Below are 114,825 nucleotides of genomic sequence, written 5' to 3'. Positions count from 1 at the left end.
TCGCCGACGGTGATCTCGTCGGCTGGGCGGGTCAGCGCGTATCCGCCGTCGGCACCGCGATGGCTGTGCAGCAGACCGGCCCGGCGCAGGTCGAGCAGGATGCCCTGTAGGAAGCTGAGCGGGATGTCCTGCACCTCGGCCAGGCTGGCCGCCTTCACCAACTCGCCGACCCGGTCGCCGTCGCCACCACCATCACCACCGGCGGCGACGGCGAGCATCGCCCGGAGCGCGTAGTCGCTGCGCGCGGAGACGAACACGTCACTGACCAGCCTGGTCCAGTACGCCCCAGCGCCGCCGGATCGCCTTGTCCGCGGCGCCGAACGCGGCGTCCACGACGAGGCCGACGACGAGGATGACGATCATCGTGGAGAGCAGCCAGGGTGAGTCGGACAACTCGCGGGAGTAGGTGAGCTGGGCGCCGAGCGAGGTCTGCGAGATGCCGACCACGAGCAGCTCACCTGCCATCAGGCTGCGCCAGGAGAAGGCCCAGCCCTGTTTGAGCCCGGCGACGATCGCCGGGAGGGCGGCCGGCGCGATGACGTACCGGTAGAGGTTGAGCCCTCGGGCGCCGAGGTTACGGCCGGCGCGTATCAGCAGCGGCGGCACGTAGTCCACCCCGGAGATCACCCCGTTGGCGATGGACGGCGCCGCACCGAGCACCACCACGAAGAAGATCGCCTTCTCGCTCAGCTCGAAGAGCAGGATGGCCAGCGGGAACCAGGCGATCGACGGCATCGTCTGCAACGCCGTGATCATCGAGCCGATGGCGGCGCGCAGCACAGTGGACCGGGCCACCGCGAGACCCAGGAGCAGGCCGACGGCGACCGAGAAGACGTACCCGACGGCGGCCCGGCGCAACGTGGTGAGCAGGCCGTCCCACAACTGCGGACCCTGGGCCTGGGTCATCAGCTCACGGCCGACCTCCAGCGGACCCGGCAGCGAGTACGGGGGCTTCCAACCCGAAAGGACCACGAGTTGCCAGGCGGCGATGGCGATGGCCAGGGCGGCGAGCTTGGGCCAGGTGGCCGCCCAGATCCGGGCGCCCCGGGAGACCTCCTTGTCCCGACCGGCGATCTCCAGCGCGTCGAGGCCGGTGATCTCCGCGTCGGTACGCGCCGAACTGGTGAGGGTGTCACTGGCCATGGCGGCCCACCTCCGTACGGAGCCGCTCGGTGACCTCGGCGGCGATGGCGGCGACCTCGGGGGAGTCGATCCGGCGAGGGCGCGGAATGGTCACCTCGGTGGAGTAGATGATCCGGCCGGGTCGGCTGGAGAGCAGGATGATCCGGTCGGCCAGGCGGGCCGCCTCGCGCACGTTGTGCGTCACGAAGAGCACCGAGAGTTTGCGCTCGGACCAGATCCGTTCCAGCTCGTCGTGCAGGATGTCCCGGGTCATCGCGTCCAGCGCGCCGAACGGCTCGTCCATCAGCAGCACCGGAGTGTCCAGGGCAAGCGTCCGGGCGAGCGCGACCCGCTGCCGCATTCCGCCGGAGAGCTCGTGCGGGCGCTTACGGCCGAAGTCGGCGAGGTGCACAGTTCGCAGCAGTTCGGCGACCCGCTCGCGACGCTGGGCCCGGGGCAGCCGGCGCAGCTTGAGGGGCACCTCCACGTTCCCGTCGACGGTCAGCCACGGAAGGAGCGCCGGCTCCTGGAACATCAGGCCCGGGTTGGCGTCGCCGGCCAGTGTGATCTGCCCACCGCTGACCCGGTCCAGCCCGGCCACCAGGTTGAGCAGTGTGCTCTTCCCGCAGCCGGACGCGCCGACCAGGCAGACGAACTCGCCGGGCGCGACGTCCAGCGACACACCGTCCAGGGCCAGGACGGCGTTCGCCCCGCGCCCGTACACCTTTGTCACGCCGGAGAGCGCCACGGCTGTGGTCGCGCTCCGCGGCGTCGTCGTTGTCGACGTCATGGCTGGACGACCTCGGGCTCGCCCTGCGCCTTGAGCGCGTTGTTGAGGTACTTGAGGTCGTACAGGCCCTTGAGGTCGACCGGCTCGGTCAGGCCGACGTCGACGGCGTGGTCGAGCCCGGCCTTCAGGGAGGACGAGATCGGGTCGTTGGTGAACTCCAACGTCGGCCACGCCTGCTTGATGAGCTTCAGGTCCAGCGGCTTGCCGGTGATCTTGCCGATCGCTTCGGAGATGGCCTGCTGCGCCTCGTCCGGCTTGGTGTTGACGAACTCGTTGGCGGCCACCTGACCGTCGACAAGCCTCTGCACCACGTCCGGGTGCGCCTTGAGGAACTTGGTGCTCACCAGCAGGTTGGTGATGACGAACTTCTTGTCCGGCCACAGGTCGCGCTCGTCGACGAGGACCTTGCCGCCGGCGTTGACCAGGCGGGAGACGAACGGTTCGGGCACCCAGGCGCCGTCGATCGCGCCGCTGGTGAACGTTTCGACGGTCTGGGCGTTCTCCTGCGGCACGATCTTGACGTCGCCACCACCTTCCTTGGTGGTGGTGAGGCCCTGCTGCTTGAGCCAGTACCGGATCGCCACGTCCTGGGTGTTGCCCAGCTGCGGGGTGGCGATCTTCTTGCCCTTCAGGTCCGGCGCGCCGGTGATGTCGGGCTTGACGACCAGCGCCACGCCGCCGGAGGCCGCGCCGGAGATGACCCGGACGGCCTCACCCTTGGACTTCGAGAAGGCGTTCACTGTCGGGTTCGGACCGATGTAGGTGGCGTCCAGCGCGCCGGAGAAGACCGCCTCGATGGCGGCAGGGCCGGCGTTGAAGGTCTTCGGGTCCAGCTTGACGTTGGTGCCGAGCTTCTCCGCGAAGATGCCCTTCTCCACCCCGACGACCGCCGGCGCGTGGGTGATGTTGGGGAAGTAGCCGAGGCGCAGCGTCACCGGGCCGGAGCTGCCGCCCGCGCCCTCGCTGTCGTCGCCGCACGCGGCGGTGCTGCCCAGGGTCGCCGCGCCCAGGGCGGCGAGGGTGGCCAGGGTGACCAACCGGCGCAGGGGAAGCCGTCTCATCGTCCATCCAATCCGCAGTATTCCTACTTAGTTGGTAGGAAGAGTGGGCCGGGCTGCGGCCAGCGTCAAGGCCCATCCACATGGCGGGATGGCGCGTCTCGGTCATGTCGGTAATTCCTACCAGCTTTATAGGGGGTGAGCGGCGTCGTGCTGATCGCGGTCCGGGCCGGGTTCGCGCCAGTGCGGTGTCGCCGGCAACATCGTGACCGGGGGCGACCCGGCCGGGCAGCGCGCGTACCGCGACCTGCTCGGGCACGACCACGGCTGGAGCGCACCGACGAGTTCAGCCTCTCCGGCTGGCCGCACCGTGCCGAGGCAGAGCAGGTCGGCGCCGACGTGCCGCCCCTGGTGACGGCCCCGGTCGCGGCGGCTCCGGGAAGGTCGCGGGTGGCGGAGGTGTCGACGCGCTAGGGTCGACTCCGTGGCGGCGCGGAGATCCAGAATTCCAGCGACGAAGTATCCGGTCGAGCGGTTCACCCTCGACAACGGCCTGCGGGTGGTGCTCACCCCCGATCGCAGTGCCCCGGTGATCGGGGTGGCTGTGGTCTACGACGTCGGCATCCGCTCGGAGCCGGAGGGGCGTACCGGCTTCGCCCACCTCTTCGAGCACCTGATGTTCCAGGGCTCGGAGAACCTGGAGAAGCTGGCCCACTTCCGGCACGTGCAGGGCGCGGGTGGCACCTTCAACGGCTCCACCCACCTGGACTACACCGACTACTTCGAGACGCTGCCGAGCAACGCGCTGGAGCGCGCGCTGTTCCTGGAAGCGGACCGGATGCGTGGACCCCGGCTGACCGAGGAGAACCTGCGCAACCAGGTCGACGTGGTCAAGGAGGAGATCCGGGTCAACGTCCTCAACCGGCCGTACGGTGGCTTTCCCTGGCTCACTCTGCCGCCGGTCATGTTCGACACCTTCCCGAACGCCCACGACGGCTACGGCTCCTTCGACGACCTGGAGTCGGCGACCGTCGCCGACGCCGCGGACTTCTTCCGCCGCTACTACGCCAGCGGCAACGCCGTGCTGGCCGTCAGCGGGGACATCGACGTGGCCGAGGCGACCGAGTTGGTCACCCGGCACTTCGGCGACGTCCCGGCCCGGCCGGCACCGCAACGGCCCGACTTCACCGAGCCTGACCTGAGCGCCGAGCGGCGTACCTCGTACACCGATGCCCTGGCGCCGCTGCCGGCGGTGGCCGGCGCCTGGCGCGTGCCCGACCCGGTCACCGACTTCGCCGGCTACCTGCCGTACGTGGTGCTGGCCGAGGTGCTCACCGACGGCGACGCGTCGCGGCTGGTGGAACGGCTGGTGCAGCGGGACCGCACTGTGACCAGCCTCGGCGGATACCTCGGTTTCATGGGCGACCCGTTCGACGTCCGCGACCCCACCGCGCTGCTGTTGCAGGCGCACCTGCCGCCCGGCGGCGACGTCGACAAGGTGCTGCGCACCATCGACGAGGAGTTGGACCGGCTGGCCACCGACGGCCTGACCGACGGTGAGCTGGCCCGCACCCAGGCCCGGATGGCGACCCACCTGCTGCGGGACACCGACGCGGTGCTCGGTCGGGCGCTGCGGATGGCCGTGCTGGAACAGCAACGCGGTGAACCGGGTCTGCTCAACGAACTGCCCCGGCTGGTCGGCGAGGTCACCGAGGAACAGGTCCGGTCCGCCGCGGCCACCCTGCGCCCGGAGCGCCGGGCCGCCATCGAGGTCATCGCCGGAGGTGCCCGATGAGTGTCACCACCGCCCCCGCCGGCCCGCGTACGCTGCCGCCGCTCGGGCCGACCCGCAAGCTCAAGGTGCCCAAGCAGGCCGAGCGCACACTGCGCAACGGGCTCACCGTGATCGCCGTACGCCGGCCCGCCGTACCCCTTGTCGAGCTGCGGCTCTGGGTGCCGTTCGGCCGGGTCCACCTGGCCCGCGGCGCGATGCTCTCGCAGACCATGCTCTCCGGCACCGAGTCGATGACCAGCGTGCAGATCGCCGCCGAGTTGCAGAAGGTGGGCGGCGGGCTGTCCGCGGGCGTCGACCCGGACCGGCTGATGCTCTCCGGCGCCGGCCTGGTCACCGGTCTGGACCGGATGCTGGAGCTGCTGGCCGAGGTGCTGACCGGCGCCAGTTACCCCAGTGACGAGGTGGCCACCGAACGGGACCGGCTGGTCGACCGGATCCAGGTGGCGCAGAGCCAGCCTTCGCACCTGGCCCGGGAGGCGCTGCTCAAGCGGATTTACGGCCGGCACCCGTACGCGACGCAGACGCCGGAGCCCGGCCAGATCCGTGCCGTCCGACCGGCGGCGCTGCGCACCTTGCACGCGGAGCGGGTCCACCCGACCGGCGCGCAGTTGGTGCTGGTCGGTGACGTGCAGCCGGAGAAGGCACTGGACGCGGCCGAGCGGGCGCTCGGCGGCTGGTCGGGTGCCGGTCGGGTGGCCGAACTGCCGGCGACCCCGCCGCTGGAGCCGGGGCCACTGCTGCTTGTCGACCGGCCGGGCTCGGTGCAGTCCTCGCTGCGGATCGCGCTGCCGGCGGTGTCGCGCACCGACCCGGACCACGCCCCGCTGCAACTGGCCAACCTGATCTTCGGCGGCTACTTCTCCTCCCGGTGGGTGGAGAACATCCGTGAGGACAAGGGCTACACGTACGGCCCGCACTCCGTGATCGAGCATTCCGTCGCGGGGTCGGTGCTGGTCGCCGCCGCCGACGTGGCCACCGAGGTCACCGGGCCGGCGCTGCTGGAGACGACGTACGAGCTGGGCCGGTTGGCGTCGCTGCCGCCGAAGCCCGAGGAGTTGGAGCAGGCCCGGCAGTACGCCCTGGGCACCCTCCAGCTCGGCATGTCCACCCAGGCCGGGTTGGCGGCGTTGACCAGCGCGTACGCCGGCAATGGTCTGCGCCTGGACTTCCTCGCCGAGTACGCGGCGAGGTTGGCGAAGGCGAGCACCGACGATGTCGCACAGGCGGCGGCCCGCTACCTGGCCCCGGCTCGGGCGGCGATCGTGGTGCTCGGCGACGCGGAGCGGGTCACCCCGGGGCTGGCCGCGCTGACCGCAGTGCAGACCGAGCAACAGGCGTGAGCGAGCGGAGCGAGCGAGCCGTGGGGTTCAGTGGCGGGCCGTCTCGCGGCGGCGTGCGGCGAAGCGGAGCGCTGGCGTGAGCGGGGAGGCGGCGCCGCCGTTGGCGCGGTCCACGCTGGATCGGGCCGCGCACCGGCGGGGCGACTCGCAGTGGTTGACCGAGGCGTGGTTGCGTGCCCGGGTGCTGCTGCTCGACTCGACCGACGAGGGTCGGACGCTGGCCCGCACCGAGACGTCGCCTCCGACGTTGGTGCTGTTCGGGGCGGCTGACGTGCCCGCCGGGTCGGAGTCGATGGCGATGTTCCTGGGTGTCGAGCCGGACGGGGTGCCGGTCTTCGCTGTCGACGCGCCGCTTCCGGCGATCCCGGGGACCAGGGCGGTCCATCTCCGGGAGGTGGGTCATCTGCTCGCCGACCGGGAGGCCGGCATCTTCACCACCGCGTTGGCGCTGGTCAACTGGCACACCCGACACGGCTATTCGACGAGCACCGGCGCGCCGACCGCCATGGACGAGGCGGGTTGGTCCCGGGTGGACCGCAATGGCGGGCGGATCTGGCCTCGTACCGACCCGGCGATGATCGTGCTCGTTCACGACGGCGTGGACGGCCCGGACGGCCGCTGCCTGCTCGGCAACAATGCCGGCTGGCAGGGCACCCCGGGTGGTCGCCGCTACTCCTGTCTGGCCGGCTACGTGGAGCCAGGGGAGTCGGCGGAGGCGGCCGTGCTGCGCGAGGTCCGCGAGGAGGTGGGCATCGGGGTCGAGCGCATCGGGTACGTGGGCAGCCAGGCATGGCCGTTCCCCGGCTCGCTGATGTTGGGCTTCCTGGCCACCGCGAACCCGACCGAGCCGGTGCGGGTCGACCCGTCCGAGATCGCGTACGCCCGGTGGTTCTCTCGCCGGGAGATCGGGGCGGCGCTGGCCGGGCAGACGGTGGACGTGGGCGACGGGGCCCGGCTGATCCTGCCGCCTCCGTCGTCGATCGCGCTGTTCCTCATCCACCGGTGGCTGGACGGCTGGATGGACGCCGACCGCTGAGCACGGTCCCGACCCGTGGCCGCCGTTGCCGCGGCGGTCACGGGCCGGGAACACGGGCCGTCGTGGTCAGCGGGTGCGTAACGCGGCGGGGGAGCCGGTCCGACCACGACGGACGACCTGTGGAATCAGGTGCCGGTGCGGCCCGGTCTGTGTCGGAAGGCGGGCCGCGACTCGATCAGCGGGAGGACCTTGACCCGTTGCTTGCCGCTGCGGACCGCGCCGACGGTGGCCAGGGCGCGGGCCAGTAGCAGCGCGGCGTCCCGGTCCTCGGCGTGCACGATCTGCCGGCGCGGCTCGGGCGTCGTCGTCTCGTCGCGAAGTCGGTGGCCGTCCGCCCAGGCGGCGGCGATGTCCCCGTCAGCGACGGCGCGGATGTCGGTGCGAACGATCAGGAACCGCATGAGGGTCTCCGGATGAACCGCGACGGATGAGCCAGTGTGGAAGTTCCACGTACTCGAGGGCCATGTTACGCCCCGTGTTCGTCTCAGCAACTGAAACGCGCCTATCGGTTTCGAGCCTCGTCCGATCGGCGGATGGCTGCTCAGCGGGGTTGCCGGGCCGCCGAACTACCGAGCCGGCCGGGTACGACGCGACGGGGCCGCCGGCAGTGCGCCGACGGCCCCGTAACAGTCACCGAATCAGTTCAGATCGAACTGGCCCTTCTTCGCCCCGGTGATGAAACCGAGCCATCCCGCGCGGTTGAACAGCAGCACCGGGCCGCCCCGGTCCTTGCTGTCGCGCAGGGCGACGGCCGACGGGCCGGTGGCCAGTGGGGCGACCTCCACGCAGTTGGAGGTCTGGCTGCGTGTGCTGGTACGCCACGGGGCGTCCGCCAACGAGTGGGCGGAAACGGACGGCGTGTTGCGGATTTCGTTCATGGTTCTGCTCCTGATGTGCAGCGATCCGATGGGACGAGTGGTGCCGCACGTCCCGACGGAGGGTCCCCCGTGGATCACCGGTCCGTCAGTCGCCCCGATTCCCGGCGGCGTTGGGTCGGCGCCGTTGCCGGCCCGAACGCCACTGTGGATGGGGGCGTCGCCTCGGTCAGCCGTCCCGTCGCCTCGATCAGCCAGGAGAGGGTGTCCGAGGCGTTAAGTGCCGCCGTGCATAGCCACTCGAACACCACTTTATAGCGATTTAGCGTGATTGCCTCGGTCGACATGACGTCGGTGAAGCCACCTTCGATGGCCAATGTCTCCGGATCGAGGGGATCGGCGAACCGATAGACCGAGAAGGCGGTCGGCGGAAGGAACCAATTGCCGATCTGGGTGTCCCGAGGCAGCACGTGCAGGGCCACATTGGGCAGCAGCGCCAACTCGCAGAGCTGGAGCAGTTGTTCGTGCAGCACCTCCGGCGGCCCGGCCCGGCGGCCGAGAGCCGCCTCCTCCAGCACCGCCGTGTAGCGGGGAGCGTGCGGCTCCCGGGTCAGCAGCGACTGGCGGGCCAGCCGCGCCTGCACCTCGGTCTCCGGCTCGTCGCCGGGCTCCGGCTCGCCAGCGCCCGCGTTCACCTGCCGGGCCGACACGATCCGGAGCTGGGCGTACCCGGGCGTCTGCAGCAGGCCCGGCACCAGCACCGGGTTGTACTCGGAGATCTCCGCGCAGCCCGCCTCCAACTCGGCCCAGCCGCGCTGTTGCTGCGTCATCACCGGGAAGTTCTTCAACCAGCCGCGCATGTCGCCGGCCTCGTTGGTGATGCCCAGCAGCTCGTCGTGAAGCGCCTGGTCGGCGCCGTAGAGGTCGAGCAGGTCGCCGACGTCCTGCGGGTCCGGTCGGCTGCGGCCGTTCTCCAAGCGGGACAGTTTGGACGCGGAGGCCCAACCGATACGCTCGATGACCTGATCGCCGGTGAGGCCCGCGGCCTCACGTAGGCGGCGCAGCTCGATGCCCAACCGGCGACGACGCAGGATCGGGCTGGGTGCGGCAGGAGGCACAGTGTCCTCTTTCCCGTCGACCGCCGCAGACGCGACGGTAACTGTATGAAATTCGCCCCCCACGGTCAGTATGGACGGCGCGACCGGTGTCGGAGGTTCCGGCGAGGGCGTGTCTTGCGAAAATCGCACCACGGGAATGCCGGATGACGACGGACCCGCGGTCGCGGCCCGTCGACCTCGCCCACCCGGGCATGCCATCCCGCCGGAGGGACCCATGCGCACGATCCTGCGCCGACCCGACTTCCGCCTGCTCTTCGGCGGTCTGCTGGCCAGCATGACCGCCGAGTCGATCCTGCTGCTCGCACTCGCCATCTGGGTCAAGGATCTGACTGGCTCGAACGGGTTGGCCGGTGCCACGATCTTCGCGGTCATCGCGCCGATGACGCTTGCGCCGCTGGTCGGCTGGGTCGTCGACCGCTACCCGCGCCGACCGTTCTTCGTGGCCGCGAACGTGCTGACCGCAGCCCTGCTCGCCCCGTTGTTCACCGTCCACGACGCGGGCGACGTGTGGGTCGTCTATCTGGTGGCCGCCCTGTACGGACTCTCGTCCATCACGCTCGGCGCGGCGCTCAGTGGGCTCATCCGCGAGATGGTGCCGATCGACCTGCTGGCCGACGCGAACGGCGTGCTCCAGACCGTACGTCAGGGGATCCGACTGGTCGGCCCGCTGGTGGGCGCGGCGCTCTACGCGGCGCTCGGCGGGTGGGCGCTGACCGGAATCGGCATGGTCGGATTTCTGACCGCGGCGGCGGTGGTCACCGCGCTGCCCACCCCGCAACAGCTGCCGCCCGCCGTACGGCTGCGGTGGCCGGCCGAACTGGGCGCCGGCCTGCGGCACCTGGCCGGCGAGCCGGCCCTGCGGCGGGCCCTGCTCGGCTACGGACTCGGGTCACTGGTGATGGGCTTCAGCGAGTCGCTCATCTTCGCCTACGTCGACCAGGGGCTGAACCGGGATGCCGCGTTCGTGGGGGTGCTCGTCACAGTGCAGGGCGTCGGTGGGTTGCTCGGTGGACTCTGCTCACCGACGCTGGTCCGCCGGCTCGGAGAGGTCGGCACGCTGGCCGCCGGTGTCGCCTTCTTCTCTCCGGCCGCGCTCGCGCTCGCCTTTCCCGATCTGTGGCTCGGGTTCGCGGCGGTGCTGCTGGCCGGGGTCTCACTCCCGCTGACGATGGTGGGTCTGCACACGCTGATCCAGCGCCGCACGCCGCCTACGCTTGTCGGCCGGGTCGCCGCAGCCACCCAGGCGGTGGTCAGCGGGCCGCAGGCGATCTCCATCGGGGCGGGTGCCCTGCTGGTCGGGTTCCTGGACTACCGGCTGCTGTTCGCGCTGGTCGGAGTGGCCACCCTGGCCGCCGGTGGCTACCTGTGGCGGGGCCGGCACCTGAGCGCGCCGGCCGGGGCCCGCCCGCCGACGCCGCCCACCAGCCCAACGCTTCCGGCGCCCCGCCGTCCGGCGGAGGACGCCGACCGGCCAGTGCTTCCGGCGCCCCGCCGTCCGGCCGAGGACGCCGACCGACCAGTGCTTCCGGCGCCCACCGACCGTGGCCCGTTCCCGAACACGACGAGCGGCCGCCCCGGACGGGGCGGCCGCGCACCGAGAATGAACCGGCAGATCAGGCGTTGAGCGTCTCCAGGTGCTGCTTCACCTGGGTGATCGAGGGATTCGTCAGGGCACTGCCGTCGGCGAAGCGCAGCGTCGGCACCGTCTGGTTGCCGCCGTTGACGCTCATCACGAACTCCGCGGCCTTCGGGTCCTGCTCGATGTCGACCACCTCGTACCCGATGCCCTCCCGGTCGAGCTGCGACTTCAGGCGGTGGCAATAGCCGCACCAGGGGGTGGAATACATCGTCAGCATCCTCGGATCCTCCAACTCCTCCGGCCGCGGCTTGCGGATCAAGCCGAGGCTGTTCGCTGCAACGCTGGGAGGAGCTGAGATGATTCCTGGTTGTGGTGGTTCACTCAGCGTCGGAACAGGTGCTCGCCGGGCTGGACCCGGAGCAACGCTCCGCCGTGACCGCACCTGCCGGCCCCGTCTGCATCCTGGCCGGCGCCGGCACCGGCAAGACCCGGGCGATCACCTCCCGAATCGCCCACCGGGCGCTCTCCGGGGAGATCTCCCCGCGGCACGTGCTCGCTGTCACCTTCACCGCCCGCGCCGCCGCCGAGATGCGACACCGTCTCACTCTGCTCGGTGCGCACGGTGTCCAGGCGCGGACATTTCACGCTGCCGCGCTGCGCCAGGTGCGGTACTTCGCGCCCCGGCTGCTGTCCGGCCGTGCCATGCCCGAACTGCTGGACAGCAAGGTACGACTGGTCACCCTCGCCGCGGCCCGGGTCGGCCTGCGTACCGACCGGGCCGCCGCCCGCGACCTGGCCGGCGAGATCGAGTGGGCGAAGTCGTCGCTGGTCGAGCCGACGGACTACGTGGTGGCCGCGGCGCGGGCGCTGCGCGACACACCGCACGAGCCGACGAAGGTCGCCGACGTGTTCACCGCGTACGAGCAGCTCAAGCGGTCGAACGGCGTGATCGACTTCGAGGACATGCTGCGGGCGGCGGTGTGGGGCATCGAGGAGCACCCGGACGTCGGCGAGCAGATCCGCGGCCAGTACCGGCACTTCGTGGTCGACGAGTACCAGGACGTCAACCCACTCCAGCAGCGGTTGCTGGACGCCTGGCTGGCCGGCCGCAACGACCTGACAGTGGTCGGCGACGCCAGCCAGACGATCTACTCGTTCACCGGGGCGACCTCGGCGTACCTCGTCGACTTTCCCCGGCGGCACCGCAACGCCACTGTGGTACGACTGGTCCGTGACTACCGCTCCACCCCGCAGGTGGTCGGGCTGGCCAACGCGGTGATCTCCCAGGCCCGGGGCACCGAGGCGCGCCTGCGGCTGGAGTTGAGCGGGCAACGCCCACCCGGCCCCGAGCCGGACCTGCGGATCTTCACCGACGAGCCGGCCGAGGCGAACGCGGTGGCCGCGCGCTGCCGGTCGCTGATCGACGCGGGCACGCCGGCGAAGGAGATCGCCGTGCTGTTCCGCGTCAACGCGCAGTCCGAGGCGTACGAGAAGGCGCTCACCGAGGCCGCGGTGCCGTACGTGGTGCAGGGAGCGGAGCGGTTCTTCGAACGGACCGAGGTGCGTCAGGCGATGGTCGCGCTGCGTGCAGCGACCCGCTCGATCCCGGGCGAGACACCGCTGCCGGCCGCCGTCGTCGAGGCGCTCACCGCCGTCGGCTGGGCCCCGGACGCGCCCCCGGCCGGCGGCGCCGCCCGCGAGCGATGGGAGGCGCTGTCCGCGCTGGTCCAGCTCGCCGAGGAGTACGCGGCCACCCCCGAGGTCGTGCCGATCGGCGAGGCCGCCTCGGTGGAGCGCCCGGTCACCCTCACCGACTTCACCGAGGAGTTGGCGCGCCGGGCCGCCCAGCAACACGTGCCGACTGTGGACGGCGTGACGCTTGCGTCCCTGCACTCGGCCAAGGGGTTGGAGTGGGACGCGGTCTTCCTGGTCGGCCTCGCCGAGGGCACCCTGCCCACCACGTACGCCAAGACCGTCGAGCAGGTCGAGGAGGAGCGCCGACTGCTCTACGTCGGCATCACCCGCGCCCGGGAGTGGCTCTGGCTGTCGTACGCCACCGCGCGCTCGCCGGGCGGACGGGCCCGGCGGCCGTCGCGGTTCCTGCCCCAACTGGATCGCTCCGGCGGCACCGAACGGGCGACCGGCGGCACCGGTCCGGCCCGCAGTCCCGAACGACGGCGAACCCAGATCGTCTCCTGCCGGATCTGCGGCGCCACCCTGCTCGCCGGTCCGGACCGCAAGCTCGGCCGCTGCCCGACCTGCCCGTCCGACATAGACGATGAGCTGCACGAACGGCTGCGCGAGTGGCGGCAGCGGGTGGCCGGTGCGCAGAAGGTCCCGGCGTACGTGGTCTTCACCGACGCGACGCTTGTCGCGTTGGCCGAGCGGCGACCGGGCCGGTCGGAGGAGTTGATCGCCATCGCCGGTATCGGCCCTCGCAAGCTGGGTCTCTACGGGGAGTCCGTGCTGGCCCTCGTGGCCGGCGCCGGGGTGGACGACGTCTGCCCGGAGAAAACTTTCGAAATCTCGTCGTAAATTCGTTTGCCCTCGCCCCGGCGCGAGGAATAGCCTCAGAACACACCACGCGAGCGGCGCCATTCCGGCTGCTCACGAGGTCGGTCCAGTCGATTCGAGGAACGTGAGGGAGGTGGCACCCGTGAAGATCTTCACCTATGAGCGTCTGGCGGCGATGCCGTCTGTCTGCGCTCCGATGTCGGCTGTCCGGGTGGCCCTCGCGGCTGCACGACCGTCGGTTCCACAGGTGCACCAGGTTCAGGCCGAGCTGACCCTGACCGTCGCGCCCGCTGGAGTCGAGGGGACCAGTGGCTTCACGGGCAATGGCATCCAGGTCGCCAAGAAGCGCACGGATGTCCGCGGCGTTCCACCTCGAGGTAAACCGGTCTGACCATCAGACTCCGGCTCACCTCGAGGCCGCGGAACCCGCTTACCGGGATCCGCGGCCTCAGTTTTTTGCCCGCCGTAAGTACGTCGGAATGCGATCCACGAGATCGAAGTGAGAGAGAGGTGACCGGGAGATGAGTCTGGCGTTGGCCCCCCTCGACATGAGCGTCGAGATGGAGGCGAACCTGCCCTGCCGGAAGTTCGACCCCGACCTGTGGTTCTCCGACTCGCCCACCGAGCTCGAGCTGGCCAAGTCACTCTGCGGGGACTGCCCGCTGCGTGTCGAATGCCTGGCCGGAGCCGTTGAGCGAGCGGAGCCGTGGGGCGTCTGGGGCGGCGAGATCTTCGAGCGTGGCGCGGTTGTCCCGCGTAAGCGGCCCCGTGGCCGTCCGCGTAAGGAGGACGTCGCCCGCGACGCCGAGCTTCGGGTCGAGGCCGAGGCGCGCCTGGCAGCCAGTGGGCTGTCCGAGGTGCGTGGTGCGGTCCGGCTAGCAGCCTGACATGTTCCCGACCCGTTCCAACTACGCCGGTGTCACACCGGCAGTGAGTGAGAAAACGATGTTGAACGTTCCGAGTGGAGCCTTCGAGATGCAACTACTCCACGAAGCGTTGACCCGGGCTCGAATGCGCCGGCCTCAGGCCGGTCGTACCACCACGAGCACTGAGGCAACCCGATCCGCCCGTACCGTCGCCATGACCAGCCGCAATCAGGCGGCTCGCGACCTGGGCGTTCTCTAGTACCACCTCACACAGAAGGGCGGGTGCCGACCGGCACCCGCCCTTCCCCATGTCGTCAGGCGACCGGGCCTTAATGTGGTCAGGCGACCGGGGCGAAGCCGGGCAGCCAGCGCTCCAGGATGCTCCGGTAGGGGGCCTTCGCCTCCAACTGGCAGAGCACCCCGATCGACCCGAGCGTCACCCGGTGGATCAGCAGGTACGACGGTGGCAGGTTGAGCTGCCTGCTCAGCTGGTACGTGGGGGAGCGCGGGCTGGCCAGTCGGCCCGCCTCGGCCCGTAGCCAGGCCCGGGTGAACCGGAAGCCGTCCGCCGCGATGGGCTCCAGCATGGGGCGGATGAAGTCGAGCACCCCTTCGGCGTCGATCTCCTCGGCCGAACCGATGAACCCCTCCGACCGCAGTCCCGCCACCACCTCGTCGGCATCGCCGCGCAGGGCCGTCGCGGCGATACGACCGATCGGCTCCGGGGTGCCCTCCGGCATCCGGGCCACCGCACCGAAGTCGATCACCCCGAGCCGACCGTCGGGCAGCAACCGGAAGTTTCCCGGGTGCGGATCGGCGTGCAGCAGCCCGGCCCGCTGCGGCGCGGAGAGGTGCAGGGTGGCCATCAACCGACCCGCCTCGTCCCGATCCTCCTCGGTGCCCTCGCGGATGATGTCGGCCAGCGGGGTGCCAGTCACCCATTCGGTGACCAGCACCCGGGGCGAGGCATTGACCACCTCCGGGATGTAGATCTCCGGGTCGTCGGCGTACGCGGCGGCGAAGGTGCGCTGCGACTCGGCCTCCAACTCGTAGTCCAACTCCTCGGTGATCCGTTCGCGCAGCTCGGCCAGGAGCGGCTTGACGTCCAGGCCGGGCTGGATGGCCCGGAACATTCCGCCCAGTCGGGAGAGCTGCTTGAGGTCGGCGAGCAGGGCGTCGCCGGCCCCCGGATATTGGATCTTGACCGCCACGTCGCGGCTGTTCGGTTCGCCCGACTCGTCGAAGCCCGGCTCGCGCCAGCGCGCCCGGTGCACCTGGCCGATGCTCGCGGCGGCGGCCGGAACGTCGTTGAACTCGACGAACAGGTCCCGCCAGTCGGGGCCGAGCTGCTCGGCCAGAACCTTGTGCACGCTGGCGACCGGCAGCGGTGGCGCCGCCTCCTGCAACTTCGTCAGCGCCTGCCGGTAGGGCGCGGCGATCTCCTCCGGCAACGCGGCCTCGAAGACCGACAGTGCCTGGCCGAACTTCATCGCCCCGCCCTTGAGCTGGCCCAGCACGCTGAACAGCTGCTCGGCGGTGCGCTGCTGAATCTCCGCGGAGATCACGTCGGAGGCCAGCCCGGTGACGCGCTTTCCCATCCCGAGAACGGTCCGGCCGGCGAAGCCGAGCGGCAGGGCGGCGAGCTTGGCGGTGCGGGACACGGCGCGGCGCGGGATGTCGGTCACCCGGTCATTGTTACCGACCGGAGGGCCCCGCTGCTGCTCTGCGGCCGGGCTGGTGCGGACACTCGGCCTCGCGAGCACCCACACGCCGGGTGTGGCGGCCAACCCCGACGACGGAAACAGCCGGCACCGGTGATCTCCATGGCACTACCCAGCGTCTCCGGCTGGCCGCCGTCCAGCTGCGTCAGCGCCTCGGCCAGGGCGTACCCGCAGGCGACGAGCAGCGTGCCTGTCGTTGCGACGGCCATCGGGTCGGCGGCGGCGAGTTGCGCGGCGAGCCGGGGCCAGTCCGGGTCGCGGTCGGCCCGGTGCAGCTCGACGCAGTGCAGGCAGGGCCCGGCGGGTGGGCGGACCAACGGCCCGATCACCGGTACGCCCTCGCGCAGCGTGACCAGCAGGTGTGGCTGCCGGCGCTGGGCGAGACCGGCGGCGAGCAGCGCCGGAGGCCGGTCCGTGCCGAGCTGGATCACCAGGTCGATCCGGCCGGCGCGGCTCGGATGGGTGCCGGTGCCCGGTGCGACGCGGTTGACAGCAGCCCGCACCGCCGGTGCCAGCGGCCGACCGAGTTCGGCGGCGGGGATGCCTGTGCCGATCAGGTCGACGGGGCGTACCGGGCCGGTGAGCTGGGGAATCACCTGCCCCACACCGGACTGGGCCAACGCCACCGTCAGCGGCCCGCCGAGCGCCCCGGCGCCGGTGAGCAGGACGCGGGCCGCCCGCCGCCTCCGCAGGACCTGCGCGGGGGTGCCGGGCAGCCGGGCGGCGGCCAGGGCCAGCGCGCCGGCCTCCGCCGCGAGCCGGGCGCGGACCGGGCCGGTCAGGTCGCGGGGGAGCAGGCTGTGCGCGGCCACCAACAGGCCGGCGGCCCGCAGGGTGTCGAGCAGGGTACGCGCGTCGTCGGCGCTGACCTGGGCGGACGCCGCCTCGATCAGCACGGTCCGCTCGCTGCGGGTGCCGTCGAGCAGGTCGAGCAGGTGGGCGGCGCGGGGGTTGGCCAACTCCAGTAGGGCGGCCGGCCCAGGGCCGACGCCGAGTTGGAGGGTGTGCCGGTCCCGCCAGAGCCGGTTGAGGCCGGGCAGCAGGGTGGGGCGGGCTAATACGGTGCGGCTCATGGTCACGAATCGTGACCGCATCTTCGCGTTCAGTCGATCGTTGTCCACAGGCGGTCAGGCCGCTGTCCAGCGCTATCCACAGGATTTGACAGGTTTTCCACAGCCCCTCGCGCCCGCTGTCGGTCACCCGACAGGGCTACCGCAGCGGTGGCACGTACTCCCGATCCGGCAACGGGGGTGGGGTGGCCACTCGGCCACCCCACCCCCGTTCACCCGTTCGGGTCAGACCTTGGCCTTGCCCAGGATGCGGTTCACTGTTGTACCGCATACCGGACACTTGCCCTTGGCCATGTTCATTCCGGTCTTCGAGACCTCGACGTGCCCCTCGAAGTCCCGCTTCTCCTTGCACTTCACGCAGTAACCGTTGTAGGTCGTCTGGGCCTGGTCGGCCACGGTGCCCTCCTCGTCTCGTCCGCCGGTCAATGCCGTCCCGGCGGGGTGCCCGGCGGCGGGCCACACGGGGCGCCGGCGCTGGGTCTCACTCCGCGGCCACCTTCGTGACCGCTGGTCCGCGGACCCTACCCAGGTCTGGGCAGTTCCATGTCAGCTGTGCATCGGCCTGTGAGCAAGTCGACGTCGAGAGTGTGCATGGCGAAATAGGTCGGATAAGTCAGTTTGGCGGGGACACGCCGACCAAACCCTGACAGCCACCCGTGCGAGTGCCCCTGCGGCGGCATTCGGGGCGGTGATCACCTACGGTGGAGACGTGCCGCGCGCTGGCGCCATCGGCGTTCACCAAGGGTGACGAGATGGCGCGATGGCGCTACGGTCAAGAAATTTTCGGGACGCCTGGCGACCAATCACCATTTTCTGGGCGCGTGTCGTGCGGTTGACTCTTGCGGACCCCTGGTCAGTGGGCATTAGCTTTCCTTCGTGACACGTAGTCGAGGCTGCGCGGGCCAGTGATGGCGGGGACGCGCAAGCCGGTCGTCGAGGTGCGGCGCAGTCAGCGTCGACGACGCACGGTGTCCGCGTACCGTGACGGTGAGCGAGTGGTCGTCCTCATCCCCGACCAGTTCTCCCGTGCCGAGGAGAGCGAGTGGGTCGACCGGATGCTCGCCCGGCTCGCCGCCCGGGAGGGGCGCCTCGCCCGGTCCGACGCCGAGCTGCTGGAACGCGCCAATCGGCTCATCGACCTCTACCTCGCCGGATATGCCACGAAAGCGGTGCCGGCCAGCGTCCGATGGGTCACCAACCAGAACGGCCGGTGGGGCTCCTGCACGCCGGCGGACCGCAGCATCCGAATCTCGCACCGCGTCCAGGAGATGCCCGAATGGGTGATCGACTACGTGTTGCTGCACGAGTTGGCGCACCTCATCGTGCCCAGCCACAACGCCCGGTTCTGGGCGCTGGTCGGTCGCTACCCCAAGTCGGAACGCGCCCGCGGCTACCTCGAAGGTGTCGCCGCCGCCTCCTCCTGCGCACCGCTCCCCACCTGACCCACACACCCGCCGAGGCGCTGGCGCAGCCCGTCGAACCTTCGGACACGTGTCGCGTTCTTCGGGCCCCGTGTTCTTCGGGTGCCGCGCTCTTCGGGCGTCGGGTTTCGGGCCCTGCGTTCTTCGGGCCCTGCGTTCTTCGGGCCCTGCGTTCTTCGGGCCCTGCGTTCTTCGGGCCCTGCGTTCTTCGGGCCCTGTGTTCTTCGGGCCCTGCGTTCTTCGGACCCTGTGTTCTTCGGACCCTGTGTTCTTCGGGCCCCGCGCTCTTCGGGCCCTGCGCGCTTCGGGCCCCGCGCGCTTCGGGCCCTGCGTTCTTCAGGCGTCGCGCGTCGAGCCCCTGGGCACCGCGCCGAGCGCCGACTGCTGTCTGACGCGCGATCGGCCTAGATCCACTCGCCTTCCTGAAAACCGCGCTGTCCAGGCCGCCGGGACACCGCGACTTCCATGAAGCCGAGTCGATCATGACGACGAGCCGCACCGGGCCGCTCCGGGGTAGGGCCGAATTGTCCGGGTCAGATGGCTTGCGTCGGGTTGATCGGCCCCGGGTGGGCGGGCCGGCGGGTTGATCGCCCTCGGGCGGGTGGGCCCGCGGGTTGGTTGGCCCCGCCTAGGTGGGCCGGCGGGTTGGTTGATCTCGGGTGGGGTGGGCCGGCAGGTTGGTTGGTCTCGCGTGGGTGGGTCGGAGGGTTGGTTGGTCTCAGCTACGTGGGTCGGGCCGGGTGGGTGGGTGGCCGGGTGGGGTGGCCGGGTTGGGTGGCCGGGTTGGGCGGGGCGCTAGGGTCGGGGGATGGCGCGACGGGTGGTGGTGGCGATGCTCGGGCCGGTGCACTGGTCGCCGCCCGGCGTCGACCTGGCGCAATGGCGAGCGGCGCTCGCGGAAGACGTCATCGACCTGTTCGCCACGCTCAACGAGGTGGAGGTCGCGGTCGCGGTGACCCCGGCCGACCGGGCCCTGGCCGATGCGCTGGTGTGGCCCGGTACGGCGGTGTACGAGGTGGCCGAGCCGACGCCGAATGCCGTGTTCGCCGCGTTGGAGGGGTACGACCAGGCGGCAGTGCTGGTCGGGGACGTGCCGGACCTGCCCGCTCTGACCGTCGGCAAGCTGCTCCGCCCACTCAGCAGCAGGCCGGTCGCTGTGGCTCCGGTCGAGGGAGGCGGCAGGGGTCTGCTCGGGGTCGCGGTACGACTGCCCGCGCCGGAGTGGCTGCCGACGCTGGAGCTGGACACGGCGACGCCGGCCGAGGCGCGCGCCAACGCCCCGCGCCCGGGTGATGTGGCGGTCACCACCGGCTGGCGACGACTGCGCGGCCCGGCTGACCTGGCCACGCTGGACCCGGCCTTCGAGGGTTGGGAAGCGACCCGCGCCCTGCTCTCCGGATCGGGCCGACCCACCTGAACGGTCGGCGTCGCCCGAACGCTGAACCGTCGGCGTCGCCCGAACGCCGAACCGTCGGCGTCGCCCGAACGCTGAACTGTCGGCATCGCCCGAACGCTGAACTGTCGGCACCGCTGAACCGTCGGCATCGCCGAACGCGCCGCGGGTGCCCGCTGTGGATCTGTGGGCACCCGCGGCGCGGGCAGTCGATGGGCGGGGGTCAGGACTTGGCGTCGCCCTCGCCGTCGGTCTCGTCGGACGGACCAGGCTGACCCGTCTGACCCGTCGGACCCGTCTGACCCGTCTGACCCGACGGACCGGACTGACCCGACGGACCGGGCTGATCGGACTGGCCGGGGGCCTTCTCCTCCACCCCGCCGGGGGCGGTGAAGTCGAAGCTGTCCAGCTCGCTGAGGTCCATGTCGTTCATCGCGAAGGCGACCGGGTCGGCGAAGTCGTCGTCAGACGGGAGCAGGTCCGGGTGTCCCCAGACGGCGTCGCGGCCCTCGATGCCACGGTGCTGGGTGAGCGCGGCCCAGAGCGCGGCGGCCTCGCGCAGTCGGCGGGGGCGCAGTTCCAGACCGACCAGCGCGGCGAAGGTCTGCTCGGCGGGACCGCCGGCGGCCCGGCGACGGCGGAACGCCTCACCCAGCCGGACGACGTTGGGCAGCCGGTCGCTGGCGGCGCTGTCCACGACGTGGCACACCCAGCCCTCGACCAGGGCGAGTGCGGTCTCCAGGCGGGCCAGCGAGGCCTTCTGCGCCGGGGTGTCCTCCGGGGTGAAGATGCCCTCCAGGGCGATCGCCTGCATCGACTCGGGGTCGGTCGGGTCGACCCGGCCCATCGCCTCCTCGATCGCCTCCCGGTTGACCCGGATGCCCGAGGCGTACATCTCGACGGCGCTGAGCACGTGCCCACGCAGCCACGGGACGTGCTGGAACAGCCGCTGGTGAGCGGCCTCGCGCAGCGCCACGTAGAGGCGGACCTCGTCCTCGGGCAGCTCCAGGCCCTCGCCGTACGCCCGGATGTTGGCAGGGATCAGCGCGGCCGTGCCGGCCGGGCCGAGCGGCAGCCCGATGTCGCCGGCGGAGAGCACCTCGGCGGCGAGCGAACCGAGGGCCTGGCCCAGCTGACCGCCGAAGAGCGCGCCACCGAGGGAGGCCACCATCGACTGCATCGGGCCGAGCTGGGCGCGCGCCTCCGGTGGCACCAGGTCGCCCATGGCACCGACCATCCGGCTGGCGACGGGGTCGCACAGCTTGCGCCACACGTCCAGCGTCTTGAAGATCCACTCGTTGCGGTTCCACGCAACGGGGTTCTGGATGCCGGAGGGCCACGCCGAGGCGGGCTCCAGCCACAGGTCGGCGAGGCGCAGCGCCTCCTCGACCGCGTTGCGCTCGTACATTGAGACTGCCGGGTCACCGGCGGCCGCGAGCTGGCTGGCTGCTACCTGCCGGGCCAGGTCCCAGTTGACCGGCCCGCTGCCCGGCGCGGAGAGCAGGTGCTGCAACTGCGACATGAACTGCTGCATCTGCGCGGGATCGTTGGGGTCTGGTGGCTGCCCACCCGGGAGCGCGAAACCGAACGGAATATCAGGCACGACATCTACGGTACGCGGACCGCGCCCCAGGTAGCCGCCGCTGGCGTTGCGCTGAGGGCGGAGTCGCGCGGCGCATCCGGCGGGTGACCCGCAGCTGGTCGGTACGCTCTGCGGCATGAGACGTCGTGGCCTGACGGTCCTGCTCGGTGCCCTGTTCACCGCCCTGCTGAGCATCGGGGTGCTCCGGGTGCCGATTCCGTACGTGGTGCTGGGCCCAGGGCCGACGGTGAACACCCTCGGCACGACCGACGGTAAGGAGGTCATCCAGGTCTCCGGTCGGGAGACCTCGACCTCGGCCGGCCAGTTGCGGCTGACCACGGTGGGGGTGCAACCCACTGTGCGGTTGCGGGGGGCGATCGCGGGCTGGTTCTCCGACGACGAGGCGGTGGTGCCGCGTGAGCTGGTCTACCCGCCGGGGGAGTCGACGGAGCAGGTCGAGCAGCGCAACGCCGAGGACTTCAAGGCGTCGCAGACCAGCGCGGAGACCGCCGCGCTGCGGGAGTTGGGCTTTCCGGTGCAGGTGGTGATCAAGACGGTGGCCGGGGACGGCCCGGCGGCCGGTGCGCTGAAGGCCGGCGATCTGATCACCTCGGTCGACGGCCAGCCGGTGCCGGTGGCGGCGAAGGTCACCGAGCTGGTCCGGGCCAAGCCGGCGGGCACGGCGTTGAGCATCGGCTACACCCGTGACGGTGTGCCGGCCACCGCGACGGTGACCAGCCAGGAGCAGGACGGCCGACCGCGGATCGGTGTCGAGATCGATCAGCAGCAGCCGCACCCGTTCACGCTCGGCATCGACCTGGGCGACATCGGTGGGCCGAGCGCCGGTCTGATGTTCGCCCTGGGGATCGTGGACAAGTTGACCCCGGCCGACCTCACCGGCGGCCAGGTCATCGCCGGGACCGGCACCATCGACGACGAGGGCGCCGTCGGCCCGATCGGCGGGATCGCCCAGAAGCTGGTCGGTGCCAAGCGCGCCGGGGCGAAGGTCTTCCTGGTGCCGGCGGACAACTGCGCGGAGGCGGTCCGCAATCCGCAGCCCGATCTGCCGCTGTTGCGGGTGGGCTCGTTGGACGAGGCGATGACCGCTCTGGAGACGTTGCGTACGGGTGGTCAGCCGACGCGTTGCTGACCGGTGTGACCGTGCCCCGACACGCTCAGGAACACCCCGTACTCTGGGTGCCTGGTCGGAGCCGATCATATCGAGCGTGCGGAGCCAACAGTGGTCATGCGTAGCAGCAGCCCCCTCCCGAGGATGAGCCGGCGCGGGCGCGTCACCATCGCGGTCCTGGTCGGGGTGTTCGTGCTCTTCACCCTGCTCGGCTGGGGCGTCCAGGCGTGGACCGACTGGCTCTGGTTCGACGAGGTCCGCTACACCGAGGTCTTCACCGGCGTCCTGCTCACCCGGCTGGTGCTCTTCCTCGCCATCGGCCTCGGCATGGCGGTGATCGTCGGTGGCAACCTCTGGCTGGCCTACCGGTTGCGCCCGCGACTGCGTCCGCACTCGGTGGAGCAGGCGACCCTGGAGCGCTACCGGATGGTGCTCAGTCCGCGGCTCGGCACCTGGATCTCGCTGACCGCAGCGGTGGTCGGGCTCTTCGCCGGTCTCTCCGCACAGAACCGGTGGAACCAGTGGCTGCTCTTCCGCAACGGCGGTGACTTCGGCATCAAGGACCCGGAGTTCGGGGTCGACATCGGCTTCTACGTCTTCCAACTACCGTTCTGGCGTTACCTGCTCGGGGTCGCCTTCACCGCTGTGGTGCTGGCCGTGATCGGCGCGCTGGCGGTGCACTACCTCTTCGGCGGGGTCCGCCTGCAGGGCGTCGGCGACCGGATGAGCAACGCGGCCCGCGCGCACCTGAGCACCCTGGTCGCGGTCTTCGTGCTGTTGAAGGCGATCGCGTACGTGTTGGACCGGCGGGCCATGCTGCTGGAGTACAACGAGGGCGCCAAGTTGTACGGCGCCGGTTACGCGGACGTCAACGCGTTGCTGCCGGCGAAGGAGATCCTCGCCTACATCTCGATCGTGGTGGCCATCGCGATCCTCGTGTTCTCCAACGCCTGGATGCGGAACCTGGTCTGGCCGGGGATCTCGCTGGCGCTGCTCGGCGTGTCGGCGGTTGCCATCGGCGGCATCTACCCCTGGGCGGTGCAGACCTTCGAGGTCAAGCCGAGCGCCAAGGACAAGGAAGCGCCGTACATCCAGCGCAGCATCGACGCGACGCGCGCGGCGTTCGGGTTGGGGGCCACCGAGACGACCGCGTACGCGGCGAACAACCTCACCCCACCGGGGAACCTGGCCACCGACACCGCTGTGGTGTCGAACGTGCGGCTGCTCGACCCGCAACTGGTCAGCGAGACGTACACCCAGCTCCAGCAGGTGCGTGGCTTCTACGACTTCGGTCCGAAGCTGGACATCGACCGGTACGGGGTGAACGGCAAGGTCTCCGACTACGTGGTCGGCGTCCGGGAGATCAACTACGGCGAGCTGACCGACCAGCAGAACACCTGGATCAACCGGCACACCGTCTACACCCACGGGTACGGGCTGGTGGCCGCCCCGGCCAACCAGGTGGTCTGCGGCGGGCAGCCGTTCTTCGTCTCCGGGTTCCTCGGCGAGAAGACCCAGGAGGCGTGCTCCTCGCAGACCGAGCAGATTCCGGCCAAGCAGCCGCGCATCTACTACGGCGAGCGGATGGCGGCCGACGACTACGCCATCGTCGGGCAGTCCGACCCGAACAAGAAGGCCGAGTTCGACAGGCCGGTCGGTGAGGGCGGCGGCGAGTCCTACACCTACACCGGTGAGGGCGGTGTGGAGATCGGCTCCTTCACCCGGCGACTGCTGTACGCCATCAAGGAGCAGGAGTCGAACTTCCTGCTCTCCGAGGCGGTCAACAAGGACTCCAAGCTGCTCTACGTGCGCAACCCGCGCGACCGGGTGGAAAAGGTAGCGCCGTTCCTCACACTGGACGGCGACCCGTACCCGGCGGTGGTCGACGGTCGGGTGCAGTGGATCGTGGACGGCTACACCACGGCGGCCTCCTACCCGTACGCGGAGAAGGTCAACCTGCAGACCGAGACCACCGACGAGTTGACCAACCGGGGCACCTTCCAGCTGGCCCGGGAAGACGTCAACTACATGCGCAACTCGGTGAAGGCCACTGTCGACGCGTACGACGGCACTGTGAAGCTCTACGAGTACGACGACACCGACCCGGTGCTCAAGGCGTGGAACAAGGCGTTCGGCGGTGACCTGGTGCTGCCGAAGGCGGAGATCCCGGTCGAGTTGAGCGAGCACCTGCGCTACCCGGCGGACATGTTCAAGGTGCAGCGCAACCTGCTGACCAAGTTCCACGTGACGAACCCGGGTGACTTCTACTCCGCACAGGACTTCTGGCAGGTGCCCAACGTGCCGGACGCCCCGGACAGCGGTCAGAAGCAGCCTCCGTACTACCTGTTCACCCAGTTCCCGGGGCAGGAGAGCCCCCGGTTCCAGCTCACCTCGGCGGTCACCCCGAACGGCCGGCAGAACCTCGCGGCGCTGATCTCCGGGTCGTACGTCGACGGGCAGCCTCGGCTGGAGGTGCTGGAGTTGCCGGATCAGACCCGGATCTCCGGCCCGGTGCAGGTGCACCAGCAGATGACGAACAACGCGAACATCCGTCAGCAGCTCAACCTGCTCTCCAGTAACCAGGCGCAGGTGCAGTACGGCAACTTGCTCTCGTTGCCGTTCGCCGACGGGATGCTCTACGTCGAGCCGGTCTACGTGAAGAGCAACCAGCAGGACGCGTACCCGCTGTTGCAGAAGGTGCTGCTCTCGTACGGTGACGGCGGCTCCTTCGTGGCTCTCGCCGACAACATCAACGATGGCATCAAGCAGTTGGTCGAGCAGGGGAAGAAGGCCGGGCAGGGCACGTCGCCGCCGCCGACGACCGGGGGTAACCCGACGACGCCCACGCCCACGCCGACGCCTTCGGGGTCGGCGACGCCGACGCCCACCCCGAGCGCCGGCACCCCGCCGCCGGCAGGTGACCTGGCTGCCGCCGCGGACCGGGTGCAGACCGCGATCACCGAGGTCCGGGCCGCGCAGACGTCGGGTGACTTCGAGCGGTACGGGCGTGCGCTGAAGGCCCTCGACGAGGCGCTCACCGCGTTCCAGCAGGCGCAGCAGGCTGCCGGTGCGCCTGGTGCCAGCCCGAGTGCTGGCGGCTGACCCGGCACCGCACGCAGTTCCTCCCCGAGCCCTCGTCGCTCGGACCGCATCAGGTCCGAGCGGCGGGGGCTCGGCCGTTGTCCTGATCTGTGGGTATCTGTCACGTCACCGACAGCACCGCCCAGGCCCGCAACCTGCGGCGCCGGTCCGCCGTCCTCATTGCAACGGGGTGGGGACGAGGGGGAACAGTCGTGCGGGACGCGCAGAGCTTCGATGACTTCTACCGCAGCACCGCCCGGCGGACGCTGCGGTACGGCTATGCGGTCGCCGGCGACCACAGCGAGGCGCAGGACCTGGTGCAGGAGGCGTACACCCGGGCCTGGCGGCAGTGGGGGCGACTGTCGTCGCATCCGGCGCCGGAGGCGTGGCTGCGGCTCGTGGTGGCCCGGCTGGCGACCGACCGCTGGCGGCGCCTGCACCGTTGGCGGGTGGTGCTGAGCCGCACCGGACCGCCGGAGGTGGCACCCCCGCCCAGCGAGGACGGGGTGCTCCTGGCCGGAGCGCTCCGGCAGTTGCCCGCCACGCACCGGCAGGCGCTGGCCCTGCACTACCTCTTCGACATGTCCGTCGAGGAGATCGCCCGGGAGACCGACGTCCCGGTCGGCACCGTGAAGTCCTGGCTGTCCCGAGGCCGGTCCCGGCTGGCCGCGCTGCTGCCCGACCTCAGCGCAGTGGAGTTGGAGGCGAACGATGTCAGTTGAACTCTCTGACCTGTACCGGTCGCTCAGCACCGTCGCGGACGGGCACGAGCTGAGCCATCCCGAGTCGCTTCGGCGGTTCGCCGACCGGCGGGCCCGAGCCCGGGTTGCCGGCTCGACGCTCGCGGTGGCGCTGCTCGTGGGCGGGGTTGCCGTCGGTGGCCGACTGGCATACCCGGCGGACGGCTCCGCACCGCTGCCGCCGCCCGCCGACACCCCGGGCCCGCCGCCGACCGGGGCGACCGCGACCTCCCGGCCGTCACCCACGCCGACCCCGGCGTCGACACAGTCGTCCCCGCCGCCGCTGCGGACCACCCCGAGCCTTACGCCGTCGCAGCCGGCCACCGGACCGGCGGTGCCTCGGCCGCCCACCTCGATCCCGGACCGCGCCTTCTTCCTGCTGGCGGCCCCGAATCGGACCGGACTGGAATCCTCGGGGGAGGGCCCGGCACTGCCGACGCTGTGCGGCGCGCGCCTGCCCAGCGACTCGGCAATGGTCCACCGCCGTGGTCGCTACCTGGCCTACAAGTTTTCGGAGACGCCGACGGGGCACGTGCCGGACGGCAGCTACCGGCACACCATCACCATCTACCGGGCGGGCCGTGCCGACGACGCGTTGCGGGAGCTGCGGCAGGCAGTGCGCGGCTGCCCCGACCAGAAGCTGCCCGACGACAACAGGACGTGGCGACAGCGGCTGCTGGCCTCTGAGGTGTACGGGGACGGGTCGGTGCTGTTCGAGATGCGGGCCCCGATGCCGGACGGGATGGGCGAGCCGGGTACCGAGGAGGTTCGGCTGGTCCGGGCGGTCCGGGTCGGCGACGTGGTGACTGTGCTCTGGGAGCAGGGTTGGGAGCACACGGCGGCCGTTCGGTCCCAGGTCGATGCCGACAGTCGCCGGGCGGTCGCGGCGATCGAGAACTGGCTCGACTGACAACGCCCAGGTCAGAGCTGTCCGTGTCGGCGGTATCGGAGTCGCTTTGCGGTGTCCCGGGTCGGTGCGCTACGGTTATCGAACCGACGCGGGGTGGAGCAGCTCGGTAGCTCGCTGGGCTCATAACCCAGAGGTCGCAGGTTCAAATCCTGTCCCCGCTACGAGAGAAACACCAGTTCGAAGCCCGTCTCCGGTTCACCGGAGACGGGCTTTCGACATTCCGGGATGCCGGCCACAGCGGATGCCGACCCCACTGATCATCGCCCGGAACGGGTGAGTTAGTCTTAACCAGTCGACGCGGGGTGGAGCAGCTCGGTAGCTCGCTGGGCTCATAACCCAGAGGTCGCAGGTTCAAATCCTGTCCCCGCTACCACTGAAAGTGATATGAGTCCGGCCCCCACAGTGTGGGGGCCGGACTTGTTTGGTGCCGCTGTCGTGATGAGGGGCCCGCGGGGGCCGGCACCTCGTCGGCGCCGACCCCCGGCGGGTTCTACCGCAGGCCGAAGGCCCGGGTGACGGTCTGGGTGACGCCGCCGCCGTTGCGCTGCTCGGCGGTGACCCGGATCGACACGAAGTCGGCAGAGCGTGGTGCGTTCAGCGACGCCTGCCAGGTTCCCTTCTTCTCCCGCAGGTCCTGCCGCCGCCAGGTCGCCCCGTCGTCGTAGGAGATCTCCAACTGGACTGACGACACGCCGTCGCGGGCAGCGGTGCTGCCCACCACCACCGGCGTGATCGAGAAGTCGGTTCGGCGCTTCGTCCGACCCGCGACGTCCACGTCCGTTCCGTAGTCCAGTTGGACCAGCGGGATGGCCTGCACCTCAGTGCTGCCGCCGGAGACGAAGCTCCACTCGGTGTGCGTGGCGGTCGAGTACGGGCTGAACTCGGGCTTGCCCGTGGTCTCGACGACCAGCCGGTACGGCAGCTTCTCCGGCGACAGGTCACCCGCGCCGACCTCCGGCCAGCCGTTGAACTGGGTCAGCTGCTTGTCGCCCTGATAGAACGTGGCGATCTGCGACATGCTGGCCCCGCCGCTGTGGGCGGCGCCCGCGTCGCCGAACCCCTGGATGTAGGCGCTCATGGCGGTCTCACCCCGGAACGGGATCTCGGTGCTGAGCAGCCGCGGCCGGGTGATGGGTCCGAACCAGCGGTCCTTCTGGACGCTGCCCGGCCGGTAAGCGATGGCCTCCGTGTTGGAGCGCGCCCAGTCGGCGACGTCGGCGTACTGCATCCACTTGATGCCGCCGCCCGCGGAGACCCAGTCGGTGCGTGGTCCCGGCGCGACCGGCTCGAACGGGAACGGCCGTGCCGCCCCGTACTCGTACGGCGGGAAGTCCATCCGGGTCTCGCTGGACTGCTTCCCCGGGGGCGGGGAGAAGGTGAGATCGATCCGGGCGAGGTTGCGCGGGTCGGTCTTGGCGGACGGGTCCTTCGGCACCCCGCCACTGTGGTAGTCCACCAGGTCGTACAGGTACTTCGCCCTGGGGTGGGCGACGACGACCAGTCGTAGCGGCGTGCGGCCGGCAGCGCTGATCTTCTGGATCAACGCCTCGCCCTCGTCCATGGTCACCGAGGCCACCGGGACCGGTCCGGTCGTCACGGCGTCGGGGTTGCCGTACCAGTCGCTCTTACGGCCCGCGCGGTCGTTGACCACGACGAGCATCGCCGCACCGGCGGTGTGCGCCGCCGCTGCCTGGTCCGTGGGAGGCACCGATTCGTTGCTGCGGACGACCACTGCCCTGCCGCGGGCGGAGACACCGGCGTAGTCGGCGTCGCCGCCGGCTCCCGCGAAGACGGCGTCCAGGCGTGAGGTGCCGTCGGGCAGCGGCAGGGCACCGGGCTGCGCGAGCGGGGCGCTGAGGTGCCGACCGTGGTAGCTGATCGCCAGCGGCGTCTGCTCGGCACGGATCCGGGTGGTGAAGACGAAGCTCCCCTTGCGCACCTTGCCACTGGTCGGCAGGGCCCACAGGCTGTCGTAGGCGGCGCCCGGCCAGAACGTCTCGCGCAGTGCGCTCCAGTCGGTGGGTGTCGGCTCGCTCGAGGTGAAGGAGCGGTAGACGTCGATTCTGCTGTTGACGACGGCGGTCGGCTGGGGAGTCGCCACCTTCACCTGGCGGGCCCGTGCCGCGTCGAGTTCCACGACCCGGTTGGTGGTCAGGTCGACCTCGGGGGCCGTCAGCATCGCGAGTCCGAGAGAGTGGGGCCCGTGCAGACCCTCCACGTCCGCCCCCGTGACGACTGTGTAGGAGCCGGGCGCCAGGCGGGCGGTGAGCTTTCCGTCCGGTACCCACATGAAGGCGGAGCCCGTCTCGGCGTTGACGACCTCGACCTCGCCGCTCATGGGCCGGCCGGCGCGGTCCTTCAGGTGGATGGTGAGGTCGTACTTCTTGGACTCGACGGCGACCCCGACGGCCGTGTGCACCTCGCCGGCGGCGAAGCGGGCCGTGACCTGGGCGGAGTACCTGCCGGCGGGAAGGCCGGCCGGGGCCACCACGACGTCGACCGTCGCGCTCGCCCGAGCGGGCACCGTGACACGGTCGGCGGTTGCCGTGAACGTCTGCGCGGGGGCGGTGCCGTGGTCGACGGAGAGCTCCACCGCGATCGGGCTGTCAGTGGTGTTCGTGTAGGTGATCGTCCGCTTGATCGGCTGTGGTGCGGTGCCCCAGCCGACGAGCCCGGCGTCCACCGACCCGGACGCGATGACCTGGTCCTGGTGGTAGGCGGCGGCGACGTTCAACCGACCGCTACCGGCCTGGTAGGCGTCGTAGTCGGGCGTACGGGCGCTGGTGCTCATCAGCGCGTCCTTGATCTGCCGCGCGCTCCAGGTCGGGTGCTTCTGCACCAGCAGGGCGGCCGCCCCGGCGACGTGCGGCGCTGCCATCGAGGTGCCACTGTCGACGTAGTAGTAGCCCTCACCCCAGGAGATGTGCTGCGAGCGTGCCGCCAGCACGTCCACCCCGGGAGCGGTCATGTCGGGCTTGAGGGCCTCGTCGTTCATCCGGGGCCCGACGCTGGAGAAGCCCGCCAGGTGGTCGGAGGTGTCCACCGCGCCGATTGTCAGCGCGGCGTCAGCGGTACCGGGCGCACCGAGCGTGTACGGGTCTGGTCCGCTGTTGCCGGCGGCCACGACGAAGAGGGCGCCCGTCTCGGCGGTCAACTGGTTGACGGCCTGGCTCAGCGGGTCGTCCTGGGTGTGCCACGCGCTTACGCCGAGGCTCATGTTGATCACTTTGGCGTGTTCGGCCCGCGCAGCCCACTCCATGCCCGCGATGATCCCCGAGATGGACCCGCTGCCGTACTCGTCGAGGACCTTGCCGATCACCAGGTCGGCGTCGGGGGCCACACCCCGTTCCCTGCCGCCGGAGGCGGCGCCCGTCCCGGCGACTGTGGACGCGGTGTGAGTGCCGTGCCCGTTGCGGTCGATCACGTCCTGACCGGGGATGAAGCTCCGGGAGGCCACCACCTGATCGGCGAGATCCGGGTGGGTGGTGTCCACCCCGCTGTCCAGGACGGCGACCCGGACACCGCTGCCGGTGCCACCCGCGGCCCACGCGGCGGGCGCGCCGATCTGGGCGGTGGTGTCGGCCAGGGCGGCCTTCGCCTTGCCGTCGAGCCACACCTTGTCGATGCCGGCCGCGAAGGAGGGTGCCGGGGTGGCAGCGCTGCGGCCGGTCGTCGACTGTCCATGGGTGAGGGCCGACCAGAAGTCCGCGGCCTGCGATCGGCGGGTGCGGATCGCCTCACCACTGACGGAGGGAAGCTCCAGCGTGGTCTGCGCGCCCGGCAGCGTGGTGCCGGCCCTGAGCTTCGCCGCGCCCGCCGTGCGGGTGACGATCAGGGGGAGTTCGGCGGTACGGGCGTCGTCGTAGCCCTGGGCGATGAGCTGGGTGACGTCGAACAGTTGCTTGTCGAGTCGACCGGTGGCGAGGTACGGCAACGCCTCGTCCGGGTACACGTAGGTGTCCCGACCCTCAGTGGAGACGCGTACGGCGCCGGTGGCGCCCGGGGCGCGCTTGACGTCCACCGAGGGGGTTGCGTCGTGGACGCCCGGGGTCACCGTCACCCGGTCGCCGGTGATCAGTGTGACAGTGACGGGTGCGCGGTCCGCGTTGCCGCTCGGGGCGGGTCCCGTCGGCGGCGGTGGGGGCGGTGGGGCGCCGTGCGCCGCCGTGGGGGTGAGGAGAGCGGCGACGATTGTGACGCCTACCGCTGCCGCCGCAGATCTTCGGGTGCGAGAGATCCGCGCACTGTCTACAGAGTTGGGCATGAGGCGAATCCGATCACCTCGAGAGATTCATGTAAAGATCATCATCTTTGCCGGGACGTTGCGAGCGCGTTGCGCGTCGGCCGGAGAGCTTCCGGACCATCCGGTCCCGTGATTCGGCGTGGACCGACGTGCCGAGGTTGCGCCCTTCGGCGAGGATGGGCACATGTCTTCATTCGGTAAGTGGTGGGGCCGCCTGAGCGCGGTCTTCGGTGCGGTCGTACTGGCGGTCTTCGTGCCCGTCGCGGCCTGGGCGTCCACGGGCACCGGCGAACTCGTGGTGGAGGCCGCCCGGCGGCGAGGCCGCAGCGGCTTCGGGGTGCTCCCGCTGCTCTGCTGCCTGGTGGTCGTCGCGATCGTCGTGTTCCTGGTGCTGCGGCTGATGCGCAACCGGCGAGGTGGCCCGCCGCGCTGACCGGGCCCGAGGCGCCGGCGGGTCACCAGCGGCCGGCTCCGGGCTGGCCGCCGGTGCTCCCAGCCGCGAGGGCCGCGATGGCCTGGGACAGGAAGCGCGCGGTGGCCTCGCGGGTGCCATCGCGCTTGACGCGGATGCGCTCGGCGGCGGTGACCAGCAGGGTGCGTACCTTGGCGTGCCCCTGGGGCGGCGGCGCCGGCGCCGGTCCGAGCAGGTCGGCGATGCTGGCGCCGAACTCGGCCGCACGTCGCTGGGCCGGGTCGGTGATGCTGCCCTCGGTGTAGCGGCGGACCGCGGCGCTGGCGTTCAGTCCACGTTCGTGGCCGAGAACGGCGCCGACCTCACCATTGGTGGTCAAAAAGTTGATCACGTCGGCGACCGCGGCCGGGTGGCGGGTGCCCCGGAACGCCGCCCAGTACATCGACGCTCGCGCCCACTGAGCCCCCGTCGGGCCGGGTAAGCCGACAATGCCCAACTCGGACTCGGTGAGTCGTTGCAGCTCCGGCAGCTGGTGCGACCAGGCGAAGGACGCCGCCGTCACCCCGTTCACCACGAGTTGCCGGGCCGGCTCGCCGCTGTCGGCCTGCTCGACCAGGGCCGCGCTCGGCGTGGCTCGGCCCCGGCGAGCCCGCTGCCACAACTCGAACCAGGCAATCAGCTCGTCGGCGCCGAAGCCGAGCTGGTTGCCCCGGTAGAACTCGCCGCCCTGCGACCGCAACCAGAGCCAGAGCGCCCGGTAGTCGCCCGACCCGTCCATGGTGCCGGCCACCCGGCGGTCGCTGGCCTCGGTGACCTGCGTGGCCCAGGAGATGTAGTCGGCCCAGGTCATCCCGGCGCGGGGCTCCGGCATCTCCAGCTCCCGCAGCAGGTCCCGGTTGAACACCACCACCGCGTGGGTCTGTCCGGCGGCCACCGCCATCGTCCGCCCCTCCACGGTGCCGTAGCGGATCAGACCCTCCGGCAGGCCCCGAAGATCCAGGTGGTGGTCGGTGAGATCGAGGATGACCTGACGTTGGGTGTACTCGGTCAGCATGGCGTCGTCGATCTGGATCAGGTCCGGTACGTTCCCGCCGCCCGCCTGGGTGGCCAGCCGGTCGTAGTAACCTTCGGCGCCCTGCCAGGTGACCCGGAAGGTGACCCGGGGGTTGCGATGCGAGTAGAGCCGCAGCGCCTTCTCGGTGAGCTCGGCCCGCTTGGCGCCACCCCACCAGAAGACCGACAGCTCGACGGGCCCGTCCTGGGTCGAGGTGGCGGCGCCGTCGCTGCACCCCGCCAACCCGCCGGACGCGAGCAGAGGCGCGCCGAGCAACGCGCCGAGCAGTCGGCGTCGGCCCGGGTCCGCGCCGAGGCGGTCGATCGGGGGTCGAACAACGGGCACGGCGCTCTCCTGGACCTACGGCGGTGGCGGTCGGACCATTCACGCAGGCAGCGCACGAAGGTGTCAACGTCCGTCCGGTCACCCTCGGCCGGGTGGTCGAATCAGGCCCTCCCATCTCGCGTGGTGTACTAGGGCGCGTGGAACTTCTGCACTCGGGCAAGGTCCGGGACGTCTACGCCGACGGCGACGACCTGATCCTGGTGGCCTCGGATCGCATCTCGATCTACGACGTGGCGCTGCCGACGCCGATCCCGGACAAGGGTCGCCTGCTCACCGCGCTCTCGCTCTGGTGGTTCGAGCAGCTCGCCGACCTGGTGCCGAACCACGTCATCTCGGCCACCGACGTGCCCGCCGAGTTCGCCGGGCGGGCAATCCGCTGCCAGCGGCTGGACATGGTCCCGGTCGAATGCGTCGCCCGCGGTTACCTGACCGGCGGCGGCCTGCGGGAGTACGAGCAGACCGGCGCGGTCTCCGGCGTGCCGCTGCCCCGCGGGCTCGGTGAGGCGTCGATCCTGCCCGAGCCGATCTTCACGCCGTCGAGCAAGGCGCCGGCCGGCGAGCACGACGAGCCCATCACGTACGACGACGTGGTGGCCAAGGTGGGCCAGGCCACCGCCGAGCGGCTGCGGCAGATCACCCTCGACGTCTACCGGCGCGGTGCCGAGCTGGCCGCCGACCGGGGAATCCTGATCGCCGACACCAAGATCGAGCTGGGTTGGGCGCCGGACGGCACCCTGGTCCTCGCCGACGAGCTGCTCACCTCCGACTCGTCACGGTTCTGGCCCGCCGAGTCGTACCAGCCGGGGCGGGTGCAGTTCTCCTACGACAAGCAGTACGTGCGGGACTGGGCCACCGGCAGCGGATGGAACAAGCAGGAGCCGGCACCGGACGTGCCCGTCGAGGTCGTCGAGGCGACCCGGGCCCGCTACGTCGACGTCTACGAGAAGCTCACCGGCAACCGCTGGAGCTGAGCGGGCCGCCAGCGATCCACCGGGTCAGCACCGCGCTGCGCGCGCCCTTTGCCCTGCTTCAACCGGCGCAACACTCACGGCCCCTTTCCGTTGCGTCCGTTGAAGCAGAGCAAAGGAGGCGCACGTAGGTGCATGGCCGGGACGGGTGGGCGTCCGGCGCCGGGCCGGCGTCACTCCACCCAGTCGAGGGTGCGCTGCACCGCCTTGCGCCACTGGCGCAGCTCCTGATCGCGTAGCTCCGGTGCCATCGTCGACTCCCACTGCGCGTCGGAGCGCCACTGCGCGCGCAGGGTGGCCAGGTCCGGCCAGAAGCCGACCGCCAGACCGGCCGCGTACGCCGCGCCCAGGCAGGTGGTCTCGGTGATCCGGGAGCGGACCACCGGCACGTCGAGCACGTCGGCGAGAAACTGCATGAGCAGGCCGTTGGCGGTCATCCCGCCGTCCACCCGGAGACGGCGCAGCGCCACGTCCGAGTCCGCGTCCATCGCGTCGACCACCTCGCGGGTCTGCCACGCCGACGCCTCCAGCACCGCCCGCGCCAGGTGCCCCTTGGTGATGTAGCCGGTCAACCCGGCGATCACCCCGCGGGCGTCACTGCGCCAGTGCGGGGCGAACAGCCCCGAGAACGCCGGCACCACGTAGCAGCCGCCGTTGTCGTCGACGGTTCGGGCCAACTCCTCCACCTCGGCGGCCGTGGAGATCAACCCGAGGTTGTCGCGCAACCACTGCACCAGCGAGCCGGTGACCGCGATGGCGCCTTCGAGGGCGTACGCCGGTGGTTGGTCCTTGATCCGGTAGGCGACAGTGGTGAGCAGCCCGTGCGTCGACGGGACAGCTGTGGCGCCGGTGTTGAGCAGCAGGAAGCTGCCGGTGCCGTAGGTGCACTTCGCCTCACCCGGCTGGAAGCAGGTCTGCCCGAACAGGGCGGCCTGCTGGTCGCCGAGCGCACTCGCCACCGGCACTCCGGCGAGCACCCCGCCGGCCGTGCCGTACACCTCGGCGGAGCAGCGGATCTCCGGCAGCATGGCCGCCGGGACACCCATCGCGTCCAGCAGCTCCGGGGCCCAGTTCAGGCTCGTGAGGTCCATCAGCATGGTCCGGCTGGCGTTCGTCACATCGGTGACGTGCTCGCCGGTCAGCTTCCAGATCAGCCAGCTGTCCATGGTGCCGAAGAGCACCTCGCCGCGCTCGGCGCGCTCGCGCAGGCCGTCGACCTCGTCGAGCAGCCAGCGCAGCTTCGGCCCGGCGAAGTAGGTGGCCAACGGCAGGCCCGTGCGGGCCCGGAACCGCTCCTCGCCGTACGCCGACGCGAGCTCGCGCAGCAGCGGCCCGGTCCGGGTGTCCTGCCAGACGATGGCGTTGGCCACCGGGCGACCGGTGGCCCGGTCCCAGACGACAGTGGTCTCCCGTTGGTTGGTGATGCCGACGGCGGCCAGCCCGGACGCATCGGTGCCGGCGGCCCGCAGCGCCTCGGCGACCACCTGCTCGACGTTGTCCCAGATCTCCTCGGCGTCGTGCTCCACCCACCCCGGTCGGGGGAAGATCTGCCGGTGCTCACGCTGGGCCACGGCGACGATGTCTCCGGCGGAGTCGAAGACGATGCACCGCGAGGAGGTGGTGCCCTGATCGATGGCGGCGACGTACTGGGGGGTCACCGCAGCACCGTACCCGGGCGGCGGTGCGGCGCGACAGGCGTTCACTGCGGGTTCCGGCCCGCCGCCGTCGGCGGCCGTCGACTTCCCCTACGATGTGCGAACGTGCGCGACATCGCAGTTTTCAGTGGAACCGCCCATCCCGACCTGGCTGCCGAGATCTGCGCCCACCTGGGGGTGCCGCTGCACCCGGTGCGGGTCTCCCGGTTCGCGAACGACTGCCTGGAAGTCCAGTTGCAGGCCAACTGCCGGGAGCGGGACGTCTTCCTGATCCAGCCGTTGGTGCCGCCGGTGCAGGAGCACCTGGTCGAGCTGCTACTGATGATCGACGCCGCCCGGGGCGCCTCCGCCGGCCGGATCACTGTGGTGCTGCCGCACTACGCGTACGCCAGGTCGGACAAGAAGGACGCGCCACGGATCTCGATCGGCGCTCGGCTCGTCGCTGACCTGCTCACCTCGGCCGGGGCAGACCGGGTGCTCGCGATGACCCTGCACTCGCCGCAGGTGCACGGCTTCTTCAGCGTCCCGGTGGATCACCTGCACGCGCTGCGGGAGCTGGCCACCCACTTCCGGCGCTACGACCTCAGCAACACTGTGGTGGTCTCGCCCGACCTGGGCAACGCCAAGGAGGCCGCGGCCTTCGCCCGGCTGCTCGGCACGCCGGTGGCGGCCGGGGCGAAGCAGCGGTTCAGCGACGACCTGGTCAAGATCAGCGCAGTGATCGGCGACGTGACCGACCGGGATGTCATAGTGCTGGACGACGAGATCGCCAAGGGCAGCACCGTGGTCGAGCTGATGGAGCATCTGCGCGGCCTGAAGGTCCGGTCGATCCGGCTCGCCTGCACGCACGGCCTCTTCTCCGGCGACGCGTTGCAGCGGCTCAGCGACCAGGACGGCGTCCTGGAGATCGTCTGCACCAACACGGTGCCCATCCCGGCCGCCAAGCGGGTCCCCAAGTTGCAGGTCCTGTCGGTGGCCCCCGCCCTGGCCGAGGCGACGCGCCGAATCCACAACGGAGAATCCGTCTCCGCCCTCTTCGCCTGACCCGCCCTACCCTCGCCCTCGCCCTCGCCCTCGCTCCGCCCCGCCCCGCCCCCGCGCGATCTTGCAGTTCGTGTCGCCGGTATGAGTGGTTCTGAACGATTCGTCGGGACAGTAAGTGCAAGATCGCGCAGAAAGGGCGGGGTGGGGCGGCGCGAGGGGGGTTAGCGGGGGGTGTGGTTGCGGGTCGTCAGGCCGGTGGAGATGCGGACTGTGGTGCCGGCGGTGCCGGTTGCGACCTCCATCGCGTCGGTCAGCTCGCGGGCCAGCCAGAGACCCCAGCCGCCGGCGGTGTCCGGGGCGGGCCGACTGCGGTCGCGCAGCCGTTGCGGGGTGATCCCGTGCCCGTGATCGGCGACCTCGCAGACCAGCGCACCCGACTCGCGCCAGAGCCGCAGCCAGCCGCGCCCACCGCCGTGTCGCACCGCGTTGGTGATCAATTCGTTGATCGCGAGCACGAAGTCGTCAAGCCGTTGGCCGCTGAGACCCGAGGCATGCGCGCAGGAGGTGACCGAGTGTCGAATCTCGGTCACCTGGGCCTGGTCAAAGGCTTCGGCGATCAGGAGGGCAGGTTCGATGGGCACAACCGTACGCGGTGCGTGCGGGTCTGCGTTCGTCATGGGCCCGTCCCGGCGGCGCATCTCGGAGTATTTCGCGGCTTTTCCACCGTACGTCAGGGTTTCCCGAACCGCACTCGCTGCTCGCCGTGCGTCGGCCCGGTTGTGGCATCCTGACCGCCATGCCGTCGCCACCGGGTGGGTTCGAGGTGCCGCTGTGGCGTGCGCTCACCGTGTTCAGGCTGGCCTCCCTGGCGTACGTCTGCGCGCTCGCGGTGCGCGACGCCGACCGGTACGCCCACCCGTACGCCGTCGGCGCCCTGATCGTTCTGATGATCGCCTGGACCGGCGCGACAGCGATCGCGTACGCCCGACCGGCCTGGCGGCGCTGGCCGCTGCTGCTGGCCGACCTCGGGGTGGTGGTGGCCATCGTGCTGGCCACCCCGTGGGTGGTCGGCCGGACGGCGCTCACCCACGGCGTACCCACCCTGGGTGTGGCCTGGATGGCCGGCCCGGTGCTGGCCTGGGCCGTCTCCGGTGGCCGGCGGCGGGGCACTGTCGCCGCGTTGCTGGTCGCCGGCGCGGACCTGGCCACCCGGGAGCGGATCGGCCAGTCCTCGTTCACCGGGGTGATCCTGATGCTGCTCGCCGGAGTGGTGGTCGGGCACGTGGCCCGGCTCGCGGTGAGCGCCGAGGAGCGGTTGCAACGCGCTGTGGAGCTGGAGGCCGCCACCCGGGAGCGGGAGCGGCTGGCCCGGGACATTCACGACTCGGTGCTCCAGGTGCTGGCGCTTGTGCAGCGGCGCGGCGCCGACCTGCCCGGGGAGGCCGGCGAGCTGGCCCGGCTGGCCGGCGAGCAGGAGGTTGCCCTGCGGGCGCTGATCGCCGGCGCCGGCCCGGCCGCCGCGAGCCTCCCGGACGGCGGCGAGGCGGTGGACCTGCGGACCCTGCTCGGCCGGTACGCCTCGGCGGCGGTGGCGCTCTCCGCCCCGGCCACCCCGGTGCCGCTGCCCCGACGGGTGGCCGGAGAGTTGGCCGCCGCGACCGGCGCGGCCCTCGACAACGTGGGGCGGCACGCCGGCGGGCGGGCCTGGGTGCTGATCGAGGATGAGGGGGCGACGGTGACCGTGTCGATCCGCGACGAGGGGCCGGGCATCCCGGCCGGACGGCTGGACGAGGCGGCCGCCCAGGGTCGGCTCGGCGTGACCCAGTCGATCCGGGGCCGGGTGGCCGACGTGGGCGGCACGGTTCGGATCGTGTCCGCCCCCGAGGCGGGCACCGAGATCGAGCTGAGCGTGCCGAGGTGACAGCGGTGGAGCCGATCCGGGTGATGGTGGTGGACGACCATCCGATGTGGCGGGAGGGCGTGGCCCGCGACCTGACCGAGGCCGGTTTCCTGGTGGTGGCGACCAGCGGCGAGGGACGACAGGCCATCCGGGTGGCCGCGGCCGCCCGGCCCGATGTCGTCGTCCTCGATCTGCAACTACCCGACATCTCCGGCGTCGAGGTGATCCTGGGGTTGCGCGCGGCTCTGCCCGCCGTACGGGTGCTGATGCTCAGCGCCAGCGGCGAACAGCAGAGCGTGCTGGACGCGGTCAAGGCCGGGGCCACCGGTTACCTGGTGAAGTCGACAGCGCCCGCCGAGTTCCTGGCCGCGGTGCACCGCACCGCGGCCGGCGACGCGGTCTTCACCCCAGGCCTGGCCGGGCTGGTGCTCGGCGAGTATCGCCGGCTGGCCGCCGGACCGGGGAGGGGGCCTGGCCCGGCCGACGCTGCCGAACCCGCGACGCCCCAGCTCACCGAACGGGAGACGGAGGTGCTGCGGCTGGTGGCGAAGGGGATGTCGTACAAGCAGATCGCCCAGCGGCTCGGCCTGTCGCACCGCACCGTGCAGAACCACGTGCAGAACACCCTGGGCAAGCTGCAACTGCACAACCGGGTCGAACTGACCCGGTACGCCATCGAACGCGGTCTGGACGACTGAGCGGGCGTCAGACCGAGCGCGGCGGCTCCGTCTCGTGGATGGCCAGCTCCTCGGCTGTCGCTCCGCCCCCGGCCGATCCGGCGTCGTACGCCACCGAGTCGGTCTCCTGGTCGGTGTGCGACCCCTCGTCCGGTTCCACCAGCCGGCCCACTGTGGCGTCGGCCACTGTGCCGAGCTGACCGTGGTCGTAGAGGGAGACCGGTGAGTTCGGGTCCGAGGTCGGCCCGGGATCCATCACGTCGGCGTCCAGTTGGGCCTCCGCCGCGGCTTCCAGGTTGTCCGCCTCGAAGGCGATCTTCGGGTCGATGGTGCCGGCCAGCGGGTCGTCCGCCGGGCGCTCGTAGACCTCGCGGTCGAGCTTGTAGTCCAACGACTCACCGTCGAGCTGCTCCTCGGCGGTCGTTCCGAACCGGTCCACCGCCACCGGCGTCCGATCGCCGGGCAGTTGGGCCGGGTCCGGGCCGTCCGCCTCGCGCCCGGTGAGGACGTCGTCGTTGGCGGTCGAGTCGTCATCGGCGGTGTCGGGCAGCCCTTGCGCCTCGGTGTCGGACACGGGGGTCGGGTACTCGTTGTCGCGCATGTCTGATCACTACCCGCTGCCCTGCCGCCGTAACCGGGCGGCCTCCGGCGGTACGCCGCCGAACCGGTCGCCGACGGCGAAAGCCCCGTCAGGCGGCCTCGTCGTCGGGGTGCAGCACACACCAGACGACCTTGCCGTCCGGTACGGCGCTGCTGCCCCAGCGACGGGTCACCGTGTCGATCAGCAGCAGGCCCCGGCCGCCGGCACGGTTCGGCGGGGAGATCCCGGCGAAGGTCGGATGACGCGGGGAGTGGTCGTGAACCGCCAGGTGCAGGGTGGTGTCCTGCGGCGCCAGCCGGACCGTCATCGGGGTCCGGGCGTGGGCCACCACGTTGTTGACCATCTCGGTGATCGCGATGCACGCCGAGTCGGTGAGCGTCGACATCCCCCAGCGCTCGCAACCGGTGGTGACCAGCTCGCGCGCCTGCCGGGCGGCTCCCACCGCCGGAGCCAGTTCGGCGGTGAGCACCGCCGCCAGTGGTGTCGCCGCCACAGCGGCCAGCGCCCCGTCGAGCGTCGGCCAGGCCGGCACCCCGGCGAGCGCGGCGTCCGGATGGGCGGGGCCGTCGACCGCCGGGTCACACATCAGCAGGTCCGCTGCGGGCCAGTCGGCGACCTCCCGGCGTACGTCGGCGAAGACGCCGCGCCCGACCGGGTCGACGACCCGCAGGCCGGTCACGTCGACCACCACCGGGCCGGGCCGGGCCAGCAGGCGGGCGAGCAGCGCGCCGCGTACCGCCTCGGCACCAGCGGCATCGAGCACACCGGTCAGCCGAACCACCGCTGACGACTCGTCGATTTCCACGAGACAGCTCGACATGATCGCCCCATTGTGCGCGCCGGTGACGGTCAGCGCATTCGGGCGCTCGACATCGGCCATCAGCGATCCGACCGGGAGCGGCGGTTGATGGCCGCCAGGGTGCCGACGGCGGTGCCGGCGGCGGCCAGACCGAACGCTGCGGTCATCCGCACCAACTGTCGCCGCCGACCGTGCCAACCACCGTCCTGGCGCGCCTGAGCATCGCTGTGGAACACGTTGCCGCTGCTGTCCACCCGAGCACCCGGACCGAACTGGGTGCGGTGGGCGTACCAACCGAGGGTGCGCTCCACCAGTGCCGGCGCCAACCGCCACTGCAGGCCGATCAGCCGGGCCGCGCCGCCGGCGTACGCCTCGCGGCGGGGCCTGCGCAGCAGCCGGACGATGGTCTCGGCGACCACCTCCGGCGGGTAGATCGGAGGGGGCGGCACGAGTTCCCGGCCGCTGTGGTTGCCGGTGTGCCGGAAGAACGGGGTGTCGATGGTGGCCGGCAGCACGGTGCAGACGGAGATGTGACCGCGACCGGTGACCCGCAGCTCCTGTCGGACGGTGTCGGCCAGCCCGCGGATGCCGTGCTTGGTCGCGTTGTACGCCGACTGGTACGGCATTGCCACCTCGGCCAGCACCGAGGCGTTGTTGACAAGCACCCCGCCACCGGCGGCACCAAGGTAGGGCAGGGCCGCCTTGATGCCGTGCACCGCCCCGAGCAGGTTGACCTCCAGCACCCGGCGGAACTCGGCGACCGGGATCTCGTCGAACAGCCCCACGGCGCTCACCGCGGCGTTGTTCACCCAGGCGTCGATCCGGCCGAACTCGGCCGCCGCCTGATCGGCCAGCCGCCGCACCGACTCCAACTCGGTGACGTCGGTCGGTACGACAAGCGCCCGGCCGCCCAACTCCCGGCAGCGCTGCGCGACCTGCAGCAGGGCGGGCTCGCTGCGGGCGGCCAGCACGACGGCGGCTCCCCGGCGGGCCAGTGCGTACGCGGTCGCCGTGCCGATCCCGCTGGACGCGCCGGTGATCACCACGGTCGAATCGTCGAGACTGCGGGTCAGCGGCATTCCTGAGCGGTACCCCCGGCCGGGCCTGGTCACACCGACGACGGCTTGTCGATCATCGTCGAACCGCAGTGTGTGCGCCGCGTGTGCTTGCCGTGGCGCAAGTGTCGGTGGCACTCGCGCGGAGTCTTCCTGATCTGCCAGGTTTCGGCTCAGCGTCGCGGGGTTAATGGGACGCTCTGACCGGGAGGACCACCGCCGAGGAAAGATCGCAGGGAGGTGACCCATGCGCGTCGGCCTCGTCTGCGCGCACGCCAGTTCCTACCGCCACGCCGACGGGCCGCCGGTCGGCACCCGCCAGCACACCGCGCGGGTCGCCGCCGAGCTGGCCGAGCGAGGCCATGACGTCCGGCTCTACGTGCGCCGGGACGACCCGACGCTGCCGGCGACGATGAACGTCGACGGCTACCAGGTGCACCAGGTGCCCGCCGGCCCGCCCAACCCACTACCCACCGTCGAGCTGATCCCGTACGTGACGGAGGTCGGCCGCTGGCTGGCCGACGAGTGGTCGGGTGCCTGGCGGCCCGAGGTGGTGCACGGGCACTACTGGGTCGGTGGCCTGGCCGCCGCGCACGCCGTTCGGGAGACCGACATTCCGGTGGTGCAGACGTTCCACTCGCTCGGCATCGAGCAACTGCGTCACCTGGGTGGCCACTACGACGGGCCGGGCCAGCGGATCACGCTGGAGCGCGCATTGACCCGGGCGGTCGACATCGCCGTGGCCCAGTCCAACGACGAGGTCGACGAGCTGACCCGGATGGGTCTGCAACGCAGCTCGGTCGCGTTGGTGCCGGCCGGCGTCGACATCGACCTGTTCCACCCCGACGGCGAGGCGGCACCCCGCGAACAGCGGCCCCGCATCCTCTCGGTGGGTTCGCTGGCCGCCGGGCACGGCCAGGAGGACCTGATCCGGGCGATGCGGCTGGTCGGTGACGCCGAGCTGGTGATCGCCGGTGGGCCACCGGCCGATCAGTTGGCCAACCACACCGAGGCGCGACGGCTGCGCGAGCTGGCCGAACAGCTCGGCGTCGTCGACCAGGTACGGCTCGTCGGAGCGGTGCCGCACGACCAGATGGCCACCTGGTACCGCTCGGCGGACGTGGTCGCCTGCACTCCGCACTACTCCTCGGCCGGGCGGGTCTCGCTGGAGGCGATGGCCTGCGGGGTGCCGGTGATCGGCTACGCGATGGGCGGCCTGGCGGACGCCGTCGTCGACGAGGTCACCGGCCGCCTGGTGCCCCCCGGTGACGTACGGGCACTCGGAGTGTCGATGCGCCGGCTGCTCGCCGACAACGCCGGCCGCTTCGCGTACGGGCACGCCGCCGTGGACCGGGTGCGCAGCAGTTACACCTGGGAGCGGACCGCCGGTGCGTTGGAGCGCCTCTACGAACGGGTGGTGAGCCGCCGCAAGCCGGTCGAGGCCTGAGTCGGCGGTACTGCGACACCTCTGGCGGTGGTGCGGTGCCGGGTGGTCAGCCCGGCCGACCGGCACCGACCATGGCGGGGTCCCGACGGCGTGCCACCGAACGGTGTTGCTGCGGTTCGGCGTACCGGGTCAGGCCGATCACCGCGGCCAGGGTCACCAGGAAGCCGACAGCGGCCAGCCACTCCCGCCCCGGCCAGATCTTGTCGTTGAGCAGCAGCAGGCCGACGATCGCGGCCGGCACCGCGCCGGCGGCGTCCATCGCGGCCACCGCGGCGGTCGTCGAGCCACGCTGCATGGCCAGACCGAGCAGCAGCTGACCCACTATCGAGTGGGCGATCAACAGGTAGAACAGCGGGTCGCCGAGGAACGCCTCAGCGGACGGCGCGGACGCCAGTGGCCGGGCGGCGACCGCGGCCGAGCTGAACGCCAGCCCGGCCAGTGAGCCGAGGGCCACTGAACCCGGCGCCCCGTGCAGCCGGACGGCGAAGAAACCGAGCACCGCTATGACGCCCAGCGCGATCAGCAGGGCGATCGAGCCGGCGGTGCCGAGCTGCTTCGACGGCGCCGGCCGGGCGGACAGCACCAGCGCGGTGATCCCCGCGAAGAGCAGCGCCAGCAGCACCACCTCAGCCGCCGGCAGCCGCCACTTCAGCACCAGCACCCCGAGGATGGCGGTCACCCCGAGCCCGGCGGCCACGCTGGCCTGCACGAGGAACAGCGGCAGGTCCCGTCGGGCCAGGAAGGCGAGCACGAAACCGCCGATCTGACAGCCGAGACCGACCAGATACGTCCGGTGCCCGGCGAGGCGCAGCAGCAGGCCCGGATCGAAGGTGTGGTGGACAGTGGTGCGGGCCGCCGCCACCGACTGGAGCAGGTTGGCGAAGCCGTACGCGACGATCATCGCCGCGAGGAAGCACCAACCGGAGGAGACCACCTGGCGAGGATAGAGGTTGCCGGGGGTCAGCGCTCGGCTGGTCGATTGAGGCGGGCGAGGATGTCGGCGTGCAGCACACCGTTGGTGGCCACCACGCTGCTGTCGGTGCCCGGAGCGCCCGCGGGGGCCGGTTGTCCGGCCAGATCCGTGACCGTGCCACCCGCCTCCGTGATGATCGGCACCAGCGCCGCCACGTCCCACACTGACAACTCCGGCTCGACCATCACGTCCAGTGCCCCCTCGGCCAACAGCATGTAGCCGTAGAAGTCGCCGTACGCCCGGTTGCGCCAGCTGTCCCGGATCAGGTCGAGCACCGCGTCGAGCCGCCCGGCTTCCTCCCACCCGTTCAGGGACGAGTAGCAGAAGCTGGCATCCGCGACCCCACGCACCGCTGACACGCCGATCCGCTCGCCGGCCGCGGGGCCCGGCCCGGCGTACGCGCCTGCGCCCGCGCTGGCCCACCAGCGTCGTCCGAGCGCTGGTGCGGACACCACGCCGACCGCAGGCCGGTCGCCGTCGTAGAGCGCGATCAGGGTGGCCCAGATCGGCACGCCACGGACGAAGTTCTTGGTGCCGTCGATCGGATCGATGATCCACCGGCGGCCGTTCGGGTGGACCGGCGACTGCGCGCCGTACTCCTCACCGAGCAGCCCGTCCGCCGGTCGGTGCTCGGCCAGCAGGGCGCGGATCTCCCGCTCCACAGCGGTGTCCGCGTCGGAGACCGGGGTCAGGTCGGGCTTCGCCTCGACGCGCAGGTCGAGTGCGCGGAACCGGGCCGTGGCGATGGCGTCGGCCCGGTCGGCGAGCAGGTGGGCGAGGGAGAGGTCGTCGGCGTACCCGGTCATGCCGGCAACCTAGCCCACGCCCGTCGGGTCACTCGTCCGGGCCGCGCCGGTCACCCTCGCCCGGGCCGCGCTGGTCGCTGTCGCCGCGCGAGTCACCCTCGCCGGCCCGGGAGGCGAGCAACCGACGGTACGAGGCCAGCCGGCGCGGGTCGGCCTTACCGGCGGCCACCCAGGCGTCCAGCCCACACTCGGCCTCGTCGGCCGTGTGGGGGCAGTTCGGTGGGCAGTCGACGGTGCCCTCGACCAGGTCCGGAAAGCCGTGCAGCAGGCTGTCGGCCGAGACGTGCGCCAACCCGAAGCTGCGGATCCCGGGGGTGTCGATGATCCAGCCCGGGTCGGTGTCGATCCCCGGCACCGGTGGCAGCCGCAGCGCCACCGCGCTGGTCGAGGTGTGCCGGCCCCGGCCGATCGCGCTGACCACGCCGACAGCGCGCAGCGCGTCCGGAACGAGGCGGTTGACGAGCGTCGACTTGCCCACCCCGGAGTGCCCGACCAGCACCGACACCTTGCCGCTCAGCAGCGCACGGAGCGCGTCGAGGTCGGAGTCGGGGCGGTTGAGCACGTAGGGCAGCTCCAGCTCGGTGTAGTAGCCGAGCACCTCCTCCGGCCCGGCCAGATCGGCCTTCGTGAGGCAGAGCAGCGGCTCGACGTCCGCGTCGTACGCGGCCACCAGGCAGCGGTCGATGAACCCGGTGCGCGGCGGTGGATCGGCCAACGCGCTCACGATCACCAACTGGTCCGCGTTGGCCACCACGACCCGTTCCAGCCGACCCTCGGCGGTGGTCTCGTCGTCGTCGGCTGTGCGGCGCAGCACCGAGCGGCGTTCCGCGATCCGGACGATGCGGGCAAGAGCGCCCTCCGCGCCGGACGTGTCACCGACCAGGCTGACCCGGTCACCGACCACCACCGACTTGCGACCCAACTCGCGGGCCCGCATCGCGGTGACAGTGGGCAGCTCGGCGCCGACCACGCCGCGTTCGGCCCCGGAGAGCACACAGGTGTAGCGCCCCCTGTCGACGGCGATGACGAACCCGTCGACAGCGTCGGCGTGCTGCGGGCGGGTGCGCGTACGCGGGCGCGACGACTTTCCGGGCCGGACCCGCACGTCGTCCTCGTCGTACTCCCGCCGTTTGGTCGCCAGGACCTGTCCTCTTCTCGTCAGCTCCAGTGAGCGTCCAGAAACCCCGCAGCGGCTACGGGTTTCCGGACGCTCACTTGCCCGTCACCATCGCTGACCATAGTGCCGGGAACTCGGGCATGGTCTTGGAGGTACACCCCACGTCGTCCACCTCGATGCCCGGGACGGCGAGCCCGGCCACCGCGGCGGCGTGCGCCATCCGGTGGTCGTGGTAGGTGCGGAAGGTCCCGCCGCGCAGTGGGCGGGGTCGGATCTCCAGCCCGTCCGGCGCTTCGGTGATGTCCGCCCCGAGGGCGGTGAACTCGCGCGTGAGCGCGGCGAGCCGGTCGGTCTCGTGGCCACGGATGTGCCCGACGCCGGTGAACACCGACGGCGAGTCGGCCAGCATGGCCAGCGCGGTCAGCGCCGGGGTCAGCTCGCTGACGTCGGAGAGGTCGGCGGTCAGGCCGTGCACCACGCCGGTGCCCCGCACCGTCAGCCCGGCGGTGGAGAGGGTGACCTCGCCGCCCATCCGCTGTAGCAACGAGCGGAGTTGCTCGACCGGTTGGGCGCTGCTGTGCGGCCAGTCCTGCAAGGTCACCTCACCGCCGGTGACCAGGGCGGCGGCGAAGAACGGCACCGCGCCGGACAGGTCCGGCTCGATCTCCCAGCCGCGCCCGGTGAGCGGGCCGGGCTCGACGGTCCACACGTCGGGGGTGCTGTCGTCGACGGCCGCGCCAGCGGCCCGCAGCATCCGCACTGTCATCCGCAGGTGCGGCGCGGAGGGGACCGGGGGGCCGACGTGCCGCACCACGACGCCCCTGTCGAAGCGCGGGGCGGCCAGCAACAACGCGGAGACGAACTGGCTGGACACGGACGCGTCGAGCACCACCTCGCCGCCGGTGACCCCACCGGTGCCGAACACTGTCAGCGGCAGGCTGCCGGTGCCGGTGACGTCGATCCGGACGCCCAGCGAGCGCAGCGCGCCGACCAGCGGGCCGAGTGGGCGGGTGCGCACGTACGGGTCGCCGTCGAAGGTGACCTGCCCGTCGGCCAGGCCAGCCACCGGCGGCACGAACCGCATCACGGTGCCGGCCAGCCCGACGTCGACGTGGGCGGGGCCGGCCAGCGGGTGCGGTCGGACCAGCCAGCGCTCGTCGTCGCTGATCGAGACGTGCGCGCCCATCGCCCGCAGGCCGGCGGCCATCAACTCGGTGTCGCGGGCGCGCAGTGGCCGGGCCAGCGTCGACGGGCCGGCGGCCAGCGCGCTGAGCACCAGGGCCCGGGCGGTCATCGATTTGGAACCGGGCAGGCGCAGCGTCGCCGCCACCGGGTCGGATGCGGTCGGTGCGGTCCACGGCTGCGGCGGCCGGGTCGCGGTCAGGTTGCCCACCGTTACATTCTGCCGTGTCGGCGGGCGGGCGGCGTTGCCCGGCGTTCGAACTCCCGGTTGGCGGGACAGCCGACGGCCCTCCGACGCGTTAGCGTGTGCCCCATGTGCGGGAGGTACGCGACGACCCGGAGGTCCGGCGAGTTGAGCGCGCTGTTCGAGTCGTCAGACGACTCCGACGGCCTGGTCCGGGCGGACCACAACGTCGCGCCGACCGACAGGGTGCCGCTGGTCCGGGTCAGCCCGGAGGGGCACCGCAGCCTCTGTGTCGGTCGCTGGGGTCTGCTGCCGCACTGGTCCCGGTCCGCCTCCGGCGCCGCCCGGATGATCAACGCGCGGGCGGAGACGGTGGCCACCAGCCGGGCGTACGCCGGTTCCTTCTCCCGTCGGCGTTGTCTGGTCCCGGCCGACGGCTGGTACGAGTGGGTGCGGCTGCCCGACGGCGGGCGACAGGCGTACTTCATGACTCCCCGGGACGGCTCGGTGCTCGCGCTGGCCGGCATCTGGTCGGTCTGGGAGTCCGACGCCGAGACCCGGCTCACCTTCAGCGTGCTGACCACCGCGGCGCTCGGCGACCTGGCCGAGGTGCACGACCGGATGCCGGTGCTGCTGCCACCCGAGCGGTGGTCGTCGTGGCTCGCGCCGACCGACGAGCCGGGGCGGCTGCTCACTCCGGCGTCGGCGGAGCAGTTGGCGGGGTTGGAGATCCGCCCGGTGGGTGCGGCGGTGGGAGACGTTCGTAACGACGGGCCACAGCTGACCGCGCGGGTGGCGGTGACGCCGCCGGTGTCACAGCAGGAGCTGACCCTGTTCTGACGCCGCGGTGCATCGTCGGCCACCGATTTGCCAGGGTTCAGCGCGATTCGTCTCCTGGCTGTTCAGTCATGTTCCCGGCAGACCCTTGTCCCGGTGTTGCGAAGTGCGATAGAACACAGCGCCGGTAGTGGCTGTCGGTCCGCACGGGGCGGACGACGTCCACAGATTTTGCCGGTCCCACGGGGGAGGTGGGTGGATGACACGGGCACGTATGCCGCGTCCGCACGAGGTGGCAGCGGCGCGGCGAGATCCGCGACTGCTGCGGGCGGTGCGAGAACGGCGACAGGACGACGCATGGCGCACCAGAGGAACCTGCCAGAGCGTCGATCCGGAGACATTCTTTCCGGCACCGAACGAGCCGGCGGACGCCGCCGTCGCGCTGTGTCGCAGTTGTGACGTGCAGGGGTCCTGCCTGGCCTGGGCCCTCGACGTCGGTGACTGCCACGGCGTGTGGGGCGGCACCACGCCGCGGGAACGCCGGGCGATGCTGGTCGCCTGGCGTGGCGAGGTCGAACCCGATCCGGACGCCATCGACGACGCCGGCCCGCCGGTGCGCGATCGCCTGCTGGTCCTGGTCCCGCTGAGCTGATCGGCGGCCCGGTTCGCACCCGACGCCCGTCCGGCGGCGCAGAATAGGCCGGTGCCAGCCAGCAACGAGATCGACACCCCGCGCGGTCCGGCGTGGATCGACACCGACCTGCCGGTTCGCCCGGCCACCGCCCTGCTCGTTCTCGGGCACGGCGCGGGTGGCAGCGTCGACGCGCCCGACCTGCTCGCGGTCCGGGACGCGTCGGTGGCGGCCGGGCTGGCGGTGGTCCGGGTGACGCAGCCCTACCGGGTCGCCGGTCGGCGTGCGCCGGCACCGGCAGGTCACCTCGACGAGGCCTGGACAGCGGTGCTCGCCGAGCTGCGCGACCGGCACGCCGACGTGCCGACGGTGGTGGTCGGTGGGCGTTCGAGCGGCGCACGGGTGGCCTGCCGGACGGCCCGTGCGGTGGGCGCGGTGGGCGTGGTCGCGTTGGCCTTCCCACTGCACCCGCCCGGCCGGCCGGAACGCTCGCGCGCCGCCGAACTGGGCACCGGCCTGCCGACGTTGGTGGTCAACGGCGATCGGGATCCGTTCGGGACGCCGGAGCCGGGACCGGCCGTGCAGGTGGTGAGCCGTCCCGGTGAGACGCACGACCTGCGCCGCGATCCGGCCGGCACCGCCACCGCCGTGCGCGACTGGCTGTCCGCCCAGGGCTGGGCGGCCAGCTGATCCGTCGCGGCCGGCTCGCCGGGGCGACCGTTTCCGGCGCGGGCACGGGTCGTTGCATCCGTTGGTGCCGCAGGCCCGAGCAGGGCCGGTGACACCAGTCCTCCCAGGCCCTTCCTGGTCCCAGCGCCGGCCGCCGTCGGGGCCGGGACCAGGAACGGGGAGGGTCGGCCGGAATGCCCCAGTGGTCATCTCGCGTTACTACCCCCGGACGACTTTTCTGCGAGGGGGGTGACCGGTGCCAACCGAGACACGAAGCCTGGAACGGGACGAGCGGGACGCCCGGCAGCTGAAGCGGCTGCTGGATGGCCCGGAGTGGCCCGCGACGGCGGGACCGGGCGGGGTGGGTGCGGTGAGCACGGGCACACCGGCCGGAAGTGAATCTGCGGGCAGGTCCGTGCGCGTATCCTCGGCGGGAAAGCATCCGACGCGAGGGGATGTGCGGTTGACCACCGAGAAGACGGACGAGCGCAGGGCCCGATTCGAGCGGGACGCGATGCCATTCGTCGATCAGCTCTACGCTGCTGGGCTGCGGATGACACGCAACCCGGCGGATGCCGAGGATCTGGTCCAGGAGACGTACCTGAAGGCCTACGCGGCCTTCCACCAGTTTGAGCAGGGCACGAACCTCAAGGCCTGGCTCTACCGGATCCTGACCAACACCTACATCAACTCCTACCGTAAGCGGCAGCGCCAGCCGATTCAGGCGCCCACCGAGGAGATCACCGACTGGCAGCTCGCCGAGGCCGAGTCGCACACCTCCAGCGGGTTGCGCTCGGCCGAGACGGAGGCACTGGACCGGCTGCCGGACAGTGACGTCAAGGAGGCCCTCCAGCAGTTGCCGGAGGAGTTCCGCCTGGCCGTCTACCTCACCGATGTCGAGGGCTTCTCCTACAAGGAGGTCGCGGACATCATGGGCACGCCGATCGGCACCGTGATGTCGCGTCTGCACCGGGGCCGTCGTAATCTGCGCAAGCTGCTCGAGCGTTACGCGGGCGAGCGGGGCTTCAGTGCGGCCCGCTCGGCGAAGGGCTCGACCGCCGCTGCCGGCCGGGAGGTGTGACGTGAGCTGTGGGGAGCCGCACGAGACGGACTGCCGCGAAGTGCTCGCGGAGGTGTATCTCTACCTGGATCTGGAGTGCGCCGACGAGCGTCGCTCGCTGATCCGGCACCACCTGGACGAGTGCGGGCCCTGCCTGCGCGAGTACGGGCTGGAGCAGGAGGTGCGGGCGCTGGTGGCGCGTTGCTGTGGCAACGAGACCGCGCCGGATGAGCTGCGTGAGCGGCTGCGGGTCAAGCTCACCGAGTTGGTGGTCTTCGAGACCAGCGACTCCCGTGAGCTGGCCGACTGAGCGTCTGAGCTGGCCGACTGAGCGTCGGCACCAGCTGGCAAGACCGGTGGCCCGGGTCGATGTCGACCCGGGCCACCGGTGTACCCGGCCTCGGCCGGCTGAGCGGCGACGGGCAGTCGGCCCGTCGACCCGTTCAGGAGTTGGGACGCTTGCCGTGGTTCGCGGCGTTCTTCTTACGAGCCTTCTTCTTCCGGGACTTCTTCGCCATGCTGACCTCCTCGTGATGGGTCGGATCCGTCCTGCGCACGACCTCGGCGCGGATGCGGCCACCGGCGGTCCGGCGTCGGGTCCGACCCGCTGATGGTAGTGCTGTCGACACCCGCCGCCTTCCCCAGGGCGGGCCTGTCATCCCGGCTGCGCCGCTGCCCGCCCATCGCCGGTCGACGCATGATTGGATACATCGGCAGGCACGTCGCGAAGAGGGAGGGCCTGGACATGGCCGAGGAGATCCGCGCCGAGATGGTGGCCAACGTCTGGAAGGTCGTTGCCACGGCGGGTGACACGGTGACCGAGGGCGACACCCTGGTGATCCTCGAGTCGATGAAGATGGAGATCCCGGTCGTCGCCGAGTCCGATGGTGTGCTCCAGCAGCTCGTCGTCAACGAGGGCGACGTCGTGCAGGACGGTGACCTGATCGCCGTGATCGCTTGACCGGGTTGCGGGTCCGTCCGGCCGAGTCGGTCGACTTCCCGGCGGTGGCCCGGCTGACCGTGGCCGCGTACGAGGCGGACGGCCAGCTCAAGGGCGAACACGGGTACGGCGAGGTACTGGCCGACGTGTCGACCCGAGCCGCCAGCGGCGAGGTGCTGGTCGCTGTCGACGAGGTGACCGGGGCGGTGCTCGGCTCGGTCACGTTCGTGCTGCCGGGCACCCCGTTCGCCGAGCTGGCCGGGCCGGGCGAGGCGGAGTTCCGGATGCTCGCTGTCGACCCGGGCGCTCAGGGGCGGGGTGTTGGTGCCGCGCTGGTCGAGGCGTGTCTCGACCGGGCGACCGGGTCGGGTTGCACGGCGGTGATGATCTGCGTCCGGGCTGGGATGGCCGATGCGGCGCACCGGCTCTACTCGCGGCGTGGTTTCGTCCGTTCGCCGGAGAAGGACTGGTCACCGGCGCCGGGTGTTGACCTGCTCGGCCTGCGGTTGGAGCTGACGCGCGGCTGAGGCCGGCGACCGACGAGCCTGGGCCGGCGCGATCATGCCCGGTCAGGCGTCGGGCTGCGTGCCGATGGCGGCCAGCAGTTCGTCGGCCACCTCCAGGGCGAGCTTGCGGCGTTCGTCGTCGCTGATGTGCGGCGCGCGGACCGCGAACCAGCTGGTGTGCACCGCGAACAGCGACAGCGCGGCGCGTAGCTGGGCGGCGGGGGAGTCGTCTCCCCGGCAGAGCGCCTCGGCCAGCTCCATCATCCGACCGCGCATCTTCTGCCCGGAGGAGAGGCTCTTGAGCGCTGTCTGGTTCTGCTCGAAGAAACGCATCACCGACGGCTGGGTGCCGTCGAACATCGTGTCGGCGTACCGGGAGATCAGCTCGCGTCGGGTGGCCAGGGTGGCGGGTTGGGTGGCGGCCCAGGCGGTCAGCGCGTCCATCCGCTCCAGCCGGTCCTCGACGAAGCTGGCGACGATGTCGTCCTTGCTCTTGAAGTGGTAGTAGAGCGCGGCCTTTGTGACGTTGAGGCGCTCGGCGATTTCCCGGAGCGAGGTCTTCTCGTACCCCTGCTCGGTGAAGAGTTCGAGCGCGACGGCCTTGATCCGTTCCCGCGTTCCGCCGCCTGTGCTCTCGCTCACGCACACCCTCCAAATGGCTTGACCGTTGCTTGTACCCAACTTACCGTGCGGCTAGTAAGGTGACTAGCCGGGCGGCAAGTAAGTACGGCAATCTTCGGGGGGAGCTTACCCATGACTCAGGCAACCCAGGCCGGCACGAGACCCAACAACATCCGGGTCGTGCTGTTCGGGCTGATGATCGCGATGATGCTCGCGATGCTCGACAATATGATCGTCAGCACCGCGTTACCGCGGATCGTTGGCGAGTTCGGCGGGCTCAACCACTTCACCTGGGTGGTTACCGCGTACGTCCTGGGCACCACCGTCTCCACCCCGATCTGGGGCAAGCTCGGTGACCTCTACGGCCGCAAGTCGGTCTTCCTGACCTCGGTCGTCGTCTTCCTGGTCGGTTCCGCCCTCTGTGGCATGGCCGGCTCCGGGATGCTCGGCGGCCCAGAGGACGGCATGGTCCAGCTCATCGCCTTCCGGGCCGTGCAGGGCCTCGGCGCCGGCGGCCTCATGGTCGGCGTGATGGCGATCATCGGTGACCTGGTCCCGCCCCGCGAGCGCGGGCGCTACCAGGGCATGATCGCCGGCATCATGGCCATTGCCATGGTCGCCGGTCCGCTGGCCGGCGGATTCATCACCGACCACCTCTCCTGGCGCTGGGCGTTCTACGTGAACCTGCCGCTGGGCGGAATCGCGTTGCTCGTCCTGATCACCACCATGCACCTGCCGAAGTACCGCACCGAGCACCGGATCGACTGGCTCGGCGCCGGGCTGCTCTCGGTCGGCATCACCGCGATCGTGCTCATCACCACCTGGGGTGGCAACGAGTACGACTGGACCTCGCCGCAGATCCTCGGCCTGGCCGTGCTGGCCGTCGTCGCGTTGGTGGCGTTCGGCCTGGTGGAACGCCGGGTCCAGGAGCCGATCCTGCCGCTGGCCCTCTTCGCCAACCGCAACTTCGCGCTGATCTCGGTGATCGGCTTCCTGCTCGGCTTCGCGATGTTCGGCGCGATGAACTTCCTGCCGCTCTACCAGCAGACAGTGCAGGGGGCGTCGGCCACCAACAGCGGTCTGCTGCTGCTGCCCCTGATGTTCGGCATGCTTGTCGTCTCGCTGGTCATCGGCCGGGCGATCACCCGCAACGGCAGATACCGGGCGTACCCCATCATCGGTGGCGTGGTGATGACAGCGGGCATGGCGCTGCTGTCCATGCTCGACACGGACACCAGCAAGCTGATGTCCTCGATCTACATGATCGTGCTCGGCGTCGGCATGGGCTTCCTCATGCAGACGTCGATGCTGATCGCGCAGAACAGCGTGGAGCAGAAGGACCTCGGCGCGGCCAGCGGCGCGGCCACCTTCTTCCGGTCGATCGGCGGATCGTTCGGCATCTCGCTGTTCGGAGCGATCTTCGCCAACCGGCTGGCCAGCTCCGAGGGTGGTCGGGCCTTCGGTGGCGGCGAGGCCGGCGCCGGGATGGACCTGGAGAAGCTCAAGGAACTGCCCGCTCAGGCGCGCGAGGCGGTGCTCGGCGGTCTCTCCGACGCCATCTCGCACGTCTTCCTCTGGGCGGTGCTGTTCACCATCGTGATCCCGGTGCTCGCCTGGTTCATCAAGGAGATCCCGCTGCGCACCGCGAACGAGGCGCCGCCGCAGGCCACCCCGGAGGAGGACGCCGAGGTCGCCCTCGGCAAGGCCCCCGTCGCCTGACCCAACCCCAACCCCCAACCCCCGCGATCTTGCACTTTGGGCGCGTGCATAAACCCTGTTTCCGACAAAACGGCGACAGTAAGTGCAAGATCGCGGGGGTGGCGGGGTTCGCGGATTCGCGGGGGAGTTAGCGGCGGCTCAGGCGTTGCCAGAGGCGGCGCAGGGGGTTGCGGGGGCGGGGAAGCCTGGGGGAGTGGGCGGCCAGCAGTTCGGTGGCCAGTGCCGCCGTCGCCGGATCCAACTGCGGGGCGGCGAGTGCCAGGTGAGCCAGCGAGGCGGCGATCGGGACCGGTCGGCTCCGCGCCACGGCAGCCGCGTCGGCCAACCGCTCCGCCACCACCCGGGCCACATCCGACCGCACCGAGGGGTCCACCCAGGCGGCGGTGACCAGGGCGAACAGCGCCGCCTCGGTGACCCAGTCCTCGACGCCCCAGATCAGGTCGAGCAGCACCCGGCGCCGGGTGCTGCCCTCCCACGGCTCGTCGGTGCGGTGGTGCAGCAGACCCAGACAGGCCCACACCTGCACTCCACGGACCCAGACCGACGGGTCGTGGGCCGCCAGCAGCCGACCCACCGCGTTGGCCGGCGCCGCCGGTGGATGCACCAGCAGGCCGAGCAGGTCGCCCAGGTCGAGGCCGGCCAGACCGACCGCCGCGTCGTACGCCGCCGGTGGGTGTGCCCACGCCGGGTGGGCGATCTGCCCGATCCGTTCGACAGCCGTCGCCGAGGGCGCCGCCAGCGCGGGCGTCGGGACCGTGTCCGCGTAGTGCCACAACCGCTGAGCGGACTCCCGCCGGGGCTCGCGCGGGTCGGGCTCCGGCGTGCCGACGACCTCGATCCGTAGCCCGGGGGCGGTGGAGATGGCCGTCCCGACCGCGCTCGGCGGGGCGGCGGCCGGTAGGCGTACGGCACCGCCGAGACCATTGTCGTCATCGGCCACCGCCTGGCGCATCGCGTCGACCAGGGGCCCACCGGCCGGGGTGAGTTGGCCGAGCCAGGGTCGACCTCGGCAGCACTGGGCCAGGTCGCCGTGCTCGTGGCTGTCGTCCGGGTGATCCCGCACGAAGTCGGCGAGCGCGACAAGGTGGGCGAGGTCACCGTCGCGCAGGTGCCGCAGGCGGTGGGCGGTGTGCACCGCGCAGTCGAACGACGGATCGCGCGCCAGCGCCCGCTCGGTCCACTCCAACGCCTCGTCCAGCCGGCCGATCTCGGCCAGGGTGCCGGCGATGTCCGCGTAGATCGCCAGGTCGTCGGGGTCCAGCTCGACGGCCCGACCGAGGGCCGCGAGGCCGTCGCGGGTCCGGCCCGAGCTGCGGTACGCGTACCCGAGCCACACCTCGCCCATCTTCGAGGGCTGTGCGCGTACCCCTCGGGTGGCCCAGCGGACCGCCAGCTCGACCTCGCCGAGGCGCCGGGCCAGCGCGGACGCCGCGCCCAGCAGCAGGCCGTGTTCGGGGTGCACGGTGGCCGCGTTGCGGGCGAGCGTGAGGTACGGGGTCAGCGGGGCCCGTCCGATCCGCGGCACCGGGTCGGGCAGTGCGGCGCAGACCTGCATGAGGACGCGGGCGATGTGCTCCGGTTCCAGTCGTTCGGCCAGCTCGGGCGCGGTGACCCAGGGCACGCCGGCCCACTCGGTGCCGGGCGCGTACGACGTCGCGGCGGCCAGCAGCTCCAGCCCTTCGGCGGGGCGTCCGGCGGTGGCGAGGAGGTGGGCGCGGGCGACGACAGCACCGACGAAGGTGTGGTGGTTGATCGGGAAGAGGTCGAGGCCGCCGCCGCTCGTCGCGGCGAGCCGGGCCAGCGTCTCGTGCACCTCCGGCAGGGTGGGGGCCTGCGCCAACGCGCCGGCGAGGTGGCCGGCGGCGTGGTGCAGGTCGCCCTCGTCGAGTGCCAGCCGGGCCAGCGCCAGCTCTCCCGTCGCGGAGAGCGCGGGATCGTCCGTTCCCTCGGGCACGTCGTCCTCTCGTGGCAGTTAGACCGGGTGCAACGGGTAAAGCTTAGTTGATATTGAGATCAACTGGTGATCATCTGCGCAGTCCTGCTCGTTCAATTGCTGACATACGCTCAAAAGTGCAAGACTGAGCAAGAATCGCGCGGCAACCGCGCAGGGGAGGGGTTTCCGTGACACGTGCAGGGGCTGGAATGGCCGCCGACATCGACGAGCAGCCGGCTGGCTACGCGCGCCTGCTCTCCGCCGCCAACGCCGCCGAGATCGCCCGGGTGGCGGCGGTCATCGCGGAGCGTCGGCCACGGCACGTGGTCTTCACCGCACGGGGCACCTCCGATCACGCGGCGCTCTACGGGGCCTACCTGACCGAGATCCGGCTCGGCCTTCCCGCCGGGCTGGCCTCGCCCAGCGTCGTCACCCTGTTCGGGGCCCGCCCCGACCTCTCCGACGCGCTCGTCGTCGGGGTCAGCCAGAGCGGCGGCTCGCCCGACCTGGCCGAGGTGCTGCGCGCAGCCCGAGCCTCCGGCGCGCTGACCCTCGCGGTGACCAACGCCCCCGACTCGCCGCTTGTCGACGTGGCCGAGCTGAGCGTCGACATCGCCGCCGGGCACGAGCGGGCGGTGGCCGCCACCAAGACGTACACCGCCGAGCTGCTGGCCCTGCTGATGCTGGTGGAGGGGATCCGGGCCGGCGACGGCGTGCTCCCGAAGGCCGAACGGGACGCGCTCGACGCACTTCCCGAACTGGCCGCCCGCACCCTGGCCGACGGCACCCCGGCCCAGCTCGCCCCGCGTTACCGGTTCGCCCGTCAGCTGGTCACCACCGGCCGGGGCTACGCCTACCCCACCGCCCGGGAGGCAGCGCTGAAGCTGATGGAGACCTCGTACCTGCCGGCGCTCGCCTTCTCCGGCGCCGACCTGCTGCACGGCCCGCTCGCGATGACCGACCCGGAGGTCCCGGTGCTCGCCGTTGTCGGCTCCGGCCCCGGCGGCCGGTCGATGGGTGAGGTGCTGCCCCGCCTCGGCGAACGCCGCGCCGACGTCGTGGTGGTCGGCTCCGCCGACGTGCCGGGCGCCACCCGGCTGGCCGTCCCCGAGGTCGACGAGCGGTACGCCCCGCTGCTGGACATCCTGCCGATGCAACGGTTGGCGCTGGCCCTGGCGCTGACCCGAGGCGAGGACCCGGACGCGCCGCGCGGGTTGAAGAAGGTCACCGCGACGATGTGAGGCGCGGCGTGGCACCCTGGTCACCGTGTCCACGCTGCGCGACCTCGCCGAGGAGCACACCCATCTCCGTCCGGCCGACATCGACCACCTGCACCGGATCGCCGGCGACTGGCAACTGCTCTCCGATCTGTCCTTCGCTGACCTGCTGCTCTGGGTGCCGGTCGACGCCGACGGCACGTTCCTCTGTGTCGCCCAGGTGCGCCCGACCACCGCACCGACCGCCTATCAGGACGACCAGGTGGGACGGATCGTCGGCGGGCCGGAGGTGGCCCACCTGGGGGTGGCGTACTCCCAGGGCCGGATCTGGCGCGAGGGCGACCCGGTCTGGTACGGCGACGTGCCGGCCCGACACGAGGCGATCCCGGTTCGGCTGCGTACCGTCGAGGGGGAGGCCGGCGAGGTGATCGCCGTGGTCGGGCGGGACACCAACCTCTCCACCGCGCGTACGCCCAGCCAACTGGAGCTCAACTACCTCACCACCGCCGACGACCTGGCGCAGATGATCGCCGACGGCACCTTCCCGCCGCCGCGGCATCCGGGCGAGACCACCTCCGCGCCCCGGGTCGGCGACGGCCTGGTCCGGCTCGACGCCGGCGGCAAGGTCACCTACGCCAGCCCGAACGCCCAGTCCGCGTACCGCCGACTGGGCTACGCCTCGCACCTGGTGGGGGAGGACCTGGCCGCGTTGCACCGCCGGTTGGCCGGTGACCCGCTGGACGGCACCGAGGCCTCGAACGGCATCCTGGCCGCGCTGCGCGGTGAGGCGCCACCCCGCCGGGAGATCGACGCACGAGGTGCCACGATGCTCACCCGGGCGCTGCCGCTGATGCCGGCCGGGGTGCCGATCGGAGCGTTGGTGCTGGTCCGCGACATCACCGAGGTCCGTCGCCGGGACCGGGCGCTGATCACCAAGGACGCCACCATCCGGGAGATCCACCACCGGGTGAAGAACAATCTCCAGACGGTGGCCGCGCTGCTGCGGTTGCAGGCCCGCCGGGTGGCGATGCCGGAGGCCCGGGTCGCCCTTGAGGAATCGGTCCGTCGGGTCGCCTCGATCGCCCTGGTGCACGAGACGCTCTCGATGTCCAGCGACGAGGCGGTGGAGTTCGACGGCATCGTCGACCGGGTGGCCAGCGCGGCGACCGAGGTCGCGGCGACCGAGGTGAGCGTCGGCATGCGTCGGCGGGGCAGCTTCGGCGTACTGCCGGCGGAGATCGCCACCTCGTTGGTGATGGTCCTCAACGAGTTGCTGCTCAACGCCGTCGAGCACGGCTTCCCGCCGGCCGACGAGACGGAGGAGACCCCGGTGGCCTCCGCCTCCGGCATGGTGCCGGTCGCCGCTCCCGAGGTGGACCCGTCGCTGCGGCCCGAGGTGGTGGTCTCCGCGCACCGGTTCCGCAAGATGCTGCACGTCTCGGTGACCGACAACGGTCGCGGCCTGCCGCCGGACTTCGACGCCGAACGCGGCAGCCGGCTCGGCCTCCAGATCGTTCGGGCCCTGATCACCGGGGAGCTCCGCGGCACCATCGAACTGCGCGCCGGCGCCAACGGCGGCACCGAGGCCATGCTGGTCATCCCGCTGGCCCGCAACACCCACGACGGCCGCTCGCAGCCCTGACCGCCGCGCGCGGCCACCTCGCCGTCCGCCTACTGAGGTCTGACGGCTGGCGGGGTGTCCGGGCTGTCGCGCCGGGCAGGGGAGGCGGAGCGAACTGTGGTGCCGGGCGGGCGGCGCGCGACCGAGGTGGGTCAGCGGTCGGGGGGGCTGGTCAGCAGGGCGACGGTGAGACCGGGGCGCTGCCAGACCTGGGTGACTGTGAAGTCCGTGCGCAGCGCGTCGCCCTTGGCGCCGGGCACGGCGGCCAGCGGCTCGGGGTGCCGGCCGGAGACGACGAGCCAGACCCGCGTCGTACCGGCCAGGCACTGCGCCGGCTGGGGGCACTCGGCGGCCCACAGGTCGCCGCGGCGCACCTCGTCCTCGGTGACCAGCACGTCACGTGGTGGGTCGCCGAGGTGGTACTCGATACCGAGGTCGAGGAAGAGCCAGCTGTGCCGGGGCGAGTAGACCACCGCGTCCCCCGGGCGTTGGCCGTCGGCGATCACCCGCGCCGCCCCGGCGTAGTCCACCGGCGCGCTGCGTGGCCACTCGTGGGTCCGGCGCAGCGCGGCCTGGTCGGGTAGGCCGAGCAGCCCGGCCAGCACCACCACGACGAGCGCGGCCGGTGCGGCCACGGCAGCCAGCGCCGCGCCGGCCAGCAGGCACGCGAAGGGCACCACGAAGACCAGGTACCGGGGCACCCACAGCGGTACGACGGTGCCCGCGGCGAAGAGCAGCAGTACGGGCAGCAGCACCGCGCCGACCGGCAGCAGGGCGCGTCGCCCGAGCCGGGCCGCGCCGAGCGCCGCCACCCCGAGCAGCAGGCCACCGACCACACTGCTCTGGGTGACGCCGCCGGGCAGCGCGGTGAGGTCGTCCAGTCGGGCCAGGTGGACCCAGTCCAACTGCCGGGACTGCTGGCTCCGGGCCTTGACCAGCAGCGGGCCGGCCAGCAGCGCGACCGGCACCACGGCGACCAGCCATCGCCACACCCGCCGGTCCCGTTCGGTGTCGGGCTGGGCCGGGGTGGCGACGCCGGCCGCGGCTGGGCCGCGCCACCAGGCGATGAGGACGACCAGGGCGTGGGCGGCGAGAAGTGTGAGTGCGATCAGGTGGATGAGCCCGAGGGCGACGACGGCGACGGCGTAACCGGCCCAACGGGCCCAGCTCGGTCGACGCAGCGCGGTCACCAGCAGCAGTGTGGCGAGCACGGCGAGCATGGTGGCCAGCGCGTACGGGCGAGCCTCCTGCCCGTAGCGAGACGTGCCGGGGAGCACCGCGAACAGCAGCCCGGCGAAGAGGCCGCCGCGCCGGTCGACGAGCCGTGCCCCGAGCACGGCGAGCAGCCCGGCGGCCACTGTCATCGCCAGCACCGCCGGCACGCGCAGGGCGATCGTGGAGTCGCCGAAGACCCTCGTCCAGATGTGCATCAGCAGGTAGTACGGCCCGGTGGCGGCGTCGATGGTGCCGGCCAGCCGGAGCAGGTCGCCGGGCGAACGGGTGGCCGCGCTCCACGTCGCCAGCTCGTCGCGCCAGAGCTGGGCGGAGCCCAGCCCGGTCACCGTCACCGCCAGTGTCAACAGTGCCGGGGGGAGCCAGACCGGCAGGCGGCGCAGGTGCTCCCACGCCGCCCCGGCCGACCTCTCGGACAATTGCCCCACGGTCCGAGCCTGCCACGGCCACCCCCTGCGCGGGCGTCAGCCGGCCGCAGGTGGTGGGCGCCAGGCGGACATCACGTCGTTCGGGCGGGCGGTCTTCGCCGGATCACGCTCCACCAGTTCGTCGAGCACGGCGTCGATCCGGGCCATCAGCTCGTCGTCGAGCCGTACCGTGGCGGCCTTGGCCGTCTCGGTGAGCTGCTCGGGCCGGGACGCGCCGACGATCGCGCCGGCCACCGTCGGCCGGCGCAGCACCCAGGCCACCGCCAACTGGGCCATCGTGCAGCCGGCGGCCTCGGCGACCGGTCGGAGCTGGCGTACCCGGGAGAGCAGCAGATCCGAGGAGTAGCGGGCGATGAACGAGCCACCGAAACCGTCGGTGGCCCGGGAACCGGCGGGTGGACGTCGGCCCGGCTCGTACCGACCGGTCAGCACGCCCATCGCGAGCGGCGACCAGGCGAGCTGGCCCAGGCCGAGGTCGGCGCAGGCGGGCGACACCTCGGCCTCCACGACCCGCCACAGCATGGAGTACTGCGGCTGGTTGGCGATGAACGGGATGTGCAGCTCGGCGGCGAGTCGCAGGCCCGCGCGCAGCTGCGGGGCGGTCCACTCGGAGGCGCCGACGTAGAGCACCTTGCCCTGGCGGACCAGGTCGGCGAAGGCGAGCATCGTCTCCTCCAGCGGCACGCTGTCGTCGTACCGGTGTGCCTGGTAGAGGTCGAGGTAGTCGGTGCCCAGCCGGCTCAGCGAGGCGTGGCAGCCCTCGATGACGTGCTTGCGGGACAGCCCGGCGTCGTTGGCTCCCGGCCCGACCGGCAGGCACACCTTCGTGCACAGCTCGATCGAGCTGCGCCGGACGCCGCTCAGCGCCTTGCCCAACGCCTCCTCGGCCCGCCCCTGGGCGTACCGGTCGGCGGTGTCGAACGTGGTGATGCCCGCATCCAGGGCGGCGGTCACGCACGCGGCCGCCGCGTCGTCGTCGAGCTGGTTGCCGTGGGTGACCCAGTTGCCGTACGCGACCGCGCTGACGCGCAGGCCCGACCGGCCCAGTTGCCTGTACTCCATGACGAGAATCGTCGGGCCGCCCCGCGCTGTCGCCGAACCGTTCGAACGTGGTCGAATCCGTGGGTGATCGAGGTTCGGTTCTCGCCCGACGACCTGAGCCGGGTCCGGTTCGTGCACTCGCCCCTGGCCGAGCTTGTGGCCAGCTCCTGGGCGTTACGCAAGCCGGAGAAGTACTGGATGCACCGTCCGTGGCGGCAACGCGCGGAGCGGCTGCTGCCGGACGCCGGCCTGGAACCGCTGTTGGCGGTGCTCAGGTCGTCCAACGGTTACGTGCCGGATTTCCTCACCCCGATCGGAGTGGCACCGAACCTGGCCGCCGAGCTGCGGGCGGTCGCCGGCACCGACCCGTCCCGGATGCGCCGGCAACTGGAGCGGGCCGGCGCACCCCGGCTGACCTCGGACGAGTTGGTCGCCCAACTCCACAGGTACTTCACAGTGCTGATCGCACCGGACTGGCCCCGGCTGCGGGCGCTCGCGCTGGCCGACATCCGGCGGCGGATGCTGCTCGCCGCCGAGCAGGGCGGGCGCACCCTGCTGCGCGAGGTGCACCCGTTGATCCGCTGGGACGGCGCGGCGCTGCGGGTCGCCGTCGGCACGACAGTGCCGGCCGATCTGGACGGGCGCCCGTGGACGCTGCTGCCCACCGCGTTCTCCGGGCCGACTGTGCACGCGATCATGGAGGGCGACGGCGGGCCCGCCCTCTGCTATCCGCCGACCGGGCTGGGCGGGCTGTGGGATTCGCCCCCGCCCAGCGCGGCGCTGGGCGCCCTGCTCGGCGGTACCCGGGCGGCGGCGCTGTCCCTGCTGGACTCGCCGCTGAGCACCGGCGAGGTGGCCGCGATGCTGGGTCTCGCGCCGGCGACGGCGTCGCACCACCTCACCACGTTGCGGGACAACGGCCTGATCGCCGGCGTACGACAGGGGCGGGTGGTGCGTTATGCCCGAACTATCCTCGGTGACCAGCTGGTCGGCTGAGCCTCGGCCCGTGATGTGGGATCCAGCACGTGGACATTGGCCGGCCCCCTTGGGGTGTGGCAGCATGGTCCCATGACCGCCGCAGTCGTCCGCCGCTTCGTGGCACGTCGCCACGTCGATTACGGCCGCGTGCGCAGCGCGATCTGTCCGGCCTACTGACGACGCCCGACCAATCTGTCTCGGGCGCGCTCCGCGCCGGCTGTCTCAGACACCGTTGTCCCGCCCGCTTCGCCGGGCCGGCCGCCGCGCCCCGCGTATCCCGAGGCACAGCAGACAACGGAGGACGCCGCGATGGCGGTCAGCAGCATCCCGGCCCGTTCCGAGGACCCGACGGCTCGCCCGACCCGAGCGCCGCGCCGGCCACGGGGTGAGGGTCAGTGGGCGCTCGGCCACCGCGAGCCGCTCAACCCCAACGAGCGGATCAAGAAGGACGACGACCCGCTCAACGTCCGGGCCCGCATCGAGAACATCTACGCGCACGGCGGCTTCGCCTCCATCGACCCCCAGGACCTGCGGGGCCGGTTCCGCTGGTGGGGCCTCTACACCCAGCGCAAGGCGGGCATCGACGGCGGACGCACCGCCGTGCTGGAGCCGCACGAGCTGGAGGACGAGTTCTTCATGCTCCGGGTCCGCATCGACGGCGGCCAGCTCAGCCTGGCCCAGCTGCGGGTGATCGCGGACATCTCCCGGGAGTTCGCGCGGGACACCGCCGACATCACCGACCGGCAGAACATCCAGTACCACTGGATCCGGGTCGAGGACATGCCGGAGATCTGGCGTCGGCTGGAGTCCGTCGGTCTGCAGACCACCGAGGCGTGCGGCGACTGCCCACGGATCGTGCTGGGCAGCCCGGTCGCCGGGGTGGCCCGCGACGAGCTGCTCGACCCGACCCCGGCGATCGACGAGATCGTCTCCCGGTACATCGGCGACAAGCAGTTCTCCAACCTGCCCCGCAAGTTCAAGACGTCGATCTCCTGGCTGGTGGACACCCCGTACGAGTCGAACGACATCGCCTTCCTCGGCGTCGACCACCCCGAGCACGGCCCCGGCTTCGACGTCTGGGTCGGCGGAGGCCTTGCCACCAACCCGATGCTCGCCAAGCGGCTCGGCGTCTGGGTGCCGCTGTCCGAGGTGCCGGACGTGTGGGCCGGGGTGGTCGGGATCTTCCGCGACTACGGCTACCGCCGACTGCGCAACCGCGCCCGGCTGAAGTTCCTGGTGGCCGACTGGGGCGTGGAGCGCTTCCGTGAGGTCCTGGAGAAGGACTACCTCGGTCGTACGCTGCTCGACGGCCCGGCGCCGAGCCTGCCGTCGAAGCCGATCGACCACGTGGGCGTGCACGAGCAGGCCGACGGGCGGCACTACGTGGGCGCGGCCCCGGTGGTCGGGCGGGTCTCCGGCGCGCAGCTCAGCCAGTTGGCCGACGTGGTCGAGGCGCACGGCAGCGGCCGGGTGCGGCTCACCCCGTACCAGAAGCTGCTGGTGCTCGACGTGCCGTCGGAGCGGACGGAGTCGCTTGTCGACGCGCTACGCGGGATCGGTCTGGAGGCCCGGCCGTCGGCCTGGCGGCGCGGCACGATGGCGTGCACCGGCATCGAGTACTGCAAGCTCGCCATCGTCGAGACGAAAGCCCGCGGCGAGGAGTTGGTGGCCCGGCTGGAGCAGCGGCTGCGCGACTTCGACGCGGACATCTCGATCCACATCAACGGCTGCCCGAACGCGTGCGCACGCACCCAGGTGGCCGACATCGGGCTCAAGGGTCAACTGGTGGTCGGACCGGACGGCCAACAGGTCGAGGGCTTCCAGGTGCACCTGGGCGGCGGGTTGGGCATGGCCCAGGGGCAGACCGCCGGTTTCGGCCGCAAGCTTCGCGGCCTGAAGACCACCGCCGACGAACTTCCGGAGTACGTGGAACGGCTGGCCCGTCGCTACCTGGCCGGTCGGAGCGAGGGCGAGACGTTCGCCAACTGGGTGATCAGAGTCGACGAGGAGGAACTGCGGTGAGCAGCGAGAACCGAGCGGCACCTCTGTACTGCCCGTACTGCGGCGAGGAGGACCTGCGGCCGCACGAGGCGGGTCACGGCGCCTGGGAGTGCCACGCCTGCACCCGGGTCTTCTCGGTGAAGTTCACCGGGTTGCTGAGTCGGGCGGTGACCTCATGAGTCTCGTCTCGGCCGCGAGCCTGCGCCTGGTGGGCCCGGGCGGCTCGACGCCGGCCGACCCGGCCCGGCGCGACCCGGACGAGCTGCGGTCCCTGGCCGAGCAGGCCGCTCGGGACCTGGAAGGCGCCCCGGCACTGGAGATCGCCCGCTGGGCGGCGCAGACCTTCGGTGAGCGGTTCTGCGTGACCAGCTCGATGGCCGACGCCGTGCTGGCGCACCTGGTCTCCCGGGTGGCCCCCGGGGTGGACGTGGTCTTCCTCGACACCGGCCTGCACTTCCCCGAGACGCTGCGGGTACGCGACGAGGTCGCCCGGACGCTGCCGGTGAACGTCCGGTCCATCCGGCCCCGGCTCACCGTCGGCCAGCAGGACGGCCAGTACGGCCCCCGGCTGTTCAACAAGTCGCCGGACGACTGCTGCCAGTTGCGCAAGGTGGAGCCGCTGGAGCGGGCGCTGACCGGGTACGACGCCTGGGCTGCCGGTCTGCGCCGGGACGAGTCGCCGAGCCGGGCCAACACACCGGTGGTGACCTTCGACGCGCGTCGGGGCAAGGTCAAGGTCAACCCGATCGCGGCCTGGTCGCAGAAGGACGTGGACTCCTACATCGCCCGGTTCAACGTGCCCGTCAACGAGCTGTTCAAGCAGGGTTACGGGTCGATCGGCTGCTGGCCGTGCACCCGTCGTACGAAGGCCGGCGAGGACGCGCGGGCCGGCCGGTGGGCCATGTTCGAGAAGACCGAGTGCGGGCTGCACGTCTGACCTCCCCGGCGACGCCCCTGACCAGCCTCGGTGCGGCTGGCGGGGCGGACCCGGTGGTGCTGGTCGCGCACGGCAGCCGTGACCCACGGGCGGCCGATGCCACCCGGGCGCTGGCTCGGGCGGTGTCGGCGGCCCGGCCGGGCACACCGGTGTGGGCGAGTTGGCTGGACCACACCGAGCCGGGGCCGACCGAGGTGCTGCGCGACCTGGCCGTGGCCGGTCACCGCCGGGCGGTGCTGGTGCCGTTGCTGCTGACCGCCGCGTACCACCATCGGGTGGACATTCCGGCGGCGGTCGCCGCGGCGGCGCGGTCCGGGCCACAGCTGTCGGTACGGGTGACCGATGTGCTCGGCCCGGCGGACGACACGCCCGATCCGGGGCTGCTGGCCGGGCTGTGTCGACGGCTGGGTGAGACGCGTCCGGGTCGTTTCGACGCGTTGGTGCTGGCTGCGGCGGGCACCAGGGACGCGCGGGCGCGGCGATCGGTGGGCCGGGTCGCCGACGCGCTCGGTGTGGAGTTCGGGGTGCCCTGCCGGGTGGCGTACGCGTCGGCGGCTCCACCGGCTGCCGGTGTGGCGGTGTCCCGGTTGCGGGCGTCCGGCGCGCGCCGGGTCGCGGTGTCCGCGTACTTCCTGGCGCCGGGGCTGTTCCACGACGCGGTGACCGAGGCGGCCGGGGCGGCGGGTGCGGTGGCGGTGGCCGCGCCGTTGACCGACGCGCCGGAGTTGGTCGAGTTGGTGCTGCGTCGGGTCGACGGCCGGCCGGTGCTGGCGTCCACCGGCTGACCCGTGCCGGCACTGTGTGATCCGGTGCCGGACAGCAGGACGCCCCGGCGGGCGGACCCACCGGGGCGTACGGCTGTGTGTTGGGAATCAGGCGGAGTGAGCGCGCAACACCCGGAGACCGCCGCGCCGCTTGACGGCGCGCCGCTCCTCTTCGCTCATTCCACCCCAGACGCCAGCGTCCTGACCTGACTCGAGTGCCCACTGCAGGCACTGGTCGGTCACGGAGCAGCGCCTGCAGACGGCCTTGGCCTGCTCGACCTGCAGGAGAGCCGGACCGGACGTCCCGATCGGGAAGAACAGCTCCGGGTCCTCGTCACGGCAGACACTATGGTGACGCCAGTCCATGGCGGCAACACTCCTCATTCTGGATGGGTGGCAACAATTGCTTGGTCGTGCTTTTCCTATATGCATCCGCGTGCCGATGGTGACAGTTAGCGTCTGTCCATTCGGCAGTGCGTGAGCAGGCAGTTAGTGCCGGGGACCTGCTGGAACAGCTCAACCTGCCGAGCATATCCAGGCACTGTCCCGGTAACTCAAGTTCGCTTGTGAATACTTTCACGAACAGTCGTGATGTCAAGGGTGACGCTCGGAAAAACTCCGGGCGGTGAGCAAGACCACAACCCATTTGTCCGGATACCAGTGCTTTCCTGGTTACCCGCCGTGCCACAGTCGAGGATCAATATAGTACAGTCCGCGTGACATTGCTGACATTTCCGGCACCTGTCCTCGGTGTGGCGGCGACCGTGTCGGCCGGTTGTGGCCACCGCTTCGACCAAGGGCAGTACCCGAGACCTAGCAGATTACTCTCAGTGCGGCCGGAACGGAGGTGAATCTGACTTTCTCCCGCTCGCCGAGATAGTCCCCGTCGAGCTGGAACGCCTGCGGACGGCTGGAGACCAGCGTGAACTCCGCCGCGTCATGGAGTCGTAACACCTGCCGGCCGCGTGGATCCGGTTGCCGGGACAGGAACTGCGTCACTGTCCGTGTTGTGCTAGCCACCCGGAGCTGACGCAACGCCAGCACATCCAGCCCGAGATCGAACGACGCCGCCGGGTTCGGGTTGACCTCCCGGTCGCCCAGGTACGTCCACGGTGCCGTGTTCTGGATGATGACGGTGGCCAGCTCGGCCTCCGCCGGCTCGCCCGGACGCTCCAGGACGATCGCCGGGTGCCGCCGGTCCGAGGCGAAGAAGTACTGATTCATGATCGAACGCAGATAGAGCGACGGCGTGGAGACCCGCCCCTTCCGCCGGGCCTGCTCCACCCGGTGGATCACCGCGGCGTCCAGGCCGAAGCCGGCGCAGAAGGTGAAGTAGCGGTCGTCGGCGAGGCCCAGCCCCACCGTCCGGCTCCGGCCCAGCCGCAGCCCTTCCAGGATCATGCTGGTCGCCTCCGGCCACTCCCGGGGCAGACCCACAGCGCGGGCGAACACGTTCGTCGAGCCACCGGGGACGGTCGCCAACGCGGGCAGTCGCTCGGCCATCGGCGCGTCGCCGCCGCGAGTCGGCGGTTCGGCAGTCATCAGGCCGTTCACCACCTCGTTCACAGTGCCGTCGCCACCCAGGGTGACGACCAGGTCGACGCCCTCAGCGGCTGCCTCCCGGGCCAACGCCACGGCGTGTCCACGGCGACGGGTGTAGCGCACACTGAGATCGACTTCGCTGCGCAGCGCCCGGACGAGCACGTCCCGGCTGCGTTCGCTGGTGGTGGTGGCCTTCGGATTGACCACCAGGACGGCCCGCATGGGCGGCACTGTACCTTCCGGCAGCCCGGGTATCGTGGCGCGCGTGACCATCGACTCGGACCCGATCCCCGTCACGCTCCGCTGGGCGGTCCGGCTGCTGTGGGCTGAGGCGGCCGTCGTCGGGCTGATCGCCGTCTGGCTGGTCTGGGCCGATCTCACTGCCACCCGCACCGACCTGCTGGCGGCATTGCTGGTGACCGTGTTCGCCATCGGGGCGGCCGTCGCGCTCTGGGCCCTGGGTCGCGCCCTGCTACGCCGTCAGGCGGGCGCACGAGCCCCCGCGATAGTGCTTCAGCTGATGCTGCTGCCGATCGGGTGGTTCATGATCCAGGCCGGCCTGGGCTGGCTGGGCGTGCCGCTGATGGCGCTCGGCCTGGGCGTGGCCTGGCTGCTGATCTGCCCTCCGACGACCCGCGCCCTCGGCTTCGAGTGACAGCGCCGGTGGGTCGGATCGGTCAGTAGCCGCCGGAGCGGCGGGTGAGCAGCGCGATCGTGGCCCGATCGCCGGCGGAGGTGGCGGACGCCGAGGTGGTCAGCGCGGTGAGCACCTTCCAGGCGAAGGACGACTCGGCGGGCAGCGTGGCACCGCGCACTGTCGGCACCGTCACCTCGACGGTCAGCGCATCCTCGGTGACCGCGAAGCGGCACTCCAACTCGGCGTCGCGGGTGGCGATGGCGAGCAGCATGGCGCACGCCTCGTCGACAGCGATCCGTAGATCCTCGATCTCGTCGAGCGCGAACTGCAACCGGGCCGCGAGACCGGCGGTGGCGGTGCGGAGCACGCCGAGGTAACCGCCGTCGGCAGGCACAGTGAGGTGCACCACGTCGTCGTCGGTCGCTGGCTGGCCAGTCAGTTGAGTCACGCCTCATCCCCCCGGTCGGGGACTCTACCCGGTCAGTCGCCCATACGCGTGCCGGCGGTGGTGGCGTGCTCGGCCAGCTCGCGGAGCGCGGCGTCGCTGAGCCGGTAGGGAACCCACTCGCTCATCTGTTCGGCGCCGACCGAGGCGTAGAAGCCGGCGGCCGGATTCCAGTCGATCATCGACCACTCGAGCCGCTGGTAGCCGCGTCGTACGCAGATGTCGGCCAGCGCGGCGAGCAGCAGTCGACCGGCGCCGGTGCCCCGTGCGGCCGGCCGGACGTAGAGGTCCTCCAGGTGGATGCCGTGCACGCCGGCCCAGGTGGAGAAGTTGAGGAACCACAGCGCGAAGCCGACCGGCTCGTCGTGCTCGTCCACCGCGACGTGACCGAAGAGCGCCGGAGCGGTCGTACCACCGCTCCAGCTCGGCGCGTCCGACCGCAGGTCACGACCTGGGGGAGCAGTGGCGAACAGGGCCGAGGTCAGCTGCTCCGTGGTGAGGTGGCACTGCTCCGGGGCGCGCTCGTACTCGGCCAACTCGTGCACCATGGCGACGACGGCCGGCACGTCCTCGGGACGTGCCGGCCGGATCGTCGGGATGACCGGAGAGGTCACGCCTTCTTGGTCTCCCAGAAGATCTTCGAGATCTCGTCGATCTTCGCGAGCAGCTTGTCGGCGGTGGCCGGGTCGAGGCTGCCCTTGACGCCACCGGCGCCGGCGAGCTTGGTGGCCTCGTTGAACAGGCTGTGCAGGTTCGGGTACTTCTCGAAGTGCGGCGGCTTGAAGTAGTCGGTCCACAGCACCCAGAGGTGGTGCTTGACCAGCTCGGCGCGCTGCTCCTTGATGATGACGGCGCGGGTGCGGAACTCCGGGTCGGTGTTCGACTGGTACTTCTCGCAGATCATTTTGACCGACTCGGCCTCGATCCGGGCCTGAGCCGGGTCGTAGACACCGCACGGCAGGTCGCAGTGAGCGCTCGCGGTGACGCGGGGCGCAAGGATGCGCGGAAGTCGCATCGGGATCCTCCATGGGAAGTTTGCGATGATCAAAGGCGACATTACTCCTGGGGATGCTCCCCGAACCGGGTGGAGGTGAAACCAGTGGTCGCCGATCACCCGGCTGAGGTGCCCCGGTTGCGGGGGCCACTGACCGCCGTTCTGGTGACCGGCCCGTCCATGGCCCCGACCCTGCGACACGGCGACGCGGTGTTGGTCCGTCCCGGCGGCCGCCCGATCCGAGCCGGCGACGTGGTGGTCGCGGTCTTCCGGACCCGGCCCGATCTGCTGGTGGTGAAGCGTGCGGTCCGGCCGCAGGACGGCGGCTGGTGGCTGCGCGGCGACAACGACCTGATCACCGACGACTCCCGGGCGTACGGGGTGGCCGACGTACGCGGACGGGTGGTGGCCCGCTACTGGCCGCGCCCCGGACGGGTACCTCGTCGTCAGTTATGACCCTGCTCACATCCGGGGGGTGGTGCCGACACTATGCTCGGAAAGTGCCCGGGTGACCCCCCGCACCGCGTGCCACAGCTCGCCGCCCACCTCGCGGCGGGGCCGGCCGCCTCACATCTGCTCGACAGATCCTGGAGTCACCACCATGTCTTCGTCCACCGTGGACCCCGCTGATCCCGTCTTCCTGCTGCACCGGGGCGGCAAGATGGCCGTCACCTCGACAGTGCCGCTCACCAGCCGGGAGGACCTCTCCCTGGCGTACACCCCGGGGGTGGCCCGGGTGTGTGAGGCGATCGCCGCCGACCCTGCCCTGGTTGACGAGTACACCTGGGTGTCGCACACGGTCGCGGTGGTCACCGACGGCTCGGCGGTGCTCGGGCTGGGCAACATCGGTCCCCGGGCCGCGCTGCCGGTGATGGAGGGCAAGGCGGTGCTGTTCAAGCAGTTCGCCGGGGTGGACGCGGTGCCGGTCTGCCTGGACACCCAGGACGTGGACGAGATCGTCGCTGTGGTGCGGGCGCTGGCCCCCTCGTTCGGTGGGATCAACCTGGAGGACATCAGCGCGCCGCGCTGCTTCGAGATCGAGCGTCGGCTCGACGAGGCGCTGGACATCCCGGTCTTCCACGACGACCAGCACGGCACTGCGATAGTGGTGCTGGCCGCGCTGCGCAACGCCGCGATGTTGCTCGACCGCAAGCTCGGCGACCTGCGGGTGGCGGTGAGTGGCGCGGGCGCGGCCGGCGTGGCCGTGACGAAGATGCTGATCGCCGGGGGCGTCAACCCCGACCAGGTGGTGGTCTGTGACTCCAAGGGGATCATCGGCCGGCACCGCACCGAGCTGACCGGCACCAAGGCCGAGCTGGCGGCGAGCACGAACGCCGACGGCCGCCACGGCGACATCACCGAGGCGTTGCGCGACGCGGACGTGCTGGTCGGGGTCTCCGGCGGGCAGATCCCCGAGGCCGCGGTGGCCGGGATGGCACCCGGCGGGATCGTGTTCGCGCTGGCGAACCCGACCCCCGAGGTGCACCCCGAGGTGGCCGCCCGGCACGTCGCGGTGGTCGCCACCGGGCGCAGCGACTACCCCAACCAGATCAACAACGTGCTGGCCTTCCCCGGGGTGTTCCGCGGCGCGCTGGATGCCGGTGCCACCCGGATCACCGAGGCGATGAAGGTCGCCGCCGCGGACGCCATCGCCGGTGTGGTGGCGGAGTCCCTGACCGCCGACGCGATCGTCCCGTCCCCGCTCGACCCGCGCGTCGCGCCGGCCGTGGCCGAGGCGGTCGCCGAAGCCGCCCGCCGCGACGGCGTCGCCCGACGGTAGGCGCACGCGTCGACCGGGGCGCTCCGGCGCCGCCGGTGAGCGCACGCGTGAGCTGGCGGGTGATCCGGCGCAGTATGCGCCGCCGGCCTGCGCGCACGCGTGGGCCAGGGGCGCTCCGGCGCAGCATGCGCCGCTGGCCTACGCGCACAGCTTCTTAACGAGCGCTCAGCTTGTTACCGTGCCGATCATGCGTGCTGCCTTTGCCTCCCGTTTCGACGACGCCGACCCGCTCGCCGCGCTCACCGTCGGCGAGCGGCCCGAGCCGACCCCTCCGGCCGACGACTGGGTGACCGTGCAGTTGCGGGCCACCTCGCTCAACCACCACGACCTCTGGTCGCTGCGCGGGGTGGGTCTCACCGAGGCCCAGCTGCCGATGATCCTCGGCTGCGACGCGGTCGGGTTGGACCCGGAGGGCCGCCCGGTGGTCGTGTACCCGGTGGTCGTCACACCGGGTGACCCGCGTGGGGTTTCCATCCTCTCCGAGCACTTCGCCGGGACGCTCGCCGAGCGGGTGGCCGTACCCCGATCGAATCTGATTCCGCTGCCCGACGGCATGGCGGCGACCGACGCGGCGTGCCTGCCCACGGCCTGGCTGACCGCGTGGCGGATGCTGACCACCAAGGGCCGCGTCGCGGACGCCGACAGCGTGCTGGTCCAGGGGGCGGGCGGCGGCGTGGCCACCGCGGCCGTCGCGCTCGCCGTCGCGATGGGCAAGCGGGTGTACGCGACCAGCCGCGACGCCGTCAAGCGGGACCGGATCTCGGCCCTCGGCGCCATCGCCGTGGAGCCCGGCGCCCGGCTGCCGGAGCGGGTGGACGTGGTGATCGAGACGGTCGGCGCGGCCACCTTCGACCACTCACTGAAGTCGGCAGCGCCGATGGCCCGGATCGTGGTCTCAGGCGCGACCGCCGGGCACGAGCCGTCGGTCAACCTGCGCCGGGTCTTCGCCATGCAACTGGAGATCCTGGGCACCTCGATGGGCACGCCCGGCGAGCTGTACGAGCTGCTGGCGTTCTGCTCCGACAACGAGGTGCGCCCGGTGGTGGACAGCGTCATCCCGTTCAGCCGGGTCGAGGACGCCTTCGCTCGACTGCACTCCGGGGACGCCTTCGGCAAGGTCGTCATCGACCACACCGCCTGACGCGCGGCCCGCGCGCCCGGCCCCGCCCCGCCCGGCCCGGCCCCGCCCCGCAAGATCGCACAACATCATGGAAATAGTGGTCTCCGCGTCGTCGGAGGCCACTATTTCCTGGTTACTGGGTGATCTTCAGGGGTCGGAGCGCCCGGGGCCGGCGGCGTGGGCGGGACGTCAGAGGTGGTCGTCGAAGGTGGCGATGTCGCCGCGCGTCGCGTCGGTGGGGATGCGCTTCCTGGCGTCCGCGTCGCCGTAGAGCGACCAGCGCAGGAACTCGACAGACGTGTCCGAGACGACCCGCAGCGTCGCGCCGTCACTGAGCAGCGCCCGCCCGTGGTCGCCCTTGGGCAGGCTCAGCATCGCCTTCGGCCAGGGCACCTTGTCGTACGCGGCCTTGCCCGCCGCGTACTCGACCACCTCGTCCAACTCGCCGTGCACGAACAGCTGCGGTGCTGCCGCACCGGCGAACGCGGTGCCCACGCCGAGCGCCGTGCCGGCGAACACCACACCCGCGTCCAGCCGCTCGTCCCGGCTCGCGGTGAACAGGCCGATGGTGGTCACCCCACCCGCCGAGTGCCCGGCTGCGGCCACCCGCTCGCCGTCCAACCGGCCACGCAACGCGTCTCCGGCAGTGCCGTCCAACGCCAGCACCTGGTCCAACGCGTACGACACGTCGGCGGGTTGGTTGAGCACGTCGAGGACGTTGTTGTCAGCGCCCCGGGAGGTGTGCGGGAACGTCGGCGCGGCCACCACGAAACCCGCCGCCGCCCAGCGGGTCAGCAGCGTGGCGTAGTCGTCCGGCCGCCCACCCAGGCCGTGACTGAACATCACCACCGGGAAGCGGCCCTCCGCCGCCGTCGCCGACCGCTTGGCCTTGCCGCCGGACTGCCCGGCCGCCGGGTACCAGAGCGTCGTCGGCAGCGCGCGGCCGTCCCGGTCCAGCTTGAGCTGGCGTACGCCGACCGCGAAGGCGCGCTGCGGGGCCTTGCCGGCGGGCACCTGCGGTGTCGGCGTGGCGGCGGGCGGTGGTTCGACGGGTGCCTGCTGGCCCTCGGTCTTCCTGGCGTCCGCCGAGCAGCCGACCAGACCGGCCATGAGGACGGCGCTGGCCATCAGTGCGGGAGCGATGCGACGCGACATGAATCCGATTGTGCCTTGCCACGCAGACGTGCCCGGCCGGGTTCGGCGTGGCGTGCCCATCCGCTCACCCACAGTTCAACCGGTAGCGCAGGCCGGGCCGAGTGCGCGCAGTCGGGCCAGGTCGTGGGCGTCCTTCGGGCGGCGGGGGCGTTCCGGCATCCAGACCGGGTACATCTGCTTGAACTCGATCTGGGCCGCCACCGAGATGGTCGGCACTCTGAGCGGGCCGATTCGGCCGGGTGGGGCGTCCAGCATCCCGGCTGGCAGCGGGGTGCCGGCCCAGGGCCCGGCACCCACCGTCGGTCGGCCGGAGGCATCGCAACCCAGGTACGCGAAGCTGACCTCCACGTCGGCGGCGAACAGGTCGAGCTGCGACTCCACCGGGACCCGCGGGTCGGGAAGCCAACCCCGGGCCAGCAGCAGGTTGGCCAGCCGATCGGCGTCGTCGCGCCAGCAGTACCAGTCGATGTCGACGTGCGGGCGGGTCACCGCGCCGAACTGGAAGTCCATCGCCCAGCCGCCGCGCAGCCAGACCGGGATGCCGTCCGCCCCGGTCACCGCGATGACCTCGGCGATGCTCGCCAACTGCCGGCGCGCAAGCTCGTCCACCAGACGACCGTACCGGTGCCGGTCGGGCCGGCAGGGGGCGCGCGACCCGCCCCCATCGTTCAACGGTAGGTGCCCGGGCGGGCGTGACGGCCCCGCCGTCCGGACCGGGTACGCCCGCCACCCGGTCGGGTCACCTCCGCCGGCCGGGCCCACCCCTGGGACGCAGCGGGCCGGGGACGGTGCCGCGTGGCCAGCTTCGCTACTGTCACCGACATGCCTGAGAACTACACGGACCCCAGCGGCAACACCGAGGCGTTCCGCGCCTTCAACCAGACGCCGGAGACCGCGGCGCCGACGGAGGCCCCGTCCCGCCTGCCGCTGATCATCGGTGCGGCAGTGGTCGTCGTGGTGCTGGTGGCACTCGTCGCCTGGCTGGCGACCGGCTGACCGGGTCGCCTGGCTGGCGCTGGCGCCGGCACTGAACAGGCTCTACCGACACGCGCGCACCCTCGGGCCTCCCGGGGGTGCGCGCCTCAGTGGCGTCAGGCCGCCCCGACCACGTCCCGGGTCTGCCGGGCGATTTCCCGCTCCTCGTCGGTGCGGATGACGCAGACGCTCACCTCGGCGCCGTCGGGCGAGATCAACCGGTCGCCCGTGCCGTCGTTGCGGGCGTCGTCCACGGCGATGCCGAGCCGGCCCAGGCCGGCCAGCGCGGCGGCCCGCACCGGCGCGGCGTGCTCGCCGACCCCGGCGGTGAAGGCGATCGCGTCGACCCGACCGAGCAGCGCGTAGTACCCCCCGACGTACTCGGTGATGCGCCGGCAGTACACGTCGAAGGCCAACGCCGCCGCCCGGTCACCGGCCGCCCGGCGTTCGAGCACCTCGCGCATGTCGTTGACGCCGGTCAGCCCGAGCAGGCCGCTGCGGTGGTTGAGCAGGTCGTCGATGTCGTCCACCGACAGCCCACCCTCCCGGCGCAGGTGGAAGATCACTGTCGGGTCCACGTCGCCGCTGCGGGTCCCCATCACCAGCCCCTGCAACGGGGACATCCCCATCGAGGTGGCGACGCTGCGACCGTTCGCCACCGCGCAGGCGCTGGCCCCGTTACCCAGGTGCAGGGTGATCGTGTTGACCTGCTCGTACGGACGGCCCAGCAGCTCGGCGGTGCGCCGGGACACGTACGCGTGTGAGGTGCCGTGGAAGCCGTACCGACGGATGTCGTACCGCTCGGCGGTGTCCCGGTCGATCGCGTACGTCGCGGCGGCCTCCGGCAGGGTGTGGTGGAACGCGGTGTCGAAGACGGCGACCTGCGGGACGTCCGGCAGCGCCGCACGGGCCACTTCGATGCCGGCCAGGTTGGCCGGGTTGTGCAGCGGCGCGAGCGGCACCAGATCCTTGATCGCGGCCAGCACCGCGTCGTCGACAAGCACCGGCGCGCTGAACGTCCGGCCACCGTGCACCACCCGGTGTCCGACCGCCGCCAGCCCGGTCAGGTCCAGTCCGTCCAGGATCTGCCGGACCGCCTCGGTGTGGTCCGCCGGGCCGCCACCGGGCTCACCGACCCGCTCCACAGTGCCCTGGTCGAGCACCCGGTCCCCGTCGTAGTGGCGCCACTTCACCGACGACGACCCACAGTTGAGCACCAGCACCCGACTCACGACGCCTCCTCGGTGGCCGCCTGGATGGCGGTGATCGCCACAGTGTTGACGATGTCCGGCACCGTGGCGCCCCGCGACAGGTCGTTGACCGGCCGCCGCAGGCCCTGCATGACCGGGCCGACGGCGACCGCCCCGGCCGAGCGCTGCACCGCCTTGTACGTGTTGTTGCCGGTGTTCAGGTCCGGGAAGATGAAGACAGTGGCGTGCCCTGCGACGGGGCTGTCGGGCAGCTTCGTGGCCGCCACCGCCGGGTCGATCGCCGCGTCGTACTGGATGGGCCCCTCGACCAGCAGGTCGGGCCGGCGCTCCCGGACCAGCGCGGTGGCCGCGGCGACCTTCTCCACGTCCGCGCCCGCGCCGGAGCTGCCTGTCGAGTACGACAGCATCGCCACGCGGGGTTCGATGCCGAACCGGGCGGCGGTGTCGGCCGACGAGATCGCGATGTCGGCGAGCTGGGCCGCGTCCGGGTCGCGGTTGACAGCGCAGTCGCCGTAGACCAGCACCCGGTCGGCGAGCAGCATGAAGAAGACGCTGGAGGCCACCGAGACGTCCGGCAGCGTACGGATGATCTCGAACGCCGGTCGGATGGTCGCGGCGGTGGTGTGCGTAGCGCCGGAGACCATGCCGTCGGCTCGGCCGGTGGCCACCATCAGCGTGCCGAAGTAGTTGGGCTGCGCGACGAGGTCGTGCGCCAACTCGGCGGTGACGCCCCGGTGGGCGCGCAGCCGGGCGTACTCGGCGGCGAAGTCGTCACGCCACTCGCTGGTGCCCGGGTCGACCACATGCACGTCGCCGAGGTCGATGCCCAACTCCCGGGTGCGTCGGGCGATGTCGTCCGGCCGGCCGAGCACCGTCAGCTCGGCCACCCCACGGCGTAGCAGGATCTCCGCCGCGCGCAGGATCCGCTCGTCGGTGCCCTCCGGCAACACCAGGTGCCGGGGCTTCGAGCGGGCACGGTCGATCAGCTCGTTCTCGAACATCAGTGGCGTGACCCGCGCCGACCGGCTGACCCGCAGCCGACGGGCCAGGTCGTCGGTGTCCACACAGCGCTCGAACGCGCCGAGCGCGGCCTCCACCTTGCGGGGATTGGTCGCGCTGGGTCGGCCCTCGATGCGACTGGACGCGGCCACCGTGTCGTAGCTGTCGCTGCGTACTGAGAGCACCGCCAACCCGGTGTTGAGTCCCTCCACCAGCCGCATGACCCTGGGGTCGGGCTGCTCGCCGAGGGTGAGTACCAGCCCGGACACCGACACCTGCCCGGCCACGTGCGCGGCGCTCGCGGCGACGAGCAGGTCGGCCCGGTCCCCGGGCGTGATCACCAGGGCGCCCTCGGTGAGGTGGCCCAGCAGGGTCGGCACGTGCGCCGCGCCGACCACGAAGTCCAGCACGTCGCGACCGAGCGCGGTGTCATCCCCGGCCAGCAGGGTGGCGTCGAGCGCCGCCGCCACCTCCGCCACCGTCGGCGCTGACACGCTCGGCACCTCCGGGATGGCGTACGCGGGGACCGGCAGATCGGGCAGCGTCATCGGCTCGGTGACCCGGTTGGCGATCACCGCGAGCACCGTTGCGCCGAGGTCGGCCAGATCGTGGTACGCCCCCCGCATCGCCGACGCGACCGCGGCCGGCTCCTGCCCGAAGCCGTCCACCACCGGCACCACCACGCTGCCGAACTCGGTGGCCAGCCGGGCGTTGAAGGCCAGTTCCCGGGGGTGGGCCGGGTCGCCCGGCTCGTCGAAGTCACTGCCCACCACCACCACGGCCGGGCACTGCCGTTCCACCGCCCGGTAGCGCTCGACGATGGCGGAGATGAGCTGCTCCCGTCGGCCGTCGGCGACCAGCGCCGACGCCTCGGCGTAGCTCGCCCCGGCCAGTTCGGACAACGGCACCTCGACCCGGTAGCGCTCGCTCAGCAGGGCGAGGATCGGGTCCTGGCCGCTGTCGGCCACCAACGGCCGGAACACGCCGATCCGCCCGACCTGGCGGGACAGCAACTCCGCCAACCCGAGGGCGATCGTCGACTTGCCCCCGCCGGACCCCACGCTCGTCAGATACACACTTCGGGCCACAGCCCCACCCTAGAAGATCGCAAGGCCCACCACCCGGGCCCTCCGGCCCTGCCGGCCCCACCCTTCACCCCGGTGATCATGAAGCTATCGCCCGCCACGCCGACGACACGCGCGGACAACTTCATGATCACCCGGGTGGGGGGGGCAGGGGGGCGGGGGGCAGGGGGCTAGGCGTCTTCGTCGTCGGGGTCGTCCAGGCGGGCCAGGTAGGTGGCCAGGCGCTCGATGGGGGTTTCGAAGTCGGGGTTGAGGTCGACGAAGTCGCGCAGGCGCTCGCCGAGCCACTCAAGGGTCACCTGCTCTTCGCCCCGGCGCTCGACCAGCTCCTCGATGCCACGGTCGGTGAAGTACATGGGTACGTCCTTGTGCTCGGCCCGGCTCGGGCCGGGCGGGTGCTGGGTGGATGGTCAAACGGCCGGCGGGTGGACCGGCGGGACCTACGAGAGCCGGGGCAGGACCGTGGTGAAACGGCCCTACCCCGGCATCCGTGCTCAGGTCAGGTCACGGGCGGGGGAGAGCCGCCTCGATCAGCGCGTTCTGCTCGACCTCGTGGGTCTTGGCCGAGCCGACCGCCGGGGCGGCCGCGGCCGGGCGGGAGATCCGCCGCAGCCGAACGTCAGTGAGGTGCTCCAGCAGGTTGAGCGCGACGAACGACCAGCCGCCCTGGTTGGCCGGCTCCTCCTGCACCCAGGCGAAGTCCTCGGCGTTCGGGAACTGCGCGAGGGCGGCCCGGATCTCCTCCACCGGCAGCGGGTACAGCTGCTCCAGCCGGAGGATCGCGGTGTCGGTGACGCCACGCTCCTGCCGGGCCTGGAACAGGTCGTAATAGACCTTGCCGGAGCAGAGCAGCACCCGCTTCACCGCCTCCGGTGCCGGGGCGGCCGTGTCGCGCAGCACCGGCTGGAAGGTGCCGGTGGTGAAGTCCTCCACCGACGAGACGCAGAGCTTGTGCCGCAGCAGCGACTTCGGCGTGAACACCACAAGCGGCTTGCGCTTGGGCGAGAGGGCCTGGCGGCGCAGCAGGTGGAAGTAGTTCGCCGGGGTGGTCGGGATGGACACCCGCATGTTGTCCTCGGCGCACATCTGCAGGAACCGCTCCGGCCGGCCGGAGGTGTGGTCCGGGCCCTGACCCTCGTGGCCGTGCGGCAGCAGCAGGGTGATGGCGGAACGCTGGCCCCACTTCACCTCACCGGACGAGATGAACTCGTCGATCACCGACTGGGCGCCGTTGACGAAGTCGCCGAACTGGGCCTCCCAGGCGACGAGGGCGTTGATGTTCTCCACCGAGTAGCCGTACTCGAAGCCCATCGCCGCGTACTCGCTGAGCAGCGAGTCGTGCACGAAGAACCGGGAACGGTCGCCGTCGCCGGTGAGCGACTTCAGCGGCAGGTAGTCGTCGCCGGTGCGGGAGTCGACCACCGAGGCGTGCCGCTGGACGAACGTGCCGCGACGCGAGTCCTGGCCGGCGAGCCGGACGGTGACACCGTCGTGCAGCAGCGCCCCGAGCGCGATGATCTCGCCGAAGCCCCAGTCGATGTTGCCCTCGACTGACATCTTGGCCCGCCGGTCCAGCAGTTGCTGGATCCGCTTGTGCGGGGTGAAGCCCTCCGGCAGGTTGATGTGCGCCTCGCCGATGGCCTTGACCACCGACGCGTCGGTGGCGGTGTCGACCTGCGGCTCCGGCTCCTCCTCGCGGCGCGGCCGGTTGAGCTGGCGCGGTGCCGAGGCGGCGTCCCGGGTGGCCTTGAAGACCTTCTCCAGTTGCGCCTGGTAGTCGCGCAGCAGTTCCTCCGCGTCTTCCACCGTGATGTCGCCGCGACCGATCAGCTCCTCGGTGTAGAGCTTGCGGACCGAGCGCTTCGAGTCAATGATCTTGTACATCTGGGGGTTGGACATCGACGGGTCGTCGCCCTCGTTGTGCCCGCGCCGGCGGTAGCAGACCATGTCGATCACGACGTCCTTGTTGAACGTCTGCCGGTACTCGAATGCCAGCCGGGCCACCCGGACCACTGCCTCCGGGTCGTCGCCGTTGACGTGGAAGATCGGGGCCTGGATCATCCGGGCCACGTCGGTGCTGTAGAGGCTGGACCGGCTGTACTCCGGGGCGGTGGTGAAGCCGACCTGGTTGTTCACCACCACGTGCACGGTGCCGCCGGTGCGGTAGCCGCGCAGCTGCGACAGGTTGAGCGTCTCGGCGACCACGCCCTGTCCGGCGAAGGCGGCGTCACCGTGCACCGCCAGCGGCAGCACGGTGTAGCCCTCCAGCTTGAGGTCGATCCGGTCCTGCTTGGCCCGGACGATGCCCTCCAGCACCGGGTCGACGGCCTCCAGGTGCGACGGGTTGGCCACCACCGACACCTTGACCGCGTGCTCGCCGTCGGGGGTGGTGAACTTGCCGTTCTGACCCAGGTGGTACTTCACGTCGCCGGAGCCCTGCGTCGAGCGCGGGTCCAGGTGACCCTCGAACTCCGAGAAGATCTTCTCGTACGGCTTGCCGACGATGTTGGCCAGCACGTTGAGCCGACCCCGGTGGGCCATGCCGATGACGACCTCGTCCAGCCCGTTCTCGGCGGACGACTCCAGCACCTCACCGAGCAGCGGGATCAGCGACTCGCCGCCCTCCAGCGAGAAGCGCTTCTGGCCGACGTACTTCGTCTGCAGGAAGGTCTCGAACGCCTCGGCGGCGTTGAGCCGGTTGAGCACGTGCTTCTGCTCGTCGGCGGACGGCTTCTCGTACTTGCGCTCGATCCGTTCCTGGACCCAGCGCCGCTCCTCCGGGTCCTGGATGTGCATGTACTCGATGCCGACCCGGCGGCAGTACGAGTCGCGCAGCACGCCGAGGATCTCGCGCAGCTTCATCCGCTGCCGGCCGGCGAAGCCGTTGACCGGGAACTCGCGGTCCAGGTCCCACAGGGTGAGCCCGTGCTGGAGGACGTCCAGGTCGGGGTGCTTGCGGATCTTGAATTCCAGCGGGTCGGTGTCGGCCATCAGGTGACCGCGCACCCGGTACGCGTGGATCAGCTCGTGCACCCGGGCGGTCTTGTTGATCTGACCCTCGGAGTTGACAGCGACATCGCGCATCCAGCGCACCGGCTCGTACGGGATGCGCAGCGCGGTGAAGATCTGGTCGTAGAAGCCGTGCTCGCCCAGGATCAGCTCGTGCATCACCTTGAGGAACTCGCCGGACTGCGCGCCCTGGATGATCCGGTGGTCGTACGTGCTGGTCAGCGTGATGATCTTGCTGACCGCCAGCTCGGCGAGGGTGGCCTCGGACATCCCCTGGTAGGGGGCCGGGTACTCCATCGCGCCGACGCCGATGATCGCGCTCTGCCCCTGCATGAGCCGCGGCATCGAGTGCACGGTGCCGATGCCGCCCGGGTTGGTCAGCGAGATCGTGGTGCCGGAGTAGTCCTCCATGGTCAGCTCGTTGCGCCGCGCCCGTCGGACCACGTCCTCGTACGCCTGCCAGAACTGCCGGAAGTCCATCTGCTCGCAGCCCTTGATGGAGGGGACCACCAGGTTGCGGCTGCCGTCGGGCTTGGCGAGGTCGATCGCGATGCCGAGGTTGACGTGTGCCGGGCGGAGCACCGCCGGCTTGCCGTTGGCCTCGGTGAAGGAGTTGTTCATCTCGGGGTGCTGGACCAGCGCGCGCACCAACGCGTAGCCGACCAGGTGGGTGAAGCTGACCTTGCCGCCCCGCCCACGGGCGAGGTGGTTGTTGATCACGATGCGGTTGTCCACCAGCAGCTTGGCCGGGACCGCGCGCACGCTGGTCGCGGTGGGCACGCTCAGCGAGGCGTCCATGTTCTGGACGATCTTCGCCGCGACGCCCCGCAACGGCGTGGTCTGCGGGCCGTCGGCACTCGGCGCGGCGGCCTTGGCGGCCGGCTTGGCCGCAGCGGCCTTCTCCGGCGCGGCCTTCGGCGTGGCCGGGGCGGCGGACTTGGCCGACGCCGGCTGGGCGGCGGCCGGCTTGCTCGCGGTCGCCGGCTTGGCCGGGGCCTTCGGCTGGGTGACGGTGGCGGCTGCCTCCGGCTGACCGTCCGGTTCCGGGGCGGCGGCCGGCTTGTCCGATGATTCGGCGCCGCGCGGGGTACCCGCTCCCGGTGCCGGTCGGTAGTCGGCGAAGAAGTCGTGCCAGGCCGAATCGACGCTCGATGGGTCGGCGAGGTAACGCTGGTACATCTCCTCGACGATCCACTCATTCGGGCCGAAACCCGCCAGTGGGTTCTCCTGCGAAGTCTGCTGGGTCGACACGGCCGGTAATCGCCTCTTTCACGCGGGTTTGTGTGGCACGCGGTGGGTCCGTCGCGCCCGATTAGGAGCACGGACTAGACGGCTCCCAGGCTACGCCGTACCGATCCCACAGGCATTTCCGCCTCGGTCCCGTGGCCGGTTTCACAGAAGATGCCAGAAGTTCGGCAACGCCTGCGCGCACCGTGCCGAACTGGTAACACTCGGCCCTCGTGCGGCCGGTCGTCGAGCGTGACGCCCGACCCCGGAGCGGCCAGCCGCCCCGGGGTCGCGGACGCCGTCAGGCGATGTCGCGCCGCCGGGTGAGCAGGACTCCGGCGATTCCGCTGACCAGCGCGTAGCCGATCAGCACCAGGGCCCCGACCCACCAGGACGGGGTGAACTCCGAGGTGCCCTCAGTGATCATGACCTGGGATGCCACGGCGGGCCAGATCACCTGCCACTTGAGCACCGCCTGGCTGTCGAGCACGTTCGACAGGAGCAGGAACAGCAGACCCACCACCTGGGTGCCGATCAGATAGAGCACCGCCGCCGTGATCACCGCTCCGAGCTGGTTGGTGATCAGCGTGCCGATGCCCACCCCGAGGATCGTCCAGATGGCGTAGGCCAGCAGGTTGAACAGCAGCGCCCGCTGCACCGGCCACTCACCGAGCTGGGTGCCGTAATCATTCGCGGACAGGAAGATCGCGCCGGCTGCCAGGTCGATGAGCGTGGTCGCCAGCCAGAACATGAAGCCGAGCAGGCTGGCGGCGACGAGCTTGCTGACGATGACCGACGTTCGCCGGGGAGTCGTCAGGAACGTCGTGGTCGCGGTCTGGTGGAAGAACTCGTTGGTGACCATCAGGATGCCGATGAGCATCACGAACATCAGCCCGAGGTACTGACCCGAGGTGTAGAGGTTCGCCGCCTGCGCCGGGGCGGTGGCCTGCTCGGCGCTGACGCCGATCTCCTCGGCGTCGCCACCGAGCGTCGTGACGGCCAACCACGCGTTGATCGCGAACGCCAGGGCGATCGAGAGGAACGCGCCGAGGGCCAGCCACCACCAGGTGCTGGTGGTACGGATCTTGAGTAGCTCGGATCGGACCAGGTTCATCGGATGCCCGCCTTTCCGGCCGTCAGCTCCAGGAAGACCCGTTCCAGATCGGGCCGTTCGGTGGTCAGTTCGTGCAGCTCGACCCCTGCCGCGAGGGCGGACCGGCCGATCGTCGGGGCGTCCACCCCGCCAACGAGCAGCACACCCTGCTCGTCGGTCTCGATGGTCGCCGACTGCGCCTTGAGGGCGGCGGCCAGCACCTCGGCCTGCGGGGTGCGGACCCGGACCCGGGCGCCCTGGGCCATCGAGCCGAGCACCTGGTCGACCGGACCCTGCCGGACCAACTGCCCGGCCGCGATGATCACCACGTCGTCGGCGAGCAGCTGCATCTCCGACAGCAGGTGGCTGGAGACCAGCACCGTACGACCCTCGTGGGCGAGGTTCTTGAGGAACCCACGCATCCACCGGATGCCCTCCGGATCCAGCCCGTTCGCCGGCTCGTCGAGGATCAGCACACGGGGGTCACCGAGCATCGCGGCGGCGATACCGAGCCGCTGCTTCATGCCCAGCGAGTAACCCTTGAACTTGCGCTTCGCCGCCGGGGTCAGCCCGACCAGGGCCAACGCCTCGTCGGCCCGCTGCTTGGGCAGCCCGGCCGCCGCGCAGATGACCCGGAGGTGGTTGATGCCGGTGCGGCCCTTGTGTGCGCTGGACGCCTCCAGCACCGCGCCCACCTGCCGCAGCGGAGTGGCGAGGTCGGCGTACCGCTGGCCGCTGATGGTGGCCGTGCCGGCGGTCGGCGTGACCAGATTCAGCAGCATGCGCAGCGTGGTGGTCTTGCCTGCGCCGTTCGGGCCGAGGAAGCCGGTCACCCGTCCCGGCGCCACAGTGAAGGACAGGTTGTTCACCGCCCGGACGTTCTTGTACTGCTTCGTCAGACCGGACACCACGATCTGACCGTCGTTGGTGGGGCTTCGCTGCCCGTCAGTCATCGTTCTCCTCCCGTGTGTGGCGTAGAGGTACGCCGTGGCACAGCGTGACGGCCCGGGGCAACAAGGTCAATCAGGCGCGGTCAGTACGTCTGCCTCCGTCGCGGGGCGGAGGAGACTCATCCCTGCGGACTACGGCCCGGTTCAACAGGCGATCCAGGTTGCCCGCGCCGCGCCGAGCAAGGACCCGTCCGGGCCGTACAGGCTCGTGTGCATGAGCGCCTTGCGCCCATCGACGCGCAGCAACGCCCCGGTCACCACGCACTCGTCGCCCGCCCCGGGCAGCGCCTCGACCACTGCGGCGATCCGACCCAGCAGGTACGGGCGGCCCGGCGTGAGCACCGCCCAGCCACCAGGGCAGTCCAGCGCAGCCCAGACCGTTGCCGCGCTGACCTGTGCGGGCGCGCGGAACGGCGCGGCGGTCCGGCCATCGGGCAGCCGGCCGGGGAAGATCCGCAGCCCGTCGGCCCGCTGCGGGCCGCAGACGTAACAGCTGGGGAACGGGTGCTCGACCAGACCGGGGTAGCGGGCCGCGGCGGCCACCGCCGTCTCCAGGTCGACAGGGGGCACCACGGCATCGATCACCCCGGCCGGGCGCACCTCGGCCACCAGTTCGCCGGCCGGGTCCCGGACCTCGCCGCCGACCACTGTCAGCTCGGTCTCCAGCGGCGGTGGCCGGCGCAGTGTCACCTCGAACGGCCCGCTGCCGTCCGCCTCGGCGGCGAAGATCCCCGCGCTCCAGCCGCCGTTGCCGGAACCGGCGGGCCCGTTGTAGCGGCTTTCGATGCGCATCGTCGACCTCCGGTGGGGCGTGCCGGCGTCGTCGCCGGACCGTTCCGCAGCCTCGCACGGCCGAGGTGGGAGCCATCTGCCGGCCGGCGTTCATCCTGCCGACACCAGTGGTCCCCGTGAATGGCAACCCGGGCCCTTACACAGATCCCATGGCCGTTCTGCATGCCGCTGGCGCACCCCTGAAGACCAGCGGATACACAGTGCTGATCGCCGACGACCCCACCCAGGTCGCGGCCGCGCAACGCCTGCGCCACGAGGTGTTCGCCACCGAGCTCGGCGCCACCCTCCTTCCCGGCGAGGCCGGATTGGACGTGGACCCCTTCGACGCGTACTGCGACCACCTGATCGTCCGCGAGGACAGCTCCGGCGAGGTGGTCGGCACGTACCGGCTGCTGCCGCCGGGGCGCACCAGCCGGCGTTACGCCGAGGACGAATTCGATCTGAGGCCGCTCGACCCGCTCCGCGACGACCTGGTCGAGGCGGGCCGGTCCTGCGTGCACCCGGACCACCGCTCCGGCGCGGTGATCAACCTGATGTGGGCCGGCATCATCAGGTACCTGCACCTGCGCGGCTCCCGCTGGCTCGGCGGGTGCGCGTCGGTGCCGGTGGCTGACGGCGGGCGGACGGTGGCCGAGGTGTGGACCCAGGCCCGGGCCCGGCACCTGGCGCCGCCGCCGCTGCGGGTACGACCGTTGCGGCACTGGTTCGCCGAGGCGGCTGCCGCTGGCCCGGTCGCCGCTGCCCCGACCGGGCGGGTGGCGGTTCCGCCGCTGCTGCGTGGCTACTTCCGGCTCGGCGCGTGGATCTGCGGCGAGCCGGCCTACGACAGCGACTTCGGGTGCGCGGACTTCTACGTCCTGTTCTCCCTGGACCGGATGAACCCGCGCTACCTGCGGCACTTCCTCGGCGGTGAGCAGCGGTGACCGCCGTGCCGCGCGACCTGTGGCGGCCCTCCTCGGGCTGCGACGACGACTGCCTGCCGGCGGCCGGCGAGGTGCCCACGGTCCCGGTGGCCCGCCGGGTGCTCCGGCTGGTCGCCGCGCTCGGCATGCTGCTGGCCGGGATCCCGGTGGTGGCGCTGCTGCCGGTGCTCCCCACCCGGGAACGGCAGGCGCTGGTCAGCGGCTGGGCGCGGGCCACCGCTCGCGCGTTCGGCGTCCGCCTCGTGGTCCGGGGTCGGTTGCCCCGGCGGCGCGCGCTGCTGGTCGCGAACCATGTCTCCTGGCTGGACATCCTCGCGGTGCTGGCGGTGGCGCCCACCCGGATGGTGGCGAAGCGGGAGATCCGCTCCTGGCCGGTGGTCGGTCTGCTGGCCTCGGTGGCGGGCACTGTCTTCGTGGACCGCGCCCGGCCGCTGGCGCTGCCGAGGACCGTCGCCCGGGTCGCCGACGCGCTGCGCGCCGGGCGGTCGGTGGCGGTCTTTCCGGAGGGTACGACGTGGTGTGCCCGCAACGGTGCCACCGACTGCCGCCCCGGCGGTGGGTTCCGGCCCGCGACGTTCCAGGCGGCGATCGACACGGGCAGCCCGGTGGTTCCGCTGCGGCTCACCTACCGCTGTGCGGCCACCGGGTCGACCACCACGGCAGCCGCCTTCCTCGGTGCGGACACCCTGCTGCGTTCGGTGGCACGGGTGGTCGCGGCGCGGGAGCTGGTGGTCTCGGTGACTATCGCCGCTGCGCTGCACCCGGCCCGTGACGCCGACCGGCGGTTGCTCGCCCGGGCCGCCGAGTCGGCCGTACACCTGGTGCCGGCGGCGGGTGCCGTGGCGCGGGCCCGGCTGCGGCCGGTGCCGACGGTGACCCCGGGCGTTCCTGTGCCGGCTCCGCTCGTGGATCGGGAGCTGGACCTGGCGGCCTGAGGGAGCACGTCGAACGCCGAACCGGCGACCACCTCGCGACCTGTCTTGTGGTATCGCGATGTATCGCGTTACATTCTCCTCCTGTTCGGCGCGCCTCCCGCGCGTCGTCGAGAGGGGGACGCCATGGCCGGCTGGACGGTCGAGAGCCCGCAACGGCTCACACTGGACGCTCCGGTCGTCCGGCTGGACGTTCGACTGATCAGTGGGCGGCTCAACGTGGTCGCCACCGACGGGCCGACCCGGATCGACGTGACCCAGGTCGGCCGTCGGCCGGTCCTGATCGACCACACCGACGGTCGGCTCAGCATCCGCCAGGAGCGCGGTCGGGGCTGGTCGGACGTCCTGCGCTGGTTCCGGATGATCCACCGCTACCCCCGGGTGGACGTCTCCATCGCCGTGCCCGCCGACGTCCTCGCCGATCTGGGCCTGGTCGCGGGCTCGCTGGTCGCCTCCGGCCTGCGCCGGCAGACCATCGCCAACGTCGTCGCCGGCCAGATCACCCTGATGGGGCTGCGCGGCAGCACCTCCGCGAAGCTCACCTCGGGGCCGGTGGAGGCGCTCGGCGTCCGCGGCGACCTCACTGTGGAGACGGTCTCCGGGGAGGTGATCCTCGCCGACAGCGCCGCCGACCGGGTCCGGGCGCAGACCGTCTCAGGTCCGATCACCTGTGATTTGGACAACCCGCGGCGCAGCGAGATCCGGTTGAGCACCATCTCGGGCAGCATCACCGTCCGGGTCCGCGCGGACAGCGACCTCGCCGTCCAGCTGAGCACCGCCTCCGGCCGGATCACCAGCGGCTTTCCACAGCTGCGCACCTCGACGTTCCCACTGCCCAGCAGCGAGGGGGTGCTCGGCGCCGGCGACGGTAAGCTCTGGGCTTCCGCGACCTCGGGGAGCATCGCCCTGCTCGCCCGAGCCGTCGACGACGACGAAGAGGAGCTGCCGTGACCGCCGTGTTCAGCCACGGGCGGCTCCGGCTCTACCTGCTCAAGCTCCTCGACGACGGCCCGAAGCACGGCTACGAGCTGATCCGCCTGCTGGAGGACCGCTTCCTCGGGCTGTACGCGCCCAGCGCCGGCACCATCTACCCCCGCCTGCAACGGCTGGAGGTCGAGGGTCTGGTCAGCCACACCGCAGCCGGCGGCCGCAAGACGTACGACATCACCGACGCCGGCCGGGCGGAGCTGCGCCAGCGGGCCGGTGAGTTGACAGCGTTGGAAACGGACATCGCGGCATCCGTGGCGGATCTCTCCAGCCTGGCCGGCGAGATCCGCAGCGAGGTACGCGGATCGGCACGCGACCTCAAGCGCGAGTTGAGCGAGGCCACCCGGCAGACCCGGCGGGCCCGGTGGGAAGCGCCCGCACCCGAACCACAGCCCAGGCCGGCATCGACCGCCGGGCCGCAGGCCGAGTTGCTCGACGAACTCGACAAGCGGCTGGCCGCGTTCACCGTCGAGGTGGGCCGGCTGATGCGCGCCCGACAGTTCAGCGACACCCAGCTGCGCACCGCTATCCGGCTGCTCGACGGCGCCCTGGACGGGCTGCGTCGCCTGCTGCGCTGACCGGCGTCGCCGGACGGTCGGCGACTCACAGCCTTTTTGCAGGAAGCGTCCAGCGCTGGCGCAGTGACGTCACCGATGATGGGCGCATGCCCGCTACCCAGACCGAGGCGCGACTGCTCGTCGTCGAGGACGACCCCAACATCCTCGAACTGCTCTCCGCGAGCCTGCGGTTCGCGGGCTTCGACGTGGCAACCGCGACAAGTGGAAGCGCGGCGCTCAACGCCGCCAAGGACCACCGGCCCGACCTGGTGGTACTCGACGTGATGCTCCCCGACCTGGACGGCTTCGAGGTCATCCGGATGCTCCGCGAGGGCGGCACGCGTACCCCCGTGGTGTTCCTGACCGCCCGGGACGCCACCGACGACAAGATCCGTGGGCTGACCCTGGGCGGCGACGACTACGTCACGAAGCCGTTCAGCCTGGAGGAGTTGACCGCCCGGATCCGCGCCGTGCTGCGCCGCACCACCACCGGCGAGCAGGCCCCGTCCCGGCTCACCTTCGCCGACCTGGAGTTGGACGAGGAAACCCACGAGGTGCACCGTGCCGGCCAGCGGGTGCAGCTCTCGCCGACCGAGTTCAAGTTGCTGCGGTACCTGATGCTCAACGCCAACCGGGTGCTGTCCAAGGCGCAGATCCTCGACCACGTCTGGAACTACGACTTCCGGGGCGACGACAACATCGTCGAGTCCTACATCTCGTACCTGCGGCGCAAGGTCGACACCACCCAACCCCGGCTGATCCACACTCTTCGCGGCGTCGGCTACGTCCTGCGCAAGCCGGCGGCGTGAACGCGGTCCAGCAGGCGAAAGGGCGGGTCCGCAGCGTTCCGCTGCGGGTGAAGCTGGTCACCTCGGTGCTCGCGCTGGTCGCCGTCGCGCTTCTGGTGATCAGCTCGCTGACCGCGTACTTCCTCCGCAACTACCTGGAGGGCCAGGTCGACGGCCAGGTCCGGTCGACCGCCCAGGGCCTCGGCCAGGTGCTTCTGAAGCTGCGCACCGGTGAGGTCGGCGCGTTGCTGCCCAGCGACTACGTCGTGATCGTGGCCGACGAACGGCAGGTGTACGACCCCCTGTACGACAAGCGCAACTTCGACCCCGATCAGCTACCCACGTTTCCTGCCAGCCGCAAGGACTTCGAGGCGGCGGAGGGCGAGCCGCGGACTGTCATCTCACACGATCGCCTCACCCGGTGGCGGGTCTACTACGCGGCTCAACCGGACGGCTCGGTGCTGGCAGTGGGTCAGCCGCTGACCGAGGTGGACCGGGCGGTGAAGCAGCTCGTCTGGATAGACCTCCTGGTCGGTGGCGCAGTGCTGATCATGCTGGCCTCGGTCGGCGCGGCGATCGTCCGGACCAGCCTCAAGCCCCTCGTCGAGATCGAACAGACCGCCGCCGCGATCGCCGGCGGTGACCTGACCCGCCGGGTGCCCGACCCGGAGGAGGGCCAGGCCGAGCCGACCTCGGAGCTGGGCCGGCTCTCCCGTGCGCTGAACGCGATGCTCACCCAGATCGAGGCGGCGTTCACCGCCCGTGCCGCGTCGGAGACCTCGGCCCGGTGGGCGGAGAGCGCTGCCCGGGACGCCGCCGCCGCAGCTCAGGCGTCCGAGGCGCGGGCCATCCGCTCCGAGGAGCGGATGCGGCAGTTCGTCGCCGACGCCTCGCACGAGCTACGGACTCCGCTCACCACGATCCGTGGCTTCGCCGAGCTGTACCGGCAGGGTGCGGCCCGTGCGCCGGAACAGACCGCCGGGCTGTTGCGCCGGATCGAGGACGAGGCGGCCCGGATGGGGCTGCTGGTGGAGGATCTGCTGCTGCTCGCCCGGTTGGACATGGAACGGCCGCTCTCGCTGACCCCGGTGGAGCTGCCGGTGCTCGCCACCGACGCGGTGCAGGCCGCGCGGGCGATGGCACCGGACCGCCGGATCGAGCTGGAGATCAGGCCCGAATCCGGCCCGCTCGTCGTCTCCGCCGACGACGCGCGGCTGCGGCAGGTGATCGGCAACCTGGTCACCAACGCGCTCACCCACACCCCGGCGGAGGCCGAGGTCCTCGTACGGCTGCGCGCCGAACCCGGTGGCTTCGCCGTCGTGGAGGTCGCCGACACCGGCCCCGGCCTCTCGGCCGAGCAGGCCGAACGCGTCTTCGAGCGGTTCTACCGGGCGGACGCGGCCCGTACCCGGCGGGCCGACGGCAACACCGGCACCGGCCTCGGCCTGGCCATCGTGGCGGCGCTGGTCGCCGCCCACCACGGCTCGGTCGAGGTGGCCGAGACGCCCGGCGGCGGGGCCACCTTCCGGGTTCGGCTGCCGCTGCTGGCGCAGATCGACGGAGCGGGCGAGTGACTTTCAGCCAACTTCCAGGACGGTTCCAGGTTGATTGCAGTGCCGGAGGAGAAGGTAGTGCCATGACCGAGTTCGAGTCCGACCCGCAGCGCCGGCCGGCCCCCACCGACGCCGAGCCGTCGCACCCCACCGCCGAGCTGCCGCGCGACGAGCGCGTGCAGTCCGACTCCCCGACCACTCCCGTACCGGTCGTCTCGACCGGCGGCGACCCGACTGTCGCCTCCACCACCGTTGACGCGGAGACGACCGCTGCCACCCCGGCCGCCGCGCCGGTCGGGTACGCCGCGCCAGCCGGTCAGCCGGCAGCCGCCGCGCCGACCGGGTACGAGCCGTCGACCGGCTACGAGCGTCCGGCCGCCACTGCGTCAGCGCCGCCGTACCCGGTCTCCGGTCACCCGGCGCCCGGCCAGCCCGGCTACCCGCAGCCGGCCGCCGGCCACTACCCCGGTGCCCCCTGGTACCCGGGCCAGCAGTCCGGCTGGGCCGGCGGGGGCCAGCCGGGTATGCCGTACGCCCAGCACCAGCAGCACCCCGGGCAGCACGCCCAGCACCCGCAGCACCCGGGCCAGCCGGTCCCACCGTGGGGCCCGCAGGTCGCGCCGCCCGGCAGCGGCCCCCGGCCGGGTCGGATCGCGAAGTTCGCCGGCGCCGGCGTCGCGGTGTTCGCCCTGATGCTCGGTTCCGGCGTGGCCGGCGGGGCACTCGCGCTCGCCCTCGACGGTGACAGTGGCGGTATCACCCGCACCTACTCCGCGGCGCCCGTGATCAATGGCGCCGACCTGCCGAAGATCGCCGCGTCGGTGCAGGACAGCGTCGTCTCGATCACCACCGGCAGCGGTGAGGGATCCGGCGTGGTGCTCAGCGCCGACGGGTACGTGCTGACCAACAACCACGTGGTCGCGTCAGCCGCCGGCGACGCCGTACGGGTGGTCTTCGCCGACGGCAAGACCGCCGACGCGAAGATCATCGGCACCGACCCGAAGACCGACCTGGCCGTGGTGAAGGCCAACGGGGTGAGCGACCTCAAGCCGGCCAAGTTCGGCGACAGCGACGCCATGCAGGTCGGCGACCAGGTGCTCGCCCTGGGCAGCCCGCTCGGTCTGCAGGGTTCGGTGACCTCGGGCATCCTCAGCGCCCGGGACCGCACCATCCGGGCCGGCGAGGGCCAGCAGCAGGACCCGACCCAGCAGAGCCAGCCGGTCAGCTCGATCTCCGGCCTGCTCCAGACGGACGCGCCGATCAACCCCGGCAACTCCGGTGGCGCGCTGGTCAACACCCGCGGTGAGGTGATCGGCGTCAACACCGCCATCGCGACCTCCGGGCAGAGCACCGGCAACATCGGTGTCGGGTTCGCCATCCCCAGCAACAAGGCCAAGGACGTCGCGGGCAAACTCCAGCGTGGCGAGAAGGTCAGCCACCCGTCGCTCGGAGTCGGCGTCAACCAGGCCGAGGGCGGCGGCGCGCTCGTCGCGTCGGTCACCCCGGGCAGCCCGGCGGAGAAGGCCGGCTTCCAGCGCGGCGACGTCGTCACCCGGTTCGGCGACAAGCCGGTAAACGACTCTGACGACCTGGTCGGCGCGGTGCAGGCCGGCAAGGTCGGCGACCGGGTCGAGGTGCAGTTCAAGCGCAACGGTGTCGAGAAGTCGGCGACCGTGACGCTCGCCGAGACGTCCTGACCAGCTGTCTGAACCTGCTTCCACCCTCCGGCGGCGGGTGGCGGGGCCGAGGGGGTCGGCTCCGTCACCCGCCGCTTCTTTCCGCCCCGACGGCGGTTCACCCGGATCGGGTGAACCGCCGTCACCCGTCCGCCCGGCAGGTTCGGAGGGCGACGACCGGAACCGGGGGTGGGGTGCCGTGACCGAGGTGATGGATGTCCGCGACGACCAGCGGATCCAACGCGACGTTCTGGCCGAACTGGCGTGGGACGCCCAGCTGCAACCGAACGAGATCGGGGTGACCGTCGACCAGGGTGTGGTCACCCTGACCGGATTCGTGGACGGTGCCGCCCGTGGCTGGGCCGCGACCCGATCCGCACAACGGGTTCGCGGCGTACGGGCGGTGGCCGACGAGATGGAGGTGCGGCTGCCGGGCACTCCGGGGCGTACCGACGCCGAGGTCGCCAACGCCGCCACCCGTGCCCTGGAGTGGGACAGCTTCGTGCCCGACGAGCGGCTGGACGTCACAGTGGCCAACGGCTGGTTGATGCTGCGCGGCGAGGTCGAGTTCGGGTGGCAGCGGCGGGCCGCGGAGGGCGAGGTGCGTCGACTCGACGGCGTACGAGGGATCACCAACCTGATCGAGGTACGACCTGCGGCGCCACCGGCCGGCGAGCAACTGCGTCTGGACGTCCAGCGGGCGTTGCGGCGCACGCTCGGCGGCGAGCGGGTGACCGTCGAGGTGGACGGCGACACGCTGGTCCTCGCCGGCGTGGTCCGTTCCTGGTGGGAACGCGACCAGGTCGAGCGGGTGGCGTGGTCCGCGCCCGGGGTGCGGGTGGTCCACGACCAACTCCTGGTGGGCGGGTGATCGTCCGCCATGTCCGGTTTACCTGGGACGCCACCGGGAAGTCGCCGCCGACCGGCGGTGCCGCCGCACCGGGGAACAACGGGGAGGACTCGTGGCCGTGAACCACTCGCCTGCGGGCCGCCCAGAGGAGCGGTCGCTGCGCATCGCGATGGTGGTTCCGCCGTGGTTGTCCGTACCGCCGCCCGGCTACGGCGGCCTTGAACAGGTCGTCGCCGCCCTGGTGGACGCGCTCTGCCAACAGGGGCACACGGTGACCCTGTTCGGTGCCGGAGGTGACCACGGCACGGCCGCCGACGGCTTCGTCTCCACAGTGGCCGAGGTCCAGTACGAGCGGCTCGGCGAGTCACTGCCCGAGCTGGCACACCTGGCCCGGGTGAATCGGCTGATCAGCCCGGCCGACTTCGACGTGATCCACGACCACACCACCATCGGTCCGCTGGTCGCCGGTCGCCGGGCAGTGCCGACTGTCGCGACAGTGCACGGCAACCCCGTGGGGGAGTACGGCGACGTGCTGAGCGACATCGACGCGGGGGTCGCACTGGTGGCCATCTCGCACGCCCAGCGCCGGCTGAATCCGAACCTGCCCTGGGCCGGCACCGTGCACAACGCGCTCGACATCCGCGGCTTCCCGCGTAAGCACACGCCCGGCGCGGGGCCGGTGCTGTGGCTGGCCCGGTTCAGCCCGGACAAGGGCCCGGACACCGCCATCCGGGAGTGCCGGGCGGCCGGACTGCCCCTGCTGCTGGCGGGGAAGTGCAACGAACCGGCCGAGCGCCGCTACTACGAGCAGGTCGTCGCGCCGATGGTCGACGAGGACGTGACAGTAGTGTTCAACGCGGACCGCGCGACGACGCTGCGGATGCTCGTCGAGGCCCGCTGCCTGATCATGCCGATCCAGTGGGACGAGCCGTTCGGCATGGTGATGCTGGAGGCGATGGCCACCGGCACGCCGGTGGTGGCGCTCAACCGGGGTGCGGTGCCGGAGCTGGTGCGGCCAGGGCTGACCGGGCTCGTCGTCGAGCGGTCGGAGGAGCTACCCGCGGCGTTGCTCGCGGCGGAGCGAATCGACCCGGAGGACTGCGTGGCACACGTCGCCCGGAACTTCTCGGTCGAGCGGATGGCGAGCGGCTACGCCGAGGTCTATCGGCGTTTCGCCCTCGGCCGGCACGACGTCCGTGAACCGGCCCGGGTGCCGGTGCGCTGACCCACCGGTGTCGCCGGCTCAGGCCCCGGTCGCGCCCAGCTCGGCGATGGCGGCGTCGAGCTGAGAGGCGTACGCCGGGCTGATGCCGCCCTCACCGAGACGGACGGCGACCTTGGCGCGCAGCCGGGCCACCGGCGGTGCCAGCTCTTCGCGGCCGGAGCTGACCGCGACTCTCAGGTTGCGCAGCTCGTTGCGCAGGTCGAGGGCCACGTCGTCGCGGATCTCTCCGACGCTGAGCCCTGCGCCGATCAACCCGTCGACCCGGTTCGCGACCTCGGTGAGGGTGCCCGGGTTCGAGGTGGGCGCCCCGGTGGTCGGCTTCGTCGAGGGTGCCGGGGTCGGCGGGGTGGACGTGATCGGCGCGGACGGCTCGGGGGCCGGCGGGTCGCTCGACGGGGTCGTCACCGGCCCGGCGGAAGGCTGCGCCCGGCGGGTCGGCTGCTGCTCGGGCAGCAGGGCCACCCCCGCCATCGTCACGCCGACGGCCAGCACCAGCAGCAACACCAGCCGCCGCCGCGACCAGCCCGACCCGGTCGCCGGCTCGCCCCCGCTGGCAGCGGCCCCGCCGTCCGAAGTGTCTCCATCCGGTCGTGCCGCCGCCGGGACGCTGGCCGTCGCGACGGCGGGGGACTGTGGTGGCAGGGGCTGGGTGGGCACCCGGATGGTCGCCGTCGGGGGCTCGGCGGGCAGCGCGTGGTCGCGGAGCGCTGTGGCGACCTGCCGGGCGGTCGGCCGATCGGCCGGGTTGCGGGCGAGGCTGCGCAGGCAGATCTGGGCCACCGGTGCGGGCAGGTCCGGTAGGTCGGCCAGCGTCGGCGGCGGACCACTGGCCAGCGCGGCGCTGAGCTGCTCCCAGGTGTCCGCCGGGTACGGGACCCGGCCGGTGAGCGCCTCGTGCAGCAGCACACCGAGCGAGTAGACGTCGGTGGACGGTTGGGCCGGCGCGCCGTCGAGACGTTCCGGGGCGACGTACGCCGGGGTGCCGAAGGTCTCGCCGTCCTCGTCCTCGTCGGGCGCGCCGATCCGGGTGGCGATGCCGAAGTCGAGCACCTTGACGCCCGTCCCGGTCATCATCACGTTGGCCGGGGTGATGTCCCGGTGCACGATGCCGAGCCGGTGCGCGGCGGCCAGCGCGTCCGCGACCTGCGCCCCCACCTGGACCGCCTCGGTCCACGGCAGCGGCCCCTCGGTGAGCCGAAGCTTCAACTCCTCACCGGTGAGCAACTCCATCACCACGAACGAGGTGATCGAGCCGTCCGGGTCGACAGTCTCGCCGTAGTCGTGCACGGAGGTCAGGTGCGGGTGCACCAACTGGGCGGCAGCCCGTGCCTCCTCGCGCACCATCCCCCGGAACCGTGCGTCCGCTGCGAGTGACGGGGCGAGCACCTTGAGCGCGACAACCCGGTCCAGTACCTCGTCCCGGGCACGCCAGATGACCGACATGCCACCGGCGCCGATCTGGTCCAGAAGTCGGTATCTGCGAGCCAGCAATCGGCCCGGATGCAGCGCTGCCTTCACGGATCGCACCTGCCTCAGGGGTGGGAGCGGTATCAGGTTGCGCGAATGCGTCCTGCCTGTCAACGCCGTTGCCACCGACCAGCGACGGACGGTGCCTGCCGTGCGCCGACCGCCGGTCGACAGCGGCCCGCCGGTGGGCGGCGGGCCCGTGCCAGGATGGACGACATGGCGGGGGGACCGGTGGCGTTCGTGCTCGGCGGCGGGGGAGTGCTCGGCGCGGTCGAGGTCGGCATGTTGCGCGCCCTGTTCCGGGCCGGCATCCAACCCGACATGGTCCTCGGCACCTCGATCGGCGCGGTCAACGGCGCGCTGGTCGCCGCCGACCCGTCCGAGGCGGTCACCGACCGGCTGGTCCGGCTCTGGGCCTCACCGGAGGCGAGCGAGGTGTACGGCGACTCGGTCGCCCGGCAACTGCGCCGCTTCGCCGCCCGCACCCACCTGCACTCACCCCGGCCGCTGCGCCGCCTGTTGGAGTCCGAGCTGGGGGTGGACACCACCTTCGCCGACCTGCGGGTGCCGTTCCGGTGCTGCGCCGCCCACATCGAGCGGGCCGCCGAGCACTGGTTCGACAGCGGTCCGGTGGTGCCGGCGGTGATGGCGTCGGCCTCGGTGCCGGGCCTGCTTCCGCCGATGGAGATCGACGGCGCGCACTACGTGGACGGCGGGATCGTGAACTCCATCCCCATCGGCGAGGCGGTGGCCGTCGGCGCCCGCCGGATCTACGTCCTGCAGGTGGGTCGGATCGAACGGGAGCTGACTCCGCCCCGCCGGCCATGGGAGATCGCGCAGGTCGCGTTCGAGATCTCCCGCCGGCACCGCTTCTTCCGCGAGATGGCGGCGCTGCCGGAGGGGGTGGAGGTGCACGTCCTGCCGACCGGCGGGCTCAACCCGCGCGACGACACGCCGTGGGCGTACCGGGACATGGCGGCGGTGGGACGGCGGATCAGCCGCGCGTACACCGCCTCCCGGCGCTACCTCGCCACCCACCTGGAGCGTTGATGCCGCTGCCTCCCCGGTGGTTGCGTCGGCTGTTGCTCGCGCCCGCCGTCGTGCTGCTCGCCTTCCTCGTGGTCACCACGTTGCCGATCTGGGCGCTGCTCGCGGCGGCCGCGTCGCCGCTGGTCCCGGGCCGGTTGCGCCCGCTGCGACTGCTCTGGATCGGCTGCTTCTACCTGGTCTGGGACGCCGCCGCGCTGCTCGCGCTCTTCCTGCTCTGGGTCGTCTCCGGCTTCGGCTGGCGGACCCGGTCGCCGGCCTTCCAGCGCGCGCACTACGTGCTGGCCGGCTGGTTCCTGCGGGTGCTGTTCTGGCAGGCACAGTGGACACTGCGGTTACGCATCGACGTGGTCGGCACCGACCCGGACACTGCGCTGCCCGGCCGACCCGAGCTGGTGCTCTGTCGCCACGCCGGGCCGGGGGACTCGTTCATCCTGATCCACGGGCTGGTCAACTGGTTCCACCGGGAACCCCGGATCGTCCTGAAGGACAGCCTCCAGTGGGATCCGGCGATCGACGTGCTGCTCAACCGGCTGCCCAACCGGTTCATCGCGCCGACCCCGGAGCGCGGCGAGGAGACGCTACGCCAGGTCGGGCACCTCGCCACCGGCCTGGACGACAACGACGCGTTCGTGATCTTCCCGGAGGGCGGCAACTTCACCCCCGGGCGACGGCTGCGCGCCATTGCCCGGCTGCGCTCCCTCGGCCTGGAAAGGATGGCACTGCGCGCCGAGCGGATGCGCCACGTGCTCGCCCCGCAGCCCGGTGGGATGCTCGCCGCGCTGGACGCCGCACCGGACGCCGGGGTCATCTTCGTCGCCCACACCGGCCTGGACCGGATGCTCACCGTCGCCGACGTGTGGCGGGAACTGCCGATGGACAAGCGGATCGTGATGCGGTTCTGGTCCGTGCCGCCGGAGGACGTGCCGACCGGACGGCAGGAACGCATCGACTGGCTCTTCGATTGGTGGGCGCAGATTGATGCCTGGATCGCCGCTAATCGGTAGATGTCCGCGTAGGGTGCGGGCGTGGACGAGATCTGCGTGGTGACAACGGTGGTGGATGCGCGTTCGGTCGCCGACGTGCTGGCGGCTGCGGCCGTCGCCGGCAGGCTCGCCGCCTGCGCCCAGGTGGGTGGTCAGGTGGACAGCACCTACTGGTGGCGGTCCGGGATGGAGACGAGCACCGAGTGGTCGGTGCAGTTCAAGACCGCACCGGATCGGCTCACCGCGTTGCTGGACCAGATCCGGGTCAGCCACCCGTACGAGGTGCCGGAGATCCTGGTGTCCAGGGTGGAGAGCGGCAACCCCGACTACGCCACCTGGGTGTACGAGCACACCCGATCCTGAGTACGCGCACTCTGGGTCGCACCACGGCCGGTTGTCGATGATGACCGGGTGGACGACACCCGTTACCCCTGCCCCGCCTGCGGTGCGCCGGCCGACCTGAGCGCCGGTTGCTCCGGCTGCCGGCGTGCGCCCGACCCGATAGCCGCCGAGGTGGTTCGGCTGAGCCGGGAGGTCGCCGAGCTTGAGCCGCAGGTGGAGCGGGCTCGCCGCGCGTACACCGAGCTGGCCGGACGGCTGGCGACAGTGTCCGGGCGGCGGGCCGAACTGGCAGCGGTCGTCCGCGCGGGGTTGGCGGCCTCGGTCGTGGCGCGCCCGGCGCCTGTCGTCGGCCCGACGCCGTTCATCGGCCCGGGCCCCGGGGTTGCGACGGGTTCGCGGCCGGGTGCGGCGGAGACCTCGACCCGGACGGTCCAGGGTCTGCTCTTCGTCCTCGGTGGACTCCTGCTGGGCACCGCGGCTGTGGTGTTCACAGCTGTCGCCTGGGCGGCGGTGGGGGTCGCCGGGCGGGCGTTGATCCTGGTGGCGTTCACCGCGCTCGCGCTGGGCGTACCGCTGCTGGCGGTTCGCCGAGGGCTGCGCGGTACGGCGGAGACGTTCGCCGCGGTGGGGTTGCTGCTGGTGGTGCTGGACGGTTACGCGGCCTGGTCGGTGGACCTGGCCGGTGTGACCGGCTGGCCGGGCAGCCGGTACGCCGCGCTGGTCGGGGGGGCCAGCGCGGCGGTCGCCGTGGCGTACGGCCGGTGGAGCGGGTTGACGGGGCCCTGGTTCGCCGCCCTGGTGGCCGCCCAGCCGGCGTTGCCACTGCTCGCCGCCGAGGCCGGGCTGGGTGCGGCGGGGTGGGCGGTGGTCCTGCTCGGGGTGGCGTCGCTGAACCTGGCAGTGCTGGCCGCGCTGCGTGGCCGGGGCGGGGCCGCGCAGCTGGTCGGCCGGGTGTTGGCCGGCGCCGGTCACGTCGCCGCGCTGGTGGGCGCCGCGGCGTGCGCGATGGTGCCGCTGGTCGGCGGGCGGGCGGGGGGCTCGCCACTGCTGGCCGGGGTGCCGCTGGTGCTGGTCGCGCTGACCGGGTTCGGCGCGGCCTGGCTCGTCGGGGGGCGGGCGCTGCGGGCGGTGGCGGCCGGACTGCTGGTGCCGGTGCTCGCCGCCGCAGTGCTGCGTCCGGTGGCGGAGCTGCGGCCGTCGGTGCTGCTGCTCGCGACGGCGGCGGTGGCACTGGGGATGGTCGCCGCGGTGCGGCTCCTGCCGACGGTGGCGGCTGACGATGGCGGCGGTTGGCGGACCGGGCCGCGGGCCGGCGCGCTGTTCGTCGCGGCGGGCACGGCGCAGGTCACCGTGTTGATCACCATCGGGCTGGCGGTCGCCGCCGTCGGCCGGTCGCTGCCGCCCTGGGACGGGGCTGGGACGGGGCCGGACCTGAGCTGGGGTTGGCAGCTGGCACCCGCGGTGGCGATGGCGATCGGCGCCACTGTGCTGCTGCTCCCTCGCAGCACGCGGGCGGTGCTCGCCACGGCGGGCGCGGTGGCGGTGCTGTTCGCCGTGCCCGCCGGCTGGACGGCCTCCTGGCCTCAGGTGGTGGCCATCGACCTCGTGGGTGGGGTCGCGCTGCTGCTCGCCGTGCTGGTCCGCCCGAGCGCCCCACCGGTCGCGCTGCGCTTCCGTGCGCTCGGCGGTGCCGTTCTGCTCGGGCACGGGCTGCTGGTCGCCCTGGCCGCCCCGACCGGTGCCCTGGTGGCGCTCTGCGTGCTCGCCGTGGTCGGGTTGGCACTGGCCGTCCGACGGGGGGCCGGCGCGTATCGGGAGGTGGCCGGCGCGGGTCTGCTGGTCGGGCAGCTCGCGCTGCCCGGGATCGCGGCGGTGGCGACGTTCGCCGCCGGCGGGCCGCCCTGGTGGCAGGCCCGGCTCGCGCTGGCGGCCGCCGGGTTGTCGCTGGTCGCGGCGCTCGTGGCCCGCCGCCACCGGGTGGAGCTGGTCGGGTACGCGGTGACCGGCGCCGTCGCGGCGGTGACAGTGCCCGGCCTCGCGCCGCTGATCGGTGCGGGTGCCGAGCCGCTCGCGCCGTACGCGGCGCTGGCCGCGCTGGGTGTCGCGTTCGTCGCCTGCTGGCTGCCGTCGGCGGGCGCCCCCGACCAGGCGGCCCCCGGGGCCCGGCCGGCGGCTGACGGGCGCGAGTCGGCGCGGTCGGCGTTGGTGCTGGCGGCCGGCGGAACGCTTGCGGTGGTCGCCGTCCTGGCGGCCCTGCCGACCGTGCTGACCGCGCTCGGGTCGCCCTACGGCGGCTGGAACCGGCCGTGGTCGGGGGTGCCCACTGTCGTCGCCGACCCGACTGTGCTCCCGGTCGGGTTCGCGCTGGTGGTGCTGGCGCTGGCCGGCGCGCTGGCCGGTCGGCGGGTCGGCCTGCCGGTGCCGTCAGCGCTGCCGTTCGTCGCGGCGGCGCTGCCGGTGCTGCTCGTCGCGATCGGCGCGCCGTGGCCGGTGCTGCCGGCCGCCGTTCTGCTCGCCGGCCTGGCGGCGCTGCTGTTCACCGCGCTGGCCGCCGCCCGCCCGGCGCTCACACCGGTCGCCGTGCCGGTGGGCGTGGTGCTGGTCGCCTCCGGTGTGCTCGGTCTGCTGGCCACCCGGGCCGGGACGCTTGCCGCCGAGGGGGCGCTGCTGGTGGCGGCGGTCGCCGTCGCCGCCGGGGCGCGCCGGTTCGAGGTACGGGTCGCCGGCTGTCTCGCCGCCGTGGGCGCGGCGTCCGCGTTGGCGGTGACCGCACCGCTCGCCGGTGGGCTGCCCTTGCGGGCCGCCGCGTACCCACTGCTGGCGGTGGCCGCGTTGGTGCTGGCCGCCGCGGCTGTCACACCGGCGCGGATCCGGCTGGGACGGGTGCTGGACGCCGCCGCGCAGGCCGTCGCGCTGGTGGCGGCGGTGCTCGCCGTCGGGGCGGCGCGGCACCTCGCCGCCATCTGCGTGCTCTGGGGCGTCGCCGTCGCGCTGCGGCTGCTGCGCCGGGGTGAACCGGCCGGTCGGCGGTGGGCGTTCGCCGGGATCGCCGCCGGCAGTGAGTTGCTCGGGGCCTGGGTGCTGCTGGCCGCCGGAGGGGTGACAGTGCCGGAGGCGTACACAGTGCCGGCCGCGGCGCTCGCTGTCGGAGCGGGTCTGTTGGCGCTGCGCACCCGGCCAGGGCTGACCAGCTGGCCGGCCCTCGGTCCGGGGCTGGTCGCGGCGTTGCTGCCCAGCCTCGTGTCGGTGCTGGCCGGGGCGGACCCGCAGCCGTGGCGGCGACTGCTCCTCGGCGTGGCGGCGACCGGCGCGGTGCTGGCCGGCGCGACCCGTCGGTGGCAGGCGCCGGTGCTGCTCGGCGGCGCGGCGCTGACGCTGCTGGCGCTGCACGAACTGGCCCGGGGATGGGATCTGCTGCCCCGATGGATCTACCTGGGCATCGGCGGGCTGGCGCTGGTCGGGCTCGCCGCCACCTACGAACGGCGTCGACGTGACCTGGCTCGACTGCGCGCCGCGGTCGGCCGACTGAGCTGAGTCGAACCAGTAGGGGTAGGGCCTGCCCTACCCCCCATTCGGGGGTTGTCGGGGTTACTCACCGCTACCGCGATCGGGAGACTTGACATTAAGCCCGAACCACCCCGGTACGGGCGCAAGCGGAACGGGAGCAGCGATGACGCTCGGAGCGGTGGCGGAACCGCCGGTACGACGGCGAGGTAGTGACTACGCACAGTTGTCCCGACGGATCAGCCAGGCGGGCCTGCTGGAGCGGCGCCCCGGCTGGTATGTCACCCGCATCGTGCTCACCCTCGGTGCCTTCGTGGCCGGCTGGGTCGCAGTGTTCCTGCTCGGCGACTCCTGGTGGCAGCTTCCGCTCGCCGCCCTGATGGCCGTGGCCACGACCCAGGTCGCGTTCCTCGGTCACGACGCCGGGCACCGCCAGATGTTCCGTCGGCGTGGTCCCAGCGAGTTGGTGGGGCTGCTCGCCGGCAACGCGGCGGTCGGGCTCAGCTACGGCTGGTGGGTCGACAAGCACAACCGGCACCACGCCAACCCGAACCACGAGGACGAAGACCCGGACGTCGGCGCGGGGGCCCTGGTGTGGACGCCCGAGCAGGCGTTGGAGACCCGTGGGTTCGGCCGTTGGATGGCTCAGCGGCAGGCGTACTTCTTCTTCCCGATGCTGCTGCTTGAGGGCCTGAGCCTGCACGTGGCGAGCATCCGGGCGATCGTCGGCCGGGAGGACGGCAGGTACGCCGTCCCGATGCGGCACCGGGCGGTCGAGGCGGCGTTGCTCGTCGCGCACACCGCCGCCTACGTGGCGCTGCTGTTGGCTGTCATGTCCCCGGTCAAGGCGCTGCTCTTCGCCGTCGTGCACCAGGCGCTGTGGGGTCTCTACATGGGCTGCGCGTTCGCCCCGAACCACAAGGGCATGCCGATGCCGACCGCCGAGGACGAGTTGGACTTCCTGCGTAAGCAGGTACTGACCTCCCGCAACGTGCGCGGCAGCCGACTGGTGGACACCGCGCTCGGCGGTCTCAACTACCAGATCGAGCACCACCTCTTCCCGAACATGCCCCGCGCCAACCTGCGCCGGGCCCAGCCGATCGTTCGCGCCTACTGCGTCGAGCAGGGCATCCCGTACGCGGAGACCGGGCTGGTCGAGTCGTACCGGCAGGCGCTCGGTCACCTGCACGAGGTGGGGCGGCCGCTGCGCGGCTGAACACACCAGGGAGAAGGCGGGGGCGGTGCCAAACGGCACCGCCCCCGCCTGCGCGTATCGGGCCGATCAACACCCCGCTACCACTGGTCCATGCCGGGCGTCGTCCCCGGTAGGGTCGGCCCATGGCAGACCTGCTCACCGCGGACGCGGTGCGAGAAGAGCTGAGCCGGTTGCCCGACTGGTCGGGCGACCCGACCGGCATCGGTCGTACCGCCCAGCTCGGCAGTTTCCCGGCGGCCATCGCGGTCGTGGACCGGGTGGCGACGGTGGCCGAGGAGCTCGACCACCATCCCGACATCGACATCCGGTGGCGGACCCTGACCTTCCGCTGTGTCACGCACTCGGCCGGTGGGGTCACCCACCGGGACTTCGAGCTGGCCCGGCGAATTGACGACATCGTCCGGAGTGCGGCATGAGATTTGAGATCAGCAAGGTGTTGGACGCCATCGAGGGTCGTGTCTGCACGGACCCGTCGCTGGCCCGAGCCGTTATCGACCTGGCCGAGGTGATCCGCTACCAGGACATCGACGGTGGCCGGCCGGCCAGCCTGCTCCGCCTCGGCATGGTCATCGACGCGCTCTCCCGCGAACTGGAGGAGGACAGCGTCCAGGTCTACGCGGTGGTGCACCGGGCGTTGCTCTCCGACGCCGACCTCACCTCGAACGAGCGGATGGTCGTCCGCCGCTGGGCCGACGACGGCCTCGTCGAGGTGCTCGACAACCCGGGTGACCGGATGTTGGAGGTCGCCGACCTGCTCGGTCTGCCGGTGCTCAGCCGGGTCCGCTTCGACGGGTTGCGCGGTCGGTTCCCGTGGCTGGTCGAGCAGCCCGGTCGGGTGGTCGCGCCGGTGCCGGGCGCCGGCGGGCCGGTGTTCATCGCGCACGTCGGTGGTGGCCACTCGCCGGTGGCCGGCAAGCGGTCGCCGACCGGTGTCAAGCTGCTGGCCCGCCAGTGGCGCTGCCCGGAGTCGGGCTGCGCGCTGTTCGGCGGCGGTGGTGGCGGTGGCGCGTTCGCCGACCTGGCCGGGGGTGCCGACCGCAGCCCCGCAGCGCAGCCGCCGCCCGCGCTGCGCAACGGCGTGCCGACCTGCCCCCGACACGGCGCGCGGCTCGGTGACGGCGGCCCTCGTCCGCGTACCGAGGTGCTCGCGGTGCGCGTCGGCGGCCTGGTCCGGCGGCGGTTCGTGCTCAGCGAGGAGCAGCCGATCGTGGCCGGTCGTGCTCCCGAGCAGGACGGCGGGATCATGCTCGGGCAGTGGCTCAACGACGAGGCCCGGCGGTGGATCAGCCGTGGTCACGTCCGCTTCGAGCTGCGGGTCGGCGAGGTCATCGTGACCGACGTCAGCACCAACGGCTCCGGCATCCGCCCGGCCGGTTCGATGACCGAGTCCGACCGGATCCCGCTGGCCCCCCAGCAGTCCCGGGTGCTGGGCGAGAACGACATGATCGAGCTGTACCCCGGCGTGCAGATCGGTCGCGCCGAGGAACTGCCGACCGGTGCCCCGTTCACCCCCACCTCGGTGATGGCAGAGGCCCCCACAATGGCCATGCGCCTACCCCGCCCCTAACCCCACCCCATCCCACCCTCACCGCCGGGAGGGGCCCTGACGCGGAAGGCGGGCGCCGGAAACCCGGCCGCCCGCCTTCCACCACGTTCCTGATTCAGCCGGCCAGTACCTCGGCCAGCGCGGTGACCGCCAGGTCGATCTCCTCCTCGGTGATCACCAGGGGTGGGGCGAGCCGGATGGTGGAGCCGTGGGTGTCCTTGGCCAGCACGCCGCGCTCCATCAGGCGCTCGCACGCCTCCCGACCGCTCATCAGCGCCGGGTCGATGTCCAGACCGGCCCACAGGCCACGGACGCGTACCCCGACGAGGCCCTTGCCGACCAGCCCTTCCAGGCCGGCCCGCAGCCGCTCACCCAGCTCGGCCGAGCGGCGCTGGAACTCGCCGGTGGCCAGCAGCCGGACCACCTCGATCGCCACCGCGCAGGCGAGCGGGTTGCCGCCGAAGGTGGAGCCGTGCTGGCCGGGCTTGAGCACCCCGAGCACGTCGGCGTTCGCGGCCACCGCGGAGACCGGCACGATGCCGCCGCCGAGCGCCTTGCCGAGCAGGTACATGTCGGGCACGACGCCCTCGTGGTCACAGGCGAAGGTCGCGCCGGTACGCCCCAGACCCGACTGGATCTCGTCGGCGATGAACAGCACGTTGCGTTCGGTGCAGACCTGGCGTACGCCCGGCAGGTAACCCTCCGGCGGCACCACCACACCCTGCTCACCCTGGATCGGCTCCAGCAGCACTGCCACTGTGTTCTCGTCGATCGCGGCGGTCAGCGCCTCCAGGTCGCCGTACGGCACGACGGTGAACCCCGGGGTGTACGGCCCGAAGTCGGCGCGGGCGTCCTCGTCGGTGGAGAAGCTCACGATGGTGGTGGTCCGCCCGTGGAAGTTGCCCTCGGCGACCACGATGTTGGCCTGCCCGGCGGCCACGCCCTTGACCTGGTAGCCCCACTTGCGGGCCACCTTGATCCCGGTCTCCACCGCCTCGGCGCCGGTGTTCATCGGCAGCACGAGGTCCTTGCCGCACAGCTCGGCCAGCTCCCGGCAGAAGTCGGCGAACTGGTCGTGGATGAACGCGCGGCTGGTCAGCGTCAGCCGGTCCAGTTGGGCGTGCGCTGCGGCGATCAACTGGGGGTGCCGGTGACCGAAGTTCAGCGCGGAGTAGCCGGCCAGGCAGTCCAGGTAGCGGCGGCCGTCCACATCGGTGAGCCAGGCGCCCTCGGCGGACGAGATCACCACCGGCAACGGGTGGTAGTTGTGCGCTGTCCAGCGCTCGGCGTCCCGGACCGCTCCCGGCGTACGCAGCTTGTCATCCACTATCACTTACTTGCCTTTCCCTGACGGAGTCGCAGCGTGCAGCACTTCGGTCCGCCGCCGGCCTTACGTAGCTCGGACAGGTCGACCCCGATGGTTTCGTAGCCCCGGTCGCGCAGCTTGGCGGCCAGGTCGGTGGCCTGCGCGGGCAGCACCACGTGCCGCCCGTCGCTGACCGCGTTCAGCCCCAGCACCTCGGCGTCGGCCATCGTGGCGTGCACGGCGTCGGGGAAGAGCCGGCGCAGCACAGCCTGGCTGCCCGCCGAGAACGCCTCCGGCAGGTACGCCACGGTCCGCTCGTCGAGCACCGTCAACGCGGTGTCCAGGTGGTAGAAGCGCGGGTCGACAAGTTGCATGGTGATCACCGGGTAACCGAAGACCTCCTGCAACTGGGCGTGTGCGGCGTGTGCCGTGCGGAAGCCGGTGCCGGCCAGCAGGTGGTCACCGGCCAGCAGGACGTCGCCCTCGCCCTCGTTGACGTGCTTCGGGTCGTACATCTCGAAGCCGGCGGCCTCGAACCAGGCCCGGTACGCCGGCGCCTCGTCGGCGCGCTGCGGGTCCCGGAACTGCACTGCCATCGCCTTGCCGTCGATCACGGTGCCGCCGTTGGCGGCGAAGACCATGTCGGGCAGGCCGGGCACCGGAGTGATCTCCTCGACGGTGTGGCCCAGGTCAAGGTACGTCTGGCGCAACTGCTCCCACTGCCGGATGGCCAGCGCGGCGTCGACCGGCGCGCTCGGGTCCATCCAGGGGTTGATCGCGTAATCGACGGCGAAGTACGTCGGCCGGCACATCAACAGGCGCTGGCTGGTGGCGTCCATCGTCATTGTCCTGCTCCCAGGGGTCGGGCGCGCCCGGCCACCGTGGCCCACGGGCTGGCGCCGTGGCTCAACGGTATGCGGCGTCAGCGGCAGGATCCACCACTGAGAGTTGCGCAGACCGAAGATTCGTTGCGTCTGGGCGGTCTGCTCCTGCGAATCGTTGTGTTGAAGGCGGCGTGGGTCGGGATTCGTGTTTCGGGCCACCTACCGCAGGCCTTTCGCGCAGCCTTTGCTCTGCTTCACCGGGCGCAACAGTCAACGTCCGGATACCGGACATGCGGTGTCGCCTGGAGTGAAGCAGAGCAAAGGGGCGTGGCGGGGAGGTCGGGCCGTCGCTCGCCCGGCACCCGGCGCTCACGTTGTCGGGCCGGGCCCCGGAAACACTTCAGGGGCGGCGAACCGCCGCCCCTGAAAGGGTGTCGCCCGGCCGGTGAACCACCGGACTGATCGGGCTGCCGGCGAACCGCCGGCTGTTCGCCGGTGCATCACCGGCGAGCGGAACAGTGCCCGCTAGAAACGATCCACAAACTGTGAGTCAAGCCACTCGCGGAGGCGCTGCACCCAGTCGCCGTCGGTGGTCGGCCAGTCGAACTGACCGGTCATCGCGAGCACCCCGATCACGACCGCGGCCAGCCCGATCAGCACGCCGAAGAGCGCGTCGGTCTTGCCGGCGACGTGCCGGCGACGGGTGGCCATCAGGCCGAGCACCGCGAGCACCGCACCAAACGCGCTGAGCCCGATGCCGTACCCGGCCAGGGTCCCAGTCAGCACGAACATCGCGCCGACGACCGAGACGATCAGGCCGAGGGTGGCGAGCAGGCTGGCCCGCGGCTTCGGGCCACGCGTCACCGGCGACTCGGGCGTGCTGACGCCCGGGGTGGGGTCGACCGGGCGGTCCGTGGTGACCCGGTCGGTGGTGTCGGGCCGACGAGTGGTGCTGTCGAGGTCGGCGTCCCGCTCGGCGGTGCGCGCCGTGGCCGGAGCGACGGGCCGGGACTCGGTCTCCACCTTGCTCGCGGTGCCGGTGCGGGGCTCGGGCGTGACCGGGCTGGTCGTGCCGTTCACCGGCTCGGGTGCGACAGGGCGGGTAGTGCCGTTCACGGGCTCGGGCGCGACCTGGCGGGCGCTGCCCCGGGAATCGGTCTCCACCGGTCGCGCGGTGGCGGCTCGGGCCACCGCCGCCCGCTCGTTGGCCCGCCGCTCGGCCTCGCTGGTCTGGCCGCCGGTCGCGCTGGCGCTGCCGTACGCCGTCTGGTTGGCGTCCCGGTCGGTGACCGGCCGGCCGGCGCTGTCGTCGGACTGGCCGGTCTCGGTGACCGGAGTGTCGCGGCCGTCCACGCGGCCGTCGAGGTTCTCGTCCCGCGTCGGTGCCGGCTCGGACCGGCGGGACAGCGAAGGAATCCTGACCACTACACACCTCCTGTTGAATGCGTGGTGGCCGACGGAAAGGGTGGCACCCACGCGGTGTCGGCCCCCAAATACCCACCTGGGCGTTTCCTGACACCAATCCTGGGTACGGACGCCGAAACCGGCCTTGGCCGTCCTCATCCCCGCGGTGATCGACTCGGTTTCCTGGAAGTCGCGGTGTCCCGCCTCGGCGGACACCGCGACTTCCTTAAACCCGAGTCGATCACCGCGGGGGAGCGCCAGACCGGGCCCGCGTCGATCGGCGTGCGGCCCGGTCGGGCGGGGCTGACTATCCTTGGCACCTGTGCCAGAGGGACACACGATCCATCGCCTGGCGGCCCGGCACGCCGAGCTGTTCGCCGGGGACAAGCTGCACGCCGCCAGCCCGCAGGGCCGCTTCGCCGAGGGTGCCGCCCGGCTCTCCGGGACCGTGCTGGAGGGCACCGAGGCGTACGGGAAGCACCTGCTGCACCACTACGCCGACGAGCTGACGTTGCACGTACACCTCGGGTTGTACGGCAAGTTCACCGACGGGCCGGGGGAGCCGCCGGAGCCGATCGGTCAGGTGCGGTTGCGGCTGGCCAGCGACCGGCACTGGCTCGACCTGCGCGGGCCCACCGCCTGTGAGCTGCTCACCCCACCCGAGGTGGGCGCGCTGCGGGACCGCCTCGGGCCGGACCCGTTGCGCGCCGACGCCGACCCGGAGCGGGCGTACCGCAGGATTTCGCGCAGTCCCACGACGCTGGCCGCGCTGCTGCTCGACCAGTCGGTGGTGGCCGGCACCGGGTTGATCTTCGTGACCGAGGCGTTGTTTCGGGCCGGGTTGTCGCCGACGATGCCCGGCCGGCTGCTGAGCAGGGCGGGCTGGGACGCGCTCTGGGCCGACCTGGTCGGCTTGATGCAACTCGCGGTCGAGCACGGCCGGATCGACACGGTGCGCGACGCGCACCTGCCGGAGGCGATGGGTCGGCCGGCGCGGGTGGACCGGCACGGCGGCGAGGTGTACGTCTACCGCCGCCCCGGCGCGCCCTGCCACGTCTGCGGCACCGAGGTCAGCCGCGGTGAGCTGGCCGGCCGCAACCTCTACTGGTGCCGTACCTGCCAGCCCGGCTGAGCCCAGCCCCACCCCCGGCCCCACCCCGCACCCCGCACCCCCCACCCCGCGCCGATCTTGCAGTTTCTGTTGTCGAAATGGGTGGATATGCGCAGTAGGTCGGGACAGAAAGTGCAAGATCGCGGGACTGGGACGGGCACCACCACCCCGTGATCGCCGCGCCGGAGCTCAGCCGCCGTCGAGCAGCCAGCGGACCACCTCGATCTTCTCGGGGACGACGAGGTCGTCGGCGACGCTCCAGGACAGCGTGTGCCCGATCGTCCAACCCCGGACCCGTTCCCGGTCGAGCCCCAGTTCGGTGCTGAGCTGGTGCAGTCGATGCCGGACGGCGGCCGGTGAGTGGCCCAACTCGGGGCCGCGCACCATCGGTACGACGGAGAACTCCCGTTCCCCGATCAGCGGCTTCGGGTCGATCGCCAGCCACGGCCCTCGGTCACCGGGGAGCGCGTCGGCGGCGAGGATGTTGCCGGCGTGCAGGTCCTGGTTGACCAGCACCTGCACGCCCTGGCTCGACGCCAGGCCGGAGATCAGGTCGAGCGCCGCGTCGAGCAGCCGCCGGTCGTACGGCCGGCCGGCCCGTTCCCAGGCCCGGGGCATCCGGTCGATCCAACCGGCGGCCTCCTGCGCCAGCGGGGTGAACGGCGCGCCGGCCGGTAGCCAGAGCCGGGGGAGCAGTCCGATCACCACGTCCAGCGCTCGGTCCGGCGGAAGGTCGTGCAGGGGAGTTCCGGGCTGGCAGCGTTCGAGCAGCAGAGCACGCCGCCCGGGGTCGTGGGCGAGCAGACGGACCGCCCCTGCACCGTCCCAGTGGGCCAACGCGTCGGCCTCGTACCGGCTCTCCTCGTCGGGATACTGGAGCTTCAGCACCGCCGCGGTGCCGTCGGGCAGCCGGGCGGGAAGCGCCAGTGACGCGTACGCCTGCCGGAAGGGTGGGCCGACCCGCAGCGACCAGCGCTCGGCGCATTCCGTCAGCCACGTCGGGAGTGCGGCCAACCAGGCGCGACCGGCGGGTGATCCGCGTACCCAGTCGAGTCCGTCGGGCAGATCCATCCGGCCCTCCTCAGTCGTACCGCGATCCGGCTGCCAGGTGATTCAGTAGGGCCACGGCGTTCACACACCAGTCCACAGTGGCTAGCGTGGGCGGGTGCAGATTGGCGTGAACGTACCGAACTTCGCCCCGGGCACCGACCCCGACGTGCTGCGTCGGTGGGCGCAGACGGTGGAGGGTCTCGGCTTCGACCTGTTGATGGTCTCCGATCACATCGTGGTGACCCCGGACGTGGCCGAGCAGTATCCGGCGCCGTTCTACGAGCCGTTCACCACGTTGTCCTGGCTGGCCGGGGTGACCAGCCGGGTTCGGTTGGGCACCACTGTGCTCATCGTCCCGTACCGGCACCCGCTGCTCACCGCCCGGATGGCGGCGAACCTCAACCGGCTCAGCGGCGGCCGGCTCGTCCTCGGTGTCGGTGTCGGCTGGGCCCGGCAGGAGTTCGAGGCGCTCGGCGTGCCGTTCCGGCAGCGCGGCGCGCTGACCGACGAGTACCTGCACACGATGCGCGCGGCCTGGCAGGACACCGACGACTACGACGGGGCGGCGATCCCGATCTGGGTCGGTGGCAACAGCGAGGCCGGCATGCGCCGCGCGGTACTGCTCGGCGATGCCTGGCACCCGCTGCGGGTCACGCCGGCACGGCTGACCGAGGCGGTCGGACGACTGACGGACATCGCCGACGAGCTGGGTCGCCCGGTGCCCGCGTTGGTGCCGCGGATCGCGCTCCAGGAGACCCGAGAACCGATCTCCGACCCGGACCGGCTCGCTGGTGTCGGCACCATCGATCAGATCGTCGCCGACCTGGACAAGCTTCGTGCGCTCGGCGCGGAGACGGTGGTACTGGACCCGTTCAACGGCGACCTGACCGAGATCCGCCAGCCCGAACGCGCCTGGCGGACCCTTGCGGCAGTGGCCGCACATCACGCAACCCAGGAGGACCGATGACCCCCGACGACGAGAAGTTTCTCCGCCACGCCGTGGAAATCGCCAGGCGGGCGGGGGCTTCCGGCGAACGGCCGTTCGGCTCGTTGCTGGTCGACGCGGCCGGCGTCGTCCTGATCGAGGACCACAACACAGTGGTCTCCGACGCGGACATCAGCGCCCATCCTGAGTTGAAGCTGGCCCGCTGGGCGGCTCGGGAACTCTCCCCCGAGGTGGCCGCCGGCACCACCATGTTCACCAGTTGTCAGCCCTGCCCGATGTGCGCGACCGCTATCGACCGGTCCGGCCTCGGGCGGGTGGTGTACGCGCTGTCCACCGAGCAGTTCGAGGAGGTCAAGCCGGCCACGCCGCCGCTGCCCCCGGTCCGCTACGAGGGGCCGGCGCTGTTCGACGAGGCACGCCGGCCGATCGACGACTACTACTGACCGGAGCTTCCCCGGGGCGGTGTGACGCAGCCGGAATTGACAGTCGGCCGGCTGCCGGAGCAGGGTTGAACGGTGACAACGATGTCAACGGGCAAATGGGAGGAAAAGCCTCCCGCTGCGGACCGACCGTGACCAGTCGATTCGTGGCGTACCGTTGGCGGTTTTGCGGCGCGGACCCGGTCCGTCGCCGATCCTGGCCGTATGTCCCTTTCCTACCCGACGGTGACCAGCTGAAATGACCGACGTGCCCCGATCCGACGCCGCAACGACCCCTGCTCCGGCGAGGTCACCAGACCTGCCCGATCTGGACGAGTTCCTCGTCGCCCAGACCCGGACGCTGCTCGACACCGCCCGCCGCTCGGTCCGGCCCGAGGGCGGCTTCTGGTGGCTCAGCGACGACCGCACCCCGGACCGCGGCGAACCGATCCACACCTGGATCACCTGCCGGATGACCCACGTGGCAGCCCTCGCCCACCAGGGCGGCGACCCGGACGCCGCCGCACTGGTGGACCACGGGATCGCCGCGCTCAGCACGCTGCTGCGCGACGACCGGTACGGCGGCTGGTTCGGCGCGGTGGACCAGCAGGGAGTGCCCGTCGACGACCGCAAGTCCGGCTACGACCACGCGTTCGTCCTGCTCGCCGCCTCCAGCGCCGCGCGCGCCGGACGGCCCGGCGCGGACCGGCTGCTCGCCGACGCGCTGACCGTCGTGCGGGACCGGTTCTGGGACGACGACGCCGGCGCGGTCCGCGAATCGTGGAACCGGGACTGGACGGTCACCGAGGACTACCGGGGCGCCAACAGCAGCATGCACATGGTCGAGGCGTACCTCGCCGCTGCCGCCGCCACCGGCGACGCGAGCTGGGCCGACCGGGCCCTGCGGATCGCCACCCACCTGGTGCACGGTGAGGCGGCCCGACACGACTGGCGGCTGCCCGAGCACTTCACCACCGACTGGACGCCGCTGCCCGACTACAACCGGGACCAGCCCGCCGACCCGTTCCGGCCCTACGGCTCCACGATCGGGCACTGGCTGGAGTGGGCCCGGCTGCTGCTGGAGTTGGAGGCGGTGCTGCCGCAGCCACCCCGCTGGCTGCTCGCCGACGCCCGTGCCCTGTTCGCTGCGGCTGTGCGTCGCGGCTGGGCGGTCGACGGCACGGACGGCTTCGTCTACACCATCGACTGGGACGATCGGCCCGTGGTGCGCTCCCGGATGCACTGGGTTCTCGCCGAGGCCATCGGTGCGGCGATCACCCTGCACCGCCGCACCGGCGACACCGTCTACCTCGACTGGTACCGGGTCTTCTGGGCGTACGCCCGACGCAGCCTCATCGACCAGACCGGCTGGCGGCACGAGTTGGACGCGCAGAACCTGCCCGCCGACACGGTCTGGCACGGCCGACCCGACGTCTACCACGCCTACCAGGCGGTACTGCTGTCCCTCGCGGCCGACGGGCTCGGCGGCCCCGGCCCGCTCGCACCGGGGGAGGTGACCGCGTGATCGTCGTCGCGGGCGAGGCGCTGATCGACCTTGTCGTCACCGCCGAGGGGCAGCGGGCCGTGCCCGGCGGCTCCCCGGCGAACGTCGCGGTCACCCTGGCCCGGCTCGACCAGCCGGTACGGCTGCTGGCCCGACTCGGCGGCGACGCGTACGGTCGACAACTCGTCGAGCATCTGAGCGCCAACCGGGTGGACCTGGAGTGGGCGGTACGCGCTGAGGAGCCCACGTCGGTGGCCGTGGCCACCCTGAACGCCGCCGGGCAGGCCAGCTACGAGTTCCGGCTGGCCGGTGCCGCCGACTGGCAGTGGACGCCGCAGGAGCTGCCCGAGCTGGCCGGGTCACCGGCGATCGCGCTGCACACCGGGTCCCTCGCACTCGCGCTGGCGCCCGGTGCCGACGCGCTGGAGGGCCTGCTCGCCCGGGAACGCCAACGCGACGGGCTCACCATCTCCATCGACCTCAACCTGCGCCCCAGCATCGTCACCGATCGGGCGGCGGAGCAGGAGCGGGTACGCCGCCAGATTCACCTCGCACACCTGGTCAAGGCCAGCGACGAGGACCTGGCCTGGCTCTACCCGGACCGCTCGGTGGCCGACGTGATGACCGAATGGCGTACGGCCGGCGTGTCCTGCGCCGTGGTGACCCGGGGCGGGGACGGCGCCTGGCTGCTCGCGCCCGACGGCTCACTGCACGAGGAGCCGGCGGTCCGCACCACAGTGGTCGACACCGTCGGCGCCGGCGACTCGTTCACCGGTGGCCTGCTGGCCGCGCTGGCCGACCTCGACGCGCTCGGTGACCGGCCGGCCGACCGGCTCGCCGCGGTGACCGGGCCGCAGTGGGGTGCGGTGCTCCGCCAGGCCGCCACTGTGGCCGCGTTGACCTGCGCCCGCCGAGGCGCCAACCCACCCACCCGCGCCGAAGTCGAAGCCCTCCTACATCCCGCAACCTAACCCCCACCCCACCCTGCCCTGCCCCCGCGATCTTGCACTTTCTGCCCAGACAAAAGGGGCTATCTGCCTCAAGTAGGCAACCGAAAGTGCAAGATCGCGGGGCGCGGGGCGCGGGGCGCGGGGCGCGGGGCGCGGGGCGCGGGGCGCGGGGCGCGGGGCGGGGTCGGAAGAGCGTCGTG

At 71.8% G+C, this 114,825-nt stretch carries 105 protein-coding genes, 2 tRNA genes and 2 pseudogenes (1 of these 109 only partly in view); 62 read left to right on the top strand and 47 right to left on the bottom strand.

Annotation, left to right across the window (positions count from 1 at the left end; all coding sequences use genetic code 11):
- The 4 genes in view from MED01_RS09985 to MED01_RS09970 are tightly spaced (at most 1 nt apart) and all read right to left on the bottom strand, a layout consistent with a single transcriptional unit that may run on beyond the window.
- Positions 1-257 carry the 5' portion of an RrF2 family transcriptional regulator gene (locus MED01_RS09985; protein WP_238668228.1) on the bottom strand. It extends 202 nt beyond the left edge of the window, so the window shows 257 of its 459 coding nt (coding positions 1-257); it begins with the start codon at positions 255-257; its stop codon lies beyond the left edge, outside the window.
- 1 nt (position 258) lies between these two features.
- Positions 259-1,143 carry an ABC transporter permease gene (locus MED01_RS09980; protein ID WP_238668227.1) on the bottom strand — a complete coding sequence of 295 codons (885 nt, stop codon included), beginning with the start codon at positions 1,141-1,143 and terminating at the stop codon, positions 259-261.
- On the bottom strand, positions 1,133-1,912 hold the full coding sequence (locus MED01_RS09975; RefSeq protein WP_238668226.1) for an ABC transporter ATP-binding protein: 780 nt from the start codon (positions 1,910-1,912) through the stop codon (positions 1,133-1,135). The genes MED01_RS09980 and MED01_RS09975 overlap by 11 nt, the downstream gene beginning before the upstream one ends.
- Positions 1,909-2,973 (bottom strand): ABC transporter substrate-binding protein, encoded by a 1,065-nt coding sequence (locus tag MED01_RS09970; RefSeq protein WP_238668225.1) that lies wholly within the window; start codon positions 2,971-2,973, stop codon positions 1,909-1,911. The genes MED01_RS09975 and MED01_RS09970 overlap by 4 nt, the downstream gene beginning before the upstream one ends.
- 421 nt (positions 2,974-3,394) lie before the next feature.
- Between MED01_RS09970 and MED01_RS09965 the strand changes: the two genes are divergently transcribed.
- The 3 genes from MED01_RS09965 (at position 3,395) to nudC (ending at position 7,081) form a co-directional block, all read left to right on the top strand.
- Positions 3,395-4,705 carry a M16 family metallopeptidase gene (locus MED01_RS09965; RefSeq protein WP_238668224.1) on the top strand — a complete coding sequence of 437 codons (1,311 nt, stop codon included), beginning with the start codon at positions 3,395-3,397 and terminating at the stop codon, positions 4,703-4,705.
- A complete protein-coding gene (locus tag MED01_RS09960; RefSeq protein WP_238668223.1) occupies positions 4,702-6,045 on the top strand; it encodes a M16 family metallopeptidase in 1,344 nt (447 codons plus the stop codon). The genes MED01_RS09965 and MED01_RS09960 overlap by 4 nt, the downstream gene beginning before the upstream one ends.
- A gap of 76 nt (positions 6,046-6,121) precedes the next feature.
- The gene (gene nudC, locus MED01_RS09955) at positions 6,122-7,081 is read left to right on the top strand and encodes an NAD(+) diphosphatase (RefSeq protein ID WP_238668222.1); all 960 of its coding nucleotides are present in this window, start codon (positions 6,122-6,124) and stop codon (positions 7,079-7,081) included.
- 125 nt (positions 7,082-7,206) lie between these two features.
- Here nudC and MED01_RS09950 read toward each other — a convergent pair whose 3' ends face one another.
- From MED01_RS09950 to MED01_RS09940, 3 genes are all read right to left on the bottom strand, one after another.
- Positions 7,207-7,482, bottom strand: a complete 276-nt coding sequence (locus tag MED01_RS09950; protein ID WP_238668221.1) for a hypothetical protein — start codon at positions 7,480-7,482, stop codon at positions 7,207-7,209.
- Between the two features lie 237 nt (positions 7,483-7,719).
- Entirely contained in the window at positions 7,720-7,959 is a 240-nt protein-coding gene (locus MED01_RS09945) for a DUF397 domain-containing protein (protein ID WP_112583698.1), read from the bottom strand.
- 74 nt (positions 7,960-8,033) lie between these two features.
- The gene (locus MED01_RS09940; RefSeq protein WP_238668220.1) at positions 8,034-9,014 is read right to left on the bottom strand and encodes a helix-turn-helix domain-containing protein; all 981 of its coding nucleotides are present in this window, start codon (positions 9,012-9,014) and stop codon (positions 8,034-8,036) included.
- Positions 9,015-9,228: 214 nt separating this feature from the next.
- On the opposite strand from MED01_RS09940, the pseudogene MED01_RS09935 reads away from it, so the two are divergent.
- Positions 9,229-10,446 (top strand): annotated as a pseudogene (locus MED01_RS09935) (MFS transporter); the annotation flags it as partial.
- A gap of 181 nt (positions 10,447-10,627) precedes the next feature.
- Here the strand turns inward: MED01_RS09935 and MED01_RS09930 are convergent.
- Positions 10,628-10,870, bottom strand: coding sequence for a mycoredoxin (locus tag MED01_RS09930; RefSeq protein ID WP_030337579.1), 243 nt, complete (start codon positions 10,868-10,870; stop codon positions 10,628-10,630).
- 92 nt (positions 10,871-10,962) lie between these two features.
- Between MED01_RS09930 and MED01_RS09925 the strand changes: the two genes are divergently transcribed.
- The 3 genes from MED01_RS09925 (at position 10,963) to MED01_RS09915 (ending at position 13,994) form a co-directional block, all read left to right on the top strand.
- Entirely contained in the window at positions 10,963-13,128 is a 2,166-nt protein-coding gene (locus tag MED01_RS09925; RefSeq protein ID WP_238668219.1) for an ATP-dependent DNA helicase UvrD2, read from the top strand.
- Between the two features lie 121 nt (positions 13,129-13,249).
- Positions 13,250-13,498, top strand: a complete 249-nt coding sequence (locus MED01_RS09920; protein WP_238668218.1) for a hypothetical protein — start codon at positions 13,250-13,252, stop codon at positions 13,496-13,498.
- Between the two features lie 130 nt (positions 13,499-13,628).
- Positions 13,629-13,994 (top strand): WhiB family transcriptional regulator, encoded by a 366-nt coding sequence (locus MED01_RS09915; RefSeq protein WP_030490434.1) that lies wholly within the window; start codon positions 13,629-13,631, stop codon positions 13,992-13,994.
- Between the two features lie 317 nt (positions 13,995-14,311).
- Here the strand turns inward: MED01_RS09915 and MED01_RS09910 are convergent, their stop codons facing one another.
- From MED01_RS09910 to MED01_RS09900, 3 genes are all read right to left on the bottom strand, one after another.
- Positions 14,312-15,658 carry an ABC1 kinase family protein gene (locus MED01_RS09910; RefSeq protein WP_238668217.1) on the bottom strand — a complete coding sequence of 449 codons (1,347 nt, stop codon included), beginning with the start codon at positions 15,656-15,658 and terminating at the stop codon, positions 14,312-14,314.
- Positions 15,655-16,767, bottom strand: a complete 1,113-nt coding sequence (locus tag MED01_RS09905; RefSeq protein ID WP_238668216.1) for a hypothetical protein — start codon at positions 16,765-16,767, stop codon at positions 15,655-15,657. Before MED01_RS09905 ends, MED01_RS09910 begins: the two co-directional genes overlap by 4 nt.
- A gap of 222 nt (positions 16,768-16,989) precedes the next feature.
- Positions 16,990-17,160, bottom strand: a complete 171-nt coding sequence (locus MED01_RS09900) for a DUF5679 domain-containing protein (protein ID WP_167457767.1) — start codon at positions 17,158-17,160, stop codon at positions 16,990-16,992.
- A 512-nt stretch (positions 17,161-17,672) separates the two neighbouring features.
- Between MED01_RS09900 and MED01_RS09895 the strand changes: the two genes are divergently transcribed.
- On the top strand, positions 17,673-18,206 hold the full coding sequence (locus MED01_RS09895) for a M48 metallopeptidase family protein (protein WP_238668215.1): 534 nt from the start codon (positions 17,673-17,675) through the stop codon (positions 18,204-18,206).
- A 787-nt stretch (positions 18,207-18,993) separates the two neighbouring features.
- Positions 18,994-19,602, top strand: coding sequence for a hypothetical protein (locus MED01_RS09890; protein ID WP_238668214.1), 609 nt, complete (start codon positions 18,994-18,996; stop codon positions 19,600-19,602).
- A gap of 310 nt (positions 19,603-19,912) precedes the next feature.
- Here the strand turns inward: MED01_RS09890 and MED01_RS09885 are convergent.
- Positions 19,913-21,112 (bottom strand): annotated as a pseudogene (locus MED01_RS09885) (zinc-dependent metalloprotease); the annotation flags it as partial.
- A gap of 184 nt (positions 21,113-21,296) precedes the next feature.
- Here MED01_RS09885 and MED01_RS09880 point away from each other — a divergent pair.
- From MED01_RS09880 to MED01_RS09855, 6 genes are all read left to right on the top strand, one after another.
- Positions 21,297-22,310, top strand: coding sequence for a YlbL family protein (locus MED01_RS09880; RefSeq protein ID WP_238668212.1), 1,014 nt, complete (start codon positions 21,297-21,299; stop codon positions 22,308-22,310).
- 96 nt (positions 22,311-22,406) lie between these two features.
- Complete coding sequence (locus MED01_RS09875; RefSeq protein ID WP_238668211.1) at positions 22,407-25,391, top strand: UPF0182 family membrane protein; 2,985 nt, start codon at positions 22,407-22,409, stop codon at positions 25,389-25,391.
- 191 nt (positions 25,392-25,582) lie between these two features.
- Entirely contained in the window at positions 25,583-26,092 is a 510-nt protein-coding gene (locus MED01_RS09870) for a SigE family RNA polymerase sigma factor (RefSeq protein ID WP_238668210.1), read from the top strand.
- Positions 26,082-27,020 carry a hypothetical protein gene (locus MED01_RS09865; RefSeq protein ID WP_238668209.1) on the top strand — a complete coding sequence of 313 codons (939 nt, stop codon included), beginning with the start codon at positions 26,082-26,084 and terminating at the stop codon, positions 27,018-27,020. Before MED01_RS09870 ends, MED01_RS09865 begins: the two co-directional genes overlap by 11 nt.
- 87 nt (positions 27,021-27,107) lie before the next feature.
- A tRNA-Met gene (locus MED01_RS09860) sits at positions 27,108-27,181 on the top strand.
- A gap of 135 nt (positions 27,182-27,316) precedes the next feature.
- A tRNA-Met gene (locus tag MED01_RS09855) sits at positions 27,317-27,393 on the top strand.
- 117 nt (positions 27,394-27,510) lie between these two features.
- Here MED01_RS09855 and MED01_RS09850 read toward each other — a convergent pair.
- Positions 27,511-31,284: a S8 family serine peptidase gene (locus MED01_RS09850; RefSeq protein WP_238668208.1), complete on the bottom strand. Its 3,774-nt coding sequence runs from the start codon at positions 31,282-31,284 to the stop codon at positions 27,511-27,513.
- 163 nt (positions 31,285-31,447) lie between these two features.
- Between MED01_RS09850 and MED01_RS09845 the strand changes: the two genes are divergently transcribed.
- Positions 31,448-31,696, top strand: a complete 249-nt coding sequence (locus tag MED01_RS09845) for a hypothetical protein (protein ID WP_030336617.1) — start codon at positions 31,448-31,450, stop codon at positions 31,694-31,696.
- A 22-nt stretch (positions 31,697-31,718) separates the two neighbouring features.
- Here the strand turns inward: MED01_RS09845 and MED01_RS09840 are convergent, their stop codons facing one another.
- Positions 31,719-33,074 carry an ABC transporter substrate-binding protein gene (locus tag MED01_RS09840; protein ID WP_238668207.1) on the bottom strand — a complete coding sequence of 452 codons (1,356 nt, stop codon included), beginning with the start codon at positions 33,072-33,074 and terminating at the stop codon, positions 31,719-31,721.
- Positions 33,075-33,211: 137 nt separating this feature from the next.
- Here MED01_RS09840 and MED01_RS09835 point away from each other — a divergent pair, with 137 nt between their 5' ends.
- A complete protein-coding gene (locus MED01_RS09835) occupies positions 33,212-34,045 on the top strand; it encodes a phosphoribosylaminoimidazolesuccinocarboxamide synthase (RefSeq protein ID WP_238668206.1) in 834 nt (277 codons plus the stop codon).
- A 170-nt stretch (positions 34,046-34,215) separates the two neighbouring features.
- Here MED01_RS09835 and glpK read toward each other — a convergent pair whose 3' ends face one another.
- The gene (glpK, locus tag MED01_RS09830) at positions 34,216-35,700 is read right to left on the bottom strand and encodes a glycerol kinase GlpK (protein WP_238668205.1); all 1,485 of its coding nucleotides are present in this window, start codon (positions 35,698-35,700) and stop codon (positions 34,216-34,218) included.
- A gap of 102 nt (positions 35,701-35,802) precedes the next feature.
- Between glpK and MED01_RS09825 the strand changes: the two genes are divergently transcribed.
- Entirely contained in the window at positions 35,803-36,741 is a 939-nt protein-coding gene (locus MED01_RS09825; protein WP_091406120.1) for a ribose-phosphate diphosphokinase, read from the top strand.
- A 161-nt stretch (positions 36,742-36,902) separates the two neighbouring features.
- On the opposite strand, the gene MED01_RS09820 is transcribed toward MED01_RS09825, so the two are convergent.
- The gene (locus MED01_RS09820; protein WP_238668204.1) at positions 36,903-37,358 is read right to left on the bottom strand and encodes an ATP-binding protein; all 456 of its coding nucleotides are present in this window, start codon (positions 37,356-37,358) and stop codon (positions 36,903-36,905) included.
- A gap of 119 nt (positions 37,359-37,477) precedes the next feature.
- Between MED01_RS09820 and macS the strand changes: the two genes are divergently transcribed.
- Complete coding sequence (gene macS, locus MED01_RS09815; protein WP_238668203.1) at positions 37,478-38,602, top strand: MacS family sensor histidine kinase; 1,125 nt, start codon at positions 37,478-37,480, stop codon at positions 38,600-38,602.
- Positions 38,603-38,625: 23 nt separating this feature from the next.
- Positions 38,626-39,279: a response regulator gene (locus MED01_RS09810; RefSeq protein ID WP_238668350.1), complete on the top strand. Its 654-nt coding sequence runs from the start codon at positions 38,626-38,628 to the stop codon at positions 39,277-39,279.
- Positions 39,280-39,286: 7 nt separating this feature from the next.
- Here the strand turns inward: MED01_RS09810 and MED01_RS09805 are convergent, their stop codons facing one another.
- The 3 genes from MED01_RS09805 to MED01_RS09795 form a co-directional block, all read right to left on the bottom strand.
- Positions 39,287-39,859: a DUF5709 domain-containing protein gene (locus MED01_RS09805; RefSeq protein WP_112583682.1), complete on the bottom strand. Its 573-nt coding sequence runs from the start codon at positions 39,857-39,859 to the stop codon at positions 39,287-39,289.
- 88 nt (positions 39,860-39,947) lie between these two features.
- On the bottom strand, positions 39,948-40,739 hold the full coding sequence (locus tag MED01_RS09800) for an ATP-binding protein (protein ID WP_238668202.1): 792 nt from the start codon (positions 40,737-40,739) through the stop codon (positions 39,948-39,950).
- Positions 40,739-41,737 (bottom strand): SDR family oxidoreductase, encoded by a 999-nt coding sequence (locus tag MED01_RS09795; protein WP_238668201.1) that lies wholly within the window; start codon positions 41,735-41,737, stop codon positions 40,739-40,741. Before MED01_RS09795 ends, MED01_RS09800 begins: the two co-directional genes overlap by 1 nt.
- A 223-nt stretch (positions 41,738-41,960) precedes the next feature.
- Between MED01_RS09795 and MED01_RS09790 the strand changes: the two genes are divergently transcribed.
- Positions 41,961-43,160: a glycosyltransferase gene (locus MED01_RS09790; protein ID WP_238668200.1), complete on the top strand. Its 1,200-nt coding sequence runs from the start codon at positions 41,961-41,963 to the stop codon at positions 43,158-43,160.
- Positions 43,161-43,206: 46 nt separating this feature from the next.
- Here MED01_RS09790 and MED01_RS09785 read toward each other — a convergent pair whose 3' ends face one another.
- The 4 genes from MED01_RS09785 to aroA form a co-directional block, all read right to left on the bottom strand.
- A complete protein-coding gene (locus MED01_RS09785; protein ID WP_238668349.1) occupies positions 43,207-44,061 on the bottom strand; it encodes a hypothetical protein in 855 nt (284 codons plus the stop codon).
- A 59-nt stretch (positions 44,062-44,120) separates the two neighbouring features.
- The gene (hisN, locus tag MED01_RS09780) at positions 44,121-44,939 is read right to left on the bottom strand and encodes a histidinol-phosphatase (RefSeq protein WP_238668199.1); all 819 of its coding nucleotides are present in this window, start codon (positions 44,937-44,939) and stop codon (positions 44,121-44,123) included.
- 28 nt (positions 44,940-44,967) lie between these two features.
- On the bottom strand, positions 44,968-46,044 hold the full coding sequence (gene rsgA / locus MED01_RS09775; RefSeq protein WP_091406102.1) for a ribosome small subunit-dependent GTPase A: 1,077 nt from the start codon (positions 46,042-46,044) through the stop codon (positions 44,968-44,970).
- Positions 46,045-46,150: 106 nt separating this feature from the next.
- On the bottom strand, positions 46,151-47,449 hold the full coding sequence (aroA, locus tag MED01_RS09770) for a 3-phosphoshikimate 1-carboxyvinyltransferase (RefSeq protein ID WP_238668198.1): 1,299 nt from the start codon (positions 47,447-47,449) through the stop codon (positions 46,151-46,153).
- Between the two features lie 102 nt (positions 47,450-47,551).
- Here aroA and MED01_RS09765 point away from each other — a divergent pair, with 102 nt between their 5' ends.
- From MED01_RS09765 to rsrA, 5 genes are all read left to right on the top strand, one after another.
- A complete protein-coding gene (locus tag MED01_RS09765; RefSeq protein ID WP_238668197.1) occupies positions 47,552-48,262 on the top strand; it encodes an SOS response-associated peptidase in 711 nt (236 codons plus the stop codon).
- Positions 48,263-48,458: 196 nt separating this feature from the next.
- Complete coding sequence (locus MED01_RS09760) at positions 48,459-48,851, top strand: WhiB family transcriptional regulator (protein WP_238668196.1); 393 nt, start codon at positions 48,459-48,461, stop codon at positions 48,849-48,851.
- Positions 48,852-48,902: 51 nt separating this feature from the next.
- A complete protein-coding gene (locus MED01_RS09755; RefSeq protein WP_238668195.1) occupies positions 48,903-49,520 on the top strand; it encodes an alpha/beta hydrolase family protein in 618 nt (205 codons plus the stop codon).
- Between the two features lie 235 nt (positions 49,521-49,755).
- A complete protein-coding gene (locus MED01_RS09750; protein ID WP_112583674.1) occupies positions 49,756-50,580 on the top strand; it encodes a sigma-70 family RNA polymerase sigma factor in 825 nt (274 codons plus the stop codon).
- A gap of 1 nt (position 50,581) precedes the next feature.
- A complete protein-coding gene (gene rsrA, locus MED01_RS09745; RefSeq protein WP_030336658.1) occupies positions 50,582-50,869 on the top strand; it encodes a mycothiol system anti-sigma-R factor in 288 nt (95 codons plus the stop codon).
- 133 nt (positions 50,870-51,002) lie between these two features.
- Here the strand turns inward: rsrA and MED01_RS36325 are convergent, their stop codons facing one another.
- Positions 51,003-51,077 (bottom strand): 50S ribosomal protein bL37, encoded by a 75-nt coding sequence (locus tag MED01_RS36325; RefSeq protein WP_372433306.1) that lies wholly within the window; start codon positions 51,075-51,077, stop codon positions 51,003-51,005.
- 221 nt (positions 51,078-51,298) lie between these two features.
- Between MED01_RS36325 and MED01_RS09735 the strand changes: the two genes are divergently transcribed.
- A complete protein-coding gene (locus MED01_RS09735; RefSeq protein WP_181518367.1) occupies positions 51,299-51,520 on the top strand; it encodes a biotin/lipoyl-binding carrier protein in 222 nt (73 codons plus the stop codon).
- Positions 51,517-52,026: a GNAT family N-acetyltransferase gene (locus MED01_RS09730; protein WP_238668193.1), complete on the top strand. Its 510-nt coding sequence runs from the start codon at positions 51,517-51,519 to the stop codon at positions 52,024-52,026. The genes MED01_RS09735 and MED01_RS09730 overlap by 4 nt, the downstream gene beginning before the upstream one ends.
- A 42-nt stretch (positions 52,027-52,068) precedes the next feature.
- On the opposite strand, the gene MED01_RS09725 is transcribed toward MED01_RS09730, so the two are convergent.
- Positions 52,069-52,653, bottom strand: a complete 585-nt coding sequence (locus MED01_RS09725) for a TetR/AcrR family transcriptional regulator (protein WP_238668192.1) — start codon at positions 52,651-52,653, stop codon at positions 52,069-52,071.
- A 105-nt stretch (positions 52,654-52,758) separates the two neighbouring features.
- Here MED01_RS09725 and MED01_RS09720 point away from each other — a divergent pair, with 105 nt between their 5' ends.
- Positions 52,759-54,345 (top strand): MDR family MFS transporter, encoded by a 1,587-nt coding sequence (locus MED01_RS09720; protein WP_238668191.1) that lies wholly within the window; start codon positions 52,759-52,761, stop codon positions 54,343-54,345.
- Positions 54,346-54,472: 127 nt separating this feature from the next.
- Here MED01_RS09720 and MED01_RS09715 read toward each other — a convergent pair whose 3' ends face one another.
- Positions 54,473-56,299, bottom strand: coding sequence for a tetratricopeptide repeat protein (locus MED01_RS09715; protein ID WP_238668190.1), 1,827 nt, complete (start codon positions 56,297-56,299; stop codon positions 54,473-54,475).
- 188 nt (positions 56,300-56,487) lie between these two features.
- On the opposite strand from MED01_RS09715, the gene MED01_RS09710 reads away from it, so the two are divergent.
- Entirely contained in the window at positions 56,488-57,519 is a 1,032-nt protein-coding gene (locus MED01_RS09710; RefSeq protein WP_238668348.1) for an SIS domain-containing protein, read from the top strand.
- 25 nt (positions 57,520-57,544) lie between these two features.
- Complete coding sequence (locus MED01_RS09705; RefSeq protein ID WP_238668189.1) at positions 57,545-59,137, top strand: PAS domain-containing sensor histidine kinase; 1,593 nt, start codon at positions 57,545-57,547, stop codon at positions 59,135-59,137.
- A gap of 131 nt (positions 59,138-59,268) precedes the next feature.
- On the opposite strand, the gene MED01_RS09700 is transcribed toward MED01_RS09705, so the two are convergent.
- Complete coding sequence (locus MED01_RS09700) at positions 59,269-60,777, bottom strand: glycosyltransferase family 39 protein (RefSeq protein WP_238668188.1); 1,509 nt, start codon at positions 60,775-60,777, stop codon at positions 59,269-59,271.
- 36 nt (positions 60,778-60,813) lie between these two features.
- On the bottom strand, positions 60,814-61,839 hold the full coding sequence (locus MED01_RS09695; protein ID WP_238668187.1) for an aldo/keto reductase family protein: 1,026 nt from the start codon (positions 61,837-61,839) through the stop codon (positions 60,814-60,816).
- A gap of 63 nt (positions 61,840-61,902) precedes the next feature.
- Here MED01_RS09695 and MED01_RS36065 point away from each other — a divergent pair, with 63 nt between their 5' ends.
- From MED01_RS36065 to MED01_RS09670, 5 genes are all read left to right on the top strand, one after another.
- The gene (locus MED01_RS36065) at positions 61,903-62,814 is read left to right on the top strand and encodes an ArsR/SmtB family transcription factor (protein ID WP_238668186.1); all 912 of its coding nucleotides are present in this window, start codon (positions 61,903-61,905) and stop codon (positions 62,812-62,814) included.
- Positions 62,815-63,105: 291 nt separating this feature from the next.
- Complete coding sequence (locus MED01_RS09685; RefSeq protein ID WP_238668185.1) at positions 63,106-64,818, top strand: nitrite/sulfite reductase; 1,713 nt, start codon at positions 63,106-63,108, stop codon at positions 64,816-64,818.
- Positions 64,815-64,976, top strand: a complete 162-nt coding sequence (locus MED01_RS09680) for a hypothetical protein (protein ID WP_165435836.1) — start codon at positions 64,815-64,817, stop codon at positions 64,974-64,976. Before MED01_RS09685 ends, MED01_RS09680 begins: the two co-directional genes overlap by 4 nt.
- Positions 64,973-65,734 carry a phosphoadenylyl-sulfate reductase gene (locus MED01_RS09675; RefSeq protein WP_238668184.1) on the top strand — a complete coding sequence of 254 codons (762 nt, stop codon included), beginning with the start codon at positions 64,973-64,975 and terminating at the stop codon, positions 65,732-65,734. The genes MED01_RS09680 and MED01_RS09675 overlap by 4 nt, the downstream gene beginning before the upstream one ends.
- Before the next feature lie 17 nt (positions 65,735-65,751).
- Positions 65,752-66,519 carry a sirohydrochlorin chelatase gene (locus MED01_RS09670; RefSeq protein ID WP_238668347.1) on the top strand — a complete coding sequence of 256 codons (768 nt, stop codon included), beginning with the start codon at positions 65,752-65,754 and terminating at the stop codon, positions 66,517-66,519.
- 87 nt (positions 66,520-66,606) lie between these two features.
- On the opposite strand, the gene MED01_RS09665 is transcribed toward MED01_RS09670, so the two are convergent.
- The gene (locus MED01_RS09665; protein ID WP_088950012.1) at positions 66,607-66,864 is read right to left on the bottom strand and encodes a WhiB family transcriptional regulator; all 258 of its coding nucleotides are present in this window, start codon (positions 66,862-66,864) and stop codon (positions 66,607-66,609) included.
- A gap of 447 nt (positions 66,865-67,311) precedes the next feature.
- Positions 67,312-68,262 (bottom strand): diacylglycerol/lipid kinase family protein, encoded by a 951-nt coding sequence (locus tag MED01_RS09660; RefSeq protein ID WP_238668183.1) that lies wholly within the window; start codon positions 68,260-68,262, stop codon positions 67,312-67,314.
- Positions 68,263-68,305: 43 nt separating this feature from the next.
- On the opposite strand from MED01_RS09660, the gene MED01_RS09655 reads away from it, so the two are divergent.
- On the top strand, positions 68,306-68,695 hold the full coding sequence (locus MED01_RS09655; protein ID WP_124853891.1) for a hypothetical protein: 390 nt from the start codon (positions 68,306-68,308) through the stop codon (positions 68,693-68,695).
- A gap of 22 nt (positions 68,696-68,717) precedes the next feature.
- Here the strand turns inward: MED01_RS09655 and MED01_RS09650 are convergent, their stop codons facing one another.
- From MED01_RS09650 to sodN, 3 genes are read right to left on the bottom strand one after another with little or no spacing between them, the layout of a single operon-like run.
- The gene (locus MED01_RS09650) at positions 68,718-69,125 is read right to left on the bottom strand and encodes an ATP-binding protein (protein WP_238668182.1); all 408 of its coding nucleotides are present in this window, start codon (positions 69,123-69,125) and stop codon (positions 68,718-68,720) included.
- A gap of 32 nt (positions 69,126-69,157) precedes the next feature.
- The gene (locus tag MED01_RS09645) at positions 69,158-69,736 is read right to left on the bottom strand and encodes a GNAT family N-acetyltransferase (protein WP_238668181.1); all 579 of its coding nucleotides are present in this window, start codon (positions 69,734-69,736) and stop codon (positions 69,158-69,160) included.
- Positions 69,733-70,137, bottom strand: a complete 405-nt coding sequence (gene sodN / locus MED01_RS09640) for a superoxide dismutase, Ni (protein WP_030490383.1) — start codon at positions 70,135-70,137, stop codon at positions 69,733-69,735. The genes MED01_RS09645 and sodN overlap by 4 nt, the downstream gene beginning before the upstream one ends.
- 84 nt (positions 70,138-70,221) lie before the next feature.
- On the opposite strand from sodN, the gene MED01_RS09635 reads away from it, so the two are divergent.
- The 3 genes from MED01_RS09635 to MED01_RS09625 all read left to right on the top strand — a co-directional run bounded on the left by MED01_RS09635 (position 70,222) and on the right by MED01_RS09625 (position 73,037).
- Positions 70,222-70,572, top strand: coding sequence for a S24/S26 family peptidase (locus MED01_RS09635; protein WP_238668180.1), 351 nt, complete (start codon positions 70,222-70,224; stop codon positions 70,570-70,572).
- Between the two features lie 145 nt (positions 70,573-70,717).
- A complete protein-coding gene (locus MED01_RS09630) occupies positions 70,718-71,896 on the top strand; it encodes an NAD(P)-dependent malic enzyme (RefSeq protein ID WP_238668179.1) in 1,179 nt (392 codons plus the stop codon).
- A 178-nt stretch (positions 71,897-72,074) separates the two neighbouring features.
- Entirely contained in the window at positions 72,075-73,037 is a 963-nt protein-coding gene (locus tag MED01_RS09625; RefSeq protein WP_112583659.1) for a zinc-binding dehydrogenase, read from the top strand.
- Between the two features lie 168 nt (positions 73,038-73,205).
- On the opposite strand, the gene MED01_RS09620 is transcribed toward MED01_RS09625, so the two are convergent.
- Positions 73,206-74,171, bottom strand: coding sequence for an alpha/beta hydrolase family protein (locus MED01_RS09620; RefSeq protein WP_238668178.1), 966 nt, complete (start codon positions 74,169-74,171; stop codon positions 73,206-73,208).
- Positions 74,172-74,246: 75 nt separating this feature from the next.
- Positions 74,247-74,780 carry a nucleotidyltransferase domain-containing protein gene (locus MED01_RS09615; protein WP_238668177.1) on the bottom strand — a complete coding sequence of 178 codons (534 nt, stop codon included), beginning with the start codon at positions 74,778-74,780 and terminating at the stop codon, positions 74,247-74,249.
- A 213-nt stretch (positions 74,781-74,993) separates the two neighbouring features.
- On the opposite strand from MED01_RS09615, the gene MED01_RS09610 reads away from it, so the two are divergent.
- Positions 74,994-75,167, top strand: a complete 174-nt coding sequence (locus MED01_RS09610) for a hypothetical protein (protein ID WP_167362491.1) — start codon at positions 74,994-74,996, stop codon at positions 75,165-75,167.
- Between the two features lie 95 nt (positions 75,168-75,262).
- Here MED01_RS09610 and MED01_RS09605 read toward each other — a convergent pair whose 3' ends face one another.
- The 7 genes from MED01_RS09605 to MED01_RS09575 all read right to left on the bottom strand — a co-directional run bounded on the left by MED01_RS09605 (position 75,263) and on the right by MED01_RS09575 (position 85,512).
- Positions 75,263-76,378, bottom strand: a complete 1,116-nt coding sequence (locus MED01_RS09605; protein ID WP_238668176.1) for an acetate/propionate family kinase — start codon at positions 76,376-76,378, stop codon at positions 75,263-75,265.
- Positions 76,375-78,444, bottom strand: a complete 2,070-nt coding sequence (gene pta, locus MED01_RS09600) for a phosphate acetyltransferase (RefSeq protein ID WP_238668175.1) — start codon at positions 78,442-78,444, stop codon at positions 76,375-76,377. Before pta ends, MED01_RS09605 begins: the two co-directional genes overlap by 4 nt.
- A gap of 167 nt (positions 78,445-78,611) precedes the next feature.
- On the bottom strand, positions 78,612-78,797 hold the full coding sequence (locus tag MED01_RS09595) for a DUF6104 family protein (protein WP_030490374.1): 186 nt from the start codon (positions 78,795-78,797) through the stop codon (positions 78,612-78,614).
- A 148-nt stretch (positions 78,798-78,945) separates the two neighbouring features.
- Complete coding sequence (locus MED01_RS09590; RefSeq protein WP_238668174.1) at positions 78,946-82,701, bottom strand: multifunctional oxoglutarate decarboxylase/oxoglutarate dehydrogenase thiamine pyrophosphate-binding subunit/dihydrolipoyllysine-residue succinyltransferase subunit; 3,756 nt, start codon at positions 82,699-82,701, stop codon at positions 78,946-78,948.
- Positions 82,702-82,978: 277 nt separating this feature from the next.
- Positions 82,979-83,791: an ABC transporter permease gene (locus tag MED01_RS09585; protein ID WP_203121789.1), complete on the bottom strand. Its 813-nt coding sequence runs from the start codon at positions 83,789-83,791 to the stop codon at positions 82,979-82,981.
- Positions 83,788-84,723, bottom strand: a complete 936-nt coding sequence (locus MED01_RS09580; protein WP_238668173.1) for an ABC transporter ATP-binding protein — start codon at positions 84,721-84,723, stop codon at positions 83,788-83,790. The genes MED01_RS09585 and MED01_RS09580 overlap by 4 nt, the downstream gene beginning before the upstream one ends.
- A 141-nt stretch (positions 84,724-84,864) precedes the next feature.
- Positions 84,865-85,512: a hypothetical protein gene (locus MED01_RS09575; protein WP_238668172.1), complete on the bottom strand. Its 648-nt coding sequence runs from the start codon at positions 85,510-85,512 to the stop codon at positions 84,865-84,867.
- 149 nt (positions 85,513-85,661) lie between these two features.
- Between MED01_RS09575 and MED01_RS09570 the strand changes: the two genes are divergently transcribed.
- The 9 genes from MED01_RS09570 (at position 85,662) to MED01_RS09530 (ending at position 95,003) form a co-directional block, all read left to right on the top strand.
- Positions 85,662-86,435 carry a GNAT family N-acetyltransferase gene (locus MED01_RS09570; protein ID WP_238668171.1) on the top strand — a complete coding sequence of 258 codons (774 nt, stop codon included), beginning with the start codon at positions 85,662-85,664 and terminating at the stop codon, positions 86,433-86,435.
- Complete coding sequence (locus tag MED01_RS09565) at positions 86,432-87,370, top strand: lysophospholipid acyltransferase family protein (RefSeq protein ID WP_238668170.1); 939 nt, start codon at positions 86,432-86,434, stop codon at positions 87,368-87,370. Before MED01_RS09570 ends, MED01_RS09565 begins: the two co-directional genes overlap by 4 nt.
- 123 nt (positions 87,371-87,493) lie before the next feature.
- Positions 87,494-88,318, top strand: a complete 825-nt coding sequence (locus tag MED01_RS09560; protein WP_238668169.1) for a DUF4097 family beta strand repeat-containing protein — start codon at positions 87,494-87,496, stop codon at positions 88,316-88,318.
- A complete protein-coding gene (locus MED01_RS09555) occupies positions 88,315-88,932 on the top strand; it encodes a PadR family transcriptional regulator (RefSeq protein WP_238668168.1) in 618 nt (205 codons plus the stop codon). The genes MED01_RS09560 and MED01_RS09555 overlap by 4 nt, the downstream gene beginning before the upstream one ends.
- Positions 88,933-89,018: 86 nt before the next feature.
- Complete coding sequence (locus MED01_RS09550; protein ID WP_030336721.1) at positions 89,019-89,720, top strand: response regulator transcription factor; 702 nt, start codon at positions 89,019-89,021, stop codon at positions 89,718-89,720.
- Entirely contained in the window at positions 89,717-91,273 is a 1,557-nt protein-coding gene (locus tag MED01_RS09545; RefSeq protein WP_238668167.1) for a sensor histidine kinase, read from the top strand. The genes MED01_RS09550 and MED01_RS09545 overlap by 4 nt, the downstream gene beginning before the upstream one ends.
- 62 nt (positions 91,274-91,335) lie before the next feature.
- The gene (locus tag MED01_RS09540) at positions 91,336-92,949 is read left to right on the top strand and encodes a trypsin-like peptidase domain-containing protein (RefSeq protein WP_238668166.1); all 1,614 of its coding nucleotides are present in this window, start codon (positions 91,336-91,338) and stop codon (positions 92,947-92,949) included.
- A 190-nt stretch (positions 92,950-93,139) separates the two neighbouring features.
- Positions 93,140-93,799, top strand: a complete 660-nt coding sequence (locus MED01_RS09535; RefSeq protein WP_238668346.1) for a BON domain-containing protein — start codon at positions 93,140-93,142, stop codon at positions 93,797-93,799.
- 148 nt (positions 93,800-93,947) lie between these two features.
- On the top strand, positions 93,948-95,003 hold the full coding sequence (locus MED01_RS09530) for a glycosyltransferase family 4 protein (RefSeq protein ID WP_238668345.1): 1,056 nt from the start codon (positions 93,948-93,950) through the stop codon (positions 95,001-95,003).
- Between the two features lie 18 nt (positions 95,004-95,021).
- Here MED01_RS09530 and MED01_RS09525 read toward each other — a convergent pair whose 3' ends face one another.
- Positions 95,022-96,521 carry a serine/threonine protein kinase gene (locus MED01_RS09525; protein WP_238668165.1) on the bottom strand — a complete coding sequence of 500 codons (1,500 nt, stop codon included), beginning with the start codon at positions 96,519-96,521 and terminating at the stop codon, positions 95,022-95,024.
- Between the two features lie 165 nt (positions 96,522-96,686).
- On the opposite strand from MED01_RS09525, the gene MED01_RS09520 reads away from it, so the two are divergent.
- The 7 genes from MED01_RS09520 (at position 96,687) to MED01_RS09490 (ending at position 105,132) form a co-directional block, all read left to right on the top strand.
- Positions 96,687-97,520 (top strand): patatin-like phospholipase family protein, encoded by an 834-nt coding sequence (locus MED01_RS09520; RefSeq protein ID WP_238668164.1) that lies wholly within the window; start codon positions 96,687-96,689, stop codon positions 97,518-97,520.
- On the top strand, positions 97,520-98,524 hold the full coding sequence (locus MED01_RS09515; RefSeq protein ID WP_238668163.1) for a 1-acyl-sn-glycerol-3-phosphate acyltransferase: 1,005 nt from the start codon (positions 97,520-97,522) through the stop codon (positions 98,522-98,524). The genes MED01_RS09520 and MED01_RS09515 overlap by 1 nt, the downstream gene beginning before the upstream one ends.
- 21 nt (positions 98,525-98,545) lie before the next feature.
- Positions 98,546-98,866, top strand: coding sequence for a divalent-cation tolerance protein CutA (gene cutA / locus MED01_RS09510; RefSeq protein ID WP_091406014.1), 321 nt, complete (start codon positions 98,546-98,548; stop codon positions 98,864-98,866).
- A 48-nt stretch (positions 98,867-98,914) separates the two neighbouring features.
- A complete protein-coding gene (locus MED01_RS09505; protein ID WP_238668162.1) occupies positions 98,915-102,379 on the top strand; it encodes an SCO7613 C-terminal domain-containing membrane protein in 3,465 nt (1,154 codons plus the stop codon).
- A 136-nt stretch (positions 102,380-102,515) separates the two neighbouring features.
- Positions 102,516-103,565: a fatty acid desaturase family protein gene (locus MED01_RS09500; RefSeq protein ID WP_238668161.1), complete on the top strand. Its 1,050-nt coding sequence runs from the start codon at positions 102,516-102,518 to the stop codon at positions 103,563-103,565.
- 122 nt (positions 103,566-103,687) lie between these two features.
- Complete coding sequence (locus tag MED01_RS09495) at positions 103,688-103,981, top strand: 4a-hydroxytetrahydrobiopterin dehydratase (RefSeq protein WP_238668160.1); 294 nt, start codon at positions 103,688-103,690, stop codon at positions 103,979-103,981.
- Positions 103,978-105,132: an FHA domain-containing protein gene (locus tag MED01_RS09490; protein ID WP_238668159.1), complete on the top strand. Its 1,155-nt coding sequence runs from the start codon at positions 103,978-103,980 to the stop codon at positions 105,130-105,132. Before MED01_RS09495 ends, MED01_RS09490 begins: the two co-directional genes overlap by 4 nt.
- Before the next feature lie 94 nt (positions 105,133-105,226).
- Here MED01_RS09490 and rocD read toward each other — a convergent pair whose 3' ends face one another.
- The 3 genes from rocD to MED01_RS09475 all read right to left on the bottom strand — a co-directional run bounded on the left by rocD (position 105,227) and on the right by MED01_RS09475 (position 108,666).
- A complete protein-coding gene (gene rocD, locus MED01_RS09485; protein ID WP_238668344.1) occupies positions 105,227-106,441 on the bottom strand; it encodes an ornithine--oxo-acid transaminase in 1,215 nt (404 codons plus the stop codon).
- A complete protein-coding gene (gene ddaH / locus MED01_RS09480) occupies positions 106,441-107,256 on the bottom strand; it encodes a dimethylargininase (protein WP_238668343.1) in 816 nt (271 codons plus the stop codon). Before ddaH ends, rocD begins: the two co-directional genes overlap by 1 nt.
- Positions 107,257-107,766: 510 nt before the next feature.
- Positions 107,767-108,666, bottom strand: coding sequence for a DMT family transporter (locus MED01_RS09475; protein ID WP_238668158.1), 900 nt, complete (start codon positions 108,664-108,666; stop codon positions 107,767-107,769).
- A gap of 301 nt (positions 108,667-108,967) precedes the next feature.
- On the opposite strand from MED01_RS09475, the gene MED01_RS09470 reads away from it, so the two are divergent.
- Positions 108,968-109,777 (top strand): Fpg/Nei family DNA glycosylase, encoded by an 810-nt coding sequence (locus MED01_RS09470; RefSeq protein WP_238668157.1) that lies wholly within the window; start codon positions 108,968-108,970, stop codon positions 109,775-109,777.
- A gap of 168 nt (positions 109,778-109,945) precedes the next feature.
- Here the strand turns inward: MED01_RS09470 and MED01_RS09465 are convergent, their stop codons facing one another.
- The gene (locus MED01_RS09465; RefSeq protein ID WP_238668156.1) at positions 109,946-110,827 is read right to left on the bottom strand and encodes an aminoglycoside phosphotransferase family protein; all 882 of its coding nucleotides are present in this window, start codon (positions 110,825-110,827) and stop codon (positions 109,946-109,948) included.
- A 94-nt stretch (positions 110,828-110,921) separates the two neighbouring features.
- On the opposite strand from MED01_RS09465, the gene MED01_RS09460 reads away from it, so the two are divergent.
- From MED01_RS09460 to MED01_RS09445, 4 genes are all read left to right on the top strand, one after another.
- The gene (locus MED01_RS09460) at positions 110,922-111,773 is read left to right on the top strand and encodes a TIGR03619 family F420-dependent LLM class oxidoreductase (protein WP_238668155.1); all 852 of its coding nucleotides are present in this window, start codon (positions 110,922-110,924) and stop codon (positions 111,771-111,773) included.
- A complete protein-coding gene (locus tag MED01_RS09455; protein WP_238668154.1) occupies positions 111,770-112,195 on the top strand; it encodes a nucleoside deaminase in 426 nt (141 codons plus the stop codon). The genes MED01_RS09460 and MED01_RS09455 overlap by 4 nt, the downstream gene beginning before the upstream one ends.
- Positions 112,196-112,430: 235 nt before the next feature.
- Positions 112,431-113,696 carry an AGE family epimerase/isomerase gene (locus MED01_RS09450; RefSeq protein ID WP_308193443.1) on the top strand — a complete coding sequence of 422 codons (1,266 nt, stop codon included), beginning with the start codon at positions 112,431-112,433 and terminating at the stop codon, positions 113,694-113,696.
- Complete coding sequence (locus MED01_RS09445; RefSeq protein ID WP_238668153.1) at positions 113,693-114,646, top strand: carbohydrate kinase family protein; 954 nt, start codon at positions 113,693-113,695, stop codon at positions 114,644-114,646. The genes MED01_RS09450 and MED01_RS09445 overlap by 4 nt, the downstream gene beginning before the upstream one ends.
- The last annotated feature ends 179 nt before the right edge of the window (positions 114,647-114,825 follow it).

This window comes from Micromonospora alfalfae (assembly GCF_022230925.1).
Classification (GTDB): Bacteria; Actinomycetota; Actinomycetes; order Mycobacteriales; family Micromonosporaceae; genus Micromonospora; species Micromonospora alfalfae.
The sequence above is the reverse complement of the archived record's forward strand: the minus strand, read 5'-3'. Positions and strand labels throughout refer to the sequence as shown.

Coding starts and splice junctions, on each gene's coding strand:
- MED01_RS09520 (WP_238668164.1), top strand. CDS start 96,687: ATGGCGGGGGGACCGGTGGCGTTCGTGCTCGGCGGCGGGGGAGTGCTC.
- MED01_RS09850 (WP_238668208.1), bottom strand. CDS start 31,284: ATGCCCAACTCTGTAGACAGTGCGCGGATCTCTCGCACCCGAAGATCT.
- MED01_RS09695 (WP_238668187.1), bottom strand. CDS start 61,839: ATGGAGTACAGGCAACTGGGCCGGTCGGGCCTGCGCGTCAGCGCGGTC.
- MED01_RS09465 (WP_238668156.1), bottom strand. CDS start 110,827: ATGGATCTGCCCGACGGACTCGACTGGGTACGCGGATCACCCGCCGGT.
- MED01_RS09950 (WP_238668221.1), bottom strand. CDS start 7,482: ATGCGGTTCCTGATCGTTCGCACCGACATCCGCGCCGTCGCTGACGGG.
- MED01_RS09865 (WP_238668209.1), top strand. CDS start 26,082: ATGTCAGTTGAACTCTCTGACCTGTACCGGTCGCTCAGCACCGTCGCG.
- MED01_RS09675 (WP_238668184.1), top strand. CDS start 64,973: ATGAGTCTCGTCTCGGCCGCGAGCCTGCGCCTGGTGGGCCCGGGCGGC.
- MED01_RS09930 (WP_030337579.1), bottom strand. CDS start 10,870: ATGCTGACGATGTATTCCACCCCCTGGTGCGGCTATTGCCACCGCCTG.
- MED01_RS09720 (WP_238668191.1), top strand. CDS start 52,759: ATGACTCAGGCAACCCAGGCCGGCACGAGACCCAACAACATCCGGGTC.
- MED01_RS09795 (WP_238668201.1), bottom strand. CDS start 41,737: ATGCCGCTGACCCGCAGTCTCGACGATTCGACCGTGGTGATCACCGGC.
- MED01_RS09570 (WP_238668171.1), top strand. CDS start 85,662: ATGGCCGTTCTGCATGCCGCTGGCGCACCCCTGAAGACCAGCGGATAC.
- MED01_RS09805 (WP_112583682.1), bottom strand. CDS start 39,859: ATGCGCGACAACGAGTACCCGACCCCCGTGTCCGACACCGAGGCGCAA.
- MED01_RS09450 (WP_308193443.1), top strand. CDS start 112,431: ATGACCGACGTGCCCCGATCCGACGCCGCAACGACCCCTGCTCCGGCG.
- MED01_RS09915 (WP_030490434.1), top strand. CDS start 13,629: ATGAGTCTGGCGTTGGCCCCCCTCGACATGAGCGTCGAGATGGAGGCG.
- sodN (WP_030490383.1), bottom strand. CDS start 70,137: ATGCGACTTCCGCGCATCCTTGCGCCCCGCGTCACCGCGAGCGCTCAC.
- MED01_RS09515 (WP_238668163.1), top strand. CDS start 97,520: ATGCCGCTGCCTCCCCGGTGGTTGCGTCGGCTGTTGCTCGCGCCCGCC.
- MED01_RS09630 (WP_238668179.1), top strand. CDS start 70,718: ATGTCTTCGTCCACCGTGGACCCCGCTGATCCCGTCTTCCTGCTGCAC.
- MED01_RS09980 (WP_238668227.1), bottom strand. CDS start 1,143: ATGGCCAGTGACACCCTCACCAGTTCGGCGCGTACCGACGCGGAGATC.
- MED01_RS09765 (WP_238668197.1), top strand. CDS start 47,552: ATGTGCGGGAGGTACGCGACGACCCGGAGGTCCGGCGAGTTGAGCGCG.
- MED01_RS09550 (WP_030336721.1), top strand. CDS start 89,019: ATGCCCGCTACCCAGACCGAGGCGCGACTGCTCGTCGTCGAGGACGAC.
- MED01_RS09975 (WP_238668226.1), bottom strand. CDS start 1,912: ATGACGTCGACAACGACGACGCCGCGGAGCGCGACCACAGCCGTGGCG.
- MED01_RS09905 (WP_238668216.1), bottom strand. CDS start 16,767: ATGAGCCGCACCGTATTAGCCCGCCCCACCCTGCTGCCCGGCCTCAAC.
- MED01_RS09970 (WP_238668225.1), bottom strand. CDS start 2,973: ATGAGACGGCTTCCCCTGCGCCGGTTGGTCACCCTGGCCACCCTCGCC.
- MED01_RS09535 (WP_238668346.1), top strand. CDS start 93,140: ATGGATGTCCGCGACGACCAGCGGATCCAACGCGACGTTCTGGCCGAA.
- MED01_RS09820 (WP_238668204.1), bottom strand. CDS start 37,358: ATGACGAACGCAGACCCGCACGCACCGCGTACGGTTGTGCCCATCGAA.
- MED01_RS09540 (WP_238668166.1), top strand. CDS start 91,336: ATGACCGAGTTCGAGTCCGACCCGCAGCGCCGGCCGGCCCCCACCGAC.
- MED01_RS09575 (WP_238668172.1), bottom strand. CDS start 85,512: ATGCGCATCGAAAGCCGCTACAACGGGCCCGCCGGTTCCGGCAACGGC.
- MED01_RS09585 (WP_203121789.1), bottom strand. CDS start 83,791: ATGAACCTGGTCCGATCCGAGCTACTCAAGATCCGTACCACCAGCACC.
- MED01_RS09710 (WP_238668348.1), top strand. CDS start 56,488: ATGGCCGCCGACATCGACGAGCAGCCGGCTGGCTACGCGCGCCTGCTC.
- MED01_RS09890 (WP_238668214.1), top strand. CDS start 18,994: ATGGCGCGACGGGTGGTGGTGGCGATGCTCGGGCCGGTGCACTGGTCG.
- MED01_RS09895 (WP_238668215.1), top strand. CDS start 17,673: ATGGCGGGGACGCGCAAGCCGGTCGTCGAGGTGCGGCGCAGTCAGCGT.
- MED01_RS09880 (WP_238668212.1), top strand. CDS start 21,297: ATGAGACGTCGTGGCCTGACGGTCCTGCTCGGTGCCCTGTTCACCGCC.
- MED01_RS09665 (WP_088950012.1), bottom strand. CDS start 66,864: ATGGACTGGCGTCACCATAGTGTCTGCCGTGACGAGGACCCGGAGCTG.
- MED01_RS09610 (WP_167362491.1), top strand. CDS start 74,994: ATGCCTGAGAACTACACGGACCCCAGCGGCAACACCGAGGCGTTCCGC.
- MED01_RS09595 (WP_030490374.1), bottom strand. CDS start 78,797: ATGTACTTCACCGACCGTGGCATCGAGGAGCTGGTCGAGCGCCGGGGC.
- MED01_RS09685 (WP_238668185.1), top strand. CDS start 63,106: ATGGCGGTCAGCAGCATCCCGGCCCGTTCCGAGGACCCGACGGCTCGC.
- MED01_RS09490 (WP_238668159.1), top strand. CDS start 103,978: ATGAGATTTGAGATCAGCAAGGTGTTGGACGCCATCGAGGGTCGTGTC.
- MED01_RS09790 (WP_238668200.1), top strand. CDS start 41,961: ATGCGCGTCGGCCTCGTCTGCGCGCACGCCAGTTCCTACCGCCACGCC.
- hisN (WP_238668199.1), bottom strand. CDS start 44,939: ATGACCGGGTACGCCGACGACCTCTCCCTCGCCCACCTGCTCGCCGAC.
- MED01_RS09620 (WP_238668178.1), bottom strand. CDS start 74,171: ATGTCGCGTCGCATCGCTCCCGCACTGATGGCCAGCGCCGTCCTCATG.
- MED01_RS09560 (WP_238668169.1), top strand. CDS start 87,494: ATGGCCGGCTGGACGGTCGAGAGCCCGCAACGGCTCACACTGGACGCT.
- MED01_RS09845 (WP_030336617.1), top strand. CDS start 31,448: ATGTCTTCATTCGGTAAGTGGTGGGGCCGCCTGAGCGCGGTCTTCGGT.
- MED01_RS09945 (WP_112583698.1), bottom strand. CDS start 7,959: ATGAACGAAATCCGCAACACGCCGTCCGTTTCCGCCCACTCGTTGGCG.
- MED01_RS09785 (WP_238668349.1), bottom strand. CDS start 44,061: ATGATCGTCGCGTACGGCTTCGCCAACCTGCTCCAGTCGGTGGCGGCG.
- MED01_RS09530 (WP_238668345.1), top strand. CDS start 93,948: ATGGTGGTTCCGCCGTGGTTGTCCGTACCGCCGCCCGGCTACGGCGGC.
- MED01_RS09875 (WP_238668211.1), top strand. CDS start 22,407: ATGCGTAGCAGCAGCCCCCTCCCGAGGATGAGCCGGCGCGGGCGCGTC.
- MED01_RS09960 (WP_238668223.1), top strand. CDS start 4,702: ATGAGTGTCACCACCGCCCCCGCCGGCCCGCGTACGCTGCCGCCGCTC.
- MED01_RS09580 (WP_238668173.1), bottom strand. CDS start 84,723: ATGACTGACGGGCAGCGAAGCCCCACCAACGACGGTCAGATCGTGGTG.
- macS (WP_238668203.1), top strand. CDS start 37,478: ATGCCGTCGCCACCGGGTGGGTTCGAGGTGCCGCTGTGGCGTGCGCTC.
- MED01_RS09500 (WP_238668161.1), top strand. CDS start 102,516: ATGACGCTCGGAGCGGTGGCGGAACCGCCGGTACGACGGCGAGGTAGT.
- MED01_RS09760 (WP_238668196.1), top strand. CDS start 48,459: ATGACACGGGCACGTATGCCGCGTCCGCACGAGGTGGCAGCGGCGCGG.
- MED01_RS09455 (WP_238668154.1), top strand. CDS start 111,770: ATGACCCCCGACGACGAGAAGTTTCTCCGCCACGCCGTGGAAATCGCC.
- ddaH (WP_238668343.1), bottom strand. CDS start 107,256: ATGGACGCCACCAGCCAGCGCCTGTTGATGTGCCGGCCGACGTACTTC.
- MED01_RS09800 (WP_238668202.1), bottom strand. CDS start 40,739: ATGGCCGATGTCGAGCGCCCGAATGCGCTGACCGTCACCGGCGCGCAC.
- MED01_RS09660 (WP_238668183.1), bottom strand. CDS start 68,262: ATGCGGGCCGTCCTGGTGGTCAATCCGAAGGCCACCACCACCAGCGAA.
- MED01_RS09495 (WP_238668160.1), top strand. CDS start 103,688: ATGGCAGACCTGCTCACCGCGGACGCGGTGCGAGAAGAGCTGAGCCGG.
- MED01_RS09810 (WP_238668350.1), top strand. CDS start 38,626: ATGGTGGTGGACGACCATCCGATGTGGCGGGAGGGCGTGGCCCGCGAC.